The organism is Klebsiella sp. PK01 (genome assembly GCF_057624675.1).
In genome coordinates this window covers 911,654-1,025,743 of the sequence record NZ_JBYEZM010000001.1, presented here as the reverse complement: position 1 = coordinate 1,025,743, position 114,090 = coordinate 911,654, and the positions used below count along the sequence as shown (strand labels likewise).

113 protein-coding genes and 1 other RNA gene (1 of these 114 running past the window's edge) are annotated in these 114,090 nt (G+C 55.1%); 66 read left to right on the top strand and 48 right to left on the bottom strand.

The window, feature by feature from the left end:
- Window positions 1-336, bottom strand: partial view of a Kdo(2)-lipid IV(A) acyltransferase gene (locus AC22LX_RS05000; protein WP_047046907.1) — the beginning only. It extends 585 nt beyond the left edge of the window; 336 of the gene's 921 nt are visible here — the first part of the coding sequence; the start codon lies at window positions 334-336; its stop codon lies off the left edge, out of view.
- Between the two features lie 207 nt (window positions 337-543).
- Between AC22LX_RS05000 and trhO the strand changes: the two genes are divergently transcribed.
- On the top strand, window positions 544-1,608 hold the full coding sequence (gene trhO / locus AC22LX_RS04995; RefSeq protein ID WP_049061350.1) for an oxygen-dependent tRNA uridine(34) hydroxylase TrhO: 1,065 nt from the start codon (window positions 544-546) through the stop codon (window positions 1,606-1,608).
- Here trhO and AC22LX_RS04990 read toward each other — a convergent pair.
- From AC22LX_RS04990 to mdtH, 7 genes are all read right to left on the bottom strand, one after another.
- Window positions 1,594-1,707, bottom strand: coding sequence for a DUF2770 family protein (locus AC22LX_RS04990; RefSeq protein WP_064571551.1), 114 nt, complete (start codon window positions 1,705-1,707; stop codon window positions 1,594-1,596). The two genes, trhO and AC22LX_RS04990, sit on opposite strands and share 15 nt — an antisense overlap.
- A gap of 58 nt (window positions 1,708-1,765) precedes the next feature.
- On the bottom strand, window positions 1,766-2,884 hold the full coding sequence (solA, locus tag AC22LX_RS04985; protein ID WP_213292633.1) for an N-methyl-L-tryptophan oxidase: 1,119 nt from the start codon (window positions 2,882-2,884) through the stop codon (window positions 1,766-1,768).
- Between the two features lie 124 nt (window positions 2,885-3,008).
- Entirely contained in the window at window positions 3,009-3,263 is a 255-nt protein-coding gene (gene bssS / locus AC22LX_RS04980) for a biofilm formation regulator BssS (RefSeq protein WP_045393644.1), read from the bottom strand.
- A 304-nt stretch (window positions 3,264-3,567) separates the two neighbouring features.
- Window positions 3,568-3,813, bottom strand: coding sequence for a DNA damage-inducible protein I (gene dinI / locus AC22LX_RS04975; protein ID WP_045393647.1), 246 nt, complete (start codon window positions 3,811-3,813; stop codon window positions 3,568-3,570).
- 73 nt (window positions 3,814-3,886) lie between these two features.
- A complete protein-coding gene (gene pyrC, locus AC22LX_RS04970; RefSeq protein ID WP_213797665.1) occupies window positions 3,887-4,933 on the bottom strand; it encodes a dihydroorotase in 1,047 nt (348 codons plus the stop codon).
- 130 nt (window positions 4,934-5,063) lie between these two features.
- On the bottom strand, window positions 5,064-5,624 hold the full coding sequence (locus AC22LX_RS04965; RefSeq protein ID WP_487333778.1) for a lipoprotein: 561 nt from the start codon (window positions 5,622-5,624) through the stop codon (window positions 5,064-5,066).
- Window positions 5,625-5,738: 114 nt separating this feature from the next.
- The gene (mdtH, locus tag AC22LX_RS04960) at window positions 5,739-6,947 is read right to left on the bottom strand and encodes a multidrug efflux MFS transporter MdtH (protein ID WP_045393652.1); all 1,209 of its coding nucleotides are present in this window, start codon (window positions 6,945-6,947) and stop codon (window positions 5,739-5,741) included.
- Between the two features lie 227 nt (window positions 6,948-7,174).
- Between mdtH and rimJ the strand changes: the two genes are divergently transcribed.
- The 4 genes from rimJ to murJ all read left to right on the top strand — a co-directional run bounded on the left by rimJ (window position 7,175) and on the right by murJ (window position 10,991).
- The gene (gene rimJ / locus AC22LX_RS04955; protein WP_045393654.1) at window positions 7,175-7,759 is read left to right on the top strand and encodes a ribosomal protein S5-alanine N-acetyltransferase; all 585 of its coding nucleotides are present in this window, start codon (window positions 7,175-7,177) and stop codon (window positions 7,757-7,759) included.
- Between the two features lie 9 nt (window positions 7,760-7,768).
- Window positions 7,769-8,416, top strand: coding sequence for a YceH family protein (locus tag AC22LX_RS04950; RefSeq protein ID WP_045393656.1), 648 nt, complete (start codon window positions 7,769-7,771; stop codon window positions 8,414-8,416).
- 2 nt (window positions 8,417-8,418) lie between these two features.
- Window positions 8,419-9,342, top strand: a complete 924-nt coding sequence (locus AC22LX_RS04945; protein ID WP_045393658.1) for a Gfo/Idh/MocA family protein — start codon at window positions 8,419-8,421, stop codon at window positions 9,340-9,342.
- 113 nt (window positions 9,343-9,455) lie between these two features.
- Entirely contained in the window at window positions 9,456-10,991 is a 1,536-nt protein-coding gene (murJ, locus tag AC22LX_RS04940) for a murein biosynthesis integral membrane protein MurJ (protein WP_015367200.1), read from the top strand.
- A gap of 55 nt (window positions 10,992-11,046) precedes the next feature.
- Here the strand turns inward: murJ and AC22LX_RS04935 are convergent, their stop codons facing one another.
- Window positions 11,047-12,261 (bottom strand): MFS transporter, encoded by a 1,215-nt coding sequence (locus AC22LX_RS04935; protein ID WP_487333777.1) that lies wholly within the window; start codon window positions 12,259-12,261, stop codon window positions 11,047-11,049.
- Window positions 12,262-12,370: 109 nt separating this feature from the next.
- On the opposite strand from AC22LX_RS04935, the gene AC22LX_RS04930 reads away from it, so the two are divergent.
- Window positions 12,371-13,309: a LysR family transcriptional regulator gene (locus AC22LX_RS04930; RefSeq protein WP_045393662.1), complete on the top strand. Its 939-nt coding sequence runs from the start codon at window positions 12,371-12,373 to the stop codon at window positions 13,307-13,309.
- A gap of 38 nt (window positions 13,310-13,347) precedes the next feature.
- Here AC22LX_RS04930 and rne read toward each other — a convergent pair whose 3' ends face one another.
- Window positions 13,348-16,611 carry a ribonuclease E gene (gene rne, locus AC22LX_RS04925; RefSeq protein ID WP_487333776.1) on the bottom strand — a complete coding sequence of 1,088 codons (3,264 nt, stop codon included), beginning with the start codon at window positions 16,609-16,611 and terminating at the stop codon, window positions 13,348-13,350.
- A gap of 825 nt (window positions 16,612-17,436) precedes the next feature.
- On the opposite strand from rne, the gene rluC reads away from it, so the two are divergent.
- Window positions 17,437-18,390, top strand: coding sequence for a 23S rRNA pseudouridine(955/2504/2580) synthase RluC (gene rluC, locus AC22LX_RS04920; protein WP_072251500.1), 954 nt, complete (start codon window positions 17,437-17,439; stop codon window positions 18,388-18,390).
- Window positions 18,391-18,430: 40 nt separating this feature from the next.
- Here the strand turns inward: rluC and AC22LX_RS04915 are convergent, their stop codons facing one another.
- A complete protein-coding gene (locus tag AC22LX_RS04915; RefSeq protein ID WP_487333775.1) occupies window positions 18,431-19,015 on the bottom strand; it encodes a Maf family protein in 585 nt (194 codons plus the stop codon).
- Window positions 19,016-19,156: 141 nt separating this feature from the next.
- On the opposite strand from AC22LX_RS04915, the gene yceD reads away from it, so the two are divergent.
- From yceD to AC22LX_RS04805, 22 genes are all read left to right on the top strand, one after another.
- Window positions 19,157-19,678, top strand: a complete 522-nt coding sequence (yceD, locus tag AC22LX_RS04910; protein WP_015705036.1) for a 23S rRNA accumulation protein YceD — start codon at window positions 19,157-19,159, stop codon at window positions 19,676-19,678.
- A 16-nt stretch (window positions 19,679-19,694) separates the two neighbouring features.
- Window positions 19,695-19,868, top strand: a complete 174-nt coding sequence (gene rpmF / locus AC22LX_RS04905) for a 50S ribosomal protein L32 (RefSeq protein ID WP_000290724.1) — start codon at window positions 19,695-19,697, stop codon at window positions 19,866-19,868.
- 146 nt (window positions 19,869-20,014) lie between these two features.
- A complete protein-coding gene (gene plsX, locus AC22LX_RS04900) occupies window positions 20,015-21,115 on the top strand; it encodes a phosphate acyltransferase PlsX (RefSeq protein WP_088389843.1) in 1,101 nt (366 codons plus the stop codon).
- A gap of 53 nt (window positions 21,116-21,168) precedes the next feature.
- The gene (locus AC22LX_RS04895; protein ID WP_045393676.1) at window positions 21,169-22,122 is read left to right on the top strand and encodes a beta-ketoacyl-ACP synthase III; all 954 of its coding nucleotides are present in this window, start codon (window positions 21,169-21,171) and stop codon (window positions 22,120-22,122) included.
- A 15-nt stretch (window positions 22,123-22,137) separates the two neighbouring features.
- A complete protein-coding gene (gene fabD / locus AC22LX_RS04890) occupies window positions 22,138-23,067 on the top strand; it encodes an ACP S-malonyltransferase (protein WP_045393679.1) in 930 nt (309 codons plus the stop codon).
- Between the two features lie 12 nt (window positions 23,068-23,079).
- Window positions 23,080-23,814 carry a 3-oxoacyl-ACP reductase FabG gene (gene fabG / locus AC22LX_RS04885; protein WP_015367190.1) on the top strand — a complete coding sequence of 245 codons (735 nt, stop codon included), beginning with the start codon at window positions 23,080-23,082 and terminating at the stop codon, window positions 23,812-23,814.
- A gap of 210 nt (window positions 23,815-24,024) precedes the next feature.
- On the top strand, window positions 24,025-24,261 hold the full coding sequence (gene acpP / locus AC22LX_RS04880) for an acyl carrier protein (protein ID WP_000103754.1): 237 nt from the start codon (window positions 24,025-24,027) through the stop codon (window positions 24,259-24,261).
- A gap of 88 nt (window positions 24,262-24,349) precedes the next feature.
- Complete coding sequence (gene fabF, locus AC22LX_RS04875) at window positions 24,350-25,591, top strand: beta-ketoacyl-ACP synthase II (RefSeq protein WP_487333774.1); 1,242 nt, start codon at window positions 24,350-24,352, stop codon at window positions 25,589-25,591.
- Window positions 25,592-25,719: 128 nt separating this feature from the next.
- A complete protein-coding gene (gene pabC, locus AC22LX_RS04870) occupies window positions 25,720-26,529 on the top strand; it encodes an aminodeoxychorismate lyase (protein WP_049060031.1) in 810 nt (269 codons plus the stop codon).
- A gap of 2 nt (window positions 26,530-26,531) precedes the next feature.
- Entirely contained in the window at window positions 26,532-27,554 is a 1,023-nt protein-coding gene (yceG, locus tag AC22LX_RS04865; RefSeq protein ID WP_047046881.1) for a cell division protein YceG, read from the top strand.
- Window positions 27,544-28,185 carry a dTMP kinase gene (tmk, locus tag AC22LX_RS04860; protein ID WP_487333773.1) on the top strand — a complete coding sequence of 214 codons (642 nt, stop codon included), beginning with the start codon at window positions 27,544-27,546 and terminating at the stop codon, window positions 28,183-28,185. Before yceG ends, tmk begins: the two co-directional genes overlap by 11 nt.
- Window positions 28,182-29,186, top strand: coding sequence for a DNA polymerase III subunit delta' (gene holB, locus AC22LX_RS04855; RefSeq protein ID WP_045393690.1), 1,005 nt, complete (start codon window positions 28,182-28,184; stop codon window positions 29,184-29,186). Before tmk ends, holB begins: the two co-directional genes overlap by 4 nt.
- A gap of 10 nt (window positions 29,187-29,196) precedes the next feature.
- Window positions 29,197-29,991, top strand: coding sequence for a metal-dependent hydrolase (locus AC22LX_RS04850; RefSeq protein ID WP_045393693.1), 795 nt, complete (start codon window positions 29,197-29,199; stop codon window positions 29,989-29,991).
- Window positions 29,992-30,287: 296 nt separating this feature from the next.
- A complete protein-coding gene (gene ptsG, locus AC22LX_RS04845; RefSeq protein ID WP_045393695.1) occupies window positions 30,288-31,721 on the top strand; it encodes a PTS glucose transporter subunit IIBC in 1,434 nt (477 codons plus the stop codon).
- 256 nt (window positions 31,722-31,977) lie between these two features.
- Window positions 31,978-32,334, top strand: coding sequence for a purine nucleoside phosphoramidase (gene hinT / locus AC22LX_RS04840; RefSeq protein WP_045393698.1), 357 nt, complete (start codon window positions 31,978-31,980; stop codon window positions 32,332-32,334).
- A gap of 4 nt (window positions 32,335-32,338) precedes the next feature.
- Window positions 32,339-32,713: a YcfL family putative periplasmic lipoprotein gene (locus AC22LX_RS04835; RefSeq protein ID WP_045393699.1), complete on the top strand. Its 375-nt coding sequence runs from the start codon at window positions 32,339-32,341 to the stop codon at window positions 32,711-32,713.
- Between the two features lie 21 nt (window positions 32,714-32,734).
- Window positions 32,735-33,373, top strand: a complete 639-nt coding sequence (gene lpoB / locus AC22LX_RS04830) for a penicillin-binding protein activator LpoB (RefSeq protein ID WP_162184066.1) — start codon at window positions 32,735-32,737, stop codon at window positions 33,371-33,373.
- Window positions 33,354-34,181, top strand: a complete 828-nt coding sequence (gene thiK / locus AC22LX_RS04825; protein WP_045393702.1) for a thiamine kinase — start codon at window positions 33,354-33,356, stop codon at window positions 34,179-34,181. Before lpoB ends, thiK begins: the two co-directional genes overlap by 20 nt.
- A gap of 23 nt (window positions 34,182-34,204) precedes the next feature.
- Window positions 34,205-35,215, top strand: a complete 1,011-nt coding sequence (gene nagZ / locus AC22LX_RS04820) for a beta-N-acetylhexosaminidase (protein ID WP_162184064.1) — start codon at window positions 34,205-34,207, stop codon at window positions 35,213-35,215.
- A gap of 36 nt (window positions 35,216-35,251) precedes the next feature.
- The gene (gene ycfP, locus AC22LX_RS04815) at window positions 35,252-35,794 is read left to right on the top strand and encodes an alpha/beta hydrolase YcfP (protein WP_047046860.1); all 543 of its coding nucleotides are present in this window, start codon (window positions 35,252-35,254) and stop codon (window positions 35,792-35,794) included.
- Between the two features lie 244 nt (window positions 35,795-36,038).
- On the top strand, window positions 36,039-37,343 hold the full coding sequence (locus AC22LX_RS04810) for an NAD(P)/FAD-dependent oxidoreductase (protein WP_015367177.1): 1,305 nt from the start codon (window positions 36,039-36,041) through the stop codon (window positions 37,341-37,343).
- Between the two features lie 205 nt (window positions 37,344-37,548).
- Window positions 37,549-38,088: a glycine zipper 2TM domain-containing protein gene (locus AC22LX_RS04805; protein ID WP_052671546.1), complete on the top strand. Its 540-nt coding sequence runs from the start codon at window positions 37,549-37,551 to the stop codon at window positions 38,086-38,088.
- A 56-nt stretch (window positions 38,089-38,144) separates the two neighbouring features.
- On the opposite strand, the gene AC22LX_RS04800 is transcribed toward AC22LX_RS04805, so the two are convergent.
- From AC22LX_RS04800 to AC22LX_RS04790, 3 genes are all read right to left on the bottom strand, one after another.
- A complete protein-coding gene (locus tag AC22LX_RS04800) occupies window positions 38,145-40,334 on the bottom strand; it encodes a TonB-dependent siderophore receptor (protein WP_047066468.1) in 2,190 nt (729 codons plus the stop codon).
- 225 nt (window positions 40,335-40,559) lie between these two features.
- Complete coding sequence (locus tag AC22LX_RS04795) at window positions 40,560-41,195, bottom strand: TetR/AcrR family transcriptional regulator (RefSeq protein WP_045393711.1); 636 nt, start codon at window positions 41,193-41,195, stop codon at window positions 40,560-40,562.
- On the bottom strand, window positions 41,192-41,311 hold the full coding sequence (locus AC22LX_RS04790; protein ID WP_161801890.1) for a hypothetical protein: 120 nt from the start codon (window positions 41,309-41,311) through the stop codon (window positions 41,192-41,194). Before AC22LX_RS04790 ends, AC22LX_RS04795 begins: the two co-directional genes overlap by 4 nt.
- Window positions 41,312-41,444: 133 nt before the next feature.
- On the opposite strand from AC22LX_RS04790, the gene bhsA reads away from it, so the two are divergent.
- Window positions 41,445-41,702, top strand: a complete 258-nt coding sequence (gene bhsA, locus AC22LX_RS04785; protein ID WP_045375056.1) for a multiple stress resistance protein BhsA — start codon at window positions 41,445-41,447, stop codon at window positions 41,700-41,702.
- A gap of 216 nt (window positions 41,703-41,918) precedes the next feature.
- On the opposite strand, the gene ldtC is transcribed toward bhsA, so the two are convergent.
- Together ldtC and mfd are read right to left on the bottom strand one after the other, a co-directional pair.
- Window positions 41,919-42,878 (bottom strand): L,D-transpeptidase LdtC, encoded by a 960-nt coding sequence (gene ldtC, locus AC22LX_RS04780; protein ID WP_047066471.1) that lies wholly within the window; start codon window positions 42,876-42,878, stop codon window positions 41,919-41,921.
- 165 nt (window positions 42,879-43,043) lie between these two features.
- The gene (gene mfd, locus AC22LX_RS04775) at window positions 43,044-46,490 is read right to left on the bottom strand and encodes a transcription-repair coupling factor (protein ID WP_045393716.1); all 3,447 of its coding nucleotides are present in this window, start codon (window positions 46,488-46,490) and stop codon (window positions 43,044-43,046) included.
- 338 nt (window positions 46,491-46,828) lie between these two features.
- Between mfd and lolC the strand changes: the two genes are divergently transcribed.
- The 6 genes from lolC to AC22LX_RS04745 all read left to right on the top strand — a co-directional run bounded on the left by lolC (window position 46,829) and on the right by AC22LX_RS04745 (window position 52,249).
- A complete protein-coding gene (gene lolC, locus AC22LX_RS04770; RefSeq protein WP_072251518.1) occupies window positions 46,829-48,028 on the top strand; it encodes a lipoprotein-releasing ABC transporter permease subunit LolC in 1,200 nt (399 codons plus the stop codon).
- On the top strand, window positions 48,021-48,722 hold the full coding sequence (lolD, locus tag AC22LX_RS04765; protein WP_015367168.1) for a lipoprotein-releasing ABC transporter ATP-binding protein LolD: 702 nt from the start codon (window positions 48,021-48,023) through the stop codon (window positions 48,720-48,722). Before lolC ends, lolD begins: the two co-directional genes overlap by 8 nt.
- A complete protein-coding gene (gene lolE, locus AC22LX_RS04760; RefSeq protein WP_045393724.1) occupies window positions 48,722-49,966 on the top strand; it encodes a lipoprotein-releasing ABC transporter permease subunit LolE in 1,245 nt (414 codons plus the stop codon). Before lolD ends, lolE begins: the two co-directional genes overlap by 1 nt.
- Window positions 49,967-50,071: 105 nt before the next feature.
- A complete protein-coding gene (nagK, locus tag AC22LX_RS04755; RefSeq protein WP_045393727.1) occupies window positions 50,072-50,983 on the top strand; it encodes an N-acetylglucosamine kinase in 912 nt (303 codons plus the stop codon).
- A 14-nt stretch (window positions 50,984-50,997) separates the two neighbouring features.
- Window positions 50,998-51,828 (top strand): Sir2 family NAD+-dependent deacetylase, encoded by an 831-nt coding sequence (cobB, locus tag AC22LX_RS04750; protein ID WP_047050069.1) that lies wholly within the window; start codon window positions 50,998-51,000, stop codon window positions 51,826-51,828.
- Window positions 51,829-51,919: 91 nt separating this feature from the next.
- Window positions 51,920-52,249, top strand: a complete 330-nt coding sequence (locus tag AC22LX_RS04745; RefSeq protein WP_045393731.1) for a hypothetical protein — start codon at window positions 51,920-51,922, stop codon at window positions 52,247-52,249.
- Between the two features lie 145 nt (window positions 52,250-52,394).
- On the opposite strand, the gene AC22LX_RS04740 is transcribed toward AC22LX_RS04745, so the two are convergent.
- From AC22LX_RS04740 to potA, 5 genes are all read right to left on the bottom strand, one after another.
- Window positions 52,395-53,270 carry a DUF6708 domain-containing protein gene (locus AC22LX_RS04740; protein WP_045393733.1) on the bottom strand — a complete coding sequence of 292 codons (876 nt, stop codon included), beginning with the start codon at window positions 53,268-53,270 and terminating at the stop codon, window positions 52,395-52,397.
- A gap of 323 nt (window positions 53,271-53,593) precedes the next feature.
- A complete protein-coding gene (potD, locus tag AC22LX_RS04735) occupies window positions 53,594-54,640 on the bottom strand; it encodes a spermidine/putrescine ABC transporter substrate-binding protein PotD (RefSeq protein WP_020079135.1) in 1,047 nt (348 codons plus the stop codon).
- Entirely contained in the window at window positions 54,637-55,422 is a 786-nt protein-coding gene (gene potC / locus AC22LX_RS04730; RefSeq protein ID WP_045393735.1) for a spermidine/putrescine ABC transporter permease PotC, read from the bottom strand. The genes potD and potC overlap by 4 nt, the downstream gene beginning before the upstream one ends.
- A complete protein-coding gene (gene potB / locus AC22LX_RS04725; RefSeq protein WP_041908286.1) occupies window positions 55,419-56,276 on the bottom strand; it encodes a spermidine/putrescine ABC transporter permease PotB in 858 nt (285 codons plus the stop codon). The genes potC and potB overlap by 4 nt, the downstream gene beginning before the upstream one ends.
- Window positions 56,260-57,396: a spermidine/putrescine ABC transporter ATP-binding protein PotA gene (gene potA / locus AC22LX_RS04720; protein WP_045393738.1), complete on the bottom strand. Its 1,137-nt coding sequence runs from the start codon at window positions 57,394-57,396 to the stop codon at window positions 56,260-56,262. The genes potB and potA overlap by 17 nt, the downstream gene beginning before the upstream one ends.
- A gap of 254 nt (window positions 57,397-57,650) precedes the next feature.
- Between potA and pepT the strand changes: the two genes are divergently transcribed.
- From pepT to AC22LX_RS04705, 3 genes are all read left to right on the top strand, one after another.
- Complete coding sequence (pepT, locus tag AC22LX_RS04715) at window positions 57,651-58,874, top strand: peptidase T (protein WP_045393740.1); 1,224 nt, start codon at window positions 57,651-57,653, stop codon at window positions 58,872-58,874.
- Window positions 58,875-58,962: 88 nt separating this feature from the next.
- Complete coding sequence (locus AC22LX_RS04710) at window positions 58,963-59,454, top strand: REP-associated tyrosine transposase (protein ID WP_045393742.1); 492 nt, start codon at window positions 58,963-58,965, stop codon at window positions 59,452-59,454.
- 8 nt (window positions 59,455-59,462) lie between these two features.
- Window positions 59,463-59,696: a hypothetical protein gene (locus tag AC22LX_RS04705; RefSeq protein ID WP_157843848.1), complete on the top strand. Its 234-nt coding sequence runs from the start codon at window positions 59,463-59,465 to the stop codon at window positions 59,694-59,696.
- A 158-nt stretch (window positions 59,697-59,854) separates the two neighbouring features.
- Here the strand turns inward: AC22LX_RS04705 and AC22LX_RS04700 are convergent, their stop codons facing one another.
- The 8 genes from AC22LX_RS04700 to rluE form a co-directional block, all read right to left on the bottom strand.
- On the bottom strand, window positions 59,855-60,976 hold the full coding sequence (locus AC22LX_RS04700; RefSeq protein ID WP_045375085.1) for a ribosomal protein uL16 3-hydroxylase: 1,122 nt from the start codon (window positions 60,974-60,976) through the stop codon (window positions 59,855-59,857).
- An 85-nt stretch (window positions 60,977-61,061) separates the two neighbouring features.
- Complete coding sequence (phoQ, locus tag AC22LX_RS04695; RefSeq protein ID WP_047050071.1) at window positions 61,062-62,528, bottom strand: two-component system sensor histidine kinase PhoQ; 1,467 nt, start codon at window positions 62,526-62,528, stop codon at window positions 61,062-61,064.
- Complete coding sequence (gene phoP, locus AC22LX_RS04690) at window positions 62,525-63,199, bottom strand: two-component system response regulator PhoP (protein WP_047046826.1); 675 nt, start codon at window positions 63,197-63,199, stop codon at window positions 62,525-62,527. Before phoP ends, phoQ begins: the two co-directional genes overlap by 4 nt.
- 167 nt (window positions 63,200-63,366) lie before the next feature.
- Window positions 63,367-64,737: an adenylosuccinate lyase gene (gene purB, locus AC22LX_RS04685; RefSeq protein ID WP_045393751.1), complete on the bottom strand. Its 1,371-nt coding sequence runs from the start codon at window positions 64,735-64,737 to the stop codon at window positions 63,367-63,369.
- Between the two features lie 3 nt (window positions 64,738-64,740).
- Window positions 64,741-65,382, bottom strand: coding sequence for a high frequency lysogenization protein HflD (gene hflD, locus AC22LX_RS04680; protein WP_015367144.1), 642 nt, complete (start codon window positions 65,380-65,382; stop codon window positions 64,741-64,743).
- Window positions 65,383-65,438: 56 nt separating this feature from the next.
- On the bottom strand, window positions 65,439-66,545 hold the full coding sequence (gene mnmA / locus AC22LX_RS04675; protein ID WP_045393753.1) for a tRNA 2-thiouridine(34) synthase MnmA: 1,107 nt from the start codon (window positions 66,543-66,545) through the stop codon (window positions 65,439-65,441).
- 56 nt (window positions 66,546-66,601) lie between these two features.
- Window positions 66,602-67,060, bottom strand: coding sequence for an NUDIX hydrolase (locus AC22LX_RS04670; protein ID WP_045393756.1), 459 nt, complete (start codon window positions 67,058-67,060; stop codon window positions 66,602-66,604).
- Between the two features lie 21 nt (window positions 67,061-67,081).
- Window positions 67,082-67,732: a 23S rRNA pseudouridine(2457) synthase RluE gene (gene rluE, locus AC22LX_RS04665; RefSeq protein ID WP_045393759.1), complete on the bottom strand. Its 651-nt coding sequence runs from the start codon at window positions 67,730-67,732 to the stop codon at window positions 67,082-67,084.
- Between the two features lie 239 nt (window positions 67,733-67,971).
- On the opposite strand from rluE, the gene icd reads away from it, so the two are divergent.
- The 3 genes from icd (at window position 67,972) to yajD (ending at window position 70,199) form a co-directional block, all read left to right on the top strand.
- Window positions 67,972-69,222, top strand: a complete 1,251-nt coding sequence (icd, locus tag AC22LX_RS04660) for an NADP-dependent isocitrate dehydrogenase (protein WP_015705065.1) — start codon at window positions 67,972-67,974, stop codon at window positions 69,220-69,222.
- A 195-nt stretch (window positions 69,223-69,417) separates the two neighbouring features.
- Window positions 69,418-69,717 (top strand): hypothetical protein, encoded by a 300-nt coding sequence (locus AC22LX_RS04655; RefSeq protein ID WP_049059888.1) that lies wholly within the window; start codon window positions 69,418-69,420, stop codon window positions 69,715-69,717.
- A 134-nt stretch (window positions 69,718-69,851) separates the two neighbouring features.
- Complete coding sequence (yajD, locus tag AC22LX_RS04650; protein WP_015367133.1) at window positions 69,852-70,199, top strand: HNH nuclease YajD; 348 nt, start codon at window positions 69,852-69,854, stop codon at window positions 70,197-70,199.
- 34 nt (window positions 70,200-70,233) lie between these two features.
- Here the strand turns inward: yajD and AC22LX_RS04645 are convergent, their stop codons facing one another.
- The 4 genes from AC22LX_RS04645 to AC22LX_RS04630 form a co-directional block, all read right to left on the bottom strand.
- Entirely contained in the window at window positions 70,234-71,193 is a 960-nt protein-coding gene (locus AC22LX_RS04645; RefSeq protein ID WP_063447273.1) for a YbgA family protein, read from the bottom strand.
- A gap of 150 nt (window positions 71,194-71,343) precedes the next feature.
- Window positions 71,344-72,072, bottom strand: a complete 729-nt coding sequence (locus AC22LX_RS04640) for a MerR family transcriptional regulator (RefSeq protein ID WP_047066487.1) — start codon at window positions 72,070-72,072, stop codon at window positions 71,344-71,346.
- A gap of 88 nt (window positions 72,073-72,160) precedes the next feature.
- On the bottom strand, window positions 72,161-72,565 hold the full coding sequence (tolA, locus tag AC22LX_RS04635; RefSeq protein ID WP_045393769.1) for a cell envelope integrity protein TolA: 405 nt from the start codon (window positions 72,563-72,565) through the stop codon (window positions 72,161-72,163).
- Between the two features lie 117 nt (window positions 72,566-72,682).
- Window positions 72,683-73,042, bottom strand: coding sequence for a helix-turn-helix domain-containing protein (locus tag AC22LX_RS04630; RefSeq protein ID WP_045393772.1), 360 nt, complete (start codon window positions 73,040-73,042; stop codon window positions 72,683-72,685).
- 332 nt (window positions 73,043-73,374) lie between these two features.
- Here AC22LX_RS04630 and oqxA point away from each other — a divergent pair, with 332 nt between their 5' ends.
- Window positions 73,375-74,550: a multidrug efflux RND transporter periplasmic adaptor subunit OqxA gene (oqxA, locus tag AC22LX_RS04625; protein ID WP_213292625.1), complete on the top strand. Its 1,176-nt coding sequence runs from the start codon at window positions 73,375-73,377 to the stop codon at window positions 74,548-74,550.
- 23 nt (window positions 74,551-74,573) lie between these two features.
- On the top strand, window positions 74,574-77,726 hold the full coding sequence (gene oqxB / locus AC22LX_RS04620) for a multidrug efflux RND transporter permease subunit OqxB (protein ID WP_045393776.1): 3,153 nt from the start codon (window positions 74,574-74,576) through the stop codon (window positions 77,724-77,726).
- 63 nt (window positions 77,727-77,789) lie between these two features.
- On the opposite strand, the gene oqxR is transcribed toward oqxB, so the two are convergent.
- Both oqxR and AC22LX_RS04610 read right to left on the bottom strand, forming a co-directional pair.
- Window positions 77,790-78,269, bottom strand: a complete 480-nt coding sequence (oqxR, locus tag AC22LX_RS04615) for an efflux pump transcriptional repressor OqxR (protein ID WP_045393779.1) — start codon at window positions 78,267-78,269, stop codon at window positions 77,790-77,792.
- A 104-nt stretch (window positions 78,270-78,373) separates the two neighbouring features.
- Window positions 78,374-79,267: an oxidoreductase gene (locus AC22LX_RS04610; RefSeq protein ID WP_411710445.1), complete on the bottom strand. Its 894-nt coding sequence runs from the start codon at window positions 79,265-79,267 to the stop codon at window positions 78,374-78,376.
- A 168-nt stretch (window positions 79,268-79,435) separates the two neighbouring features.
- Here AC22LX_RS04610 and AC22LX_RS04605 point away from each other — a divergent pair, with 168 nt between their 5' ends.
- The 6 genes from AC22LX_RS04605 (at window position 79,436) to AC22LX_RS04580 (ending at window position 83,738) form a co-directional block, all read left to right on the top strand.
- Window positions 79,436-79,918 carry a cold-shock protein gene (locus AC22LX_RS04605; protein ID WP_045375123.1) on the top strand — a complete coding sequence of 161 codons (483 nt, stop codon included), beginning with the start codon at window positions 79,436-79,438 and terminating at the stop codon, window positions 79,916-79,918.
- 50 nt (window positions 79,919-79,968) lie between these two features.
- Window positions 79,969-80,508 (top strand): DUF2058 domain-containing protein, encoded by a 540-nt coding sequence (locus AC22LX_RS04600; protein WP_015367123.1) that lies wholly within the window; start codon window positions 79,969-79,971, stop codon window positions 80,506-80,508.
- Between the two features lie 299 nt (window positions 80,509-80,807).
- Entirely contained in the window at window positions 80,808-81,065 is a 258-nt protein-coding gene (locus AC22LX_RS04595) for a YjhX family toxin (protein ID WP_015705074.1), read from the top strand.
- Between the two features lie 22 nt (window positions 81,066-81,087).
- Window positions 81,088-81,834: an SAM-dependent methyltransferase gene (locus AC22LX_RS04590; RefSeq protein ID WP_045393829.1), complete on the top strand. Its 747-nt coding sequence runs from the start codon at window positions 81,088-81,090 to the stop codon at window positions 81,832-81,834.
- A 154-nt stretch (window positions 81,835-81,988) separates the two neighbouring features.
- Window positions 81,989-83,014 (top strand): LLM class flavin-dependent oxidoreductase, encoded by a 1,026-nt coding sequence (locus AC22LX_RS04585; protein ID WP_049061002.1) that lies wholly within the window; start codon window positions 81,989-81,991, stop codon window positions 83,012-83,014.
- Between the two features lie 160 nt (window positions 83,015-83,174).
- On the top strand, window positions 83,175-83,738 hold the full coding sequence (locus tag AC22LX_RS04580) for a YagU family protein (RefSeq protein ID WP_045393784.1): 564 nt from the start codon (window positions 83,175-83,177) through the stop codon (window positions 83,736-83,738).
- An 82-nt stretch (window positions 83,739-83,820) separates the two neighbouring features.
- Here AC22LX_RS04580 and ychF read toward each other — a convergent pair whose 3' ends face one another.
- Together ychF and pth are read right to left on the bottom strand one after the other, a co-directional pair.
- A complete protein-coding gene (ychF, locus tag AC22LX_RS04575; protein ID WP_015367117.1) occupies window positions 83,821-84,912 on the bottom strand; it encodes a redox-regulated ATPase YchF in 1,092 nt (363 codons plus the stop codon).
- A 117-nt stretch (window positions 84,913-85,029) separates the two neighbouring features.
- The gene (pth, locus tag AC22LX_RS04570) at window positions 85,030-85,614 is read right to left on the bottom strand and encodes an aminoacyl-tRNA hydrolase (RefSeq protein WP_047046770.1); all 585 of its coding nucleotides are present in this window, start codon (window positions 85,612-85,614) and stop codon (window positions 85,030-85,032) included.
- Between the two features lie 271 nt (window positions 85,615-85,885).
- On the opposite strand from pth, the gene ychH reads away from it, so the two are divergent.
- Window positions 85,886-86,161 (top strand): stress-induced protein YchH, encoded by a 276-nt coding sequence (gene ychH, locus AC22LX_RS04565; RefSeq protein ID WP_045393789.1) that lies wholly within the window; start codon window positions 85,886-85,888, stop codon window positions 86,159-86,161.
- A gap of 43 nt (window positions 86,162-86,204) precedes the next feature.
- Here the strand turns inward: ychH and dauA are convergent, their stop codons facing one another.
- The 4 genes from dauA to lolB form a co-directional block, all read right to left on the bottom strand.
- On the bottom strand, window positions 86,205-87,896 hold the full coding sequence (dauA, locus tag AC22LX_RS04560; RefSeq protein WP_487333772.1) for a C4-dicarboxylic acid transporter DauA: 1,692 nt from the start codon (window positions 87,894-87,896) through the stop codon (window positions 86,205-86,207).
- Between the two features lie 124 nt (window positions 87,897-88,020).
- A complete protein-coding gene (prs, locus tag AC22LX_RS04555; RefSeq protein ID WP_015367113.1) occupies window positions 88,021-88,968 on the bottom strand; it encodes a ribose-phosphate diphosphokinase in 948 nt (315 codons plus the stop codon).
- A 180-nt stretch (window positions 88,969-89,148) separates the two neighbouring features.
- Window positions 89,149-90,000 (bottom strand): 4-(cytidine 5'-diphospho)-2-C-methyl-D-erythritol kinase, encoded by an 852-nt coding sequence (gene ispE, locus AC22LX_RS04550; protein WP_015367112.1) that lies wholly within the window; start codon window positions 89,998-90,000, stop codon window positions 89,149-89,151.
- Window positions 90,000-90,614, bottom strand: a complete 615-nt coding sequence (gene lolB, locus AC22LX_RS04545; protein WP_045393797.1) for a lipoprotein insertase outer membrane protein LolB — start codon at window positions 90,612-90,614, stop codon at window positions 90,000-90,002. Before lolB ends, ispE begins: the two co-directional genes overlap by 1 nt.
- Before the next feature lie 271 nt (window positions 90,615-90,885).
- On the opposite strand from lolB, the gene hemA reads away from it, so the two are divergent.
- From hemA to kdsA, 6 genes are read left to right on the top strand one after another with little or no spacing between them, the layout of a single operon-like run.
- Window positions 90,886-92,142, top strand: coding sequence for a glutamyl-tRNA reductase (hemA, locus tag AC22LX_RS04540; protein WP_015367110.1), 1,257 nt, complete (start codon window positions 90,886-90,888; stop codon window positions 92,140-92,142).
- Window positions 92,143-92,182: 40 nt separating this feature from the next.
- Window positions 92,183-93,265 (top strand): peptide chain release factor 1, encoded by a 1,083-nt coding sequence (prfA, locus tag AC22LX_RS04535; protein ID WP_015367109.1) that lies wholly within the window; start codon window positions 92,183-92,185, stop codon window positions 93,263-93,265.
- A complete protein-coding gene (gene prmC, locus AC22LX_RS04530; RefSeq protein WP_047066496.1) occupies window positions 93,265-94,116 on the top strand; it encodes a peptide chain release factor N(5)-glutamine methyltransferase in 852 nt (283 codons plus the stop codon). Before prfA ends, prmC begins: the two co-directional genes overlap by 1 nt.
- Window positions 94,113-94,505, top strand: coding sequence for an invasion regulator SirB2 (gene sirB2 / locus AC22LX_RS04525; protein WP_487333771.1), 393 nt, complete (start codon window positions 94,113-94,115; stop codon window positions 94,503-94,505). The genes prmC and sirB2 overlap by 4 nt, the downstream gene beginning before the upstream one ends.
- A gap of 3 nt (window positions 94,506-94,508) precedes the next feature.
- Window positions 94,509-95,321, top strand: coding sequence for an invasion regulator SirB1 (gene sirB1, locus AC22LX_RS04520; RefSeq protein ID WP_045393803.1), 813 nt, complete (start codon window positions 94,509-94,511; stop codon window positions 95,319-95,321).
- Window positions 95,322-95,360: 39 nt separating this feature from the next.
- Window positions 95,361-96,215 (top strand): 3-deoxy-8-phosphooctulonate synthase, encoded by an 855-nt coding sequence (kdsA, locus tag AC22LX_RS04515; RefSeq protein ID WP_015367105.1) that lies wholly within the window; start codon window positions 95,361-95,363, stop codon window positions 96,213-96,215.
- Window positions 96,216-96,292: 77 nt separating this feature from the next.
- Here the strand turns inward: kdsA and chaA are convergent, their stop codons facing one another.
- Complete coding sequence (gene chaA, locus AC22LX_RS04510; protein WP_015367104.1) at window positions 96,293-97,393, bottom strand: sodium-potassium/proton antiporter ChaA; 1,101 nt, start codon at window positions 97,391-97,393, stop codon at window positions 96,293-96,295.
- A 265-nt stretch (window positions 97,394-97,658) separates the two neighbouring features.
- Here chaA and chaB point away from each other — a divergent pair, with 265 nt between their 5' ends.
- Window positions 97,659-97,889 carry a putative cation transport regulator ChaB gene (chaB, locus tag AC22LX_RS04505; RefSeq protein WP_015367102.1) on the top strand — a complete coding sequence of 77 codons (231 nt, stop codon included), beginning with the start codon at window positions 97,659-97,661 and terminating at the stop codon, window positions 97,887-97,889.
- Between the two features lie 148 nt (window positions 97,890-98,037).
- Window positions 98,038-98,718, top strand: coding sequence for a gamma-glutamylcyclotransferase (locus tag AC22LX_RS04500; protein ID WP_015705085.1), 681 nt, complete (start codon window positions 98,038-98,040; stop codon window positions 98,716-98,718).
- A 29-nt stretch (window positions 98,719-98,747) separates the two neighbouring features.
- Here the strand turns inward: AC22LX_RS04500 and AC22LX_RS04495 are convergent, their stop codons facing one another.
- Window positions 98,748-98,990: a DUF1883 domain-containing protein gene (locus AC22LX_RS04495; RefSeq protein WP_015705086.1), complete on the bottom strand. Its 243-nt coding sequence runs from the start codon at window positions 98,988-98,990 to the stop codon at window positions 98,748-98,750.
- A gap of 227 nt (window positions 98,991-99,217) precedes the next feature.
- Window positions 99,218-99,571 (bottom strand): DsrE/DsrF/TusD sulfur relay family protein, encoded by a 354-nt coding sequence (locus AC22LX_RS04490; protein WP_015367099.1) that lies wholly within the window; start codon window positions 99,569-99,571, stop codon window positions 99,218-99,220.
- Window positions 99,572-99,786: 215 nt separating this feature from the next.
- Between AC22LX_RS04490 and AC22LX_RS04485 the strand changes: the two genes are divergently transcribed.
- A complete protein-coding gene (locus AC22LX_RS04485) occupies window positions 99,787-101,163 on the top strand; it encodes a YchO/YchP family invasin (RefSeq protein WP_487333770.1) in 1,377 nt (458 codons plus the stop codon).
- Here AC22LX_RS04485 and narL read toward each other — a convergent pair.
- Both narL and narX read right to left on the bottom strand, forming a co-directional pair.
- Window positions 101,160-101,810 carry a two-component system response regulator NarL gene (narL, locus tag AC22LX_RS04480; RefSeq protein WP_045375156.1) on the bottom strand — a complete coding sequence of 217 codons (651 nt, stop codon included), beginning with the start codon at window positions 101,808-101,810 and terminating at the stop codon, window positions 101,160-101,162. The genes AC22LX_RS04485 and narL overlap by 4 nt on opposite strands.
- Window positions 101,811-101,820: 10 nt before the next feature.
- A complete protein-coding gene (gene narX / locus AC22LX_RS04475) occupies window positions 101,821-103,599 on the bottom strand; it encodes a nitrate/nitrite two-component system sensor histidine kinase NarX (protein WP_045393808.1) in 1,779 nt (592 codons plus the stop codon).
- A gap of 311 nt (window positions 103,600-103,910) precedes the next feature.
- On the opposite strand from narX, the gene AC22LX_RS04470 reads away from it, so the two are divergent.
- The 5 genes from AC22LX_RS04470 to narI all read left to right on the top strand — a co-directional run bounded on the left by AC22LX_RS04470 (window position 103,911) and on the right by narI (window position 112,345).
- The gene (locus AC22LX_RS04470) at window positions 103,911-105,299 is read left to right on the top strand and encodes a NarK family nitrate/nitrite MFS transporter (RefSeq protein WP_045393811.1); all 1,389 of its coding nucleotides are present in this window, start codon (window positions 103,911-103,913) and stop codon (window positions 105,297-105,299) included.
- 386 nt (window positions 105,300-105,685) lie between these two features.
- Window positions 105,686-109,429, top strand: a complete 3,744-nt coding sequence (locus tag AC22LX_RS04465) for a nitrate reductase subunit alpha (RefSeq protein ID WP_045393812.1) — start codon at window positions 105,686-105,688, stop codon at window positions 109,427-109,429.
- Window positions 109,426-110,961, top strand: a complete 1,536-nt coding sequence (gene narH, locus AC22LX_RS04460; protein ID WP_487333769.1) for a nitrate reductase subunit beta — start codon at window positions 109,426-109,428, stop codon at window positions 110,959-110,961. Before AC22LX_RS04465 ends, narH begins: the two co-directional genes overlap by 4 nt.
- On the top strand, window positions 110,958-111,668 hold the full coding sequence (narJ, locus tag AC22LX_RS04455; RefSeq protein WP_045393815.1) for a nitrate reductase molybdenum cofactor assembly chaperone: 711 nt from the start codon (window positions 110,958-110,960) through the stop codon (window positions 111,666-111,668). The genes narH and narJ overlap by 4 nt, the downstream gene beginning before the upstream one ends.
- Window positions 111,668-112,345: a respiratory nitrate reductase subunit gamma gene (narI, locus tag AC22LX_RS04450; protein WP_015367083.1), complete on the top strand. Its 678-nt coding sequence runs from the start codon at window positions 111,668-111,670 to the stop codon at window positions 112,343-112,345. Before narJ ends, narI begins: the two co-directional genes overlap by 1 nt.
- On the opposite strand, the gene AC22LX_RS04445 is transcribed toward narI, so the two are convergent.
- Entirely contained in the window at window positions 112,342-113,238 is an 897-nt protein-coding gene (locus AC22LX_RS04445) for a DMT family transporter (RefSeq protein WP_487333768.1), read from the bottom strand. The genes narI and AC22LX_RS04445 overlap by 4 nt on opposite strands.
- Before the next feature lie 107 nt (window positions 113,239-113,345).
- On the opposite strand from AC22LX_RS04445, the gene AC22LX_RS04440 reads away from it, so the two are divergent.
- Entirely contained in the window at window positions 113,346-113,789 is a 444-nt protein-coding gene (locus AC22LX_RS04440) for an Lrp/AsnC family transcriptional regulator (protein ID WP_045393819.1), read from the top strand.
- Window positions 113,790-113,970: 181 nt separating this feature from the next.
- Here the strand turns inward: AC22LX_RS04440 and AC22LX_RS04435 are convergent.
- Window positions 113,971-114,090: non-coding RNA, RtT sRNA (locus AC22LX_RS04435), on the bottom strand.

Here is a 114,090-nt window from a genome sequence, read left to right as displayed (position 1 = left end):
GCCAATGGTATCGGTCCAGCGCGCAATGCGGCGGGTAGGCCAGAACCATGCCATGCCGGTTTCCATCAGGCCCATGCCGACGGACTCAAAGTTTTGCACTACCAGTTGATGACGTTCTTGCTCGCTCTTCTCAGGAAAGCAGAGCTCAAGATTGCGATAAGCGATTTTTGCGCGGCGCTTCATAAAACGCATTGCCAGGCGACCGATGGCATTACCGAGACGGTAGATAATCGGATAAGGGAGCTGGACGACTAACCACAACAGGCCAATGCCCAGCCAAAGCAGCCAGTAGCGCGGATGGAGCAGCGCGGCGGAAAATTTCGGTAAATGGGTCATTTCATACCTGTCTGATTTAACAACGCGTTCTATTATCGCATTTTTTTCCGCTGTCGCCAAAAGCCGTCTCCTGCCGCAGATGATTGTTAATGACTGAAAATTGCGTGGATGAAATGTAGCGTAAAATGTAGGGATGTAAATTAACGGGGTTTGCTATATGATGCCCGCCGTTTATTTTACTCATTTCCTATGTCGAGCAGGTACACCATGCCAGTGTTACACAACCGCATTTCAAATGAGACGTTAAAGGCGCAGATGTTGGCTGAAACCGAGCCGCGCACGACGATCTCGTTCTATAAATATTTCACTATCGTTGACCCGAAAGCGACCCGTGATGCCCTGTGGCTGGCGCTGACTAAGCTGAATGTCTTTGGTCGCATCTATCTGGCGCATGAAGGTATTAATGCGCAGATCAGCGTGCCGGAAAGCAAGGTCGCGGCGCTGCGTGAATTTCTTGATGGCTTTGACCCGGCGCTGAAGGGGTTACGTCTGAATATCGCGCTGGATGATGACGGTAAATCCTTCTGGGTCCTGCGTCTCAAGGTCCGCGACCGTATTGTGGCCGACGGTATTGATGACCCGACCTTTAACCCCTCTGACGTTGGCGAGTACCTGAAAGCGGCGGAAGTGAACGCGATGCTGGACGATCCGGACGCGGTATTCATCGATATGCGCAACCATTATGAGTACGAAGTCGGTCACTTCGAGAACGCGATGGAAATTCCGGCGGATACCTTCCGCGATCAATTGCCGAAAGCGGTTGAGATGATGCAGGAGTATAAAGACAAGAAGATTGTCATGTACTGTACCGGCGGCATTCGCTGTGAGAAGGCCAGCGCCTGGATGAAACATAGCGGTTTCAATAAGGTGTGGCACATTGAAGGCGGGATTATCGAGTACGCGCGACGCGCCCGTGAACAGGGCTTGCCGGTACGCTTTATCGGTAAGAACTTTGTCTTTGACGAGAGAATGGGCGAGCGTATTTCTGATGATGTGATTGCCCACTGCCATCAATGCGGCGCACCGTGCGACAGCCACACCAATTGCCTGAATGACGGTTGCCATTTGCTTTTTATTCAGTGCCCGGCTTGTGCCGAGAAATTTGCCGGTTGCTGTAGCGAAGCCTGCATGGAAGAGCATAAACTGCCGGAAGAGGAGCAGCGCAAACTGCGGGCGGGACGAGAGAATGGCAATAAGATTTTTAATAAATCCCGCGGCCGTCTGAATACCAAATTAGGTATCCCGGATCCCGACCCGTCAGTAAAACCATAACCAGATGAGGTCGATTGCCGCTAGCAGCAGCCACAGCGCGAGATAAATCATAAAGTGCTCGCGCACGTTGTTGACTAACCAGTGATACAGGCGACGCATACACACTCTCTGATATGAAACGGCCTCGATTGAGGCCGTTTGGTTTTATGGCCGGCTATTATTGCGAAAAGCGCGCCAGCGAGAAGGGAGTCAGATCAAACTCCGTCGTTTCACCTTGCGCAAATTGCGTCGCAATTTCGCCTAGTACCGGGGCAAACTTGAAACCGTGACCGCTTAACCCGGTAATGAGTAATGTATTGTCGTGACCGGGAAGCGTATCGATGATGAAGTCTTCATCGACCGTATTATCGTAAGTGCAGGAGGCGCCGTGCAGGCAGCCGCCAATCCCGGGTAGCACGTTGCGCAGGAAGTTGAACGACTCCGAGCCATCGCTGGCCACCGCGCCAAACGGTTTCCGCTCTTCCGGTTCGGAAATCAGCTGGCCGCCGTTATGCTTGCCGATCTTCAATTCGTTGTCTTCTGCCGGGAAGCCATAATACTGATCGCCATTCGGCAGTTCGCCGGTGAAAGCAGGGAAGTTGTTTTTCGCGCTATAGCGACCATCGGCCTGGAACCAGGCGAAGACTTTACGTACCGGTTGAATAGGCAGTTCCGGCAATAATTTTGTTACCCAGGTTCCGGCGCTGATCAGCAGTTTTTTGCCGCTGTAGCTACCATCGGCGGTATCGATGGTCACGCCGTCGGTGTGATGGTGAATTGCGGTAACCGGGCAGTTGAACAGTTGGGCGCAGCCCGCTTCGCGCGCCAGGCGAATCCAGGTTTCTACCGCCAGCTCGCTGCGTAACACGCCGGAAGCCGGTTCAAAAATAGCCCGGTAATCTTGCGGAATACGAATCTCCGGCCAACGTTTCATGACCGCCTCAGCATCCAACTCTTCCACGTTAAGCTCAAACTGACGCGCGCTGTGGGCAACGTTATTGAGAAAATCGGAGCTCGCGGGGCCAAGGTTAATAACCCCAGTTTTTTCGAATACGGCCTCGCCGCTACTTTGCGCAAATTCGTCCCATAGCTGCTGGGCGCGTAGCACCAACGGCACGTATCTTTCGCCCTCGCCATAGGCGTGACGAATCAGCCGCGTACTGCCATGGTGGCTGCCTTCCTGGTGCGGCGGTTTGTGGGCATCGGTCATCAGGACATTCAGACCGGCGCGACGGGCGTAATAGCCAGCGGCAGCGCCAACGGAGCCACTACCGATAATGATGAGGTCGTATTGCATGGTGAGTTCCGGGTTATTGTTTTATTAGCAGGGTAATTAACATCAGCCGGATGTACAAGCGCGAAAAATAATTCAGGCACCCGCAGGTGCCTGTTCCGTGAATATTTAGACATCATCGGTGATACTAATGTCTGCGATACTCATTTTCCTGGTAATCGCCAGATTCTATCTTCGCTATTCCTGCTTCCAGAATAGAAATAAACTGACGTGCGACATCCGTCGTTAGCCATAGCGTCTGGCCAATTTCTGCTTCTTTATTGCTTTCTTGCGTGGGGTTTTGGTAGTGCAGGCGCAACATCAGCGCATCGTAGCTATCAACGGTGCTGATGTCCCATCCGACGAGGGGATGGGTCTGGATGACTTCATTATTCTTTTCCATCATAACCCCTTATTCATATGTTAAAAGACAACAATTCTCGAGGTTTAATGCTTGTTTTCTGAAGCACGTTAATTATATCAGCAGTTAAGTACAAACTCGAGAAAATAAATAATTAGAGACAAATTTTGCTCTGATTGGCGGTTTTTTGCGCGAGTTTCGTCCTGGGTCTCATTATTTTTTAAGGAATTTATCAGGATATTAAGGAAAGTCTTAGTTATAAGTGGAGATAAAAAAGCCGGGGCGACCCGGCAAAAAAAAGCACAATGAGGGAGCAAATTGATTTTGCGTAAGCAAACCCGGAGGCTTAGTCGTGGATAAACCAGTCGTCGGCGCTTTCCCAGGTTTCCTGCAGGATTTCGCTAATCCGGTCTTTGTCTTCTTTCAAACCACCGATGACCGACAAATTATTGCCGGCGGCATAACGTACCGTGACCTGGTTTTCACGTTCCGGGTAGTGTTGAGCGATACGTTTAGATAGTTCGTTATTCAGCGCTTCCAGCGCGCCGCTGGGTAAGGCTGTGGTTTTGGCAATTGACACTTCGATGCGCATAATGGCCCCCTGGGTAATATACTGTTTATTTATACAGTAACGCTTGCGCATTTACAACAGGGGGCAAAAAACTTTATTTTTTCATCGTCCAACGCACGGTTTCACCGGCCAGGAACGGCACCAACGTATCGCCTGGAAGGGCGATGCTTTCGGCAACGGTGCTTTCTTCGCGTACCAGTTCAACGTAGCTTTCATTCACCGGCAGGCCGTAGAAACGCGGGCCATTCAGCGAGCAGAAAGCCTCAAAATGCGCCAGCGCGTTCATCTCTTCAAAGACGGTGGCGTAGCTGCCGAGCGCGGTTGGGGCATTGAAACAGCCCGCACAGCCGCAGCTGGCCTCTTTACGGTGGCGCGCGTGCGGGGCGGAGTCGGTGCCGAGGAAGGCGCGGCTGAACCCGCTGGCGACCAGTTCACGCAGCGCCTGCTGGTGGACATTGCGCTTGAGGATCGGCAGGCAGTATAGATGCGGACGAATACCGCCAACCAGCATATGATTGCGGTTAAACATCAGATGCTGCGGCGTGATGGTGGCGGCCAGCAGTTCGTTGCCGTCGCGCACGTATTCAGCGGCATCTTTGGTGGTGATATGTTCGAAGACCACTTTTAACCCCGGCAGCCGTTTGCGCAGCGGTTCCATCACCGTCTCGATAAAGCGCGCTTCGCGATCGAAGATATCAATATCAGCGTGGGTAACTTCGCCGTGCACCAGTAGCGGCATGCCCAGTTTTTCCATCCGTTCCAGCACCGGCATAATGGCATCGGTGCTGGTCACGCCGTGACTGGAGTTGGTGGTGGCGTTTGCCGGGTAGAGTTTGGCTGCGGTAAATACGCCTTCATGGAATCCGCGTTCCAGTTCGTTCGGGTCGAGCGTGTCGGTCAGGTAGCAGGTCATCAGCGGAGTGAAATCATGCCCGGCGGGAATCGCATCGATGATGCGCTGGCGATAAGCAATGGCAGCAGCGACGGTCGTTACCGGCGGTACCAGATTCGGCATCACGATCGCCCGGCCGTAAAACTCACTGGTGTAAGGCACGACGGTTTTTAACATATCATCATCGCGAAGATGGATATGCCAGTCGTCAGGGCGGCGGATTTTCAATACCTGGGGTTGTGCTGTCATGGAAGGCTCCGGCTAATTGGTTCAGTCATCAGGGCTGTTTTTTGCCGGGCACTAAGGATAAGCGTAAACGTTTTCCTTTGCACTCATTTCCGTAAAAAATTAAGGGCACTATATTCAGCGCCCTTATCGTTTAGTCAGTGAAGGGGATGATTATCTCGCCCGGTTTCACTTCAATGCCTTTCGCGTATTTCTTCGCTAAGGCCTCGCCGGTGCTGGCATCTTCACGCAGAACGTAGGCCGGTTGCTGGTTGAAATAGCTGCGCAGCGACTGATTCAGATAGGGGATCAGCGTCTGTACCACGGAGGTGAGCTTTTCCGGCTTAACTTTCGCATCGACGACTTCCATTTCACGCAGATAAATCGCGCCTTGCTCTTTATTGAACACCGGCAGCGCTTTAAGCTTCAGGTCGATGGTCGCTTTCTGATTGCCAAACAGCGAATTCAGATCCAGATTAGCGGTTCCGCTCAGCGCCACTTTGTTAGGCTCTTCACGACCGATGGCGCTGGTCAGGTTTTGCAGTTCAATATGCGCATCCGCTACGCCAGGCAGGCCGATATCTTTGGCGAAGTGATTACGTTTCTGCAGCGCCTGGTTAATCTCCTGCTCGCTCACCGAGTATTGCGTAAGCTGGTTACATCCGCTCAGAAGGCCGCTGATAATCAGCGCGGCCGCGATCAACATCTTTTTCATTGGGTTCCTTAACGTCATGCCATGGCTAATCCTGACACAAAGCAGCATGGTCTGCTAGCCCCGCTTGTACTAGCGGAAAATGCTGAAAAAAAGGATTACCACTTTGGCCGCGCGTCAGATGCGCGGTTCCAGCATACCGGAAGCCGACCGTTTCTGGCTGAACTGCCACCACAATGCAATGAATGTCGCAAAGCCGATAATGCCCAACATCAACCACGGGAGTTCAGGCTGACTGAGCACTTTACCGGCATCAAACAGCCAGCCGCCGCCGGCGTACCCCAGCGCGCCGCCGAAGGCCAGGCCAAGGCGGCTAAAACCCATATAGCTGCCTCGGGCGCGGGCATCGGCTAGCGAAGCGCCCAACGTTTCGCGCGCAGGCTCGGCAATGATCGAGCCGATATAGAAAATACAGATTAAGGTAAACAGCTGCTGTAGCGTACTGGTTAAGCCAATCGGCAGCATCGCCGCCGTCATCACCAGTAAACCTGCCATCAGGCGATGCTCAAGACGAAAACGTTTTTCGCTCCAGCGGGCGATGGGGTACAGCAGGGTCAGGGAAATTGTCGCCTCAATGGCATACATCCATTTGACCGCCGCCGGAGAACCCGCAATATCGTTAACCATAATCGGCAGCATGAGCATCACCTGTACGGCCAGCATGTAGTAACCGGTCAGGGTCAGCACGTAAGTGACAAAGCGCTTATCGCGTAACACCAGCCCCAACCCTTCGCGGACCGGCGTTTTGACCGTCGAGAGTTTCCAGGCCGGTAGGTACCAGGCGTTAAACGCGGCGCAGGCAATAAAAAGCGCCGCCCCCGCGCTGCATACCAGACGGAAATCGTACTGTAATAGCCAGCTGCCTAGCAGGGCGCCGATTACCGCGCCGGCGCTATCCTGCATCATCAGGATAGAGAAGAAGCGACCGCGTTGATGCGGGCGCACCAGCTTGACCACCAGCGCCGCTCGCGGCGGGTCGAACAGTGTGCCGCCGAGACCGGACAAAATGCACGAGAGCCAGAGTACCCAGGGCTCATGGGCGACGGCCATCGCCGCGAAACCGCCGGCGCGCATCAGCATCCCGGTGACGATCATCGGTTTAGCGCCAAAACGATCGGCGATCGCCCCACCGAAGATGCCTAAACCTTGTTGCACCAGCTGACGCAGACCGAGGGCAATACCGACCATCAGCGCTGCCCAGCCCATCTGGTCGACAAAACGGATCGATATCAGGGGGAATACGACAAAAAAGCCGAGAACAACCAGCATGTTATCGACTAACAGGAAATATTTACCCAGGCTCCTTGCCTGCGATACGCGGGACATTTCCCCTCCAGGGAAAAAGAAAGATAAGCTTAGATATTCTGCGGGTGCGCCGGTTATTTTCCCAGCATACTGGCGACAATATTTTTTTATCAAAAAGCAAGATCGATTGAGGCTATTCATCGAAAAATGGAGATGGTGCAGAAAATGGTATGTTGCTGTTTTCACACCTTCACTCAGGGAAGGTATAGTGAAAGATATCAGTTTGGGGCAGGGAACAGGAGTGAGGAATGTTTGGCTATCGCAGTAACGTACCCAAGGTGCGTTTGACGACGGACCGGCTGGTGGTGCGGCTGGTTCACGATCGTGACGCCTGGCGTCTGGCCGATTACTACGCGGAAAACAAAGGGTTCCTGAAACCCTGGGAGCCGGTGCGCGATGAAAGCCACTGTTATCCCTCCGGCTGGCAGGCGCGATTGTCGATGATTACGGAGTTTCATAAACAAGGTTCGGCATTCTATTTCGCGCTGCTCGATCCTGATGAGAAAGAGATTATTGGGGTAGCGAACTTCTCCAACGTAGTGCGTGGTTCATTCCACGCCTGCTATCTCGGCTATTCCATTGGTGAAAAGTGGCAAGGGCAGGGGCTGATGTTTGAAGCGCTGACCGCGGCGATTCGCTATATGCAGCGTACGCAGCATATCCATCGCATCATGGCCAACTATATGCCGCACAATAAACGCAGCGGTGACTTGCTCGCCCGACTGGGTTTCGAGAAAGAGGGTTACGCTAAGGACTACCTCCTCATTGATGGGCAATGGCGAGATCACGTATTGACGGCATTAACGACCACTGACTGGACCCCGGGGCGCTAAGGAGACAACATGAAATATCAGCTAACCGCACATGAAGCGCGCATTATTGGTTGCCTGCTGGAGAAGCAAGTGACCACACCCGAACAATATCCGCTGTCGGTGAATGCGGTGGTCACCGCCTGTAACCAGAAAACCAACCGCGAGCCGGTGATGTCGCTGGCGGAAAGCGATGTTCAGGATTTGCTGGATGAACTGGTTAAACGCCACTATCTGCGTACGGTAAGCGGTTTTGGCAATCGAGTGACCAAATATGAACAGCGCTTCTGTAATTCCGAATTTGGCGACCTCAAGTTAACAGCGGCGGAAGTCGCCATCGTCACGACGCTGCTGCTGCGCGGCGCGCAAACGCCAGGCGAGCTGCGCAGCCGCGCGCAGCGGATGTATGAATTCCGCGATATGGCCGAGGTGGAAAGCACGCTCGACAATTTGGCCAGTCGCGAAGACGGCCCGTACGTCGCGCGCCTTCCGCGCGAACCGGGTAAACGCGAAAGCCGCTATATGCACCTGTTTTGTGATGACATGGATTCGCTCATTACCGTCGTGGAAGCCGTGTCGCCGCCGAATGACGATCTGCAGGCGCGCGTTGAGGCGCTGGAGGCGGAAGTGGCTGAGCTCAAAGTACGCCTTGATTCACTGCTGGCTCACTTAGGAGAGTAATTGTGACGGCAAAATTACGCGTTGGCGTGGTGGGGCTCGGCGGCATTGCGCAAAAGGCATGGCTGCCGGTGCTTGGCGCCGCCGATGGTTGGACGCTGCAGGCCGCCTGGTCGCCGGGGAAAGAGAAAGCGTTACGCATCTGTGAAACCTGGCGCCTACCTTATGCCGAGTCTCTGGATGCGCTGGCGGCGCAATGTGATGCGGTATTTGTCCATACCTCAACCGCTTCACATTATGAAGTGGTGCATCATCTGCTGAATGCAGGAGTTCATGTTTGCGTGGACAAGCCGCTGGCGGACAAGCTCAGCGAAGCCGAATCACTGGTTGAACTGGCGGCGCGTCGGCGTTTAACGTTAATGGTGGGTTTCAATCGCCGTTTTGCGCCGCTGTATCGTGAATTAAAAGCGCATCTCAACGATGCGGCGTCATTGCGCATGGATAAGCATCGTAGCGATAGCGTGGGTAAAGAGCTGCGTTTCACCCTGCTGGATGATTATCTGCATGTTGTCGATACCGCGCTGTGGCTGGCGGGAGATAAGGCGCGGGTGAATGGCGGGGTCCTGCAAACCACTTCTCAAGGGGAAATGCTTTACGCCGAGCATCACTTCAGCGCGGGGCAGCTGCAAATCACGACCAGCATGCATCGTCGCGCCGGAAGCCAGCGTGAGTGGGTACAGGCGGTGACCGATGGCGGGCTGTATGAGGTGAGCGATATGCGCGAATGGCGTGAAGAGCGGGGCAGCGGTATCCTGCAGCGCCCGGCGCCCGGCTGGCAAACGACGCTTGAGCAGCGTGGATTCGACGGCTGCGCGCGGCACTTCGTTGAATGCGTGCAAAATCAGACGGTTCCGGAAACCGCCGGTGAGCAGGCGCTCTTAGCCCAGCGGATCGTGGAAAAGCTCTGGCGTGAAGCGATGAGCGAATAACTGGTTGTAACAACTGACAGTAGTAATTCATTGCGAACCCGGTAGACTATCGCCACTTTCCAGCGCCCGCTTTTGCGGGCGTTTTACTCCATGGGTTGTGGAATAAGACAGTAATGAATCTATTAAAATCATTAGCGGCAGTCAGCTCGATGACCATGTTCTCGCGCGTACTGGGGTTCGCCCGCGATGCTATCGTCGCGCGTATTTTTGGCGCCGGGATGGCGACCGACGCCTTTTTTGTGGCCTTCAAACTGCCAAACCTTTTGCGGCGTATTTTTGCCGAAGGCGCCTTTTCTCAGGCCTTTGTGCCGATCCTCGCTGAATATAAAAGCAAACAGGGCGAAGACGCGACGCGGGTGTTCGTCTCCTATGTTTCCGGGCTATTGACCCTGGTTCTGGCGCTGGTCACGGTGGCGGGGATGCTGGCTGCGCCGTGGGTGATTACCGTTACCGCACCGGGCTTTGCCGATACGCCGGATAAGTTTGCCTTAACCACCCAGCTGCTGCGTATCACCTTCCCCTATATATTATTGATCTCGCTGGCATCGCTGGTGGGGGCGATCCTTAACACCTGGAACCGCTTCTCGGTTCCCGCCTTTGCGCCGACCTTCCTCAACGTCAGCATGATTGGTTTTGCCCTGTTTGCCGCGCCTTATTTTCATCCGCCAATGCTGGCGATGGCCTGGGCGGTTACGGTTGGCGGTATCCTGCAACTGGCGTATCAACTGCCGCATCTGAAAAAAATCGGTATGCTGGTACTGCCGCGGGTTAATCTGAAAGATGCCGGGGCGATTCGCGTGGTTAAGCAGATGGGGCCGGCGATCCTCGGCGTCTCCGTCAGCCAGATTTCGCTTATTATCAATACCATTTTCGCCTCCTTCCTGGTCTCAGGTTCGGTCTCCTGGATGTATTATGCCGACCGTCTGATGGAGTTCCCCTCCGGCGTGTTGGGCGTGGCGCTGGGGACTATCCTGTTGCCATCGCTATCAAAAAGTTTCGCCAGCGGCAACCATGATGAATATTGCCGACTGATGGATTGGGGGCTGCGCCTGTGTTTCCTGCTGGCCTTGCCGAGCGCGGTAGCCTTAGGCATTCTCGCTAAGCCGCTGACGGTATCGCTATTCCAGTATGGTAAGTTCAATGCTTTCGATGCGGCGATGACTCAACGCGCGCTGGTGGCTTATTCGGTTGGGCTGATGGGGCTTATCGTGGTGAAGGTGCTGGCGCCGGGCTTTTACTCGCGCCAGGATATCAAGACGCCGGTTAAAATCGCCATTGTTACTCTGATAATGACCCAGGTGATGAACCTGGCGTTTATTGGTCCGTTGAAGCATGCCGGCTTGTCACTGTCTATTGGTCTGGCCGCTTGTCTGAACGCCGCGCTGCTTTACTGGCAACTGCGTAAGCAGAAAATCTTCACCCCGCAGCCGGGCTGGTTCGTCTTCCTGCTGCGTCTGGTCATCGCGGTGCTGGTCATGGCGGCAGCGCTCGTCGGCGTGATGTATCTGATGCCGGAGTGGTCGCAGGGGACGATGCCGTTCCGCCTGATGCGCCTGATGGTAGTGGTGGTGGCCGGCGTAGTCGCCTATTTCGCAACCTTGCTGCTGCTCGGTTTCCGCCTGAAAGAGTTTGCCCGCCGCACGATTTAAATTCATCGCTACGTCGGGCCTGATTAACCCGTTCCGCTATGCGGAGCGGGTTTTTTTATCTCACGGCGCGGTCAGCGGCCTGTAGACGGGCATTTTCCAGCAGGCGGATAATCAGAGCAATCGCGCCGCTGCTCACCGCCAGAATCACCACGCCATTCCAGCCAGCCAGTACGTACAGTTTACTTCCCAGCACCGAACCCAGGGCCATACCGATGAAGACCACGGTAAACAGCAAGGCGTTAAGCCTGCCGCGGGCTTGGGGCTCCAGGCTGTAAACCAGATTTTGATGCGCCACCAGGCTTGATTGCAGACCAAGGTCAAAACCAATAGCCGATAACGCAATCAGCGCCAGTTGGCCATGTACCGGCAGGGCGGGCAGCAGCAACATCAGGGCAAAGGAGACGGTGACGAATGCCGCGCCGAGCTGGGTGACTCTCCCCGCGCCAACTTTATCCGCCAGACCGCCTGCCAGCGGTGCCGCCAGGGCGCCTGCCGCGCCCGCGATACCGAAGCCTCCGGCGACCGCGCTACCCATCTGGTAATGTTCGGCGAGCATCACCGCCAGCGTCGACCAGAATGCGCTAAAGGCGATAGATAAAAAGCCCTGGGCGAATGCCGCGCGGCGCAGCGCGGGATAGCGCTGCCACAGATGGGCCATCGACTTCATCAACTGCGGATAGCTGAGGGTAGAGTGGATCTCAAAACGCGGCAGAACACGCCACATTAACAGGCCGATGAAAGCGATACTGACTGCCGCAGCCTGGTACATGACCCGCCAGCCAAATAGCGCGCCGACCAGCCCGCTGACGGTACGCGAAAGTAGGATCCCCAGTAGCAGGCCGGTCATCACCGTACCGACCATTTTCCCCTGTTTGCCCGCCGGCGCCAGAATGGCCGCTGCCGGGACAATATCCTGCGCCATGGTCGCCGCCATGCCGATCAGCAGGCTGACGACCAGCAGCGAGGTCAGTTGTCCGGTCAGGCTGCAGAGTAGCAACAGCGCCGCCAGTACGGCGCTTTTCAGCAGGATAAGCGTTCGGCGATCGTGGCGATCGCCGAGCGGCAGCAGAAATAATATTCCCAATGCATAGCCTGCCTGGGTCAACGTGGGCACCAGCCCCATTCCTTCAATGCTGAGATGCAGGTTGGCGCCGATTAATGGCAGCAGCGGCTGGGCGTAGTAGATGGATGCGACGCTAAAGCCTGCGCCGAGCGCGAGAATAAATATAATCCAGCCGGCCTGGCGGGTGGATAAAGGAAGCGGTGTCATAGTAATGCCCTCGTAAATGCGTTGGCGCTATTGTTCCCCGAAGCAGACTGGCGCGGAAGATAGGGTAGTGGTAAAACGGTTATACGTAGCACGTATAGGCAAAATATAAATGAAGAAACAAGAGCGTATAGATCGGATTGAGCTGATGCGGACGTTTATTCGCATCGTCGAAGCGGGTTCGCTCTCGGCGGCGGCTCTGCAGATGAGTACGACTCAGGCGACCGTTAGCCGACGCTTGCAGTCGCTGGAGACGTTACTCGGCGCAAGGCTTATTCTGCGCACGACCCATGCGATGAAACTAACCGATGACGGCGAGCGCTGCTATCAACATGCGCGGCGGCTGGTGGACAGCTGGCTGGCGCTGGAAGATGATCTACGCATCGAGGAAGACCGTCCGGTTGGCGTGCTGCGGGTGCGGGCGCCGCACGCTTTTGGCCAACAGCAGCTGCTGGGCCCGCTGGTTAGCTTTCTGCAGCGTTATCCTGAGCTTTCCGTTGAGTGGATGCTGAATGATAAAACCGTCGATTTTCTTAGCGATAATATTGATTGCGCGATCCGCGTTGGTGCAGAAGTGGATCCGTCAACCGTCTCGGTACTGTTGGCTGTAGTTCCCCGCAGCCTGGTGGTTGCGCCTGAGCTATTGGCGCGCCATCCGGAACTCGGCGAACCGCAGGCGCTCTCCGCGCTGCCATGGGTCGCTATCAGCACCTTTTACCAGCATGAAGTCACGCTACAGCATCAGGTGGGCGGGCAGTTGATGAGTTTCCCGATCGTCCCTTGTCTGAGTACCGATAGCGTCTACGTTGCGCGTAATACCGCTCTGGCGGGGTTGGGAGCGGCAATTGTTTCCAGCTGGGCGGTGGAGGAGGATATTGCGGCAGGCAGGCTGATTGAGCCGTTTGCGCAGTGGCGGGCTTCGCCGCTGCCGGTGCATCTGGTATATCCCTGGGCGCGCTATTACCCAACGCGGCTGCGCAAGTTTCTCGATTTGATGCGCGAAGTGATGCCGCAGGTGGCGGGGATGCAGCGCCCGGACGAGAACAAATAAAAAACCGGCCAGTTGGCCGGTTTTTTAGTCGTGCACCGTTACTCTACAGGTTGCGGGCGAGTCGCTTCCGCCGTGGCCTGATGAGTAGCGCTATGGCCGCCTGCGGACCCTTTACCCTCAAAGGCAAACGGTGGGCGAACCCAATCGCTTTGGCGCGGCGCTTCCGGCACGTATTCCGGCGCCGGGGCGCGGGTCATCGGCGCGGTCGCGTGGCGAGTTGCGGTGGTTGCCGGTTGCGCTTTTACCACTGGCGCGGCGCTGACGACCGGCGTCGGTTCAACAACCGGCGCGGCTTCTTCAGCTGCGGCAACGGTCGTTTCTTCGACAACAGCGGTTTCTTCGACAACAGCGGTTTCTTCTGCGGCAATTGTTGGCTGCGCAGCGTCGGTTTCTTCAGTCACCGGAGCTGGCGTGGTCTCAGTTTCTTCGACAACGGCCTCTGCTGGCGCACTGACCTCTGCCTGCGGCGCAACGGTTTCTGCTACAACTGCAGTCTCTTCAACCACTGCCGTTTCTTCGGCAACCGGGGCTTCAACTACGCTTGCTTCTGTGGTCGGTTCGCTGGTCACTGTCGGTGCGACAGTTTCAGCTGCGACAGTTTCAGCTGCGACAGTTTCAGCTGCGACGGTTTCCGCAACGACAACCGGAGCGATAGTCTCCGCGACGACTGGCGTGATGATAGGCTCAACGCTGCTGGTTTCCTGCACCGGTAACTCTTCCTGCAGCTGATCCTGCACGCGAGCAATCGGATAACGGATCCACGCTTTACCTGACGCCAGCTCAGGCGACGCGCAGGCGATAGCCAGCGGCATCGGCGACTGGGTCGGATAACGCTCATCGCGGTAGCGACGGCGACGTTGGCCGCTTACGCGCAGGTGGCGCGGAGAGCGACGTGAACGACGCGGCATACCGTTAGATTCACGAGCGTCGCCGTTTTCATCCTGCTCAGCGGCAGTTTCAACGACGGCCGGCAGATCGACTTTTGCCAGTTCGGTACGCGGCGTAGTGGATTCCGCCTGCTGCTCGGCAACGGCTTCGACAACCTGCTCGGTTTCTGCGGATTCAAAGCGGACTTTCTGCGCCAGCTGACGCGGTTTACGACGCGGCATGCTCTGAACGCGTTCTTCCTGCTCGGTCTCCTGCTGAACTACCGGTTCTTCGCGGGACTGAGATTTTGCTTCCTGCTGTGCCTGGCGCTTGTCATCATTCCGACGACGGTTGCGTTCACGGCGCGGTTGCTGCTGCTCATCGCGAGATTTACTGTTATCAGCCTCATTGCCAGCGGTTTGACGTGATTCGCGCTGTTCAGCGTTCTGCGGCTGTTTCTCACGGCGATTACGGCGGTTTTCCTCACGAGATTCGCGACCTTCCGCGTTTTCTCCGCGATTATCGCGATTGTCACGGTTATCGCGATTATCGCGGTTATCACGACGTTCATTACGATCGCGGCGATTATTAGAACGCGGTTTACGACGCTCTTGCTGACGTTCCGGTTTCTCTTCTGTTTTTTGCTCAGCCTTGACTTCCGCCGGTTTGACTTCTTCTGCGCCAGCAAAAATGTTTTTCAAAGCGCCAAAGAAACGGGACAGCAGGCCAGGCTGGGCAGGCGTTGCTACTTTTGCGGCTGGAGCGGCGGCGGCTTTCGCTGCGACCGGTGCGGCTGCGGTTTCTTCCTGTACCGGTACTGGCGGCGCATCCGGCATCACGAAAGCGGCAAGAGCTGGCTCTTCACGGCGCTTGCGTTCAGCTGGTTCATCGTCGGACGGCATCGCCATCTCTTCTTCGTGCAGTTTCGGCAGCAAATAGCTCAGGGTTGAGGTCTCTTCGCCTTTACGCACGCGCAGCACGGAGTAGTGCGGGGTTTGCATCTCATCGTTCGGGACGATGATGACGCGAATGTCGCTCTGACGGGTTTCAATCGCGCTGACTGCGGCACGTTTTTCGTTAAGCAGATAGGAAGCGATAGGTACCGGAACGATCGCATGGACTTCTTTGGTGTTCTCTTTCAGCGCTTCTTCTTCAATCAGACGCAGGATAGAGAGCGACAGCGATTCGTTGTCACGCACGGTACCGGTGCCGCTACAGCGTGGGCACACGTGGTGGCTGGACTCGCCCAGCGACGGGCTCAGACGCTGGCGGGACATCTCCAGCAGGCCGAAGCGCGAGATGTGGCTGATCTGGATACGCGCGCGGTCCTGACGAACGGCCTCACGCAGGCGGTTTTCAACCGCACGCTGGTGGCGCACCGGAGTCATATCGATGAAGTCGATAACGATCAGGCCGCCAAGGTCGCGCAGACGCAGCTGGCGCGCAATTTCGTCAGCCGCTTCGAGGTTAGTATTGAACGCCGTTTCTTCGATATCGCCGCCGCGGGTCGCGCGAGCGGAGTTGATGTCGATAGCGGTCAGCGCTTCGGTGCTATCGATAACGATAGAGCCGCCGGAAGGCAGGCGAACTTCACGCTGGAACGCGGATTCAATCTGGGATTCGATCTGGTAATGGCTGAACAGCGGGATTTCACCGGTGTACAGTTTGATTTTGCTGCTGAAATCCGGACGACCGAGGGCGGCGATATGCTGGCGCGCCAGCTCAAGCACTTTCGGGTTATCGATCAGGATTTCGCCGATGTCCTGGCGCAGATAGTCGCGGAAGGCACGTACGATAACGTTACTTTCCTGGTGGATCAGGAACGGAGCAGGGCGACTCTCAGCGGCTTTCTGAATCGCTTCCCAGTGCTTCAGGCGGAAGCTCAGATCCCACTGCAGCGCTTCAGCGGATTTGCCGACGCCCGCGGTACGTACGATAAGACCCATGCCGTCCGGCAACTGAAGGCTCGCCAGCGCTTCTTTCAGCTCGGTACGATCGTCACCTTCGATACGGCGCGAAATACCGCCGGCGCGAGGGTTATTCGGCATCAGTACCAGGTAGCTGCCGGCCAGGCTGATGAAGGTCGTCAGCGCAGCGCCTTTATTACCACGCTCTTCTTTATCAATCTGAACAATGACTTCCTGACCTTCACGCAGAACATCCTTAATGTTAGGACGACCATGAGAGCTGTAATTGGCAGGGAAGTATTCGCGGGCAATTTCTTTGAGGGGGAGGAAACCATGACGCTCAGCGCCGTAATCGACAAACGCGGCTTCAAGGCTAGGTTCAATACGAGTGATTTTGCCTTTGTAGATGTTCGCTTTTTTCTGCTCGTGCCCGGGGCTTTCGATATCCAGGTCGTACAGGCGCTGCCCATCAACAAGAGCGACGCGCAACTCTTCCTGCTGAGTTGCGTTGATTAACATTCTTTTCATCGTAACTTACTCATTATTCTTACATTGACGACTAAGCTACGGGCAGAGTAACGCCTTACCGGGTGAAAACCGATGGCCTCGAGTCTGGTTCACGTCGCCAACCTCACGGTTGTCGCGCGCTTAAGAGGCGCAGAGTGTCGGTCGCCTGTGTTTCAAACGGAAACACAGCGCAATTATTCAGGGGAACAGCCTGGGATGTATCACCAGAGAATATTCCATTTATACACTTCATCCTTTAAGTGATTTCGCGTTGGCCGCGCTTGTTCACTTCAATCGATTGCGTGTACAACCGACTGAAGATTCTCTCTTTTGCAGCCTTGACGCACCTCAAACGATGTTGCGTATATTCTCATCGTCTCTCACGTCGCAGGGGTAATGGCTTAACCTGTTCACCTCAATCGGAGGATTCAGATGAACTCCCGGTAGTCCCGGAGTCGTCGCCGTCCTGCCACGCAAAAATCTTATAGAGCCTGTGCCGGTAAGGACTGCAACCCGCAGCCCGCTAACTGTCTGAAAGATCAATACGTCTTACGCCATTGCTGCGTGGATGATCGGTCAGACAAAATTGGTCATTCCGCTAATTTCTTGTTCTAACAAGTGTCAACACGGAAAACGGCTTCATTATTCCATTGCTAACCTTGTTATAGCAAGTTCACTTTTACCTTTTATCACCGGGTTACTCACAGTTTTTTCACCAGCGTCTACAGATTGTTCTAATAACAAACAAAACGCCGATGAAGCATGCGATGAAATCCGGATACTGATAAATATAAGCATATAAAAATGAGTGGCGCTAATGCCCTCGGCTATTTAGAATCGCCGACCATGAAAACTGAGACTCCAACCGTAAAAATGGTTGCCATTTCCGCCGATGAAGCGGGGCAACGTATCGACAACTTTTTGCGTACGCAACTTAAGGGCGTACCGAAGAGCATGATTTATCGCATCCTGCGTAAAGGCGAGGTGCGGGTGAACAAAAAGCGCGTCAAGCCGGAATATAAACTGGAAGACGGCGATGAAGTGCGTATCCCGCCGGTGCGGGTCGCCGAGCGCGAAGAAGAGGCCGTTTCGCCGCATCTACAAAAGGTGGCGGCGTTGTCGGATGTGATCCTCTATGAAGACGATCATATCCTGGTGCTCAACAAGCCTTCCGGCACCGCGGTACACGGCGGCAGCGGTCTGAGCTTCGGCGTGATTGAAGGGCTGCGGGCGCTACGCCCCGAGGCCCGCTTCCTGGAGCTGGTTCACCGTCTTGATCGGGATACCTCCGGCGTTCTGTTGGTAGCAAAAAAACGCTCGGCGCTTCGCTCGCTTCACGAGCAGCTGCGTGAGAAAGGGATGCAGAAGGATTATCTGGCGCTGGTCCGTGGTCAGTGGCAGTCGCACACCAAGGCGGTACAAGCGCCGCTGCTGAAAAATATCCTGCAGAGCGGCGAGCGTATCGTGCGCGTGAGTCAGGAAGGTAAGCCGTCCGAAACGCGCTTTAAAGTGGAAGAGCGTTACGCGTTTGCCACCCTGGTGCGCTGTAGCCCGGTTACCGGGCGTACGCACCAGATTCGCGTTCACACTCAGTATGCGGGACATCCCATCGCTTTTGACGATCGCTATGGCGATCGCGAGTTTGACAAGCAGCTTTCAGGGACGGGGTTAAACCGCCTGTTTTTGCATGCCGCAGCGCTGAAGTTCACTCATCCAGGCACCGGTGAAGTGATGCGTATTGAAGCGCCGTTGGATAACCAACTGAAGCACTGCTTACAGGTTTTGCGCAATAGCAAATAACCACAGCGGCGGATTCATACTCCGCCGCTTTCTTTTATGGCTAGCTAAGCAGAGGGTTAAAGCCTTCCCGGCGCAGCATCTGGCATAGCGCGATCAGCGGTAGCCCCACCAGCGAATTAGGGTCGCGTCCTTCCAGTCGTTCAAATAGCGTGATGCCTAAGCCTTCGCTTTTAAAACTGCCGGCACACTGCAGAGGGTTCTCTTTACGGATATAGGCCTCGATCTCCTGATCGCTTAAATGACGAAAATGGACGTCGAAAGGTTCGCATTCCGTTTGCAGGTGTCCATTGGCGGAATTGTAGAGCGCAAGCCCGGTATAAAAAGTGACAATCGTGCCGCTGGCCTTGCGTAGCTGACGGTAGGCATTTTCTTCAGTGTGCGGTTTACCGGTGATGTCGCCGTCTAAGACACAAACCTGATCGGAACCTATAATAAGGTGTTGAGGGAAGCGGGATGCCAGCGTCTGGGCCTTGGCTTGCGCCAGACGCGTAACCAACTGGCGGGCGGATTCGCCGGGCAGAGGCGTTTCGTTAACCTCCGGCGCCGCGCATTCGAATGACAGCGAGAGTTTTTCCAGTAGCATTCGCCGCCACGGCGAGGTTGAGGCCAGGAGAAGATTAGACATATTTTTTCATCCACATATAGCGCTTCGCAGAGCATCATTTTAAACTATGCGCCGCAATGTGTGCGAATAAATGGCAAAAGGCAACCTGAGGCTGCCTTTTTCTTTGACTCTATGACATTACAAAGTTAATATGCGCGCCCTATGCAAAAGGTAAAATTACCCCTGACTCTCGATCCGGTTCGCACGGCTCAAAAACGCCTTGATTACGAGGGTATCTACGCCCGTGATCAGGTTGGCCGTGTCGCCGATTCAGTCGTCAGCGTGGACAGTGATGTGGAATGCAGCATGTCGTTCGCTATCGATAACCAGCGTCTCGCCGTTATTACCGGTGATGCGAAGGTGTCGGTAACCCTCGAATGTCAGCGTTGCGGGAAACCGTTCCCTCATCATGTCCACACAACGTATTGTTTCAGCCCTGTCAGAAATGACGAACAGGCAGAAGCACTACCGGAAGCGTATGAGCCGATTGAGGTTAACGAATTCGGTGAAATCGATCTGCAGGCGATGGTTGAGGATGAAATCATTCTTTCCTTGCCGGTAGTTCCGGTGCATGATTCTGAACACTGTGAAGTGTCCGACGCGGACATGGTCTTTGGCGAACTGCCTGAAGAGGCACAAAAACCAAACCCATTTGCCGTATTAGCCAGCTTAAAGCATAAGTAATTGAGGAGTAAGGTCCATGGCCGTACAACAGAATAAACCAACCCGTTCCAAACGTGGCATGCGTCGTTCCCATGACGCTCTGACCGCAGTCACCAGCCTGTCTGTAGACAAAACTTCTGGTGAGAAACACCTGCGTCACCACATCACTGCCGACGGTTTCTACCGCGGTCGCAAGGTAATCGCTAAGTAATCACGCCTTACTCCGTGGATTTCACGTTGCAAGAAAACGTACCTAACGTCCTTGCAACGTGAAAGACAAGAGTAAAAGCGTGGTGAAGCTTAGTGAGGATCTCCCCGGGTAACTGGGGAATAACCGAACCGGGCAGCGACGAGACCTTGACACGTCTAACCCTGGCGTTAGATGTCATGGGGGGCGATTTTGGCCCATCCGTGACAGTGCCTGCAGCACTGCAGGCACTGAACTCTAATTCGCAACTCACTCTTCTTTTAGTCGGCGACCCCGACGCCATCACGCCATTACTTGCCAAAGCTGATTTCGAACAACGTTCGCGATTGCAGATTATTCCTGCACAGTCAGTTATTGCCAGTGATGCGCGACCCGCACAGGCTATCCGCAGTAGTCGCGGAAGCTCGATGCGCCTGGCGCTGGAGCTGGTGAAAGAGGGCCGAGCCGAGGCCTGCGTTAGCGCGGGAAATACCGGCGCGCTGATGGGGCTCGCGAAATTATTGCTCAAGCCCATTGAGGGGATTGAGCGCCCGGCGCTGGTGACGGTACTGCCGCATCAGCAAAAGGGCAAAACGGTGGTGCTGGATTTAGGCGCCAACGTCGATTGCGATAGCACGATGCTGGTGCAGTTCGCGGTGATGGGCGCGGTGTTAGCTGAAGAAGTCGTGGGGATTAAAAATCCGCGCATTGCGCTGTTGAATATCGGCGAAGAAGAGATGAAAGGCCTCAACAGCATCCGTGATGCGTCGGCGATTCTCAAAAAGCTGCCGTCGTTCAACTATATTGGTTACCTTGAAGCTAACGAGTTGCTGACGGGGAAAACGGATGTTCTGGTTTGTGATGGATTCACCGGCAACGTCACATTAAAGACGATGGAAGGTGTTGTCAGAATGTTCCTTTCGCTGCTGAAATCACAGGGAGAGGGAAAAAAAAGGTCGTGGTGGCTGATTTTATTAAAGCGTTGGTTACAAAAAAGCCTAAGCAGGCGATTCAGTCACCTCAACCCCGACCAGTATAATGGCGCCTGTCTGTTAGGATTGCGCGGTTCTGTGATCAAAAGTCATGGCGCTGCCAACCAGCGCGCATTTTGCGTCGCAATAGAGCAGGCAGTGCAGGCGGTGCAGCGGCAAGTTCCACAGCGGATCGCCGCTCGCCTGGAATCGTTATACCCAGCAGGTTTTGAACTGCCAGGGAGCAGCAGCGGTAACGGGAATGCCCGACAGCACACCGGGACCAACGGATACGACTGACGCCCTGCGGTTTTAACAACGCGGGTATATTACCCAAGAGTGACTGAGCGTACATGTATACAAAGATTATTGGCACCGGCAGCTACCTGCCTGAGCAAGTGCGTACTAACGCCGACCTGGAAAAAATGGTTGAAACGACTGACGAGTGGATTGTCACGCGTACAGGTATTCGTGAACGCCGTATTGCCGCAGCGAACGAAACAGTTGCTACGATGGGCTTCGAAGCCGCAAAGAAAGCGCTGGAAATGGCGAATGTGAACCCGGAGCAAATTGGTCTGATCGTTGTTGCGACCACCTCGGGCACGCATGCCTTCCCGAGCTCTGCGTGCCAGATTCAATCTATGCTGGGGGTAAAAGGGTGTCCGGCGTTTGACGTCGCAGCCGCCTGCGCGGGCTTTACCTATGCCTTGAGTATCGCCGATCAGTACGTGAAAAACGGCGCCGTCGATTATGCGCTGGTGATCGGCGCTGATGTGCTGGCGCGTACCTGCGATCCAACCGATCGCGGCACGATCATTATCTTCGGCGACGGCGCGGGCGCGGTGGTGCTTGGCGCTTCCGAAGAGCCGGGCATTATCTCTACGCATCTGCACGCCGATGGCCGCTACGGCGACCTGTTAACGCTGCCGAATGCCGATCGCGTTGAGCCGGAAAACCCGATTTATCTGACGATGGCCGGCAACGAAGTGTTTAAAGTCGCGGTCACCGAACTGGCGCATATCGTTGACGAGACGCTGGCGGCCAACAACCTTGAGCGCTCGGCGCTGGATTGGCTGGTCCCGCACCAGGCTAACCTGCGTATCATCAGCGCGACGGCGAAAAAGCTGGGGATGTCGATGGATAACGTGGTGGTCACGCTCGATCGTCACGGTAATACCTCTGCTGCTTCGGTTCCTTGCGCGCTCGACGAAGCCGTGCGCGATGGCCGTATTCAACGCGGCCAGTTGATTCTGCTGGAAGCCTTCGGTGGTGGTTTCACCTGGGGTTCCGCGCTGGTTCGTTTTTAGTATAAGGATTTAAACATGACGCAATTTGCTTTTGTGTTCCCCGGACAGGGCTCTCAGGCTGTCGGTATGCTGGCAGATATGGCCGCGACCTGGCCTGTGATTGAAGAGACCTTCGGCGAAGCTTCCGCAGCGTTGGGTTACGATCTGTGGGCGCTTGCCCAACAGGGCCCGGCAGAAGAACTGAATAAAACCTGGCAAACGCAACCGGCGCTGCTGACCGCCTCCGTCGCGTTATATCGCGTATGGCAGCAGCAGGGCGGTAAAGCGCCGGCGCTGTTAGCCGGTCATAGCCTTGGCGAATACTCTGCGCTGGTCTGCGCAGGCGTTATCAATTTCGCTGATGCCGTTCGTCTGGTTGAACTGCGTGGTAAATTCATGCAGGAAGCGGTACCGGAAGGCACCGGCGCGATGTCTGCAATTATTGGTCTCGACGATGCGTCCATTGCGAAAGCCTGTGAGGAATCTGCGCAAGGGCAGGTGGTTTCGCCGGTGAACTACAATTCTCCGGGCCAGGTGGTTATTGCCGGGCACAAAGAAGCCGTTGAACGTGCAGGCGCCGCGTGTAAAGCCGCAGGCGCCAAACGCGCGTTGCCGCTGCCGGTCAGCGTACCGTCCCACTGCGCGCTGATGAAACCTGCCGCAGAAAAACTGGCGGTTGAACTGCAGAAAATCACTTTTAACGCGCCGACGATTCCGGTCGTGAATAACGTCGACGTGAAATGTGAAACCGCGCCGGATGCTATCCGCGATGCGCTGATTCGTCAGCTGTACAGTCCGGTTCAGTGGACTAAGACTGTTGAGTTTATGGCATCTCAGGGCGTCGAGCACCTGTATGAAATGGGTCCGGGTAAAGTCCTCACCGGCCTGACCAAACGTATTGTTGACACCCTGACTGCTTCTGCGCTCAACGAGCCGGCTGCGATGTCTTCGGCGCTTGAGCAATAAAAGAGGAATACCATGAGTTTTGAAGGAAAAATCGCGCTGGTTACCGGTGCAAGCCGCGGTATCGGCCGTGCAATCGCTGAAACCCTCGCCGCGCGCGGCGCGAAAGTTATCGGTACTGCCACCAGCGAAAGCGGTGCGCAGGCGATCAGCGACTATCTAGGCGCCAACGGTAAAGGTCTGATGTTGAATGTGACCGACCCGGCATCTATTGAATCTGTTCTGGAAAATGTTCGCGCAGAGTTTGGCGAAGTTGACATCCTGGTCAATAATGCCGGGATTACTCGTGATAACCTGTTAATGCGAATGAAAGATGATGAGTGGAACGATATTATCGAAACCAACCTGTCATCTGTATTCCGTCTGTCAAAAGCGGTAATGCGCGCTATGATGAAAAAGCGTCATGGGCGTATTATCACTATCGGTTCTGTGGTTGGTACCATGGGAAATGCTGGTCAGGCTAACTACGCTGCGGCGAAAGCGGGTCTGATTGGTTTCAGTAAGTCACTGGCACGTGAAGTTGCGTCTCGCGGTATTACTGTAAACGTTGTTGCTCCGGGCTTTATTGAAACGGACATGACGCGTGCGCTGACCGATGAGCAGCGTGCGGGTACGCTGGCTGCAGTTCCTGCGGGGCGCCTTGGCTCCCCAAATGAAATCGCCAGCGCGGTTGCATTCTTAGCCTCTGACGAAGCGGGTTACATCACTGGTGAAACCCTGCACGTCAATGGCGGGATGTATATGGTCTGACCGAGATTTGCGCAAAATGTTCAGGAAGCGCGCAGTCTGCACGCTTGCGGGTACTGTTTTGTGCGAAATCATTTGCGTTATTAGGGCAAACAGCCGCAAAATAGCGTAAAATCGTGGTAAGACCTGCCGGGATTTAGTTGCAAATTTTTCAACATTTTATACACTACGAAAACCATCGCGAAAGCGAGTTTTGATAGGAAATTTAAGAGTATGAGCACTATCGAAGAACGCGTTAAGAAAATTATCGGCGAACAGCTGGGCGTTAAGCAGGAAGAAGTTACCAACAATGCTTCCTTCGTTGAAGACCTGGGCGCTGATTCTCTTGACACCGTTGAGCTGGTAATGGCTCTGGAAGAAGAGTTTGATACTGAGATTCCGGACGAAGAAGCTGAGAAAATCACCACCGTTCAGGCTGCCATTGATTACATCAACGGTCACCAGGCGTAAGTGAACATCTCCAGGCGGTCATTCGACCGCCTGAGTTTTATCTTTTTTTGTCCCACAAGAATCTATTTTCCCTCCCTGGAGGACAACCGTGTCTAAGCGTCGTGTAGTTGTGACCGGACTGGGCATGTTGTCTCCTGTCGGCAATACCGTAGAGTCTACCTGGAAAGCTCTCCTTGCCGGTCAGAGTGGCATCAGCCTGATCGACCATTTCGATACTAGCGCCTATGCAACGAAATTTGCTGGCTTAGTAAAGGATTTTAACTGTGATGATATCATCTCGCGCAAAGAACAGCGCAAGATGGATGCTTTCATTCAATATGGAATTGTCGCTGGCGTTCAGGCCATGCAGGATTCTGGCCTTGAAGTGACGGAAGAAAACGCAACCCGCATCGGCGCCGCTATCGGTTCCGGTATTGGTGGCCTCGGCTTGATCGAAGAAAACCACAGTTCGCTGGTAAATGGCGGACCGCGGAAGATCAGCCCGTTCTTCGTACCGTCCACAATTGTTAACATGGTGGCCGGTCATCTGACCATCATGTTTGGTCTGCGTGGACCGAGTATCTCCATCGCGACCGCGTGTACTTCAGGCGTACATAACATCGGCCACGCGGCGCGTATTATCGCTTACGGCGATGCCGACGCGATGGTTGCCGGTGGTGCAGAGAAGGCGAGTACGCCGCTGGGCGTAGGCGGCTTTGGCGCTGCGCGCGCGCTGTCTACCCGCAATGATAACCCGCAGGCGGCAAGCCGTCCGTGGGATAAAGAGCGTGATGGCTTTGTGCTGGGCGACGGCGCCGGTATGGTCGTGCTGGAAGAGTACGAGCATGCGAAAAAACGCGGCGCGAAAATCTACGCTGAGATCGTCGGTTTTGGTATGAGCAGCGATGCGTACCATATGACGTCTCCACCGGAAGATGGCGCTGGCGCTGCGCTGGCGATGGTTAACGCCATTCGCGATGCGGCGATTGAACCGGGCCAGATTGGCTATGTCAACGCCCACGGTACTTCGACGCCAGCCGGTGATAAAGCAGAAGCCCAGGCGGTGAAATCCGTGTTTGGCGATACGGCAAGCCGCGTGATGGTTAGCTCCACCAAATCCATGACCGGCCACCTGTTAGGCGCGGCTGGCGCAGTAGAGTCTATCTACTCTATTCTGGCGCTGCGCGATCAGGCGGTTCCGCCGACCATCAACCTGGATAACCCGGATGAAGGTTGCGACCTCGACTTCGTTCCTCATGAAGCGCGTCAGGTTTCCGGTATGGAATACACCCTGTGTAACTCCTTCGGCTTTGGCGGTACTAACGGTTCGATTATCTTCAAAAAAGTATAATCAACCGCTAATGCTGGTTCAGCGTTGACGAAAAGACCCGCCTGGCGGGTCTTTTTTTATTCGGTTTTCTCCGCTTGTTCTCTGCTTTTTATCCTGAGACACTGTGCCACCGGTGAGAGGAGCCCCCTATGTTCTTGATAAATGGTGTCGAGCAGAGTGTACTGGCAGCTAACGACCGTGCTATTCAATTCGGTGATGGCTGTTTTACCACCTCACGAATCATCAACGGTCAGATAGCCTTCTTCAATGCCCATTTGGCCCGTTTGCAGGATACGTGCGAAAAACTCTTTATTCCTTTTACTGCGTGGCAAATGCTGGCCGCAGAGATGCAAGAACTCGCAAAGTCGCATCGTGAAGGCGTCCTCAAGGTGATCATTACGCGTGGTTCAGGAGGTCGGGGATATAGCGCGAGCGGATGCATTCAACCTACCCGCATGATGAGTGTGTCGTCTTTCCCCGCGCATTATGCGCGTTGGCGAGAAGAGGGAATAACTCTGGCGTTAAGCCCGATCCGCCTGGGGCGCAATCCTTCGCTGGCGGGGCTCAAACATCTTAATCGCCTCGAACAAGTCTTAATTCGTTCTCATCTTGAGCAGACGGACGCCGATGAGGCGCTGGTTCTTGACAGCGACGGGTGGCTTACGGAATGCTGTGCCGCGAATGTGTTCTGGCGTAAAGGAAGCCAGGTGTTCACGCCGCGCCTCGATCAGGCGGGCGTTAATGGCATTATGCGCCAGCACTGTATGGCTATGTTGGCACGTTCTTCTTTTGAGGTTGTCGAAGTATCCATGCGCCCTGATGTACTGCGCGATGCCGATGAAGTGCTGATTTGCAATGCGCTTATGCCGCTGGTACCGGTTTGTCGTTGGGATGACGTCTGTTGGTCTGAACGCGATCTTTACCATTTTTTAGCCCCATTGTGTGAGCTGCCTGGTTAGTCATGAAGAAAATGTTACGTTTTGTCCTGCTGTTAGTCGTGGTGTTCGGTATTGCCGCAGCGGCAGGTATGTGGAAAGTCCGCCAACTGGCAGATAGTAAGTTGCTTATTAAAGAAGAGACCATCTTTACCCTTGAGCCAGGAACCGGGCGAGTGGTGCTTGGTCAGCAGCTGTATGGCGATAAAATCATTAATCGTCCACGCGTATTCCAGTGGCTGCTGCGCGTCGAACCTGAACTGTCTCATTTCAAAGCGGGTACCTATCGCTTCACACCGCAAATGACGGTGCGCGAGATGCTGCAGCTTTTAGCGAGCGGTAAAGAAGCGCAATTCCCGCTACGGTTTGTTGAAGGGATGCGCGTTAGCGACTATTTGCGTCAGCTGCGCGATGCGCCGTATGTGAAGCACACTTTAGAAGACGACAGTTACGAAACGGTGGCCAAAGCGCTGGGTCTTGAGCACGCCGATTGGGTTGAAGGTTGGTTATGGCCGGATACCTGGATGTACACCGCCAATACCAGCGATATCGCCATTCTTAAACGCGCGCACCAGAAAATGGTCGCTGCGGTAGCGAAAGCCTGGGAAGGGCGGGCGGATAATCTACCGTATAAAGATCAAAACCAGTTACTGACCATGGCCTCTATCGTTGAGAAAGAGACCGCGGTTCCTGCCGAGCGCGATCGCGTGGCGTCGGTCTTTATCAACCGTCTACGCATTGGCATGCGTTTGCAGACCGACCCTACCGTAATTTACGGCATGGGAGAGCGCTATAATGGTAAACTGTCGCGTAAAGATCTGGAGACGCCGACCGCTTATAACACCTATGTGATTAGCGGTATGCCGCCAGGGCCAATCGCCGTGCCGGGCGAAGCGTCTCTCAATGCGGCCGCGCATCCGGCGAAAACGCCGTACCTCTATTTTGTTGCCGACGGAAAAGGCGGCCATACGTTCAATACTAATCTGGCCAGCCATAACCGTTCGGTTCAGGACTATTTAAAAGTACTTAAGGAAAAACATGCGCAGTAACTATATCGTCATCGAAGGCCTGGAAGGGGCGGGGAAAACGACCGCACGCAATCTGGTCGTTGAGACACTCGAACAGCTGGGTATCCGCGATATGGTGTTTACCCGTGAGCCGGGCGGTACCATCCTGGCTGAAAAACTGCGCAGCCTGGTGCTGGATATCCAGTCTACCGGAGATGAAGTCATTAACGATAAAGCGGAAGTGCTGATGTTTTACGCCGCCCGCGTACAGCTGGTCGAAACCGTTATCAAGCCGGCGCTGGCCCGCGGTCAATGGGTCATTGGCGACCGTCACGATCTCTCAACTCAGGCCTACCAGGGCGGCGGACGCGGTATCGATCAGCGAATGCTGGCGACGCTACGCGATGCGGTGCTCGGCGATTTCCGCCCTGATTTAACGCTCTATCTTGACGTGACGCCGGAGGTCGGCCTCAAGCGCGCGCGCGCGCGCGGCGATCTGGATCGTATCGAGCAGGAGTCGATGAATTTCTTTAATCGTACCCGCGCGCGCTACCTTGAGCTGGCGGCGCAGGAGCCGACTATCCGCACCGTGGATGCGACGCAGGCGCTGGAAGCGGTTGAGCGCGACATTCGCGCGGTTGTCACGCAATGGGTTGCGGAGCAGCGCGCATGAAATGGTATCCGTGGTTACGCCCGTCCTTCGAGCAGCTAGTCGCTGGTTATCAGGCAGGACGGGGTCACCATGCGTTATTACTGCAGGCGTTGCCGGGAATGGGGGGCGATGCGCTTATCTACGCATTATGCCGATTCCTGATGTGCCGCCAGCCGGAGGGGCATAAAAGCTGCGGCCATTGCCATAGCTGTCAGCTTATGCAGGCCGGCACCCATCCTGATTACTACACGCTTGTCCCGGAGAAAGGCAAGAGCGCGCTAGGCATCGATGCGGTGCGCGGCATCACTGAAAAACTCTATGAGCGCGCGCGTCTTGGCGGCGCGAAGGTGGTGTGGATCAACGATGCGACGTTGTTAACCGATGCTGCCGCGAATGCTTTGCTGAAGACGCTGGAAGAGCCGCCGGAAAACACCTGGTTTTTCCTGGCCTGTCAGGAGCCGGCGCGTCTACTCGCCACCTTGCGTAGCCGGTGCTTCTCATATCACCTTGCTCCGCCTTCTGAAGCCTGGGCATTAGGGTGGTTAGAGCGCGAAGTGACAATGTCACAAGATGCTTTACTGGCAGCGCTGCGCCTCAGCGCTAACGCTCCCGCGGCAGCGCTGGCGTTACTGCAAGAAGCCAACTGGGCGCCGCGACAACAGCTCTGCCAGGCGCTAGCGAGCGCGTTAACCAGCGGCGACTGGCTGTCATTATTACCGGTTCTGAATCACGAACAGGCTCCGGTGCGCCTGCACTGGCTGGCATCGCTGCTGTTGGATGCGCAAAAAAGGCAGCAGGGCATTTCGCTTCTGAGTAATCCGGATGCCTGGACGCTGGTCAACCAGCTGGCGCAAACACTTTCGGGCACACGTCTTGAGGCTATCACGCGCGATGTGAGCGCCTGTCGCGAACAGTTGCTGAGCGTGGTCGGCGTCAATCGCGAACTGCTGCTCACCGAGCGCCTTCTGCGCTGGGAACATTACCTGCAACCCGGGGCGGTTCTGCCCGTCTCGCATCTCTGAGAATAAGAATATGTTTTTAGTCGATTCCCACTGCCATCTTGATGGCCTGGATTATCAAACGTTGCATAAAGACGTCGATGATGTTCTGGCGAAAGCCGCCGCGCGTGATGTCAGGTTTTTCCTGGCTGTCGCCACGACGCTGCCGGGATACCGCGGGATGCGTGAATTAATCGGCCAGCGCGATGACGTTGTCTTTTCTTGCGGCGTGCATCCCCTGAACCAGGATGAAGCGTATGACTATGAGGAGCTGCGTACGCTGGCGGCGGAAGAGGGCGTAGTGGCGATGGGGGAAACCGGGCTCGATTACTTCTATACCCCGGAAACCAAACTGCGCCAGCAGGAGTCTTTCCGTCAGCATATCCGCATTGGCCGCGAATTAAATAAACCGGTGATTGTGCATACCCGTGATGCGCGCGCCGACACGCTGGCAATTTTGCAGGAAGAAAACGTGACGGATTGCGGTGGCGTACTACACTGTTTCACAGAGGATAGAGAGACCGCGGGTAAACTGCTCGATATGGGGTTCTATATTTCGTTTTCCGGTATCGTCACGTTCCGTAATGCCGAACAGCTGCGAGATGCAGCGCGTTATGTGCCGCTCGATCGCCTGCTGGTAGAGACCGATTCGCCCTATCTGGCGCCGGTACCGCATCGCGGTAAAGAGAATCAGCCGGCGATGGTGCGTGATGTCGCCGAATACATGGCGGTCTTGAAGGGCATGTCGCTGGAGCAACTTGCGCAACAAACCACCGAAAACTTTGCCAGCTTGTTCCACATCGACCCTGCCAGACTGCAACCTGCCTGATCTTTCTATTATTTTAAGGCTCGTAATTAATACTCAAAGCGAGTAAAGTTCACCGCCGCGACAGAGGCGGTGAACGCATTTCTGCAACATACAGATACACATTATGTAAATCAGTGTAAATTTTTATATGTTGACTGAATGAAACGTGATAGCCGTCAAACAATCTCCGCGTTAATTATTTTACTCTGTGTAATAAATAAAGGGCGCTTAGATGTCCTGTCCACGGCACGGTTCTCCCCCCGGGCCAATGCGTGAAAACGTAAAAAAGTACCAAATACTCAGGAGCACTCTCAATTATGTTTAAGAATGCATTTGCTAACCTGCAGAAGGTCGGTAAATCGCTGATGCTGCCAGTATCCGTACTGCCTATCGCAGGTATTCTGCTGGGCGTCGGTTCTGCCAACTTCAGCTGGCTGCCTGCCGTGGTTTCCCACGTCATGGCAGAAGCAGGCGGTTCAGTTTTCGCCAATATGCCGCTGATCTTCGCAATCGGTGTTGCGCTTGGCTTCACCAATAACGACGGTGTATCCGCACTGGCTGCAGTCGTAGCTTACGGCATCATGGTGAAAACCATGGCGGTAGTCGCGCCGCTGGTTCTGCATTTACCTGCTGAGGAAATCGCAGCGAAACACCTGGCTGATACCGGCGTGCTTGGCGGTATTATTTCCGGTGCGATTGCAGCCTACATGTTCAACCGCTTCTACCGTATCAAGCTGCCTGAATATCTCGGCTTCTTCGCGGGCAAGCGCTTTGTGCCGATTATCTCTGGTCTCGCCGCTATCTTCACCGGCGTGATCCTGTCCTTCATCTGGCCGCCGATCGGTTCCGCCATCCAGACCTTCTCTCAATGGGCGGCTTACCAGAACCCGGTTGTGGCGTTCGGTATCTACGGCTTCATTGAGCGCTGCCTGGTACCGTTTGGTCTGCACCATATCTGGAACGTACCTTTCCAGATGCAGATTGGTGAATACACCAACGCTGCAGGTCAGGTGTTCCACGGCGACATCCCGCGTTACATGGCCGGCGACCCGACTGCGGGTAAACTGTCTGGCGGCTTCCTGTTCAAAATGTACGGCCTGCCGGCTGCAGCTATCGCGATTTGGCACTCTGCTAAACCAGAGAACCGCGCCAAAGTCGGTGGTATCATGATCTCCGCTGCGCTGACCTCGTTCCTGACCGGTATTACCGAGCCGATCGAGTTCTCCTTCATGTTCGTTGCGCCGATCCTGTATATCATTCACGCGATTCTTGCAGGCCTGGCATTCCCGATCTGTATCCTGCTGGGTATGCGTGACGGGACTTCATTCTCTCACGGTCTGATCGACTTTATCGTTCTGTCCGGCAACAGCAGCAAGCTGTGGCTGTTCCCGATTGTCGGTATTTGCTACGCGATCGTGTACTACGTAGTCTTCCGTGTGCTGATTAAAGCGCTGGACCTGAAAACTCCGGGTCGTGAAGATGCCACTGAAGACAGCAAAGGCGCCGCTACCAGTGAAATGGCCCCAGCTCTGATTGCTGCTTTCGGCGGTAAAGAGAACATCACTAACCTCGACGCATGTATTACTCGTCTGCGCGTGAGCGTGGCTGACGTAGCGAAAGTTGATCAGGCTGGTCTGAAAAAACTGGGTGCTGCTGGCGTAGTTGTTGCAGGTTCTGGCGTTCAGGCCATTTTCGGTACCAAGTCCGATAACCTGAAAACCGAAATGGATGAATACATCCGCAACAGCTAAGACGTAGTGTGGGGAGACTAAGGCAGCCAAATGGCTGCCTTTTTTACGTCGGTATTCTGCTCATTGTTGGCAATGGCAGGAAAATGGGGAGAAATGCTTATTCCCTCAGCAGCTAAGTCTATAGTTGAATAAGAAAAACTGCATTCAGGTTGAAAGAGAGGGAGGAAGTCGCTCATACTCTTAGCTGATCCTGTGCATTCGTGTTTATCTGCAGAGGCAGGCCGGAGCACGGTATAAAACTAATAAGGAATCAGTCATGGCAGAAGAAACGATTTTCAGCAAAATCATTCGCCGGGAAATCCCGTCGGATATTGTTTATCAGGATGAGCTGGTCACCGCTTTTCGCGATATCTCTCCGCAGGCGCCGACCCATATTCTGATTATCCCGAATATCCTGATTCCGACCGTGAACGACGTTACGACTGAGCACGAACTGGCGCTGGGCCGTATGATGACCGTCGCGGCCAGGATTGCCCGTGATGAAGGCCTGGCTGATGACGGCTATCGCCTTATCGTAAACTGCAACCGCCACGGCGGCCAGGAAGTCTACCATATTCATATGCACCTGCTGGGCGGCCGTCCGTTAGGCCCGATGCTGGCGCATAAAGGCTAAACCGATGCGCGCTGCTTATTCAGGCGTTTTGATTCTGGCGGCGCTGCTGGCCGGATGTAGTTCGCGCCCGGAAATTCCGGTTGGCGAACAGCAGACTTTGGTGATGGAATCCAGCGTTCTGGCGGCGGGTATCAGCGCCGATCCACCGTCGGTCACCGCCTCGGAAATTCAGGCCACCGCTACCTCAAGATTATTTAACGAACGGCAACAGCCCATTACTGTGCACTACCGTTTTTTCTGGTATGACGCTCATGGGCTGGAGATGCATCCGTTGGAACCTGCGCGAAGCGTGACGGTTCCCGCCCACTCGTCCGTTGTGCTCTACGGCAGTGCAAATATTCTCGGGGCGCACAAAGCCCGCCTTTATCTTTATCTCTAAGAGGTCATCATAATGATTAAAATGTGTCGCTATGCGTTAATCACTGCACTGGCGATATTCCTGGCAGGCTGTGTGGGACAACGTAATGAACCTGCGCCAGTCGAGGAGGCCAAGCCGAAGCCGGAACAACCTGCGCAGCCGCAGCCGACGGTGCCTGCCGTGCCGACGGTGCCAACGCAGCCGGGTCCAATCGAACACGGCAGCGAACAGCCTTCACAGCCCTCTCAGCCTTCGCCGCGCGTGCGCCACTACAACTGGGACGGCGCTGTGCAACCGATGATCGGCCAGATGCTGCAGGCGGGCGGCGTGAACGCGGGCAGTATTCTGCTGGTGGATAGCGTCAATAACCGTACCAACGGATCGCTGAACGCGTCTGAAGCGACCTCCGCGCTGCGCAATGCGCTGGCGGGCAACGGCAAGTTTACGCTGGTCTCCCCGCAGCAGCTCTCCGTAGCGAAACAACAATTAGGCCTTTCGCCGCAGGATAGTCTCGGCAGCCGCAGCAAAGCGATGGGAATTGCGCGCACCGTTGGCGCTCAGTACGTGCTGTACTCGAATGCCACCGGTAACGTCAACTCGCCGGAGCTGAAAATGCAACTGATGCTGGTGCAGTCCGGCGAGATTATCTGGTCAGGCAAAGGTGCGGTTCAGCAACAATAAGCTTACGCGCGACGAGCTCTTGTCGCGCTTTTTCCCCCGCTATTCACCTGTCGCCGCGCTGACTGAAAACGGTCTTAGCGGCGGCAGCTGTATTATCAGCGATGGCGTCCGTCGGCTGGTGCTGCGCCAGCCACACGATCCGCAGGCGCCGCTCAGCCATTTTTTACGCCAGTACCGCGCGCTTCAGCGCCTCCCCGCGACGCTGTCGCCGGCGCCGGTATTCTTTTCGCCGTGCTGGATGGTGGTGGAGTATTGCGCAGGGGAGGTGAAAAGCGCGCTGCCGGAGTGCCCTTTACTTGCCGGCTTATTGTATCATCTGCATCAACAGCCGCGTTTTGGCTGGCGTGTCGAGCTGGCGCCATTACTTGAATTGTACTGGCAGCAGTGCGATCCGGCCCGGCGTACGATTTTGTGGTTACGCTGGCAGAAACTGTTATTACGCCGGCGAGAACCACAGCCGTTGCGTTTGGCGCCTCTGCATATGGACGTCCACGCCGGCAATATCATTCACCGCGACGACGGCCTGCGCTTGATTGACTGGGAGTATGCCGGAGACGGCGATATCGCGCTTGAACTGGCAGCGGTATGGTGCGATGCCCCTACGCGTTGCCAGCTGCTTAAAGACTATTCACGGCTCGCGCAGCTTGATGAGCGACAGCTGCGGCGGCAAATACAACGCTGGCGACCGTGGGTGCTCATGCTGATGGCGGGATGGTATGAACGGCGCTGGCAGCAGAGCGGCGACCGGCAATTTATTACGCTGGCGGATGCGACATGGCGTCAGTTAGAAACAGAAAACAAAGGATAAGAGAGGTCTGTGTGGGTCCGGTAATGTTGGATGTCGAAGGTTTTGAACTGGATGCGGAAGAGAGTGAGATTCTGGCTCATCCTTTGGTTGGCGGCTTAATTTTGTTTACCCGCAACTACCACGATCCGGCGCAATTGCGTGAACTGGTACGCCAAATCCGCGCGGCCTCGCGGAATCATCTCGTGGTGGCGGTTGATCAAGAAGGCGGGCGCGTGCAGCGTTTCCGCGAAGGTTTTACTCGCCTGCCCGCCGCGCAGTCTTTTGCGGCGCTGTTGGGGATGGAAGAGGGCGGTAAGCTTGCCGTAGAAGCCGGTTGGCTGATGGCCAGTGAAATGATCGCTATGGATATTGATATCAGCTTTGCGCCGGTGCTGGATGTCGGCCATATCAGCGCCGCGATCGGCGAACGCTCCTGGCATGAAGACCCGCAAAAGGCGCTGGCGATGGCTCGCCATTTCATTGACGGTATGCATGCTGCGGGCATGAAAACCACCGGTAAACACTTCCCTGGCCACGGCGCGGTGACGGCGGATTCACACAAAGAGACGCCGATTGATCCGCGTCCGGCGGCGGAAATTCGCGCCAAAGATATGGCGGTGTTCAAAAGTCTGATCGATGAACAACGGCTGGATGCGATTATGCCGGCGCACGTGATTTATCCTGATATCGATCCGCGTCCGGCCAGTGGTTCCGAATACTGGCTGAAGACGGTGTTGCGCGGCGAGCTGGGCTTTGACGGCGTCATCTTCTCTGACGACCTGTCGATGGAAGGAGCGGCGATCATGGGCAGCTATGCTGAACGTGGGCAGGCATCGCTCGATGCCGGTTGCGATATGATCCTGGTCTGCAATAATCGTAAAGGCGCGGTGAGCGTATTGGATAACCTGTCCCCGATCAAAGCAGAGCGTGTTACAAAATTGTATCATAAAGGTTCATTTACCCGTCAGGAACTGCGAGATTCCGCGCGTTGGCAGACGGTCAATGCACAGCTGGAGGCGCTCCATGCGCGCTGGCAAGAAGCGAAGTCTGCGTAATTAACCTGAAGGGCGTTGTTGTCTGGTGAGGATACGATGATTATCTATTTACACGGTTTTGACTCTAACAGCCCCGGTAACCATGAAAAGGTGCTGCAGCTGCAGTTTATCGACCCTGACGTACGGTTGATTAGCTACAGTACGCTCCATCCAAAACATGATATGCAGCATTTGTTGAAGGAAGTCGACAAAATGCTGCAGCTCACTGCCGACGATCGGCCGCTGATATGCGGTGTCGGGTTAGGTGGCTACTGGGCGGAAAGGATTGGTTTTCTCTGTGATATTCGCCAGGCTGTGTTCAACCCGAATCTGTTCCCTCACGAGAACATGGAAGGGAAAATCGACAGGCCGGAAGAGTATCAGGATATCGCCACCAAGTGCGTGAACAACTTCCGTGAAAAAAATCGCGACCGCTGCCTGGTGGTGCTATCACGCCATGATGAGGCGCTGGATAGCCAACGCTCGGCTGACTTGCTGCATCATTATTACGAAATCATCTGGGATGAAGAACAGACGCATAAATTTAAAAGTCTTTCGCCGCACCTGCAGCGAATAAAGGCTTTTAAGACCCTCGGTTAATCCTGTTTTCACCTATTCAGCCCGCGGCGTGCAAACGCCGCGGGCTTTTTCTTGTCCATAATTGACGTTGTTCGTTTAAAAAATATGCGGTAAAACTTGATGCACATCAATTTTGGTATGACCAATGTTCCGTTCATGCTATTCTCGGTGCTGCTGAATGGTTTCATCGCTGCAACCTATTGTTAACTAAGAGCTATTTGGATAACTTTTAATTAACAATTGGTTAATAATTTTAGGGGGTCTTGTGACTACGCCATTGAAAAGAATCGTTATTGTAGGTGGTGGTGCCGGCGGACTGGAACTGGCTACTCAGTTGGGTAGAAAGCTGGGCCGCAACAAAAAAGCGAAAATTACGCTGGTGGACCGCAACCATAGCCACCTGTGGAAGCCGTTGCTGCACGAAGTAGCGACCGGTTCTCTGGATGAAGGCGTTGACGCGCTGAGCTATCTGGCGCACGCGCGCAACCACGGTTTCCAGTTCCAGCTAGGCTCGGTGGTGGATATCAATCGCGAAGGGAAAACCATTACCCTCGCGGAACTGCGTAACGAGAAAGGCGAGCTGTTGGTTGCCGAGCGTAAGCTGCCGTACGACACGCTGGTGATGGCGCTGGGCAGCACCTCCAATGACTTTAATACTCCAGGGGTGAAGGAAAACTGCATTTTCCTTGATAACCCGCACCAGGCGCGCCGTTTCCATCAGGAAATGCTTAACCTGTTCCTCAAGTATTCTGCAAACCTCGGCGCGAACGGTAAGGTCAATATCGCTATCGTCGGCGGAGGAGCCACCGGGGTTGAGCTGTCCGCTGAGCTACATAATGCGGTGAAACAGCTGCATAGCTATGGCTATAAAGGATTGACCAACGAAGCGCTGAACGTGACGCTGGTCGAAGCCGGCGAACGTATTCTTCCGGCGCTGCCGCCGCGTATTTCCGGCGCCGCGCACAATGAGCTGACCAAACTTGGCGTTCGTGTCCTGACCCAGACTATGGTGACCAGCGCAGACGTTAACGGCCTGCATACTAAAGACGGGCAGTTTATTGATGCCGACCTGATGGTGTGGGCAGCGGGCATCAAAGCGCCTGATTTTATGAAAGAGATTGGCGGCCTGGAGACCAACCGCATTAACCAACTGGTGGTTGAGCCAACGCTGCAGACCACCCGTGATCCGGATATTTACGCTATCGGCGATTGCGCCTCCTGCGCTCGTCCGGAAGGCGGCTTTGTACCTCCACGCGCCCAGGCGGCGCACCAGATGGCAACCTGCGCGCTGAATAACATTCTGGCGCAGATGAAAGGCAAAGCGCTGAAACCGTATGTCTACAAAGATCACGGTTCACTGGTGTCGCTGTCGAACTACTCCACCGTTGGCAGCCTGATGGGCAACCTGATGCGCGGCTCGATGATGGTTGAAGGGCGAATTGCGCGCTTCGTGTATATCTCGCTGTATCGCATGCATCAGATTGCGTTACACGGCTATTTCAAAACCGGCCTGATGATGCTGGTGGGGCGTATTAACCGTATTATTCGTCCGCGTCTCAAGCTGCACTAAGCGGCAAGTAATCAGGATAGCGTCATCGCGACGCTATCCTGAAAACACAGCATATCCTTCTGCCTGAATCGCAACTTTCCGTTAGGAATCCTCTGAATCCCCTTGATTTGCCGTAGGTTCCCGCATTTTTCATCCGCTTTCTGATTTGCATACCCCCTGAGCAGAACGCAGAATTGCTAGTAACAGCAATGAAGGAGGAACTCCCGTGAATAAATCAATGTTGGCGGGTATTGGGATTGGCGTTGCCGCCGCGTTGGGCGTCGCCGCCGTTGCCGGTCTCAATGTATTAGATCGTGGCCCGCAATATGCGCAAGTGGTGTCCAGTACGCCAATAAAAGAAAGCATAAAAACGCCGCGTCAGGAGTGCCGTAACGTCACCGTTACCCATCGTCGCCCGGTTCAGGATGAAAACCGTATTGCCGGTTCCGTTCTCGGCGCGGTCGCCGGCGGCGTGATTGGCCATCAGTTTGGCGGCGGTCGCGGTCGTAGCGTGGCAACCGTCGTCGGCGCGCTGGGCGGCGGCTATGCTGGTAACCAAATTCAGGGCTCAATGCAGGAAAACGACACCTATACCACCACCCAGCAGCGCTGTAAGACGGTCTACGACAAGTCGGAAAAAATGCTTGGTTATGACGTCACCTATAAAATCGGCGACCAGCAGGGCAAGATTCGCATGGACCATCAACCGGGGGCGCAAATACCTCTCGATAGCAACGGTCAGCTGATTCTGAATAACAAAGCGTAAAATAGCAGTTTTAAGCGATTAGCCCCTCAATCACTCAGGCTGAGGGGCTTTTTTTATCAGAACGTTAACGCGTAGTTCAGGCCGAAGGTCCGGCCGCGTCCTTTATATTCGTACAGCCCGGCGCTGCCATAGGTTGGGCTATACAACAGCGGCGCACGCTGTCCCCAGATGGTGACGTAATCTTCGTTCAGCAAGTTTTCGATGCTAAAGGTCAGTTTACCCACCGGGAGCAGATAGCTACCGATAAAATCGACGGTGTTGTACCCATCAAGCTTATTGCCACTGGCGTCGCTTAAATCAAATACCTGCTGGCTCTGCACACGCAGCGACCACGGGTCCGGCGCCCAGCCGACCCAGGCGGTGGCTTTCGACGGCGAGGCCAGGGTGACGTCCCACTTCTGCCAACTGCCATCGGTTTTAACTTGCGATTTCAGCACGTTGAAGTTAGCGCCCAGACTCCAGTCGCTATCAGGCACGAAGTAGTCCACCGCGCCTTCCACGCCGTAAATGCGACGTTTATCCGATTGCACATCAATGGTCATGTCGCTGCGGTTAACTACGATGGTTTTGTCTGATGTCGAGTAATAAGCGGCAAGCTGCGTGCGCAGGTTGTCGCCGGTGTAGCGCCAGCCCAGTTCCCAGGAGTTAACTTTGATCCCCTGTAGCGGCGAGTCGCCGACGTTAACGCTCGAGACCAGCGGCAGATGGCCGTTGACCGCGGCGCCGTAGCTGCCGATACCGTAATATTTGCCCGGATCCGGTAGTTCGACGCCCTGAGAGAAGTTAAACCAGGTCTGCTGGCGTTCGGTAATGTGGGCGACGATCCCGGCATTAAAGAGGAAGTTATCATAATCGGTCTTACCGCCAGGAATGGCATCCGCCGACTGATATTTGCCTTTAGCGACATCCTGCTGCTGCGCGTAGCCGACAAAATCATCGACGCGGTTTTCCGTCCATTGATAGCGCACGCCGCCGCTAAGGGTGAAGATGTCGTTCAGGTCGTAACTGCTTTGCAGGAACGGCGCAAGATTGGTGATGCTGTAGCCAGGATAACGGCCGGTGGTATAGGCAGACTGATTATTCAGGCCGCCGGAAGCCATCGCCTTATCCAGGTCGAAGAACATCTGGTTGGAATTAAAGGTTTCATGGTCGGCGTCAACGCCCCAGGTCAGATCCCATCCCGTTAGCGGCTGGCTGTTGAAGGTGATCTTAGCGCCGTACTGATCGGTATCCTGCTGTGAGGCGGAAAAACTGCTGATTTTACCTTTGCTCAAGGCCGGGAAGGGGTAGAAGGTCAGCGACTCATCGCGGTAGTAAATCTGGCTGACCAGATTCTGGCCGAGGAAGTCGGCGTCGGAATATTGCAGGCTGATCAAATGACGCTCGGTGCCGGGCACGCGATCGGAGTTAAGCCCGTTAGAGGTCCAGGCTTTACTTTCGCCAAGCACCGCCGACATATCTTTGCCCAGATTCAGACCATAATCATCGCCCTGGCTTTTATAGTACTGCGTGACCAGCTGGAGCTGGCGCTGGTCATCGATTTCTATGGTTCCGGTGCCCATCACGTCGAGTCGGTCCGAATGTTGTAAGCCGGTTTGCGTATTATCGAGGATCAGCGCGTCATTGTTGGCGTCATACCAGCCGCCGAAGCGTTGATACGCCACTGATAGACGGCCGGAAGCATGATCGGTACCGCCGCTGACGGCCGCCGCTACCCGTTCATCATGATCGTTGCTATTGGCAAAGCCGGTTTTACCACCCAGCTCCAGATCCACCTGACGTTCCTGCTGGCCCTTTTTCGTGACGATATTAATCAGACCGCCGGTACTGCCGCCGCCATATAACGATGTGGCGCCGGAAATAACTTCTATATGTTCGATGTTAAACGGATCGATGGCATCAAGCTGGCGGCTATCGGTGCGCGATGAATTGAGGCGCACGCCGTCGATCAGTACCACGATGGCGCGTCCGCGCATGTTCATGCCGTAGTTGGTACGCCCCTGGCTGCTGACATCTATCCCGGGGATCAACTGCGCGAGGACGTCTTTAAACTCTTTACCACCCTGAACCTGTTGCTCAATTTCCTGGCCTTCAATCACCCAGGTGGTTTGCGCCATCTCGGCGACGGTACGGTGGTTACGGTTGGCGCTGACGATGATATCGTCTTCATCGGCGGCCTGCGCGGCAAAGGCAGGCAGGGCGGTGGCCAGCAGCAGGGGATTGAGCAGCCAGAGGCGCTTGTTCATTCGCATTCCTTGATATGAGTTAGTCATTACTGTTGTTATTTTTTTCAGCCACAGGCGCGGCTGTTACAGCGTGAAACATATAGAAAGACAAATGCGAATTTTGCACATATTGATTATCGTTATCAATATCATTTACAACAAATCAACATAATGAAAATATTGAGAAAAGTAAGGGTATTTAGCAGAAGGGGAAAAAACCGGCGAGCGAGGGCCGCCGGTAGGGGATTAAGGTTGCAGGATTTGCGGCCACAGGCGCAGCGTAGTGTCGCTAATTTGTTTCAGGGTGGCGAAATCAGCGCCTTCGCGCGCGCTGATTGACATTCCTTGCAGCACGCAGTTTAAAAACTGCGCCAACTGCAAGACATTGCCCTGCGCAGGGAGTTCGCCGCGCTGCTGGCGCTGCTGTAAAAATTGCGTCAACGTTTGTTCCTGCACCGCGTGCCGCGACTTAATAGTGTTGGCGATATCGGTTGAAGAGGCGGCCAGCGCCGCGGAGGTGTTAATCATAAAACAGCCTGCCGGGGTATCTTTGCTGGTAAAGCAGGTAGCGACAGCGGTGAAATAGTCGCGCAGCGCCTGATCGACGGTTTTTTGGTCATCGAATAGCAGTGCTTCATGTTTCGCGGCAAAGCGGGAGATGTAGCGATCCAGCACCGCGCGGAATAAGCCTTCTTTGTTCACGAACTCGGCGTACAGCGTCGGGGCTTTCGCGCCGGTCGCTTCGACGAGATCGGCAAGCGAAGTTGCTTCATAGCCGTGCTGCCAGAAAAGTGTCATGGCCTTGTCCAGCGCCGCGTCCCTGTCGAACACTTTAGGTCGGCCACGGCTTTTTTTTGCGCAACTTTGAACGTCAGTTGTCATGATGCCGTTGTACCTATGTTGGGTTGTTGAACGGCCATTATAAAAATAAACGTGTCATGCTGCCAGCGGCAGAAGTCCAAAAATAAATAATTCATATATGTATGAAAATTAAGCATTTTATAAATAGTTAAATGATCGTTATAAAAATGAGTTGACCTGTGACATGGATCACATTATCATTTACCTATCGATCGTTAAGTTAATTCTTACGACCCTACTATAAAAATCATCTGCATAGGTATAATAATCATGAAAAACGTCCAAAAACTGGCACTTGCTGCCGTACTGAGCTCACTCTCATTTGCAAGTTTCGCCGCTGTTGAGGTGCAATCCACCCCAGCAGGCCAACATAAAATCGGTACCGTTTCCGCATCCGCCGGCACCAATCTGGGTTCGCTCGAAGATCAGCTGGCGCAGAAAGCCGACGAAATGGGGGCGACCTCTTACCGCATTACTTCGGTAACCGGTCCTAATACCCTGCACGGTACCGCAGTTATCTATAAATAAATGTTGTAACCCCTGTCATGCCACTGACAAAACGCGTTCCTGACCCCCTTCAGCAGAACGCGTGTAGTAAGCAGTAAATGTAGTTCCCTTTGTTATGCCACTCTCGCGACGCGGTCCACACCCCTTCATGGGACCGCGCCCCGCGAAACTGGCGATTGCCACAAAAAAACCCGCCGTGCCTGGCGGGTTTTTTACTTTCTGCAATTCGCAAATGCATTACAAGGCTTGCTCGGCGGAAACCTGATGACGGGTTACATCGACCGGCATTCCGGAACGCAGCTCCATCGCGCTTTCCATTACCTGCTGATTGGTCTGCGGCGCCTGCTTAAAGTTCTTCATGCTGGCGTTCAGGACGATTGGCAGCGTTTGCGGATCGTCATTGATATGTTCGGAGAGCGGCTGGTGGACTTCCACCAGACGGGTACCGTTTGGCTCTACCGAAACTTTGATAGGTTCGTTGATGATATTCACCCTGGTGCCCGGCGTGATTTTGTTATACAGAGACTTTATATCAGCATCGCGCAGGCGGATACAGCCTGAACTGACGCGCATCCCGATGCCAAAATCGGCGTTGGTGCCGTGCAGTAGATAGACGCCGCCGTAGGCCGCAAGACGAATCGCGTGATGTCCCATCGGGTTATTCGGCCCGGCCGGAACCACTGCCGGCAAATCGATCCCCATCGCTTTATAACGCGCGCGAATGTTGGCGGTTGGCGTCCAGGTCGGGTTGGCGCGCTTATCTGAAACGGTAGTGACCATCGTCGGAGTCAGGGTATCGCCGCCAAGCTGGCCGATACCGATCGGGTAAACGGTCACGCTATTCTGTCCCGGTGGGTAATAGTACAGACGCAGCTCGGCGATATTGAGCACCAGACCTTCACGGGGGGCGTCAGGCAGCAGTGTCTGCAGCGGGATGGTCAGCACGCTCCCGGCGCGCGGCACATAAGGATCGACACCGGGATTAGCCTGCAGCAGCGCGAGAAAACCAACGTTGTATTTTTTGGCAATCGCTTCCAGCGACCCGCCGTTATCCTGCACTACATGAAACTGATTCTGCCCGACCAGACGGCTACCGCTCGGCGGTAACGGCCAGGTATTGGCGCGGGCGGGAAGGGCCAGCGTCGCCGCGAGAGCGAATGCCGTCAGCCAGGTTGAAACACGCGAGATATTTATCATTACCATAATTCCACAATAAACAAACGGTTATTTTTATAAGATAATCAATGTCAATTATGGCGCGGGAGAGTGTTGGGAAATCCAGGTGGATTGCAAAATGTTTGTAAAGTTTGCTAACTGTGACAGGTAAAGAGATGCGGTTTTGACAACCGCATCTCTTCGTTCTCAAGCGGTAGCGTTTTCTTCCAGCTGACGCATAAACTGGCGTACCCAGTCCATGCGCGTTTTACGCTCATCAAGCTCCTGGAAGAATTTGAGCCTTGTCGGCCCATCCAGCCGGTAATGCTGCGGCTGCTTCTGCAATAGACCGATAAGCCAGACCGGATTAACGTTATTTTTCTCGTTAAACTCGATCACGCCGCCTTTTTCATTGCACTCCAGCTTGCGGATCCCCAGCTTTTGCGCCTGCTGGCGTAGGCGCGTGATATCCAGCAAATTACGCGCCGCATCCGGCAATGTACCAAAGCGATCGATCAGCTCGACTTTGATCTCATCGAGATCGTGTTCGTTTTTGGTGCTGGCGATACGCTTATAGAACGACAGACGGGTGTTAACGTCGGGAATAAAGTCATCCGGCAGCAGCGCCGGCATGCGCAGCTCCACTTCCGTCTGCTGGCTGGTGAGATCTTCCAGCGACGGCTCGCGACCCTCTTTCAGGGCATCGACGGCGTTCTCCAGCAGTTCCATATACAGCGAGAAGCCAATGGTTTCCATCTGTCCGCTCTGACCTTCTCCCAGCAGTTCGCCGGCGCCGCGAATTTCAAGATCGTGGGTCGCGAGGGCAAAACCGGCGCCGAGGTCTTCCAGCGAAGCGATAGCTTCCAGGCGTTTCTGCGCGTCTGTAGTCATCGCTTTTGGATGTGGGGTGAGCAGCCAGGCGTAGGCCTGATGGTGCGAACGACCCACGCGGCCGCGCAGCTGGTGCAGCTGGGCAAGGCCGAAGTGATCGGCGCGCTCAATGATGATGGTATTGGCGGTTGGGATATCGATGCCGGTTTCAATGATTGTCGTACAGACCAGCACGTTAAAACGCTGGTGATGGAAATCATTCATCACCCGTTCCAGTTCGCGTTCGCGCATCTGGCCGTGACCGATGGCAATTCGCGCCTCCGGTACCAGTTCAGCCAGACGATCCGCCGCTTTCTGAATATTTTCAACATCGTTATACAGATAGTAAACCTGACCGCCGCGCAGGACTTCACGCAGGATCGCCTCGCGAACCACCAGCGCGTCATATTCGCGGACAAAGGTTTTTACCGCCAGACGGCGAGCTGGCGGGGTGGCGATAATGGACAGATCGCGCATTCCGCTCATCGCCATATTCAGCGTACGCGGAATAGGCGTGGCGGTCAGCGTCAGGATATCGACGTCCGCGCGCATCGCCTTGATGCGTTCTTTATGACGCACCCCGAAGCGGTGTTCTTCATCGACGATAAGCAGACCCAGGTCGCGCAGCTTGACTTCATTTTGCAGCAGCTTATGGGTACCGATCAGAATATCGATTTTACCTTCTGCCGCCTGTTCAAGGATCTGCGCCTGCTCTTTGGCGCTGCGGAAACGGGATAGCATCTCAATACGTACCGGCCAGTTGGCGAAGCGGTCGCGGAAGTTATCGTAGTGCTGCTGGGCGAGCAGGGTGGTCGGCACCAGCACGGCCACCTGTTTGTGGTTTTCGACGGCGAGGAAGGCGGCGCGCATCGCCACTTCGGTTTTCCCGAAGCCAACGTCGCCGCAGACCAGGCGGTCCATTGCCAGCGGCTGGCACATATCGCTGAGAACGGCGTTAATTGCCTGCGCCTGATCCGGCGTGGTTTCGAACGGGAAACCGTCGCAGAATAATTGATACTGCTCGCGGTCATGCTTAAAGGCGAAGCCTTCTTTGGCCGCGCGCTGGGCGTAGATATCCAGCAGTTCGGCGGCCACGTCGCGCACTTTCTCCGCCGCTTTTTGCCTTGCCCGCGCCCAGGCATCGCCGCCCAGCTTGTGTAGCGGCGCATTTTCTTCCGCGCCGCCGGCGTAGCGGCTAATCAAATGCAGTGACGATACCGGGACGTACAGTTTGGCGTCGTTGGCGTAGGTCAGCATCAGATATTCGCCTTTGATGCCCCCGGCTTCGAGGGTGGTCATCCCCGCATAACGACCCACCCCGTGTTCAAGGTGTACCACCGGCTGTCCGATATGCAGTTCCGCCAGGTTGCGAATGAGCGTGTCGGGGTTAATGGTACGGCGGGAATCCTGACGGCGGCGGGCGACGCGTTCGCCCAGCAGATCGCTTTCGCAAATCAGCGCCAGATTTGCCTGGCTGTCGATAAATCCGTGCTCGGCGGCGCCGATCATCAGGAAGCGACCATTTCCGGTTGCTTCCTGCAGGCGCAATATATGTTTTGGCGCAACTTTGATGCGTGCCAGCATTTCGCTCAGCGCCTCGCGGCGGCCTTCGCTTTCCACTGAGAAAATCACCGGGCCGCTGAAGGATTCAAGGAAGCGACGCAGGTTGTCCAGCGGCGCTTTATTTTGCGCCTGAATCGCCAGCTCAGGCAGGGGTTGATAGCCGAGGTTAGTATGAGCGGCTTTCTCCGCCAGACGTTCAGTTTTTAACTGGACCCGCGGCCATTTTTTCAGCTCGCTAAAAAGCTCGTCGCTGCGCAGCCACAGCTGCTCCGGCGGTAGCAGCGGGCGCATCGGATCGACGCCGCGGTTTTCAAAGCGGGCGCGGGTCTCATTCTGGAAACGCTCGGCGCTGTGCTCCAGATCGCCGGTATTCACAATCAGCGTACTGGGCGGGAAATAGCTAAACAGCGGCGGCAGCGGCTCGTTGAAGAACAGCGGTTGCCAGTATTCGATCCCGGCGGGCAGGGTACCTTTGCTCACCTGCTGGTAGATATGTTCCGGGTCGCGCTTCACGTCAAAGCGATCGCGCCACTGGCTGCGGAACAGTTCGATCGCCGCCTGGTCGGTCGGGAACTCATGCGCCGGCAGCAGATTGATGGCCTCGACTTCTTCCAGAGTACGCTGGCTATCAACATCGAATAACCGCAGGCTGTCTATTTCGTCATCAAAGAAATCGAGGCGATAGGGCTGCTCGCTGCCCATCGGGAAGAGATCGAGCAGGGCGCCGCGGGTCGCGTATTCGCCGTGTTCCATTACCTGATCGACATGGCGGTAACCGGCGCTGTCCAACTGCGTGCGTAGCGCATCGCGCGACAGACGCTGCCCTTTTTTCATTACCAGCGCGTGACCGTGCAGATAATTATGCGGGCAGACCTTCTGCATCAGAGTGCTTACGGGAACGATAAGCACCCCGCGCTGCATGGTCGGCAACTGATATAAAGTCGCAAGGCGCGAAGAGATAATATCCTGATGTGGCGAAAAGCTATCGTAGGGCAGGGTTTCCCAGTCAGCGAGGCCGATCACCATGCTATCGGTAAATTGCCTGATTTCATCATTCAAACGCAGGGCGTTTTGCATGTCGGGCGCAACCAGCACCACCGGGCCATGATGGCGTTCGGCCATTTCGGCTACCAGCGTGGCGCAGGCGGCGCCGGTGAGTTCGCCAAGCTGGCGCTGATCGCCGGCTTTGACCGGCAGAGTATAGCGATATTGTTCAGGCATAACGGTTGTCAGGATCCCTTAGCGCCTATCCCATCAGGCGATTGTTTGTACTGTTTGGCCGCAGTCGGCCAACTCGCTCTACGATGTAGGGGCAAATTGCTGATATTCAATGTCTCTGATTATCCGCAATTGGTCTGATTTCGCCAACCCGATTGGCCTCCTGCGCCATGTTTTCTACAGCGCAAGGCGATTGATAAATATATACACTCTAAATTAACCCTCTGATTTAAAACTATTACTTTGTTATTTTGGCGAAAAAATCTACCGTATCAGCGATTTACGCGTTGGGCTATGCCATATATACTCGAACATCGGCTATCAGCAACCAGATGGATTACATGTACCAACCTGCCGCACTATTTATCGGCCTTCGCTACATGCGCGGGCGCGCAGCCGACCGCTTCGGCCGTTTCGTCTCCTGGCTTTCGACCATCGGCATTACGCTTGGCGTGATGGCGCTGGTGACCGTCCTGTCGGTGATGAACGGTTTTGAGCGTGAGCTGCAAAACAACATCCTGGGGCTGATGCCGCAGGCTATCATTAGCGCCCAGCAGGGCTCTATCAACCCGCAAAAAATGCCGGAAAGCGCCGTTAAGCTGCAGGGCGTGACGCGCGTCGCGCCGCTCACCACCGGTGATGTGGTGCTGCAAAGCGCCCGCAGCGTCGCCGTCGGCGTGATGCTGGGTATCGACCCGGCGCAAAAAGATCCGCTGACGCCTTACCTGGTGAACGTGAAACAAAGCGATCTGCAGGCCGGCAAATATAACGTCATTCTCGGTGAACAGCTGGCCGGCCAGTTGGGGGTTAACCGTGGCGATCAAATTCGCGTGATGGTGCCTTCCGCCAGCCAGTTTACGCCGATGGGCCGTGTCCCGAGCCAGCGTTTGTTTAACGTCATCGGCACCTTTGCCGCCAACAGCGAAGTCGATGGCTATCAAATGCTGACCAACATTGATGACGCCTCCCGCCTGATGCGCTATCCGCTGGGCAATATTACCGGCTGGCGTCTGTGGCTCAGCCAACCGCTGCAGGTTGATACGCTCAGTCAACAGAAGCTGCCCGACGGCACCAAATGGCAGGACTGGCGCGAGCGCAAAGGCGAGCTGTTCCAGGCCGTGCGAATGGAGAAAAATATGATGGGGCTGCTGCTGAGCCTGATCGTCGCCGTCGCCGCTTTCAACATCATTACCTCTCTTGGCATGATGGTGATGGAGAAGCAGGGCGAGGTGGCTATTCTGCAGACCCAGGGGCTGACGCCGCGGCAGATCATGGCCGTCTTTATGGTACAGGGTGCCAGCGCTGGTATTGTCGGCGCGCTGCTTGGCGCGCTGCTCGGCGTGCTGTTGGCCAGCCAGCTGAATAATTTGATGCCGATTATCGGCGCGTTTTTGGACGGCGCGGCCCTGCCGGTGGCGATTGAGCCGCTGCAGGTGATTATTATCGCTCTGGTGGCGATGGCGCTGGCCCTGTTGTCTACGTTGTATCCTTCCTGGCGCGCTGCCGCCACCCAACCCGCTGAGGCTTTACGTTATGAATAAGATCCTGCTGCAATGCGACAACCTGTGCAAACGCTATCAGGAAGGCAACGTGCAAACCGATGTGCTGCACGATGTCAGCTTCAGCATTCAAGAGGGTGAAATGATGGCGATTGTCGGCTCTTCAGGTTCCGGCAAAAGTACGCTACTGCACCTGCTTGGCGGGCTGGATACGCCGACCTCCGGCGATGTTATTTTCTCCGGTCAGCCGATGAGCTCGCTCTCCGCCGCGGCTCGCGCCGATCTGCGTAATCGCGAACTCGGGTTTATCTATCAGTTCCACCACCTGCTGCCGGACTTTACCGCGCTGGAAAACGTGGCGATGCCGCTGCTGATTGGCAAGAAAAAAGCGGCGGATATTGAACGCCAGGCGAAAGCGATGCTGCAGGCGGTGGGCCTGGAACACCGTAGCCACCATCGTCCGTCTGAGCTTTCCGGCGGCGAGCGCCAGCGCGTGGCGATTGCTCGGGCGCTGGTGAACAAACCGCGGCTGGTACTGGCTGATGAACCGACCGGCAACCTCGACGCCCGCAACGCCGACAGCATTTTTGAGCTGCTGGGCGAGCTCAACGTGGCGCAGCGTACCGCTTTCCTGGTGGTGACTCATGACCTGCAGCTGGCGAAACGGATGAACCGCCAGCTGGAGATGCGCGATGGCCGCCTGACGGCCGACCTGACCCTGATGGGGGCCCAGTAATGGCTTCACCGTTATCGTTACTGATTGCGTTGCGTTTTAGCCGCGGCAGACGCCGCGGCGGCATGGTTTCGCTGATTTCCGTCATCTCTACTATCGGCATCGCATTAGGGGTGGCGGTACTGATCGTCGGCCTGAGCGCGATGAACGGTTTCGAGCGCGAGCTCAATAATCGCATTCTGGCGGTGGTGCCGCACGGCGAAATCGAGCCGGTTAACCAGCCGTGGAATAACTGGAACGAGGCGCTGTCGAAGGTTGAAAAAGTGAAAGGCATCGTCGCCGCTGCGCCCTATATCAACTTTACCGGGCTGGTGGAGAGCGGCAGCAATATGCGCGCCATTCAGGTCAAGGGCGTCGATCCGCAGCAGGAGAGCCGCCTGAGTTCGCTACCAAACTTTGTGCAGAACAACGCATGGGCAGGTTTTAAGGCCGGCGAGCAGCAGGTTATTCTGGGCAAAGGCGTCGCCGATGCGCTGCATGTGAAGCAGGGCGATTGGGTGTCGATCATGATCCCCAATTCAGATTCCGAGCACCAGCTGTTGCAGCCGAAACGCGTCAGGCTACACGTGACCGGGATTCTGCAACTGAGCGGCCAACTGGACCATAGCTTCGCGATGATCCCGATGGCGGACGCCCAGCAGTATCTGGATATGGGCAGCAGCGTGACCGGCATCGCCATTAAAGTCACCGACGTTTTCCACGCCAATACGCTGGTACGCGACGCCGGCGAGGTGACCAACAGCTACGTCTATATCAAGAGCTGGATCGGCACTTATGGCTATATGTACCGTGATATTCAGATGATTCGCGCCATTATGTATCTCGCCATGGTACTGGTTATCGGCGTCGCCTGTTTTAACATCGTCTCGACGCTGGTGATGGCGGTAAAAGATAAAAGCGGCGATATTGCGGTGCTGCGCACGCTTGGCGCGAAAGACGGCTTAATCCGCGCGATTTTCGTATGGTATGGTTTATTGGCCGGTTCGGTCGGGAGCCTGATCGGGGTGGTTATCGGCGTGGTAGCCGCGCTGAAGCTGACATCGATTATCAACGGTATCGAAACGTTGATCGGGCATAAATTCCTTTCCGGCGACATCTATTTTATTGACTTCCTGCCGTCTGAATTGCACTGGCTGGACGTCGTTTATGTGCTGGTGACAGCACTGTTGCTGAGTTTGCTGGCCAGCTGGTATCCCGCCCGCCGCGCCAGTCGTATTGACCCGGCGAGGGTGCTGAGTGGCCAGTAATTTATCGTCGTGGCCCGTCAAACGCCGCATCCCTTAGGCCAGTGCTGTGAAAGCAGATACAGCCCAAAGGATGAGGGGTTGGGGCCAATAAGAGGAATGGCTGAAATGTACTACGGATTTGACATTGGCGGCAGCAAGATAGCGTTGGGCGTATTTGATAACGCCCGACAACTGCAGTGGGAAAAACGCGTCCCCACTCCGACGGAAAGCTATGAGGCTTTCCTGCAGGCGATTGAAGCGCTGGTTCGCGAAGCCGATCGGCGCTTTGGCGTGGAGGGCGCGGTCGGTATCGGTATCCCCGGTATGCCGGAAACCGCGGACGGCAAGCTGTATGCCGCCAACGTTCCCGCCGCCAGCGGCCAACCGCTGCGCGTTGATCTCAGCGCACGCCTGGGGCGTGAAGTTCGTCTTGATAATGACGCCAACTGCTTTGCGTTATCTGAAGCGTGGGATGATGAATTTACCCAATATCCGCTGGTGATGGGGTTAATCCTCGGCACCGGCGTCGGCGGCGGGATCGTGCTTAACGGCAAATCAATAACCGGTCACAGCTACATCACCGGCGAGTTCGGTCATATTCGTCTGCCGGTGGACGCCCTGGAAGTAGTGGGGCGCGATTTTCCGCTAACCCGCTGCGGCTGCGGCCAGCTCGGCTGCATCGAGAACTATCTTTCCGGCCGCGGATTCGCCTGGCTGTATCAGCATTTTTATCATCAATCCTTAACTTCGCCACAGATCGTCGATCTGTGGCAGCAGGGTGATGCGCAGGCGCGGGAGCACGTCGAACGTTACCTCGATCTACTGGCCGTTTGTCTGGGCAATATCCTCACCATTGTCGATCCGGATCTGCTGGTGTTAGGTGGCGGATTATCTAATTTTACTGCTATAACCGAAGGGCTGGCGCAGCGCCTGCCGCGTCATTTGCTTCCGGTCGCCCGGGTGCCGCGCATTGAGCGCGCGCGTCACGGCGACGCCGGAGGTATGCGCGGTGCGGCCTTCCTTCATTTGACTCATTAATTACAGGGGTAGCTATGCTGTCGCGCCGCTTACATCGCTTAAGCCGTTTCCGCCGTAAAAAACGCCAGTTGCGCGATCGCTTACGGCAACGTGTCTTCTTCGGCGAAGACAAAACGCCGCCGCAGGCAATAGACAAACCGCGGGTGGTGGTGTTAACCGGCGCCGGTATTTCGGCGGAGTCGGGGATTAAAACCTTCCGCGCCGCCGATGGCCTGTGGGAAGAGCACCGGGTGGAAGATGTGGCGACGCCGGAAGGTTTTGCCCGTGACCCGGCGTTGGTGCAGGCGTTTTATAACGCCCGCCGCCGCCAGTTGCAGAGCGCGGAAATCGCGCCCAATGCCGCGCATCTGGCGCTGGCGAGGCTGGAAGAGGCGCTGGGCGATCGTTTTCTGCTGGTGACGCAGAACATCGATAATCTGCACGAGCGCGCGGGTAACCGCCGGGTTATCCATATGCACGGCGAGTTACTGAAAGTGCGCTGTTCGTGGAGCGGACAGGTGCTGGAGTGGACCGGCGACGTGACGGCGGATGACAAATGCCACTGCTGCCAGTTCCCGGCGGCGCTGCGCCCGCATGTGGTATGGTTCGGCGAGATGCCGCTGGGCATGGATGAGATCTACAGCGGGTTGGCCGAGGCCGATATCTTTATCGCGATTGGGACTTCCGGTCACGTCTACCCGGCCGCAGGTTTTGTCCATGAAGCTCGTCTGCACGGCGCGCATACCGTCGAGCTTAACCTTGAACCAAGCCAGGTCGGCAGCGAATTCGCTGAGAAACATTACGGGCTGGCAAGCGAAGTCGTGCCAGCCTTCATCGATAAGCTGTTGCAGGAAAACTCGCTATAAACTTAATCAGCCTGCCGGGTAGCATGGGCACAGCCCTTTGCTTCCGGCAGAGCTGTTACCAAGGATGAAACGTCATGACAGGAGTCAGACTATGCATAACCCGCTGATTATCGAAGCGATCATGTTGATTGCGGCCATTATCGTCGGCGTATGGAGCCAGAACGCTTTACCTATGTACGCCGATAGTCGACCGATCCTCTTCCTGCTGTGCCTGGTCATTGGTATCGGCAGCACATTGTGCCTGCTACTGGATGGCTTAGCCCTGCTGTTCATCGGTCAGGTTGCAACAGGTAGCGTGCGGATATATGGCCCCATGCTGCTGCTGGTGGTGCTATGGAAACCCTTTAATGCGATCTTCGGCATCATTGAGGATTTTTTGCAGCGCAGAGAAGCCAGAGGGAAATCCCGGCGACGGAAGTGAAATTAGAAATGTCTTAACGGTCGGAAGCTTCCGACCGCGATGAATTATTGCTCAAAAAACTGAAAGCCCGTCAATCTGAATATTATGGACAGATTTTAATGCTCGCAACAACAGGTCTGTAAGCCACTCTGGCCACTTCTGATATTTAACTATCCGACGTCGATTCCGTCTGTGCGAAATCAGACCAGAGTGTATCGGGAAGTCTTCGCAGAATACTGCGCAGCGCCAGCGCATCGATTAATATAATTGGCACAAAAAGAAATGATATCAACCAAAAGAATGGATTACGGATAGGGAAAATGGTGGTCCAGCGATCGCTATCATCGACGCGTGATAACAATCTATTGCTCAGCGTCGTTACGCAGTATTTAAAGGTGGCGCGAGGTTGTGTCAAAAGAGTAACGGGAGAATTTATACCATTCATATAATCGTTACACCATTGCCAGGACTCGGCATAGCTAATAATCGTATCCTCAATGCTAATGAAGTAACGTGATGCGTAAAAAAATAAAGGTATATTATCATCGCTGATGATAATTTTGACCTTTGGGCTGTCAGGTGGATTAATATGCCAGGCATACCACGTCCGTGAACTTGCCGAACCGGAACCGTTTCTGAAACTGGGGCGAATAACGTCACTCCAGTCGAAAACTAGCGTTTCAACGGGCCATTTAGCAAAAATATTATGGTTATGGCAATGCTTCTGGATATAGATTTTCTGCTGACGGCGATTTAGCCGAATTATCATATCCTTGGGCTTGCTAATGAAAAGGCGTAGTGCATGTATTGCGCTATATAACAACAGGATAAGTATTGGGACAACAAATATTAGCTCCTGAAGGTAACCAACCAAAGGCACGATAATAAACAGGCCTAACAGCGAAACAAAAACTAAGGCAAAAGGTAAGGTGACGCCTAACCACTCACTTCGTGGTACATTCCTACTGATATCACAGTAAATATCATTAACTTCCGTAACGCCGAAGAGTGGCGGGGCTTTAATTTTTATGTTGTTTTTCATTCCATGTCCTTATGTAATGTCGGGGTTAATCCTTTAGATATTCATTTCGGTTATGTTTGGCGTGCTAAATAATGACGATTATCTCTTTCAGCGTTACCTTGTTTTATTTATGCAGATTAGCGCCACCCGTAAAGCAGCAAGAACGATGTAGAATAACGACAGCGCGAGTGAGAAGCAATATATATAGCGATTGAATAAGTTCGGGCGAAATGAATAACCCGCAGCACTTTATTTGTATATGCTTATTAGCGGATAATTGGTAGTGAATATATTAGCTTTTTATATGCTGGATAGCATCGACGCTATCCAGCATAGTATGACAATTAACGACCGGCTTTCAACTTCTGGTAATACTCTTCATAAATAGCGCTGGCGCTGCCGACATCATTTTGCCATTCGCCTTTTTCGATAGTGGCGGCATCCGGATACAGCGATTTATCGTTGGCGACTTCCGGGCTGAGCATTTTGCGCGCGGCCAGGTTCGGCGTCGGATAACCGATAGTTTCAGCTACCTGTTTCGCGACATCAGGGCGCAACAGGAAGTTAATTAGCTTCAGCGCGCCGTCAACGTTTTTGGCATTCGCCGGAATAGACAGGCTATCCATCCAGAAGATGCCGCCTTCTTTTGGCCAAATCACTTCCAACGGGGTACCTGCCTGACGCGCGACATAAGCGGAACCGTTCCATACCATGCCGAGGTTCACTTCGCCTTCCATATACGGGTTTGCCGGGTTATCGGAGTTGAACGCCGCGACGTTTGGCATCAGTTTTTTCAGCTCGTTATAAGCCGCTTCAATCTCTTTTGGATCGGTGGTGTTACCGGAATAGCCCAGTTTACGCAGCGCCATCTGGAACACCTCGCGCGCGTCGTCGGTCAGCAGCAGGCTGCTTTTATATTCCGGTTTCCACAGGTCGGCCCAACTGGTCACGGTTTTCGGGTCGATAGCATCGCTATTGACGCCGATTGCCGTCGCGCCCCAGATGTAGGGAATCGAGTAGTCGTTATTCGGATCGAAAGGTTTATTCAGCATCTGCGGATCGAGGTTGCTGAAGTTACTCAGCTTGCTCTTATCAATCTTTTGCAGCATACCTTCTTTACGCATTTTGTCGACGAAATAGGTCGATGGCACCACCAGATCGTAAGCGCCATCTTTATAGGTTTTGAGCTTGGCGTACATGGTTTCATTCGACTCGTAGGTCGAATAGATCACCTTGATGCCGGTCTCTTTGGTGAACTGTTCCAGCAGGCCTGGCGGCACGTATTCGGTCCAGTTATAGAAGTAGAGCGTTTTGCTATCGTCTGCCTGCGCGGCGCCCATGCCTAAAGCCAGAGCGCCCGCAGCGAGCAGGTGGCGTGACCATTTTTTCATTTTGACGTCCCCTGAGTTTTATCACGTGCAATTAACTGACTGGCGATGACCATCACCAGCGAAAGAACCAACAGAATCGTCGCCAGCGCGTTCACTTCTGGCGAAACGCCGACCTTAACCATGGAATAGATCTTCAGCGGCAGGATTTCATAACCCGGACCGGTGACAAACGAAGAGACCACCACGTCATCCATCGACAGGGTAAAGCTCAACAGCCACCCGGCCGCTACCGCCGGCAGCGCCAGCGGCAGGATAATTTTGCGCAGGATGGTCATCTCGCTGGCGCCGAGGTCTTTCGCCGCTTCCAGCATGCGCACATCAAAGCCTTTCAGGCGTGAGAACACGGTTACCACCACGAAGGGCAGGCAGAAGGTGATATGCGAAAACAGCAGCGACCAGAAACCCAATTGAATACCGATCAGCATAAACAGCACCAGCAGGGAGATAGCCATCACGATATCCGGCGACATCATCACGACGAATAGCATTCCGCTGACGAACGGCTTACCGCGAAAACGGTAGCGATACAGCGCCACGGCGGTGAGCGAGCCGATAAGCGTGGCGAAGGTCGCCGACAACACTGCCATGGTCAGCGAATGCTGGGCGGCCTGCAGCAGGCTATCGTTATTCATCAGCAGGCTATACCAGTCGGTGGTGAAGCCTTGCCAGTTGATGCCAAAGCGCGAGCGGTTAAACGAGTTAACGATCAGAATAATAATAGGGATGTAGAGATACGCGTAAATGGCGGTCATAAAGCCGCCGCGCAGCAGTCGACCGATCATTCCAGCTCCACCTTTTTATTCAGCAGGCGCGCCGCGCGCCAGTAAATCAACAACATCAGCCCCATCACCAGCGTTAAGGTGATACTGGTCGCCGCGCCGAACGGCCAGTCGCGGATATTCAGGAACTGACTCTTGATAACGTTGCCGATCAGCAGGTTTTTGGCGCCGCCCATCAGGTCTGAAACATAAAAGAGCCCCATTGCCGGCAGCATCACCAGCAGACAGCCGGCGATAATTCCCGGCATGGTGAGCGGTATAATGATGCGGATAAAGGTCTGCAGCTTGCTGGCGCCGAGGTCTTTTGCCGCCTCCAGCAGCGGACGATCCAGTTTTTCAATGCTGGAGTAGAGTGGCATCACCATAAACGGCAGCAAAATGTAGACCAGGCCGATGATCACTGCTGACGGCGTGTACATAATGCGTACCGGCGTATCGATAACCCCTGACCACAGCAGGAACTCGTTCAGATAGCCTTTGGTACTGAGGAAAATCTTCAGCCCATAGATACGAATAAGCGAGTTAGTCCAGAACGGAACGATCAGCAGGAATAGCAGCAGCGGGCGTACTTTTTGCGGCAAGCGCGCCAGAAACCACGCGAACGGATAGCCCAACGCCAGGCAGGCGAGGGTCGCCAGCAGCGCCATATTCAACGAATGCAGCAGCACATCGTAATAGAGCGGATCCAGCAGCCGCGAGTAGTTATCGAGCGTGAAGACCATTTTGACGAAGTTCGCATCGTCGCGGGTCAGGAAGCTGGTGGCGATGATCATCAGGTTGGGCAGAAAGACGAACAGTACAAGCCAGCCCACGATGGTGGCGATCACCACATTCTGGAATTTACTGGTGTTCTTCATCGGCCAGCACAACCTCCCAGCTTTCTACCCAGTTAATGGCCATTTTCTGGTCGAGCGAGTGGTCAAAGTCCGGATCGTCTTCATTGAAGAATTCGCTGACCATGACCATCTTGCCGTTTTCCAGCTCAACAACCGACTCAAGGGTCATTCCCTTGTAGTTGCGCTCGCGCACGTAGCCGATAAGGCCGTCTGCTTCGCTACCGTGATGAATTTCATCAACGCGTAGATCTTCCGGACGGAGCAGTACGTTCAGCTGTTGCCCTTTTTCAACGGCGAAGTTGACGTAGATATTGCACTCGCGGCCTTCGACGCAGGCGCGTACGCGCTGTTCATCCAGGCGTTCAATAACGGTTGCGTTGAATATGTTGATTTCGCCAATAAAACTGGCGACGAACAGATTCTTCGGCTCTTCGTAGATTTCACGCGGGGTACCGTCCTGCTCGATTTTGCCATCGCGCATTACCACAATGCGGTCGGACATCGTCAGGGCTTCTTCCTGGTCATGGGTGACGAAAACAAAAGTGATGCCGAGCTTGCGCTGTAGCGCTTTGAGTTCGTTCTGCATCTGCTTACGCAGCTTGTAGTCGAGCGCCGAGAGCGACTCATCAAGCAGCAGCAGACGCGGTTTATTGACCACCGCCCGGGCGATGGCGACGCGCTGCTGCTGGCCGCCGGAGAGCTGGTGGGGTTTGCGTTGGGCAAACTCCTCCAGCTGTACCATTTTCAATGCATCCACCACCCGCGGGGTGATTTCTGCCGCCGGGGTTTTTTGCATCCGCAGGCCGAAGGCAACGTTTTCAAACACCGTCATGTGCGGGAATAGCGCGTAGCTTTGGAATACGGTATTGACGTGGCGGTTTTCCGCCGGGACATGGGTGATATCCTGGTCTTCCAGGTGGATACGTCCGACATCGACGCTTTCCAGACCAGCGATTAGACGAAGAACGGTTGTTTTACCGCAGCCAGAGGGGCCAAGCAGGGTGAGAAATTCACCATTATTGATGGTTAAGTTGAGATCGGAGATAACGGTCTTACCATCAAAGCTTTTGCGAATTCCCGCGAGTTGTACCAGCGGAGAAAGCGAACGCGGTTGTATATTCAATTTTTGACTCTGTCCCATGTAGACGCAACGGAAAAGGGATCGCTGCGGGGTTTGTGATTAACCACCTTTGGGGTTGCACATAATTAATAAGGGCCAGCATTTTACGGCAAACGATTGTAATCGCCAATCATTGTTGTTCTGCGGTGTATCACCTTTACACAGAATGCACGCAAATGTATTAAATTTTGGTTTACGGGCTAAAAATGACCTGACGCAATATTTGTCTTTTCGCCCTTATTGATAATGTTGTCACAAAAAAAGAGGGTGGCCACATGGATAAATTGCTTGAGCGTTTTCTGCAGTATGTTTCTTTAGATACGCAATCGAAGCCTGGCGTACGTCAGGTTCCCAGTACCGAAGGGCAGTGGAAGCTGCTGCGTTTGCTGCAGAGCCAGCTGGAAGAAATGGGGCTGGTCAACGTGACGCTAAGTGAGAAGGGTACGGTGATGGGGACGCTGCCGGCCAATGTCGCAGGGGAAATCCCGGCCATCGGTTTTATTTCCCACGTCGATACCTCGCCGGATTTCAGCGGTAAGAACGTGAATCCGCAAATTGTTGAAAACTACCGCGGCGGCGATATCGCCCTCGGCATCGGCGATGAAGTGTTGTCGCCGGTGATGTTCCCGGTTCTGCATCAGCTGTTAGGCCAGACGCTTATTACCACCGACGGTAAAACGCTGCTCGGCGCCGACGACAAAGCGGGCATCGCTGAGATCATGACGGCGCTGGCGACGCTGCGGGCGAAAAAAATCCCTCACGGTGATATTCGTGTTGCTTTTACGCCGGATGAAGAGGTCGGGAAAGGCGCGAAGCACTTTGACGTTGCCGCGTTTGATGCCCGCTGGGCGTACACCGTTGATGGCGGCGGGGTCGGTGAGCTGGAATTTGAAAACTTCAATGCCGCGTCGGTCACTATCAAAATCGTTGGCAATAATGTGCATCCAGGTACCGCGAAAGGGGTGATGGTTAACGCTTTATCGCTGGCGGCGCGAATTCATGCCGAAGTGCCCGCCAATGAAGCGCCGGAAACCACCGACGGTTATGAAGGCTTTTATCACCTGACCAGCATCAAAGGCAGCGTTGACCGGGCGGAGATGCACTATATTTTGCGTGATTTCGATCGCAAGCAGTTTGAAGCGCGTAAACGCAAAATGATGGAGATCGCCAAAAAGGTCGGTAAAGGGCTGCACCCTGACTGCTACATTGAACTGGTGATCGAAGATAGCTATTACAACATGCATGAGAAGGTGATTGCCCATCCGCACGTAGTGGACATCGCGCGTCAGGCGATGGTGGACTGCGATATCGAGCCGCAGATAAAGCCAATACGCGGCGGTACCGACGGCGCCCAGCTCTCGTTTATGGGATTACCGTGCCCGAATCTGTTTACCGGCGGCTACAACTATCACGGTAAGCACGAGTTTGTCACTCTGGAAGGCATGGAGAAAGCCGTGCAGGTGATTGTGCGGATTGCGGAGTTGACGGCGAAACGCTAAACCAGAGCCCGATCCTGTAGGCCCGGTAAGGCGTGAGTCGCCACCGGGCAAAAAGAGTCCATATAAGCTGAAGAGGAGGGAACCTCTGATGTCAAATTATCGCCGTAGTTATCTCCCTGGCGGCTGCTGGTTTTTCACCGTAAACCTGCAAAATCGCCACAGCGATCTGCTGACACGACATACTGATCATCTTCGTGCCGCGATAGCCTGTGCTAAACGTAAGAGACCTTTCCAGATTAACAGTTGGGTTGTGTTACCTGAACATATGCACTGTATTTGGACGTTGCCGGAAGGTGATTCCGATTATTCTGGTCGTTGGCGGGAAATTAAAAAGTCTTTTACGCGTGCGTTAGCGCAGAGCCAGATCTGGCAGCCGCGTTTTTGGGAACATGCTATCCGTAATGATGAAGATTATCGGCGTCATATGGATTACGTTTATATCAATCCAGTGAAACACCGGCTTGTCGGACGCGTGAGTGATTGGCCATATTCAACGTTCCATCGTGATGTGAGGCTGGGGTTATATCCTGAGGATTGGGCAGGGCACATCGCCGAAATGGATGCCGGAGAGCGGCGGTAATATGCCGGATGGCGGCTACGCCTTATCCGGCCTACGGTGCTGATGCCATTTGTAGGCCCGGCAAGCGTAGCGCCACCGGGCAGGGTGTGGTTGATGCCGTTGTAGGCCCGGTAAGCGCAGCGCCACCGGGCAGGATGTGGGTTGATGTGGTTTGTAAGCCCGGCAAGCGTAGCGCCACCGGGCAGGGTGTGGTTGATGCCGTTGTAGGCCCGGTAAGCGCAGCGCCACCGGGCAGGATGTAGGTTGATGCCGTTTGTAGGCCCGGTAAGCGCAGCGCCACCGGGCAGGATGTGGGTTGATGTGGTTTGTAGGCCCGGTAAGCGCAGCGCCACCGGGCAGGATGTGGGTTGATGCCATTTGTAAGCCCGGTAAGCGCAGCGCCACCGGGCAGGCTGTCGACTCAGTCCTCGAAGAACCAATAGCCGCTGTTGACCAGCGCCGCCAGCATGGCGAGGAAAGATGGGTCTTCCAACGCATCGCCGAAATGTTCGGCACGCAGCGACAGATGCGTTGCCAGCGCGTCAAGCGCCGGGCGGTGCGGAGAATTGATTTTCTCGCCGTTGACGAACACTTCGCCATCGATTCGCAGCACGCGCAGGCCGCCGAGGCGGGCGAGCTTATCGCCCTGCTGCAGCGCATCGTAAATTTCATCTGGCTGATATGGCGGCTCCGGCGGCGCCACGTCAAGCTCGTGGCGGGATTGGGTAATGAACTCGCCAAACCACTGCTTAAAGTGCTCAGGCTGGTTAATCAGCCCCAGCATCATCTCGCGCAGACGATCCAGCTCAACCGGCAGAATATCGGCCGGATGGTCGCGGGATGGCACGTCCGGGTCGGCATAGCGCTGACTACCCAGTTCTCGTTGCAAAATATAGTCAGCAAAGCCGCTGAACAGCTCGCGAGCGTTCGGCGCACGATAGCCGACCGAATAGTTAAGCGAATTTTCCAGCGAATAGCCTTCATGCGGGAATCCAGGCGGAATGTAGAGAATATCGCCAGGCTCCATCTCTTCATCGATGATGGCTTCAAACGGATCAACCTGCAGCAGATCCGGATGCGGGCAGTGCTGTTTCATCGGCACCTTTTCGCCCACGCGCCAGCGCCGGCGGCCGGTACCCTGAATGATAAACACATCGTATTGATCAAGGTGCGGGCCCACGCCGCCGCCGGGGACGGAGAAGGAGATCATCAGGTCATCGATACGCCAGTCCGGTAGGGCACGGAAGGGATGCATCAACGCCGCTGTCGGCTCGTGCCAGTTGTTCACCGCTTGCACCAGCAGCGACCAGTTGTTTTCGCTAAGATGATCGTAGCTTTCAAATGGACCATGGCTGACCTGCCATTTTCCGTCCTGATGACTCACCAGACGGCTGTCGACCTCGCTCTCCATGGCCAGACCGGCCAGTTCATCCGGGCTGATTGGGTCGATGAAATTGGCGAAGCCACGCTTTAACACTACCGGGCGTTTTTGCCAGTAGCGTTCGATAAAGTCGGGCCAGTTAAGCGTTAATTGATAGTCCATATTTATATTCCACAGCAGGTGTCTGTCTGGGATTATAACGGATGCGACGCCGCGGTGATGCAGGCGCCGTTAAAAAACTGTTGCGTTAGCTCTCTTTATCATCAGGAAGTTGTCGGCCAAAGATAACTTCCATGCAGGCGCCGCCGAGCAGGCTGTCGCCGGTCAGGATATCGCCATCATACTGTTCGACGATATCGCGGGCGACAGACAAGCCTACCCCCTGACCCGGACGCAACGTATCGGCGCGCTGGCCGCGATCGAACACCGCCGTGCGCTGGTTGCGGGGAATTCCTGGGCCGTCATCCTCCACCAGAATATGCAGCTGGTTGTCGTTGGTCTGGCGTACCGAGACTTCGACAAATTCCAGACAGTACTTGCAGGCGTTATCAAGCACGTTGCCCATCACTTCCATAAAGTCGTTCTGCTCGCCGACAAAGCTTATCTCCGGCGAAATATCCAGCGTGATGTTAACCCCTTTACGCTGGTAGACCTTATTCAAAGCCGAGGTCAGGCTATCCAGCAGCGGGGCGATCGGGTGCAGTTCGCGGCTGAGAAGCGCATTGCCGCTGCGCATGCTGGCGCGGTGCAGATAATAGCCGATTTGCTGTGAGATGCGGATAATCTGCTCCAGCATCACCGGCTCTGCTTCGCTGACGCTAATTTTCTCGCCGCGCAGCGAGCGTAGGGTGCTTTGCAGCACCGCCAGCGGCGTTTTCAGGCTGTGGGTTAAGTCAGTAAGGGTGGTTCGGTATTTGTCGTAGCGGTCGCGTTCGCTTTTCAGCAGGCGATTAAGGTTGCTGACCAGACCGGTAAGTTCACGAGTGGTGTGAGAATCGAGCCTCTCACGATGATGTTCTTCCAGTTCGCGGACCTCTTTCGCCAGTGATTCGATAGGGCGTAAACTCCACCAGGCGGCAAGCCACAGCAGCGGGATGACCAGCAGCAGGTTAGCCGCCAGCACGTAGATAAACCAGCTCCACACCATATAAGAGCGTTTAAGCTCCACCGGAATGGTGTCGACCACCACAATGCTTAATTGCGGCATCTTCGCGGTGGCCGGATAGAGATTAATCGCCACCGAGTGCGTCATCTCCGAGGAGTCATCTTCCTCGCGGATGGCGTCAAGCTGCTCGCGAATTTCATCATTATTGCGCAGCAGCATACTACTGCTGCCAACATCGGCTTCGATTTCATGAAAACCGTTGCTTTTCAGCCATTCAGGTTGGATCCGCTTCACCAGCCAGGGGACGTCATGTTGTGCCCACAGCAGTTTACCTTTGGCGTCGTAAATCAGCGTCACCGTCGGGCTCTGCATATTCAGGTGTTCCGGAATATCGACATCGATGTGGTTATTTTCCCACTTCGCCAGCATGTAGAACAGGTTGCTCTCGCCGCGCAGCAGACGGAAAGTGGTTTTATCGAAACTGACGCTGTAGCCTACCAGCGCAACCATGCCGTAGGCCAGCGACAGGATCAGCACCACGGCGGCCGTCGCCAGCAGGAAGCGGACGCGCAGTGAAAGCGGGAGAATATGTCGCAACACACCTTTCATCCGCGCAGTTCGAATAAGTAGCCCTGACCGCGCACGGTGGTGATCACCTCTTGCGGATATTGCGTCTGGATTTTCTTACGCAGCCGCCCCATCAGCACATCAATAGTGTGGCTTTCGCGGAGTTCGGCATCCGGATAGAGCTGCAGCATCAGCGAATCTTTGCTCACCACTTTGCCGCGGTTACGGATCAGCGTTTCCATAATGGTGTACTCAAAGGCGGTGAGCTTAATCGGCTGGTCATTGACCGATAATTCGCGGCGCGATAAGTCAACCTGGAAAGGCGGAATCGAAATTACCTGTGACGCCAGGCCGCTATTGCGACGCAGCAACGCCTGCATGCGGGCGGCGACCTCTTCGATATGGAAGGGTTTGGTGACGTAGTCATCGGCGCCGGCGCTCAGCACCTCGACTTTATCCTGCCAGCCTTCACGGGCGGTCAGTACCAGTACCGGTACCGATACGTCGTGGCTACGCCAGCGGCGGATCAGCGACAGGCCGTCTTCATCCGGCAGGCCAAGGTCAACGATGGCGACATCCGGGATATGCTCGCCCAGGTAGTAATCTGCTTCCTTTGCATCTTCCGCGGCATCCACCTGATGCCCCAGTTCCTGTAGCTGGACCTTGAGGTGATGGCGCAGCAGAGCATTATCCTCAACGACGAGTACGCGCATGCCCATTCTCCATTTCATTTTCGATTTGAATAGTTTAACGCGATTATGTGGCGCTGGGGGTAAACATTATTTAAACCAGGCGGGAGAGAGATTTTTTTGCGTGGAAAGTGGAAGGTTGCCAGGTAGCATGTGCGAAGAGATTGCCCATGCTACCTGAGGCAGGCTGGTTACTTCAGCTCGTCGACCATGGTGATCGCGCGGCCGATGTAGTTAGCCGGGGTCATCGCCTTCAGGCGGATTTTTTCTGCTTCCGGCAGCGGCAGGCCGTCGATGAACTGCTGCATACCTTCGGCGTCAACGCGCTTACCGCGGGTCAGCTCTTTCAGCTTCTCGTACGGCTTTTCGATACCGTAGCGGCGCATCACCGTCTGGATCGGCTCAGCCAGCACTTCCCAGTTGTGATCCAGTTCGTCCAGCAGACGATCCTGGTTCAGCTCCAGCTTGCTCACGCCTTTCAGGGTGGATTGGTACGCGATCAGCGCATAGCCGATGCCCACGCCGAGGTTACGTAGCACGGTGGAGTCGGTCAGGTCGCGCTGCCAGCGGGAAACCGGGAGCTTGCTGGCCAGGTGCTGCATCACGGCGTTCGCCAGGCCCAGATTGCCTTCGGAGTTTTCGAAGTCAATCGGGTTCACTTTATGCGGCATGGTTGAAGAGCCGATTTCACCCGCGATGGTTTTCTGTTTGAAGTGGTTGAGCGCAATGTAGCCCCACACATCGCGATCGAAATCGATCAGGATGGTATTGAAGCGCGCGATGCAATCAAACAGTTCGGCGATGTAGTCGTGCGGCTCAATCTGGGTGGTGTACGGGTTCCACTGAATACCCAGCGAGGTAACGAACTCTTCGCTGAACTGATGCCAGTCAACTTCCGGATAGGCGGCGATGTGGGCGTTGTAGTTACCGACCGCGCCGTTGATTTTTCCGAGGATTTCCACCTGGTTCAGCTGACGGTACTGGCGCTCCATACGGTAGGCGACGTTAGCCATCTCTTTGCCCATGGTGGACGGGGTCGCCGGTTGACCGTGGGTACGAGAAAGCAGCGGCACGTCACGGTATTGGGTCGCCAAATCTTTAATCGCGTCAATCAGTTTACGCCAGTACGGCAGAACCACTTCGTCACGTGCGGTTTTCAGCATCAGCGCATGCGACAGGTTGTTGATGTCTTCAGAAGTACAGGCGAAGTGAATGAATTCTGACACCGCGTGCAGCTCGGCGATATCGGCGACTTTTTCCTTGAGGAAATATTCTACCGCTTTCACGTCGTGGTTAGTGGTGCGTTCGATGGTTTTGATACGCTCCGCGTCCTCTACGCTGAAGTCGGCAACGATTTTATCAAGGAAACCGTTTGCGTCGGCAGCAAAAGCAGGAACTTCCTTGATCGCTGCGTGCGCGGCCAGTTTTTGCAGCCAGCGGACTTCTACCTGTACACGGAATTTCAGCAAACCGAATTCGCTGAAGATACCGCGCAGCGCGCTGACTTTATCGCCGTAGCGGCCGTCTACGGGGGAAACGGCGGTCAGTGAGGATAATTCCATAAATCATAACTCCGGGGTTAAATGAGCAAGAATTTGTTTTGCCTGGTTAACCAGACGATTGCGAGAAAACATGAGCTGCAGACGTCCGCCGCCAACCTGATGCCAGAGCACGGCGGAACGAATGCCGGCGAGCAGGGTAGAGCGTACCTTCGCCTGAACCTGCGGGCTTTGCAGCACGGCAGGAGAACCGGTGACCTGAATGCGCGGCCCCAACGGGCTGATGACGTCAACGTAAATGCCAGCCATCGCGCTGAGCAGCGTTTCAGATTGTAGATCAAAATGTTCCAACTGACGGCGCAGGCCGCCGATGCGGTTGCCGAGAGTATCCATCGCCCCTTTGCTGGCGGCGAGTTTACGTTCCAGCACCATCAGGCTCAATGTGTAGCGGGTGAGTTCCGCGTTGAGGCCCTGACGGCTGCTGGTATTCAGCACGCCGAGCAGAGTCTCAAGCCCGAGACGAAGATTGGCTTCACTACCACCGAATACCGCCAGCGTTGAATCCGGGTCGAGATCGATGATGCTGTTCAGCGAAACGTGCAGGGCGTCGCTGTCGCAATGCCCCTGATGCGCCAGTTGCTGAACCAGCCGCGCTGCCTGGCATACGCCCGCCAACGCCAGAGTGATGTCATAATAATTCTTCGCCACGCTTACTCCTTGTAACCCGCCGGGCGTTAATCAGGCGTCCGGCGGAAAATGGTCGATCAGGATACCAGCGGCAGGCGCTGTTCGATAATTCCGCCGCCGAGGCACACTTCGCCGCTATAGAATACAGCCGACTGTCCCGGCGTCACGGCGGCGACGGGTTCATCAAAGATAACTTCGATGCGGTCGTCATCCAGCGCCTTCACGGTGCAGGGGATGTCGGTCTGGCGGTAGCGGGTTTTTACCGTACAGCGAAGGGTGCCCTGCAGCGGCTGACGATCGACCCAGTGTAACTGCTGGGCAATCAGGCCGACGGACATCAGACGCGGGTGATCGTGACCCTGGGCGACAATCAGCACGTTGTTTTCCACGTCTTTATCGACCACGTACCATGGATCTTCGCTACCTTCTTTGGTGCCGCCGATGCCGAGCCCTTTACGCTGTCCGAGGGTGTGATACATCAGCCCCTGATGTTCGCCTATCTCATCGCCATCGACGGTGATGATTTTGCCCGGCTGCGCAGGCAGATAGCGGCCCAGGAAGTCGCGGAATTTACGCTCGCCGATAAAGCAGATGCCGGTAGAGTCTTTTTTCTTCGCAGTGATCAGATCCAGTTCTTCGGCGATTTTGCGCACCTGCGGCTTTTCCAGCTCACCGACCGGGAACAAGCTTTGCGCGATTTGTTCGTGGCTGAGAGTGTAGAGGAAATAGCTCTGGTCTTTATTGCCGTCGAGCCCGCGCAGCAGTTGGCTTTTGCCGTTGACATCGGCGCGGCGCACGTAGTGACCGGTGGCGATGTAGTCAGCGCCGAGATCTTCTGCGGCGAACTCAAGGAAGGCTTTGAATTTGATCTCTTTGTTGCACAGGATATCCGGGTTCGGCGTACGGCCGGCTTTATACTCTTCGAGGAACAGCTCGAAGACGTTATCCCAGTATTCTGCGGCAAAGTTGACGGTATGCAGTTCAATACCGAGCTTATCGCAGACGGCTTGCGCGTCGGCGAGGTCGGCAGCGGCGGTGCAGTATTCCTCACCGTCGTCTTCCTCCCAGTTCTTCATGAACAGGCCTTCCACCTTATACCCTTGCTGTTGCAACAGGTAGGCGGAAACAGAGGAATCGACGCCGCCGGACATGCCGACGATCACTTTTTTTGGACTTTCTGACATTGGAATACTCACCACATTGAACTTCAAGGCGGCGTATTCTAGCACGCGCTAACCGTTCAGGCACCCCCTGTGAACGGCCAGTTAAATTCCGCAATCAGCGACAGCGGATGCCGCGGATCCTGCTGATAGCTGCGAATGCTTTCCGCCACCAGCGGCGAGCGCAGGTTTTTCGCGTTAAGAATTTCCTCAGCACCGAGCCACAGACAGCGATCGATGTCGCTGTCGTGCGGTTCAGTAGCGCACGTATCGTTAAGCTCAATGGCAAACAGGAAGCGCAGGAACGGCGTGTTATCCGGGGCCTGCCACTGATGCATGCGGATGAAGTGCTGCGGCGCGGCGCGAATACCGGTCTCCTCCCACAGTTCGCGCTCGGCGGCCTGCGCCAGGGTCTCATTGGCTTCGAGATGACCGGCTGGCTGGTTCCATAGCGCTTTGCCGTTAATTGTCTCTTCAACAATCAGGAATTTGCCTTTGGCGTGAACCACGCAGGCGACGGTGACGTGCGGTTTAAACATCGAGCTTCCTTATGAATGCTGTTATTCGGTTTGACGCCACTCGCCGTTGGCTAAACCATCAAGCGTATAGCCGCCCATGGCGTAGCGAATCAGCCTTAGCGTCGGAAAACCGACGTGGGCGGTCATCCGGCGAACCTGACGGTTGCGTCCCTCATAGAGGGTGATTTTTAGCCAGCGAGTGGGAATCGATTTACGCTCGCGAATCGGCGGATTGCGCGGCCAAAGCCAGGCGGGTTCATCCACCAGCTCCACGCCGGCGGGTAGGGTGGGTCCATCGTTTAGCGTCACTCCGTCGCGCAGTGCGCGGATCGCTTCTTCTGTAGGTTCGCCTTCCACCTGAACGTAGTAAATTTTGCCGGTGCGCTTACCGGGCTGGGTCAGTTTTGCCTGTAGCGCGCCGTCGTTGGTCAGCACCAGCAGACCTTCGCTGTCGCGGTCAAGACGACCGGCGGCGTAAACACCGGCGACAGGAATAAAATCCTTCAGCGTGCTGCGCCCGGACTCGTCGGTAAATTGCGGCAACACATCGTAGGGTTTATTGAACAAGATCACAGTTTTAAGCTGGCGTTCTTTACGTTGTCTGGTCACTTGTTGTGTGCTGAATCGCTCAACGCGATGTTTTCTAAATGAAGTTTTCTGCATGGTATTTTCAGGCTCTCTCAATTGCCGCATTATAGCCTAATTACGAATGCCTTTCATGGACGCAAACATTCAGGTAGTATTGACATGCTCATTACAAATTATTAACAAAAAATTGCTCAAACCGATTCGCAATACAGGCAGGAAGGCAACACGGACGCGAATCTCCGGTTAGCGGGGCGACCCGGTACTCAGGAGTAGGCCGACTAAGCCAACACCAGGCTCGCGTGAAGAGGGAAGAGCAGAACCAGAAGCGCTCGAAGGAGAGGTTAATGGAAAGCAAAGTAGTAGTTCCGGCGGAAGGTCAGAAAATCACCCTGCAAAACGGCAAACTGAACGTCCCTCATAACCCGATTATCCCGTTCATTGAAGGCGACGGTATCGGTGTCGACGTTACCCCAGCGATGCTGAAAGTGGTTGATGCCGCCGTTGAGAAAGCCTATAAAGGCGAGCGTAAAATTTCCTGGATGGAAGTTTACACCGGTGAAAAATCTACCCACGTTTACGGCCAGGATGTCTGGCTGCCTGCTGAAACCCTCGATCTGATTCGTGATTACCGCGTTGCTATTAAAGGTCCTCTGACGACGCCAGTTGGCGGCGGCATCCGTTCTCTGAACGTGGCGCTGCGTCAGGAGCTGGATCTCTACGTTTGCCTGCGTCCGGTACGTTACTATCAGGGTACCCCGAGCCCGGTTAAACACCCGGAACTGACCGATATGGTTATCTTCCGCGAAAACTCCGAAGATATTTATGCGGGTATCGAGTGGAAAGCAGATTCTGCCGAAGCTGACAAAGTTATCAAATTCCTGCGCGATGAGATGGGCGTGAAGAAAATTCGCTTCCCGGAACATTGCGGTATCGGCATCAAGCCGTGCTCTGAAGAAGGGACCAAACGCCTGGTACGCGCCGCTATCGAATACGCGATCACCAACGATCGTGATTCCGTGACCCTGGTGCACAAAGGCAACATCATGAAGTTCACCGAAGGCGCGTTCAAAGACTGGGGTTACCAGCTGGCTCGCGAAGAGTTCGGCGGTGAGCTGATCGACGGCGGCCCGTGGGTGAAAATCAAGAACCCGAACACCGGCAAAGAGATCGTAGTTAAAGACGTGATCGCCGATGCGTTCCTGCAGCAAATCCTGCTGCGTCCGGCTGAATACGATGTTATCGCCTGTATGAACCTGAACGGCGACTACATTTCTGACGCCCTGGCGGCGCAGGTTGGCGGTATCGGTATCGCGCCGGGCGCCAACATCGGCGACGAGTGCGCGCTGTTCGAAGCCACCCACGGTACTGCGCCGAAGTATGCCGGCCAGGACAAAGTGAACCCAGGTTCCATCATCCTGTCCGCAGAAATGATGCTGCGTCACATGCAGTGGTTCGAAGCCGCAGACCTGATCGTTAAAGGCATGGAAGGCGCCATCGCCGCTAAGACCGTGACCTATGACTTCGAACGTCTGATGGAAGGCGCTAAGCTGCTGAAATGTAGTGAGTTTGGCGACGCGATCATCAAAAACATGTAATCCAGTTTTCTGGGGTTATGCAAAACGGGAGCCTCAGGGCTCCCGTTTTTATTTGCTGTGTACCGGGTTATCCATAATTAAATAACAGTGAGCTATTCATGTTCGCTGCCGCTTGCTACGGTAATTCATCAATTGGCTTTATTGATTGCCATATTTTACCTGGTTATTCAGGTTATTATTATTAGAGGTGATATGATGAAAAAGATTATTTTGACCCTGGTATTAGTATCAGCAAGTATTTCTGCGTTTGCGGGTTATCATCCGGTCGCAAGGACCGCAGCCGTAGCCTCAGCCGATCATCCGGTGGCGGTAGCGGCGGCAACCAGCGATAACGGCAACCATCCGGTGGCGCGCACCGCGGCTGTCGCTTCGGCTGACCATCCGGTGGCGGTGGCGGCGGCAACCAGCAATAACGGTCGCCACCCAGTTGCGCGTACCACGGTTGTCGCTTCAGCGGATCATCCGATAGCGGCGGCGACAGTCACCAGCCATTAATAATCGTCTTCCCGGCGCCACGCCGGGATTTAGCTACCGCTCACGTCAGCGCATCGATTTCCTTTCCTGCTCCGTTTTACGCTATATTGGCGCTATTATCGTAAATTATCTCTTTATCACAGGTAACATCTACCATGGCTTTGATCCCCAAAAACTATGCCCGCCTGGAAAGTGGCTATCGCGAGAAGGCGCTTAAAATTTATCCATGGGTCTGCGGACGCTGCTCGCGCGAGTTTGTCTACTCCAACCTGCGTGAACTGACGGTACATCACATCGATCACGATCATACCAATAACCCGGAAGATGGCAGCAACTGGGAGCTATTGTGCCTCTATTGTCACGATCACGAGCACTCCAAGTATACCGAGGCCGATCAGTACGGCACCAGAGTAGTGGCAGGTGAAGATGCGCAAAAGGATGTCGGTGAAGCCACCTACAATCCTTTTGCTGATTTAAAAGCCATGATGAATAAGAAGAAGTAGTCACGCTTCGTCGTAATAGAGCACAGCCTGGCTGCTAATTGACGCCCAGGCGCAGGGCTAAATCCTGCGGGTAGGGATCAAAATAGTTTTGCGCCTGCAGATAGCGGTCGGGATACTCGGCCAGGTAGTGCTTAAGCAGCGTCAGGGGCGCCAGAATAGGGAGCAGCCCCGCGCGATAATCCAGTATTACGTCACGCAGCTCGCCGCGCTGACGGCTATTCAACCTTTCGCGGAAATAGCCCTGAATGTGCATCAGCACGTTGGTGTGGTTTTTCCTGGAGGCGGTGTTTTTCAGGATCGCCATCAGCTTATCGCGGTAGGCGACGAAAAAGGCATCCAGATCTTGCCATTGATGCATTGAGGCGACGAAAGGGCCGATTTCGCGATAGCCGGCCTGATGATGCGCCAGCAGCTGCAGTTTATAGCGGCTATGAAAATCCAGTAACCCCCGACGGGTCAGGCCATTGGCCCGCAGCGTATTCAGTTCATGCAGGGCGAAAAGACGCTCGACAAAATTCTCTCTTAGCTGCGGGTCATGCAGTCGTCCATCCTCTTCTACCGGTAACCAGGGATAGGCGTCCATCAACGCGCGGGTAAACAGGCCGGTTCCTTCTTTGCGCCCGCGGTTGCCTTTTTCATCATACAGGCGCACGCGTTCCATGCCGCAGCTCGGTGATTTGGCGCAGACGATAAAACCTGCTAATTCGCCGAGCCCAGGCAGGTAACCGGCGGTAAAGTCCGCCATTTTGCGCGTGACATCGTCGTGCGGTTCGCTGCTAAAACGCATCTGAATATCACCTGCACCGGTCTGCACCAGGCGCAGGGCCGGACGAGGGGAACTCAGACCGATGGCCATTTCCGGACAAATGGGTTTGAAGGTTACCCACGGCGCCAGTTCATCCATAGCGAATGGCAATCGTTTATGTCCGCCATCAAAGCGCACGGACGAGCCGGTTAAACAGCCGCTGATGCCAATGACAGGTTGCTTATTCATGGCGTACTCCTCGCTTTGTTCTCACTGTTTGGGCCATCGCGCAAAAACGGTTAGCCCGATACATTAAACTTACACAATCACGAATTTTTGTCCAAGTTTTTGGCGCGATTTTTTAGCGGAGAACATGGCGCAGGGGAGCAAAGCTATTTTTTACAGAGAGATAACGTCCAGAGAAATAACCAACTGACGCCAGAGATCTATCTGTCTCTGGCGGGCGGCGGTGAGCTGGCCCGTGGTCACCAGTAACCAGTGACGCTGAGGAAATATTTCCGGAGCCAGGGCGGCCGGCGGCATCGGCAGCACATCAATGCGATGACCTTGTCCGGTACGCATGAGCGCTTCCAGCCAGATTTCACATGGGTCGCTCAGGTGCCAGCCGGTAATCAGATAGTTATCGCCCGGCGCGCGTTTATCGCCTTCAAGACAAAAGGAGGTGTAGGAGATGATAATGCCGTCGAGGATCTCACGCAGGGTCTGCATCGCCGGCACATTAGCCGATACCTTACTGCGTAACGGGCGCAATACGTTGGTAACCAGCTCAGGGCGGGGATATTCCCGGCCGGAATCGTAGATCAGCTGGCGTAGGGATTCGATTTTTCCCTCTTTCAGCCGCTGCAGCATGTTGTCCTGCAGGACAAGCCAGTTATTGCCTGGGCCGCCGTCAGGGCGGGTCAACAGCGGTTTGACCTGGCTTACGGGAACCCCTTTTTTAACCCAGTCGAGAATTTTCAGCGCCAGCTGGACATCGTTATCGTTATAGAGGCGGTGGCCTCCATCGGTGCGCTCGGGTTTAAGCAGGCCGTACCGGCGTTGCCAGGCCCGCAGCGTGGTTGCGTTGATGCCGCAAAGACGGGAAAATTCGCCGATGGAGTAAGACATTGCAATTACCTGATAACCGAGACTGCTTCTAATATACTACGGATGACGGCCGGTTGAATGCCGTATTGCTGGTAATAAAGCGCGGGTCTTATGGTTTAAAATCGACCGTGACATTATTAAATCCTTGATAAGTTTCATCATCCGGCGCGGCAGGAATTTTAGCTTGCTTGATCGCAGCTAATACCTTGTCGCAGAGTTGCCGATCGCCTTTTTCTACGCTGGCGGAACTCACGGTGCCATCACGCTGCAGCGACAAACGAACCCGACAGCTTTGCCCGGAATATTCCGCGGAATCAGGCATTTTGGCCTTGACGGCGCTCATTATCTGATAAGCGTAGGTAGCCCTACTCGATGGCTTCGCCGAAGGGGTGCTGGCGAACAGATCGTCGACTTCGGTGGCGCTCGCCGCCGCGTGCGACGTGGACTGAGGATGATGACAGCCTGCCAGCAGTAAAGGAAACAATAACAACACCACCGGTGATTTGTTCAGCATGGTAACGCGTCCTTGTTTGTTTGGTATGGACCAATCATAACGGTAGGTCCAACGCCCTGATAGCTGCTAAACATAGGTGCTTCTACCGTTCGCTCACCGTTTCCCTGAGGACGATTCTCACGACGGTAAGCGCAGTGGCGGTGTTTGGGAGCCGGAGACGCTTCGTCGCCAGGCGCCGGGCGCCTGACCATACTGGCGTTTGAAGCTGCGGTTAAAGGATTGCTGGGAGTCGAAACCCAGTGCGATTGCCACGTTTAAAATGGGCTCGTCGCTGTTGGCTAAGCGTTCGACCGACCTTTGCAGCTTATGCATGCGAATATACTCAGCGAGAGGGTAACCGGTGTGCTCCTTGAAGATCCGCTGCAGGTGCCATTTTGAATAGCCCGCTCGCCTGGCAACGGTCTCAATATCCAGACGGCTCTCGAGATTGTTGTCGATCCAATCCAATAGATCGTGAATAACCGCAGCAGTGTTCATTTTGTTGCCCCCATGCAGAAAATAAAAGTACCTTTTACAATTGCATTTAAAGGTGGCCCGTTTGGGGATTAATTGCAAGTTTTATTGTTGCATTTAATGCCGTGTCGGGAACAGGCTTTTTTTTCGGCCTAAGAATAGCACATAAAGTGCAACAATTATTCTTGCACTTAGTTAAGCGCCTTCCTACAATCGCCGCGATAGTGTATTCGCAACTGTTACAGTTTTGTGGCGATGAACGACACAAATGGCCTCAAGCCTACCCGGACAAAGGAAGTGGCGCGGCGTCTCCCGCAGCGTCTTGTCCGGCGGCGATAATTACCGGAATAAAAATAATGAGCCTGCAAAAAACCTGGGGAAAACGTCATCTGACAGCAGTAGGTATGGTGCTACTCTCGGCGCTGCTCGCTGGCTGCGATGAAGGCGTCGCGCAAAACGCCGCGCCGCAAGCTCCCGCCGTCAGCGCCGCTGACGTGGTGGTGAAATCTATTAGCCAGTGGGATAGTTTTAATGGTCGGATTGAAGCGGTGGAAAGCGTGCAGCTACGACCACGCGTCTCTGGCTATATTGATAAAGTGAATTACACCGACGGTCAGGAGGTGAAGAAGGGGGATGTGTTATTCACCATTGACGATCGAACCTATCGTGCCGCTCTGGAACAGGCGCAGGCGAATCTGGCAAGAGCCAAAACACAAGCTAACCTGGCGCGAAGTGAAGCAAACCGCACCGATAAATTAATCAATACCAATCTGGTTTCCCGTGAAGAGTGGGAACAGCGCCGCTCCGCCGCCGTTCAGGCGCAAGCGGATATTCGCGCCGCCCAGGCGGCGGTTGATGCCGCGCAGCTTAATCTGGATTTTACCAAAGTGACCGCGCCCATCGATGGCCGCGCCAGCCGCGCGTTGATCACCAGCGGTAATCTGGTCACCGCTGGCGATACCGCCAGCGTGCTCACCACGCTGGTGTCGCAAAAAACGGTTTATGTCTACTTTGACGTGGATGAGTCGACCTATCTTCACTACCAAAATCTTGCCCGTAGCGGGCAAGGGGCCTCCAGCAGTCACCAGGCATTACCGGTTGAGATCGGCCTTGTGGGCGAAGAGGGCTACCCTCATCAGGGTAAAGTGGATTTTCTGGATAATCAGTTAACGCCGAGCACCGGTACGATCCGCATGCGCGCGCTGCTGGACAATTCGCAGCGTCTGTTCACGCCAGGGCTCTTTGCCCGCGTCCGCTTGCCGGGCAGCGCTGAATTCAAAGCCACGCTTATCGACGACAAAGCGGTACTGACCGATCAGGACCGTAAATATGTCTATATCGTTGATAAAGAAGGTAAAGCTCAGCGTCGTGATATTACGCCAGGGCGGCTCGCTGCCGGTTTACGTATCGTCAAACAGGGGCTGAACCCAGGCGACAAAGTTATCGTCGATGGCTTACAAAAAGTGTTTATGCCGGGCATGCCGGTTAACGCGAAGACCGTCGCCATGACCACCAGCGCCGCACTTAACTGATCCCTTTTCTGAGAATCCGATCTATGGACTTTTCCCGCTTTTTTATCGACAGACCGATTTTTGCCGCCGTGCTGTCGATTTTGATTTTTATTACCGGCTTGATCGCCATTCCGCTATTGCCGGTCAGCGAATATCCTGACGTCGTACCGCCCAGCGTGCAGGTGCGGGCGGAATATCCCGGCGCCAACCCGAAAGTGATTGCGGAGACCGTGGCGACGCCATTGGAAGAAGCCATCAACGGCGTCGAAAATATGATGTACATGAAATCCGTCGCAGGCTCTGACGGCGTACTGGTAACTACCGTCACTTTCCGTCCGGGAACCGACCCCGATCAGGCGCAGGTTCAGGTGCAAAACCGGGTATCACAGGCCGAGGCGCGTCTTCCGGAAGATGTCCGGCGTTTAGGTATCACCACCCAGAAGCAATCGCCAACGCTGACGCTGGTGGTGCATCTGTTTTCGCCCGGCGGTAAGTACGATTCCCTGTATATGCGTAACTACGCCACGTTGAAAGTCAAAGATGAACTCGCGCGTCTGCCCGGCGTCGGCCAGATCCAGATTTTCGGCTCGGGCGAATATGCGATGCGCATCTGGCTGGATCCCAATAAGGTTGCGGCGCGCGGGTTAACCGCATCGGATGTGGTGACGGCGATGCAGGAGCAAAACGTGCAGGTTTCCGCCGGTCAGCTGGGCGCCGAGCCGCTGCCGAAAGAGAGCGATTTTTTGATCTCTATTAACGCTCAGGGGCGTCTGCATACGGAAGACGAGTTTGGCAATATTATTCTGAAAACGGCGCAAGACGGTTCGCTGGTGCGCCTGCGCGACGTGGCGCGTATCGAAATGGGCTCGGGTAGTTATGCGTTACGTTCCCAGCTTAACAATAAAGACGCGGTGGGGATTGGTATTTTCCAGTCGCCGGGGGCGAATGCTATCGATTTGTCTAACGCCGTACGCGCGAAAATGAACGAACTCTCTACCCGTTTCCCGGAAGATATGAAATGGGCGGCGCCTTACGATCCGACCGTGTTTGTGCGCGATTCCATTCGTGCGGTGGTGCAAACGCTATTGGAAGCAGTGGTGTTGGTGGTGCTGGTGGTGATTTTGTTCCTGCAGACGTGGCGCGCGTCGATTATTCCGCTGATCGCGGTGCCGGTATCGGTGGTGGGCACCTTCAGCATTCTTTATCTGCTGGGCTTTTCGCTGAATACCCTGAGTCTGTTCGGGCTGGTACTGGCGATCGGTATCGTCGTGGATGATGCCATCGTGGTGGTGGAAAACGTCGAGCGAAACATCGAAGAGGGGCTGGCTCCGCTAGCGGCGGCGCACCAGGCGATGCGCGAAGTCTCCGGGCCGATTATCGCTATCGCGCTGGTGTTGTGCGCGGTATTTGTGCCGATGGCATTCCTCTCCGGAGTAACGGGGCAGTTTTACAAGCAGTTTGCGGTGACGATTGCGATATCGACGGTGATCTCCGCCATCAACTCGCTGACGCTCTCGCCGGCGCTGGCGGCGCTGCTGTTAAAACCGCACGGCGCGGCGAAAGACTTCCCGACCCGGCTTATCGATCGCTTGTTCGGCTGGATTTTCCGTCCGTTTAACCGTTTTTTCCATCGTAGCTCAAATGGCTATCAGGGGCTGGTGGGCAAAACGCTCGGCCGACGCGGCGCGGTGTTTGTGGTCTACGTCCTGCTGCTCTGCGCCGCTGGCGTGATGTTTAAAGTCGTACCCGGCGGGTTTATTCCGACGCAGGATAAACTGTATTTAATTGGCGGCGTGAAAATGCCGGAAGGTTCTTCGCTGGCGCGTACCGACGCCGTGATTCGTAAAATGAGCGAAATCGGGATGAATACCGAAGGCGTGGATTATGCGGTCGCTTTTCCCGGTCTTAATGCGCTGCAGTTCACCAATACGCCGAATACCGGGACTGTCTTTTTTGGTCTGAAACCGTTCGACCAGCGTAAACACACCGCTGCGGAAATTAACGCCGAGATTAACGCCAAAATCGCGCAAATTCAGCAGGGCTTTGGTTTCTCGATTCTGCCGCCGCCGATTTTAGGACTGGGTCAGGGTTCCGGCTATTCGTTGTATATTCAGGATCGCGCCGGTCTGGGTTATGGCGCGTTGCAAAACGCGGTGAACGCGATGTCGGGTTCAATTATGCAGACGCCGGGAATGCATTTCCCGATCTCTACCTACCAGGCGAACGTGCCGCAGTTGGATGTGCAGGTCGATCGTGATAAAGCGAAAGCGCAGGGCGTGTCGTTGACCGACCTTTTCGGTACGCTGCAAACCTATCTGGGGTCATCGTATGTGAATGACTTTAACCAGTTTGGGCGTACCTGGCGCGTAATGGCGCAGGCCGATGGGCCGTTCCGCGACAGCGTGGAAGATATTGCTAATTTACGCACCCGCAATAATCAGGGCGAAATGGTGCCGATTGGCAGTATGGTGAATATTAATACCACCTACGGGCCGGATCCGGTGATTCGCTACAATGGCTATCCGGCGGCGGATTTGATTGGCGATGCCGATCCCCGCGTGCTCTCGTCCACGCAGGCGATGACGCAGCTGGCAGACATGTCTAAGCAGATACTGCCGAACGGCATGAATATTGAGTGGACGGATCTCAGCTTCCAGCAGGCTACGCAGGGCAATACGGCGCTGATCGTCTTCCCGGTCGCGGTTCTGCTGGCGTTCCTGGTGCTGGCGGCGCTGTATGAAAGCTGGACGCTACCGCTGGCGGTGATCCTTATCGTCCCGATGACCATGCTCTCCGCGCTGTTCGGCGTCTGGCTGACCGGCGGCGACAATAACGTATTTGTGCAGGTGGGGCTGGTGGTGCTGATGGGGCTGGCGTGTAAAAACGCGATTCTGATTGTCGAGTTTGCCCGCGAACTGGAAATTCAGGGTAAAGGGATCATGGAAGCGGCGCTGGAAGCCTGTCGCCTGCGTTTACGCCCGATTATCATGACCTCGATTGCCTTTATTGCCGGGACGATCCCGCTGATTCTTGGCCACGGCGCGGGGGCGGAAGTGCGCGGCGTCACCGGGATCACGGTATTCTCCGGTATGCTCGGCGTGACGCTGTTTGGTTTGTTCCTGACGCCGGTGTTTTACGTGACGCTGCGAAAACTGGTGACGCGTGGCAAACAGGCAAGGGACGTCTTGCCCGCGTAGGTCGCTGCAAATAACAAAAAACCGCCTTTTCGTTTAAGGCGGTTTTTTTCGCAACAAGAAAAGTTAATGCGCTTCTTTATAGCGGGCAGTCAGTTCAGGCAGCGGATCGCAGCCGCTGGTATCGGCTTTTTTGACCTCTTCCAGGGCGCTTGCCACGGTGTGGCGAGCTAACACCGCGAGCGACGCCTGCTCGGCTTCATCGGCTACGGACTTAAAGTACCAGCAGGCGTTGGCGCTGACCACGCAGCGAGCCGGGACCTCAGGGCGGGACGCCCACAGTTTTTTATCTTCAATAACGGAAAGATAGATATCACGCAGCGTGATTTGGTCGGCAGGGCGGCCAAGATGAATAGAGCCGTTGCGGCCAAGCGTGGAGACGATGATGCCGTCGCGGGTGAGCGGAACCATGAGTTTACGGATAAAGCTCGGGTTGGCTTCCAGGCCGTAGGCCAGAATCGCGCTCGTCGAACGTTCACCCAATTGCTCCGCCATCGCTACGCTGAGAACCATCTGCAAAGCTGTCGGGAAGCGGTAATCTAACATTTTCTTATCCTGGGTTGCGGTGAATCTTGTTCTTTTTGGCACCGCAGAGGTAAATAATCAGTGAGTAACACTATAACAAATACGGTAATTTTTTTGAAGCAATCTTAGCCAGGTCCCTCGCTTGCGGCCGCCAGCAGCGGTACGACGACATCGCTGATGGGGGTGGCAACGCCCAACCTTCGGCCATAGCGTTGTATGACGCCGTTGCGGATGTCCCATTCCAGCGGACGATTGGCCTGACGGTCGGCGAGTATCGAGGTGCTCAAATCCGCCGGCGCCTGATGAAACCCATCAACAATTTCCTGCGGCACGCTATCGGCGAGTACCGCCCCTGCGGCGCGCGCCACCGCCAGACATTCGTGCAAATAGGCCAGCGCCAGCCCGGTGATGTCCTGGCGCGAAAACATCCCGGCGCGGCGATTCGCCAGCACCATCAGGCCAGCGACGGCATTTTGCAATAGTTTCCGCCACGCGACCGATGTGAAATCTGCCGTCAACTCAACCGCGCAACGGGTTCCGTCGAGAACCTCGACTATTTTCTTCGCTTGCGGCGTATCGGGTAGCGTCAGGCGCGGTTTGGCGCGTAACCATACCGACGCATCCGCCTCTCGTTGTGCCGGAAACCAGACAACTGAAGGCAACACCTTTGCGCCGTTAACATAGTGGTCAAGCAGGCTTTCCTGTTCAACGCCGTTCTGTAGCGCGCAGACCACCGTGTTTTCATCGCACAGCGCGTTAAGCCAGCCCGCGCAATCCGCTACCTGGGTGGTTTTCACCGCCACAAATAGCAGCTCAACCGGGCGTTCCAGCGTATGCGGATCGGTCAATACCGGCCCAGGAATGATCGTTTCGCCGTCATCCCGGCGTAAAATCAACCGCTGATGCGCGGTGCGCCCGCAGAGCACCGGTTTGCGGCCCGCTTCATGCAGTACGGCGGCAATGGTGGTGCCGATAGCGCCAGGACCTAGCAACGCGACTGAGGCAAGATGAGACATCATGCATTCTCCTGATTGAACCGTACTCATTAATGAATCAAATTTTCGGCAAAAGCCAGGATCAATTGTCGATATCGGGCAACACTTAGAGCAAAGGCATGGTCTACGCTGGCATTGTGCTTTAAACTGCGCGCAGCAAAATTGAGTAGATAAACGATTAATCAGGCGGTAATGGCGATGAACGGTACGATCACAACGTGGTTTAAAGATAAAGGTTTCGGATTTATCAAAGATGAAAATGGCGATAACCGCTATTTTCACGTGATTAAGGTTGCCAATCCGGATCTGATTAAGAAAGACGCGGCGGTCACGTTTGAACCCACGACCAATAATAAAGGTTTATCGGCTTACGCGGTGAAAGTCATCCCGGAAAGCAAACATCTGTATATTGCCGGTGAGCGCCTGAAGCTGACCTCAATTAAGTCTTACCTGGTCTACAGTGAGGAAGTGCCGGCCGATACGCGTATCGATAAGGAAAATGCGGTGCTCTCCGTGGGACTGCTGATGAACAGCATCAAGCCGAAAGCGAGCGTCAAGCCGGGCGAAATGCGCACGCTGAAAAAGCTGGCGATCACTACCTTTCAGGGCACGACGCTCATCTTCTCTGAAGATGAAATCGACATCGACGCCACGGTGAAGCTCCTTAAAGTTTGACCCTGATTTACCGTATCCGAAGCAGAATTCCAACGATTGTAGAAACGACGATGACAAAACTTACTTTACAAGAACAGATGCTGAAAGCGGGTCTGGTCACCAGTAAAAAGATGGCTAAGGTTCAGAGAACGGCGAAAAAGTCACGTGTTCAGGCGCGTGAAGCCCGCGAGGCCGTAGAAGAAAACAAAAAAGCCCAGCTTGAGCGCGACAAGCAGCTCAGTGAACAGCAAAAGCAAGCGGCTTTAGCAAAAGAGTATAAAGCGCAGGTTAAGCAGCTGATTGAAATGAACCGAATCACGATTGCGAAAGGCCATATCGCTTTTAACTTTACGGATAATAATCTCATCAAAAACATTGATGTGGATAAAACCACCCAGGCGCAGCTCATTAGCGGCCGTCTGGCGATTGCCCGCCTTGCTGTTGATAATAACGGTAAATATGAATACGCGATTATTCCCGCCAGCGTGGCGGATAAAATCGCCCAGCGCGACGCCGAAAGTATTGTGTTGAACAGCGCCCTGAGCCAGGAAGCCGAGGACGAAGACGATCCGTATGCTGACTTTAAAGTACCTGATGATTTGATGTGGTAATCAGGGCCAGTAGGCTGATGCTATTTATTGTGCGCCTATCGTCATGGGGCGGGGGCGCAATTTCAGATATCGATCACAATTTTCCCGTTTATAAATATCCTTTCTGTCACTGGATGTTATCATCCGGCTGGTAAATACCTTTCAACTCTACCGAGGCTTTGATGCTGGAGAATGTAATCATCTGATAATCAGTTTGCCGACCTTTCAGGCCGGGCTGGTTATCAATGCGCTGAAATCGAATGCGGGCACCGCTGCGTGTTTGCACGTTTTGCACATGATGATTAAACAGGTTTTCCAGTATGAATTTATCCCGTCAGGAACAGCGTACCTTACACGTTCTCGCGAAAGGCGGACGTATTGCGCACATTCGCGACACCTCAGGCCGCGTCATCGCCGTAGAGTGCTATAGCCGCGAAGGCCTACTGCTCAGCGACTGTACGCTCGCCGTCTTCAAAAAACTCCGCACTAAAAAACTGATTAAATCCGTTAACGGCCAGCCGTACCGCATCAACACCAGCGGGCTGAATAACGTTCGCGCCCAGCCGGATAACCGCTAAGGAGAGTGATATGACCACAACTATCGATATCCCACGTATCTTTACCATCAGCGAAAGTGAACATCGTATCCATAACCCCTTCACGGCGGAAAAATATGCCACGCTTGGCCGCGTACTTCGCCTGCAGGCGGGGGCGCAAATCCTCGACCTTGGCAGCGGTTCTGGTGAAATGCTCTGCACATGGGCGCGGGATCATGCTATCGGTGGTCTGGGCATTGATATGAGCCCATTGTTTACCGCCCAGGCTAAACAACGCGCCGCAGCGCTTGGCGTCAGCGATCGCGTCACTTTTATCCATAGCGATGCGGCAGGTTACGTCGCCGAACGGCAATACGATGTGGCGGCCTGTATTGGCGCGACGTGGATCGCCGGCGGCGTCGCCGGAACCGTGGCGCAGTTAGCCCGCAGCCTTAAGCCTGGCGGTATGCTACTTATCGGGGAGCCCTGGTGGCGTAAGGTCCCCGCGACAGAAGAAGAAGCGCGCGTCTGCGGTGTTTCTGCGGTGGCTGATTTGTTGCCGCTTCCGGCGCTGGTCACCTCTTTTGGCGAACTGGGCTATGACATCGTTGAAATGGTGCTGGCTGACCGCGAGGGGTGGGACCGTTATGAAGCCGCTAAATGGCTGACCATGCGCCGTTGGCTGCAGGCCCACCCCGAGGATGAATTTGCGTTTGAGGTCCGTGCGCAGCTTAATGCCGCGCCGCTTCGCCATGTCACCTATACCCGGGAATATTTTGGCTGGGGCGTATTTGCGCTAATGCAGAAATAGCGATCGTTATATTTGGTCAATTTATTTGAACTATTCTGTTAAATAAACGCCATTTATACATTTTGGCTAAGGGGTAGAGTAGGGGAACCACAAGCAGACGCGGAATCGTATCTCCGCGTCTGCTGAATGTTATGCCAAATCAGGGGCTATCCTCATGAAAAAGATCGGATTTTTGTCATTTGGCCACTGGACGCCATCGCCGCAGTCGGCGACCCGTTCCGCTGCCGACACGCTCTTACAATCCATCGATCTGGCCGTTGCCGCCGAAGAGTTAGGCGCGGACGGCGCCTATTTTCGGGTTCACCATTTTGCCCGTCAGCTCAGTTCACCGTTCCCGCTGCTGGCCGCTATCGGCGCGAAAACTAAAAAGATTGAGATTGGCACCGGCGTTATCGATATGCGCTATGAAAACCCGCTATATATGGCGGAGGATGCTGGCGCTGCGGATTTGATCTCGGGAGGGCGTTTGCAGCTTGGCATCAGCCGCGGTTCGCCGGAACAGGTGATTGATGGCTGGCGTCATTTTGGTTTTCAACCACAGGATGGCGAGTCCGACGCTGACATGGCGCGGCGCCATACTGAGGTGCTGTTGGATGTGCTGCGCGGCGAAGGTTTCGCGAAACCCAACCCGCAACCCATGTTTCCCAACCCGCCGGGATTGCTACGTCTTGAGCCGTACTCCGCCGGATTACGCGAACGTATCTGGTGGGGCGCGGGCTCTAATGCTACGGCGATGTGGGCGGCGAAGCTCGGCATGAACTTGCAAAGCTCGACGCTGAAAGATGATGAGACGGGCGAACCATTCCATATCCAACAGGCGAAACAGATCCGCGCCTATCGTCAGGCCTGGACGGAAGCGGGGCACACGCGTACGCCGCGGGTATCGGTCAGTCGAAGTATCTTTGCCCTGATGGACGATCGCGACCGGATGTATTTCGGCTCCAGCCGGGATAACAGCGACAGTATTGGTTTTCTTGATGAGAAAACCCGCGCCATTTTCGGCCGCAGCTATGCCGCTGAACCCGATAAGCTCGTCGAGCAACTGAAACAGGATGAAGCGATCGCGGAAGCCGATACCTTATTGCTGACCGTACCGAATCAGCTGGGCGTGGATTATAACGTTCATGTGATTGAGTCTATTCTGAAGCACGTTGTGCCAGCAATGGGATGGCGTGATTAAAAGAATGCCTCGCGGGGCATTAATTGATGCTCCGCGATGATATAAAAGTATTAGCTTTGTTTATCTTTTGAACAAAAAGTGTGATCTTGATCAAGCCATACCCGCGCAGACTTAAAGAATATTGCAATGCTGTAACAATATTATTCATGGCGAGGGATTTATGGCAATTAAGGATTTTTTTGTACAGACTGCACCTGGTCGGCGTCGCTATGGCGTCGCCTTATTGGTTGGGGTTATTGCCGGAATTATGTCGGCATTCGTTAAGTGGGGGGCGGAAGTACCTCTGCCGCCGCGAACATTTTCCGGTGGGCGTGATGAATTTAATCCTCCTTATCTCTTTTTACGCGACTATCTTGGCATTGACCCTACACATACCGTGTACACCTTCTCTGAGCATATCATCAACCCGGTAATGGTCACGCATATCATCTTTTCGCTGGTGTTCGCGATTGGCTATTGCGTGGTGGCGGAGATATTCCCAAAAGTTAAATTATGGCAGGGAGTATGGGCCGGGATTGTCGCCACCATTGCGGTACACTGGATTTCATTTCCGCTATTAGGACTTACGCCGTCGTTATTCAATATTCCGGCTGATGAATATATTTCTGAACTGCTTGGCCATATTTTTTGGTTCTGGGCAATTGAAATGATTCGTCGCGATCTGCGTAACCGAATTACCCACGAGCCTGACGCAGAAATTCCTTTAGATGCGCCGTTCAGATAATTTAAAGCCTCGCGAGTGATAAAACTCGCGAGGCTTTAAAATGAAAAATCCGCGCCGGGGCGCGGATTTTATCGGCAGGGATTTAGACGTTGAACAAGAAGTTCATCACGTCGCCATCTTTAACGATGTAGTCTTTGCCTTCCGCACGCATTTTACCGGCTTCTTTCGCGCCTTGTTCACCTTTGTAAGCAATGAAGTCTTCATAGGCGATGGTCTGGGCGCGGATAAAGCCTTTTTCGAAGTCGGTGTGGATTTTACCGGCGGCCTGCGGCGCGGTCGCGCCAACCGGAATAGTCCATGCGCGAACTTCTTTCACGCCAGCGGTGAAGTAGGTCTGCAGGTTCAGCAGAGCGTAGCCTGCGCGGATCACGCGGTTCAGGCCCGGCTCTTCCAGGCCCAGCTCGGCCATAAACTCGTCGCGCTCTTCGTCGTCCAGTTCGGCAATGTCGGATTCAACGGCAGCGCAAACCGGAACCACTACGGAACCTTCTTGCTCAGCGATAGCGCGAACCTGGTCGAGATACGGGTTATTTTCAAAACCGTCTTCGTTAACGTTGGCGATATACATGGTTGGCTTCAGGGTCAGGAAGCTCAGATAGCGGATGGCGTCTTTCTCTTCTTTGCTCAGATCCAGCGCGCGCAGCATGCCCGCTTTTTCCAGCTGCGGCAGGCATTTTTCCAGCGCGGCCAGCTCAATCTTAGCGTCTTTATCGCCGCCTTTGGCTTTCTTGGACACGCGGTGGATAGCGCGTTCGCAGGTATCGAGGTCAGACAGCGCCAGCTCGGTGTTAATTACGTCAATATCTTCCGCCGGATCGACTTTACCCGCGACGTGGATAATGTTGTCGTTTTCAAAGCAACGCACTACGTGGCCGATGGCTTCGGTTTCACGGATATTGGTCAGGAACTGGTTGCCCAGACCTTCGCCTTTGGACGCGCCTTTAACCAGACCGGCGATATCTACGAATTCCATGGTCGTCGGCAGGATACGCTGCGGCTTGACGATCTCAGCCAGTTTGTCCAGACGCGGATCGGGCATCGGTACGACACCGGTGTTCGGCTCAATGGTACAGAACGGGAAGTTGGCCGCTTCAATACCTGCTTTGGTGAGCGCATTGAACAGGGTGGATTTGCCGACGTTGGGCAAACCGACGATACCGCATTTGAATCCCATGATTTAAATCACCTTAATCTTTGGATAATCAGTCAGTTATGAATAACAGACTGTAGAAAAGTAAATAGCTTTGCCTATTATACACGGTGTGCGGCAAAAATTCCGCACGTCGACCGTTTATTGCGCTTTAAAGGCGTGTAAACGGTTAGTCGCTTTGGTTAAACCGTCTTTCAGCCACACCTCGGTACAGCGCGCCGCTTCATCAACCGCTTCGTCAATTAGCTTCTGTTCGCTGACCGGCGGTTTACCCAGCACAAAACCGACAACTTTGTTTTTGTCGCCCGGATGACCGATTCCGACGCGTAAGCGGTGAAAGTTCGGGTTATTGCCCAGCTTACTGATAATGTCCTTCAGGCCATTATGGCCGCCGTGTCCGCCGCCGAGTTTAAATTTAGCGACGCCGGGTGGTAAATCGAGCTCGTCGTGAGCGACCAGAATTTCATCCGGATTAATACGGTAAAAGGTAGCCATCGCGGCCACCGCTTTACCGCTAAGATTCATAAAGGTGGTCGGCACCAGCAGGCGCACGTCTTCCCCCGCCAGGTTGAGGCGCGAGGTATAGCCGAAGAATTTGCTCTCTTCGCGCAGCGGCGCGCGGTGGCGCTCCGCCAGTAAATCTACGTACCAGGCGCCAGCGTTATGGCGCGTTGCCGCGTATTCCGCGCCGGGGTTAGCCAGGCCGACAATCAGTTTTATCGTCACTTTTTATTCCTGCATGGGTCGTTCTTTGCCGCGTAGTGTACTGCCTGCGTCGGCGCTTGACAAAATTCTGCCGACGAAACGGTATCATTGTTGATAATTTCTTCTTTGAACCATTAGAATTTGATGTTGTTCAGTGGCTTATTTGTAAACTTTTGTTGATCAGATGTTCCCGAATGTGATCACTCACGCAATCAGGCTTATCCCCATTGTCTATACTTAACCTATAAATTTTGGGGATATTCCCATGCAGCCCAAGGTCCGGAGGTGACATATGAAACGCAGAAACGCTTCGTTACTCGGTAACATACTGATGGGTTTAGGGTTGGTTGTGATGGTGGTCGGCGTTGGTTACTCTATTTTAAACCAGCTTCCACAGCTTAACCTGCCGCAATTTTTTGCTCATGGCGCGGTGTTGAGTATCTTCGTCGGCGCCGTTTTGTGGCTGGCGGGCGCTCGCGTAGGCGGTCATGAAAGAGTCACCGACCGCTATTGGTGGGTTCGCCATTACGATAAACGCTGCCGTCGCGATCCGCACCGTCACAGCTAACGGAATTCAGCTCGCCGGATAGCCCTTCCGGCGAGCCTCTCATTTATTGCCCTAATTCTATATCCGCCAGCGCCGCATTGCGGTCCGGGTAGAAGCTTAGTCGTCCTGGAATCGGCTGGACGCCTGCGCGCGCCAGGGTACGCAGCGGCTGGAATTCGAGATTCGATACCCGCAGCTCGCAGCCTTCCGGCAGGCGTTTCACGAAGCGCAGGAACGCGTCAAGACCACCTGCATCCAGCACCGGTACCGCATCCCACTTCAGCACTACTACGCGTTTGCCTTCAATCCGGCTTTCCAAATCGGTAAATAGTCCTTCCGCCGCGGCGAAAAACAGCGGGCCGATAACTCGCAGCACCAGAACATCATCCGGTACTTCAACGTTCACCGGCGCAAGGCGCGTCATGCGCGCGATGCGGCGCATAAACAGCAGCGAAGCCAGCACGATCCCGACGCTAATGGCGATGACCATATCGAACAGTACGGTTAACGACATGCACATTAACAGCACGACGATGTCGTCTTTGGGCCCGTGGCGTAGCAGGTTAATCACCTTATGCGCTTCGCTCATGTTCCACGCGACCATCAGCAGCAGGGCGGCCATCGCCGACAGCGGCAGCCATGAGAGCAGCGGGGCGAGGATTAACAGCGCGAGGATCACCAGCAGGGCATGGATCACCGCGGAAATCGGCGAGGTCGCGCCGGCGCGCACGTTAGCCGCGGAGCGGGCAATCGCCGCGGTGGCGGTTATCCCGCCAAAGAACGGCGCGACGATATTGCCAAGGCCCTGGCCTACCAGCTCGCTGTTAGCTTTGTGTTTGGTGCCGGTCATACCGTCGAGCACCACTGCGCAGAGCAGTGATTCAATGGCGCCAAGCATCGCCATAGAGAAGGCGGCAGGCAGCAGCGCGCGCAGCGACGACCAGCTCAGGGTAAACTCCGAGCCCGGCATATCCCACGGCAGCACCAGTTGCGGCAGCAGCTGCGGGATACCGTTGCCCTGGCTGCCGTCGGCGAGTACATAGTGGAACTGCGAGCCGATGGTCGCTACATGCCCGCCGAGTAAATTAACGATGCCCATCACCGCACAGCCCGCCAGCAGCGCCGGCAGATGCCCCGGCAGGCGGATCCCCAGGCGCGGCCAGAGAATCAGGATACCCAGCGTCACGATACCGATGGCGGCATCGCCAACGTTAATTGTCGGCAGCGCCATCACCAGCGCGCCGACTTTCTGCAGATAGTGCTCCGGGACGTGCGCCATCTGCAGACCAAGGAAATCTTTAATTTGCATGGTACCGATGGTGATGCCGATACCGGAAGTAAAGCCAAGGGTGACTGAAAGCGGGATATATTCAATCAGGCGGCCAAAGCGGGCGAGGCCGAAAAGGATTAAGAAGATACCCGACATTAGCGTCGCCACCAGCAGGCCGGCCAGGCCAAACTGCTGTGACACTGGATAGAGGATCACCACGAAGGCCGCGGTTGGGCCGGAAACGCTAAAGCGTGAACCGCCGGTCAGGGCAATGACTATTCCCGCCACCGCCGAGGTGTATAGCCCATATTGCGGCGCGACGCCGCTGCCAATTGCTAACGCCATCGCCAGTGGGATTGCGATAATCCCGACGGTTATCCCGGCAATCAGATCGCGGGTAAAGCGCGATGCGGTATATTTTTCTTTCCAGCAAGCGTCGATGAGGGCGCGGAAAGGCATCACATGTGAGGAAAATAATCTATTCACAATAATGTTTCATCCATGAGCGCATCATCTGTCAACTGAATGGCAGGTGAAGGAGGCATTAGTCATACAAATATGAACCAGAGACAAAAAAACCCGCCGCAGCGGGTTTTTCGGCTGGGCTCGATTAGTGCTCGAACATAGCAGAAATGGATTCTTCGTTGCTGATACGACGAATCGCTTCGGCCAGCATACCAGACAGGGTCAGGGTACGGACTTTGTCCAGCGCTTTGATTTCCGGCGTCAGCGGAATGGTATCGCAGACGACGAATTCATCAATCACAGAGTTTTTAATGTTCTGGATAGCATTGCCGGAGAAGATCGGGTGAGTCGCGTAGGCGAAGACACGTTTCGCACCGCGCTCTTTCAGCGCTTCCGCTGCTTTACACAGGGTGCCGCCGGTATCGATCATGTCATCAACCATCACGCAGTCACGGCCAGCGACGTCGCCGATGATATGCATCACCTGAGAGACGTTAGCGCGCGGGCGGCGTTTATCGATGATCGCCATGTCGGTATCGTTCAGCAGCTTCGCGATAGCGCGAGCGCGAACCACGCCGCCGATGTCCGGAGAAACTACGATCGGGTTGTCCAGATTCAGCTGCAGCATATCTTCTAGCAGAATTGGGCTACCGAATACGTTATCAACAGGCACATCAAAGAAGCCCTGAATCTGTTCAGCGTGCAGGTCAACGGTCAGTACGCGGTCAACGCCGACACTGGACAGGAAGTCAGCGACGACTTTAGCGGTGATTGGCACACGAGCGGAACGTACGCGACGGTCCTGGCGGGCATAGCCGAAGTAAGGGATAACAGCGGTGATACGGCCTGCAGAAGCGCGACGCAGGGCATCAACCATAACAACCAATTCCATCAGGTTGTCATTGGTGGGAGCACAAGTGGACTGGATGATGAAAATATCACCACCGCGTACGTTTTCGTTGATTTGTACGCTGACTTCGCCGTCGCTAAAACGACCTACAGCGGCGTCGCCAAGAGAAGTGTACAGGCGGTTGGCAATACGTTGTGCTAGTTCCGGGGTGGCGTTACCAGCAAAAAGCTTCATATCAGGCACGAGAAGAACCTCAGGCATGCGTCCAGTGGTGGATGAAACGGGCCATTAAACTGTGCGGGCCGGCGCCATCTCATCCAGGCGGTGTATTAAAGAGCACGATGCAACGTCTGGAACAGGGTGACGTTGTCACCGATACTCTGTTTGCCCGGCAAACTTGCCGTTATTCATGCAAAAGCAGAATTACTTCAGTAGGGCTTGCTTCAGCGGCGAGACATTAATTCCTCGCGCAACAAAGCCTTGCAGCCATTCCGGGGCTTTTTCCAGCACCTGACGAGCGGCGGATTCGGTGTCAAATTCAGCAAAGACACAGGCTCCTGTGCCAGTCAGGCGCGACGGCGCGTATTCTAACAGCCAGGAAAGCGTTGCATCAACCTCACGAAAACGTTTTCTTGCGATAACCTCGCAATCGTTGCCGAATTCACAGTTTAGTAAGGTATTAATTGACCTGCTCGGGGTATTTCGTGGTAACTCCGGATCGCGAAAAATGATCGGCGTCGGGATACTCACGCCCGGGTGGGCGACCAGATACCATTTTTCCGGCGGATCGACCGGCGTCAGGATTTCGCCGACGCCTTCGGCAAACGCCGCGTGACCGCGAACGAAAACCGGGACATCGGCGCCGAGCTGTAGCCCAAGCGTCGCCAGTTGGTCTTCGCTAAGCCCGCAGCCCCACAGATGATTGAGGGCTACCAGCACCGTCGCGGCGTTAGAAGAGCCGCCGCCTAAGCCGCCGCCCATCGGCAGGCGTTTGTCGATGCTGATATCCGCGCCGCTGCCAGCGGGAAGTTGACCGTGAGACTCCGCAGCTGCCATCAGTAGCCTGGCGGCGCGAATAATCAGGTTCTCTTCATCCGGGACGCCGGCGACCGGCGTTAGCAGCCGCAGTTTCCCGTCGCGGCGGGGTTCAATGGTCAGCGTGTCGCCATAGTCGAGAAACTGAAACAGCGTCTGCAGAGTGTGATATCCATCGGCGCGTTGACCGGTGATATACAAAAACAGATTCAATTTTGCAGGAGCGGGCCAGCGACTCATCATTTCACAATCCAGTTATCCATTTTCAGCTTGATGCGCTGGCTGCCGTTGTTGAGTTCCATATTAGACGGCAGGGTGGGTTTGGTGTCGCTGGTATAGCCGCTGTAGGTCACGTGCCAGGTTTTGCCGTTCTGCGTGTAGTTGAGTTCGCGCAGGCGGTACTGGTCATCCAGCGCATAGTCGGTGGCATCGCCCGGCAGGCCGATAATCCACTGACGCAGGCTGTTAAGCGGGATCGGCATGCCGGTCAGGCGGCCAATCATCTCTTCGGCATCGGTGGCGTTATAGGTCTGGCCTTTGTTGTCAATCAACTGGACGCCGCCCGGCTGCGCGGTCAAAGACAGTTCGGTGCTGCCAAGCGGGTTGGTCAGCAGCAGGCGGTAGCGGTCCTGGCCGGTTTGTTGCCAGAAGAAACGGGCATACACTTTCTGCTCATCGGACAGATAGGCGAACGCCCCGCGGGTCTGGAACTGGTTAAGGTTGCGGACATCCTGCTGGTGCTGGCGCCACTGCGGGGAGTCCGGGCTTTTACCTGGCCCTTGCGGCGGAGTATTGATTGCACAGGCGGTCAGAACGAGGCTTGCCAACGGCAGCAGGCGGAACAGTCGATTCATAATGATGACAAATCCTTGATGTCTACAGTGAAATGCGGCGACTGATGGTTCGCACACCGATTTGTGTAGCGGGTTGCAATAATAACCCTTAATGCTAGCGTCGCTGGCCGATAGCGTCTACGTTCAAGTTGTCTGAAATCAAAAAATTACCGTTAGTGGCTTTTAAGCCCTGACTATTACTCCAAAAGGGGGGCGTCTCTTTTATTGAGTACGCGCATCCTGTATGATGCGCTCAGACTAACCTTAGCAACGCTGGTACTATTCCCTCACCATGACCCTTTTAGCTCTTGGCATCAACCACAAAACAGCTCCGGTAGCGCTGCGAGAACGCGTAACGTTTTCGCCGGATACGCTCGACAAGGCGCTGGAGAGCTTGCTGGCTCAGCCGATGGTGCAGGGCGGGGTGGTGCTATCAACCTGTAATCGCACGGAGCTGTATCTCAGCGTTGAAGAGCAGGACAACCTGCAGGAAGCGCTGATTCGCTGGCTATGCGACTTCCACGGCCTGAATGAAGAAGACCTACGTAAAAGTCTTTATTGGCATCAGGATAACGACGCCGTCAGCCATCTGATGCGCGTCGCCAGTGGCCTGGATTCGCTAGTGCTTGGCGAGCCGCAAATCCTCGGGCAGGTGAAAAAAGCGTTTGCTGATTCCAGCCGCGGTCATCTGAACGTCAGCGAACTGGAGCGCATGTTCCAGAAATCGTTCTCGGTGGCTAAGCGCGTGCGTACCGAAACCGATATCGGCGCCAGCGCCGTTTCCGTTGCCTTCGCCGCCTGTACGCTGGCGCGACAAATTTTTGAATCGCTCTCCAGCGTCACGGTGTTACTGGTTGGCGCGGGGGAAACTATCGAACTGGTCGCCCGCCATCTTCGCGAACATAACGTTCGCAAAATGGTGATTGCCAACCGCACCCGTGAACGCGCCCAGGCGCTGGCGGATGAAGTCGGCGCGGAAGTTATCGCCCTCAGCGATATCGACGAGCGCTTAAAAGACGCCGATATTATTATCAGTTCTACCGCCAGCCCGCTGCCGATTATCGGCAAAGGGATGGTCGAGCGCGCGCTGAAGGCGCGCCGCAATCAGCCGATGCTGCTGGTGGATATCGCGGTGCCCCGCGACGTCGAGCCGGAAGTCGGCAAGCTGGCCAACGCCTATCTGTACAGCGTTGATGACCTGCAAAATATCATTCAGCACAATCTGGCGCAGCGTAAGGCTGCGGCGGTGCAGGCGGAATCGATCGTCGAGCAGGAAACCAGCGAATTTATGGCCTGGCTGCGCGCCCAAAGCGCCAGCGAGACTATCCGCGAATATCGTTCCCAATCCGAGCAGGTTCGCGAGGAGCTGACGGCGAAAGCGCTTGCCGCGCTGGAGCAGGGCGGCGATGCGCAGGAAATCATGCAAGATCTGGCCCGTAAGCTGACCAATCGCCTGATCCACGCTCCAACCAAATCTCTTCAGCAGGCTGCCCGTGACGGGGATGATGAACGCCTGCATATTCTGCGCAACAGCCTCGGGCTGGAATAGCGCACATTTCTCTATTTAAAGACAGGGTGAATTCACGCCTATGAAGCCTTCTATTGTTGCTAAACTGGAAGCTCTGTACGAACGCCATGAAGAAGTTCAGGCGCTGCTTGGCGACGCCGCCACCATTGCCGACCAGGACCGTTTCCGCGCGCTGTCGCGCGAATATGCGCAGCTTGGCGATGTCGCCCGCTGCTATACCGACTGGCGCCAGGTGCAGGACGATATCGAAACCGCGCAGATGATGCTCGACGATCCGGAAATGCGCGAAATGGCGCAGGAAGAGCTGCGCGATGCCAAAGAAAAAAGCGAAGCGCTGGAGCAGCAGCTGCAAGTTCTGCTATTGCCGAAAGATCCTGACGATGAACGTAACGCTTTTGTCGAAGTTCGCGCCGGTACCGGCGGCGATGAAGCGGCGCTGTTCGCCGGCGATTTGTTCCGCATGTATACCCGCTACGCTGAAGCCCGCCGCTGGCGGGTAGAAATCATGAGCGCCAACGAAGGCGAGCATGGCGGATTTAAAGAAGTGATTGCCAAAATCAGCGGCGATGGCGTCTATGGGCGGCTGAAATTTGAATCCGGCGGCCATCGCGTCCAGCGCGTTCCGGCGACCGAATCCCAGGGGCGTATCCACACCTCCGCCTGTACCGTGGCGGTGATGCCGGAGCTGCCGGAAGCCGAAATGCCGGATATCAACCCGGCTGACCTGCGCATCGATACCTTCCGCTCCTCGGGCGCGGGCGGCCAGCACGTCAACACCACCGACTCCGCTATCCGTATTACCCACTTGCCGACCGGTATTGTCGTGGAGTGTCAGGACGAGCGTTCACAGCATAAAAACAAAGCCAAGGCGCTGTCGGTGCTGGGCGCGCGTATTCGCGCCGCCGAAGTCGCCAAGCGTCAGCAGGCGGAAGCGTCTACCCGCCGTAACCTGCTGGGCAGCGGCGATCGCAGCGATCGCAACCGGACCTACAACTTCCCGCAGGGGCGCGTGACCGACCACCGTATCAACCTGACACTTTACCGTCTGGATGAAACCATGGAAGGCAAACTGGATATGCTGATCGAACCGATTGTGCAGGAATTCCAGGCTGACCAGCTGGCGGCGCTTTCCGAGCAGGAATGATGACCTTTCGACAGTGGCTCACTCAGGCGATAGCCCGGCTCGGCGCGAGCGACAGCCCGCGTCGCGACGCCGAGATCTTACTGGGGCACGTCACCGGCAAAGCGCGAACCTGGATCCTCGCTTTTGACGAAACCGTATTGACGGCGGAACAGTTGGCGGAACTGGAAGCATTGCTGGCGCGCCGCGCCAACGGCGAGCCGGTGGCTCATCTGGTGGGGCAGCGTGAATTCTGGTCGCTGCCGCTGTTTGTCTCGCCGGCGACGCTTATCCCGCGCCCCGATACCGAATGCCTGGTCGAGCAGGCGCTGGTACGCCTGCCGCAGACGGCCTGCCGCATCCTGGATCTTGGCACCGGCACCGGCGCTATCGCTCTGGCGCTGGCCAGCGAGCGGGCGGACTGTCAGGTCACTGCCGTTGATTTTATGCCTGACGCCGCGGCGCTCGCCGCGCGCAATGCCGCCCATCTCGCTCTCAACAACGTGACCATCCTGCAGAGCGACTGGTTTAGCGCGCTCAAAGGGCAGCGGTTCGCGATGATTGTCAGTAACCCCCCTTATATCGATGAAACCGATCCGCATCTTGCTGAGGGCGATGTTCGCTTTGAACCGAGAACGGCATTGGTCGCCGCCGATCAGGGGCTGGCCGATTTGGCGCATATTATCCGTGAGGGACGACAGTATCTGTTGCCTGGAGGTTTTATGCTACTGGAACATGGCTGGAAGCAGGGTGAGGCGGTACGCGCATTATTTATTGAAGCAGGATACAGCGATGTCGAGACCTGCCGCGATTATGGCGATAACGAACGTCTGACACTCGGGCGTTGGCCGCACAAGGAGCAAACCGGCGAATGAATTTATTTACTGCAGTACTCTATTTACATATTGCCTGCGTGGTGACATCCGTCGGGCTTTTCGTGCTGCGTTACTGGTGGACCTACAGCGGCAGCGCGATGCTGAATCAGCGCTGGGTGTGTATTGCGCCGCATTGTAGCGATACGCTGCTGTTCCTCAGCGGCGCGGGATTAATGGCGATAACGCACTATCTGCCGTTTACCGAAGATGGCGCATGGCTGACTGAAAAGCTGTTTGGCGTTATCATTTACATCGCATTAGGATTTATCGCGCTGGGCCGACGTCGCCCGCGCCGCCAGCAGACCCGGTTCATCGCCTTTCTGCTGGCGCTGGTGGTGTTGTTCTTTATCGTTCAACTCGCCATCACAAGAATACCGTTACTGGGGTAAGGCATGAGGTCATTAGCTGATTTCGAATTTAACAAAGCGCCATTATGCGAAGGCATGGTCCTCATTTCTGAATTGATCCGCGACGACTTTCCGACGCACTTTGTGCAGGATGAGCTGCAGCGGTTGTTAACACTGGCGCAGGAAGAGATTGCCACCTCCTGGGATCAGGAGCGTCAGCTCGACCGGCTGCTGGAATTGTTCTATCACGAGTGGGGTTTCGGCGCATCGCAGGGCATCTACCGCCTGTCCGATGCGCTATGGCTGGATAAAGTGCTGGTGAATCGCCAGGGGAGCGCCGTGTCGCTGGGAGCGATTCTGTTGTGGATTGCTCAGCGTCTGGATCTGCCGGTGGTGCCGGTTATCTTCCCGACGCAGATGCTGCTGCGCGCTGACCCGGACACCAGCGAAGAGATGTGGCTAATTAACCCATTCAACGGCGAGACGCTCGATGAACACACCCTGGAAGTGTGGCTGAAGGGGAATATTAGCCCGGTGGCTGAGCTGTTTAATGAAGATCTCGATGAGGCCGACAACGCCGAAGTGATCCGCAAACTGCTCGATACGCTGAAATCGGCGCTGATGGAAGAGCGGCAGATGGAGCTGGCCCTACGCGCCAGCGAAGCGCTGCTGCAGTTTAATCCAGAAGACCCGTATGAAATTCGCGACCGCGGGCTCATCTACGCCCAACTGGAGTGCGATCACGTGGCGCTGCTGGATCTCAATTATTTCGTTGAGCAGTGTCCGGAGGATCCGATTAGCGAGATGATCCGCGCGCAGATCAACACGATTTCACATAAACAAATTACATTGCATTAGTCTGGAACCATTCCGGTTACACCCTGATAAGGCGATCTTATGAAACAAAAAGTGGTTAGCATTGGTGATATCAACGTAGCAAACGACCTGCCGTTCGTGCTGTTTGGCGGAATGAACGTGCTGGAGTCCCGCGATCTTGCGATGCGTATCTGCGAACATTATGTGACCGTCACGCAAAAGCTGGGCATTCCGTATGTGTTCAAAGCCTCTTTTGATAAAGCCAACCGTTCTTCCATCCACTCCTATCGTGGGCCGGGTCTGGAAGAAGGGATGAAGATTTTCCAGGAGCTGAAGCAGACTTTCGGCGTGAAAATCATCACCGACGTTCACGAAGCCAGCCAGGCGCAGCCGGTGGCCGACGTGGTTGATGTGATCCAGCTGCCGGCGTTCCTCGCGCGTCAGACTGATCTGGTGGAAGCGATGGCCAAAACCGGCGCTGTTATCAACGTCAAGAAACCGCAATTCGTCAGCCCGGGCCAGATGGGCAACATCGTCGATAAGTTCATTGAAGGCGGTAACGACAAAGTGATCCTCTGCGATCGCGGCGCCAACTTCGGCTACGACAACCTGGTCGTAGATATGCTCGGCTTCGGCGTAATGAAGAAAGCGTCCAACAACTCGCCGGTTATCTTTGACGTGACCCACGCCCTGCAGTGCCGCGACCCGTTTGGCGCTGCCTCAGGCGGCCGCCGCGCTCAGGTGACGGAACTGGCCCGTGCCGGGATGGCGGTGGGTATCGCCGGTCTGTTCATTGAAGCGCACCCGGATCCGGATCACGCGAAATGTGACGGCCCGTCCGCGCTGCCGCTGGCTAAACTGGAACCGTTCCTGAAGCAAATGAAAGCAATCGACGATCTGGTGAAAAGCTTCGACGAGCTGGATACCAGCAACTAAGTTTCGTTGAGCAGTAAAAAAGCCTGCCGGTTTCGCCACCGACAGGCTTTTTTTTGGCTTTATTGCTGATTACCCGGTCAGGCAAATATCGTCATCAGGTAGGCGGCGAACAGCGCCAGATGCGCCGCGCCGTTGAGGACATTGGTGCGCCCGGTTGAGAAAGAAATATGGCACAGCACCAGCGACGCCACCATCACCACCATTTCCGGCGCGCCAAGGCCGAAGCGGAGTTCATTGCCGGTAAGGAAGGCGATAAGCGTAACGACAGGCACCGTCAGGGAAATCGTCGCCAGTACCGAACCAAAGAAGAGGTTCATCGCGCGCTGCACCTGGTTATTCAGTACCGCTTTCAAGGCGCCGAGTCCTTCCGGTGAGAGGATCAGCAGCGCCACCAGGAAGCCGGTAAAGGCGACAGGCGCGTTCATACTGGTCAACAGCGTTTCCAGCGGATTTGCGTTCATTTTGGTAACGGCGATAACCGCAACCAGGTGTACCAGTAACCAGGCCGTGTGCCAGCCGCTGCTGTGCGCCGATGGCTTACCGTGATGCGGGTCGTCATCGTCGCTGTCATCTTCATGCTCGTACACGAACAGACTCTGGTGTGTTTTGGTCTGAATGAGCAGAAATACGCCGTACATGGCGGCGGAAATCAGCGCCACCAGCAGCGCCTGGCCGGTGCTGAAGTTGGCGCCCGGCAACGCCATCGGGAATACCAGCACGATAATCGCCAGCGGGAAGAGGGCGATCAGGTACTGCTTGATACCAAACAAATTCATATACTGCGTGGCGAATTTACGCCCGCCCAGCAGTAATGAGAAACCGACCAGACCGCCGGTGACGATCATAATGATTGAATATAACGTATCGCGCATTAGCGTTGGCGCGGCGTCGCCGGTCGCCATTAATGCGGAAATCAGGCTCACTTCAAGAATGACCACTGACAGGCTCAAAATTAATGAACCATAGGGCTCGCCGAGGCGGTGAGCAAGGACGTCGGCGTGGCGAACCACGCTAAATGCGCTACTCAGAATCCCGACCAGCGCCAGAATATTAATCGCAACGACCACTGGTAGTGATTGACTGCTTCCCCAGAGAAACAGCACCACCAGTGCTAAAACCGGAAAAACGAGGGAGGTCTCCTTGTGGCGGGTCTTAACCGCCTCATGTGCATGTGTCATGAACCATCTCCATTTATGCAGGTGTTATAATTATAGATAACGTAAGTTGATAAAATAACAGACATTGATAGGTTTAATTTGTATTTTTACTTAAATTTACCACTCTTGCATAAGAAATGCGTTGGCCTGTCAAAAAAGGCTGTTACGTATGTTTTATACATATTTTTCAGATGATTACTAAAATTCATTTCTCAATATTCCTGTGATTTGCCAACCCGGGAATTGTGTTCCAGACTTAGCTTTTACCCTGATTCTGGAGGTCATTATGCCTTACCGTAGTAAACAAGAACTTCCCGATAGCGTTCAGCACGTCTTGCCGGAACACGCGCAGGAAATTTATAAAGAAGCTTTCAATAGCGCGTGGGATCAATATAAAGATAAAGCCGACCGTCGCGATGATGCCAGCCGTGAGGAGACGGCGCATAAAGTCGCCTGGGCGGCGGTGAAAAATGATTATCAAAAGGGCGATGACGACAAATGGCATAAGAAAAAGTAATCACTTTTGCGATCTAATTTTTTTTCAGACCCCTTGTCAACGCTCCGTTAATTGCTTATTGAGTAATAAAGCTGGATAATAATTCAGCAATATTCACGGATGGCACAGATTATCGCCGGGAAGCAGGCAGTGGCGGAGGTAGTAGAAAGTGTTAACTCGTGATTTCTTAATGAATGCGGATTGTAAGACGGCGTTTGGCGCGATTGAGGAATCGCTGCTGTGGTCGGCAGAGCAACGGGCGGCCTCGCTGGCGGCGACCCTGGCCTGTCGTCCGGACAACGGTTCGGTGTGGATTTTCGGCTATGGTTCGCTGATGTGGAACCCGGCGCTGGAATACAGCGAATCCTGTACCGGTACGCTGCCAGGTTGGCATCGCGCGTTTTGCCTGCGCCTGACCGCCGGTCGCGGTAGCGCGCATCAGCCGGGCAGGATGCTGGCGCTGAAGGAAGGCGGGCGCACCACCGGAGTAGCCTATCGTCTGCCGGATGAGACGCTGGAGCAAGAGCTGACGCTACTGTGGAAGCGAGAAATGATCACCGGTTGCTATTTGCCCACCTGGTGCCGTCTTGAGCTTGATGACGGGCGCACGGTGAATGCGCTGGTGTTTATCATGGATCCGCGCCATCCGCTGTATGAATCCGATACCAGCGCGCAAACCATCGCGCCGCTAATTGCCCGCGCCAGCGGGCCGCTCGGCACCAATGCCCAGTATCTCTTTTCGTTGGATCAGGAATTACGCAAGCTCGGCATGCGTGACGCCAGTCTTGACGATCTGATTATCCAGGTGCGGCATCTGGTCGGCGAGGCGAGCCAACCCGGGCTTGCATAAAAAACGCCCGGTCAGCCGGGCGTTGAGGTTCAGGCGGGAACGTAGCTAATGGAGTGCTCCAGCGACTGGCTATGACTGTCGATAAGCACGTTCCAGGTGCCGCTGTAGGGCACGGTGAGATAAGCGCTGTCCCTGTCCTGCACGCTAAAAATATCGGCGTGGCTGTCGCCGGCGGCCTTGGCGCTCATTAAGTGAATATGACAGCGCTCCGAACAGCGCACCACCAGCGTATCACCGCCGAATAACGTCAAACTTGCTTTTACCATTGCCATTTTCATACCCCGTTTCTGTCTCTGAATACATCAACCCGCGCGTGATATTGTTCACACTTTGCTCGTTGCATAACACCAAAGGGGGAGCGTGTGGATGATGATTTCGATCAACAAAATGAATAACGATTAAACAAAAATGACAATCTTCCTGAAAGCGTTCAGCTGGCGTACTTTTGCATCAGCAATAGCCACCAGCCTGACATTTAATCCTGTTAATGGCGATTAATTCAGAAGGTCAGCACTTTATCCGCCGCCAGCGTCCACTGCGCCAGCTCGACCAGGGTTCCCACTTCCACGCCATCTACTAATGGCAAATGGGTGATCCCGCGTCCGTCCGTACAGGTTTTGCAGAGTTTTACCGGCACATTCTGCGCGGTGAGGATCTCCAGCATCTGCTGAATGTTATAGCCTTCCGCCGGTTTCTGTCCGCGCAGCCCGGCGGTCACCGCATCGGACATTAAAAACAGCTTCAGATCGAGGTCTGATTCCTGCTCGCGCAGGGCGATAGCCAGACGCAGGCTATTAAACAGGGATTCGCTGCCGTAGGCGGCGCCGTTGGCGACAATCACAATACGTTGCATAAAGACTCCTTTTATCAGGCACGGTTATTGCTTAGCTTTACCTAAAGACGTATTTCGGGAGGGGGTATCAATAATACGACCGGCATGACGCCTGAAGCAAACGCCAACCGGTTTCAGTTTATTCCTGGAATGGCCCGCAGGGCTGCGGGGAAGGGCAAAAAACGATAAACTAACAAGATGTTGTTTTTCTGCGTGAGCTTTCGTTAATCCGTTTGATGCCTTTGCCGTACCGCTTAACCCCATCACTGATGCTTTTCCTGCTGCTGACAGGCGCTCCCGCCTGGGCGCTGATTACCAACGATAACAGTATGCCGCCGCAAACTACGCTGCCCGATTTAGGAATAGCGCCGCAGGTTGACGACGATGCCAAACATTTCGCCGAGATGGCAAAAAAATTCGGCGAAGCCAGCATGAGCGATAACGGACTGACCACCGGCGAGCAGGCGCGGATGTTCGCCATCAGCAAAATCGGCAATGAGTTCAGCCATCAGCTGGAAAACTGGCTGTCGCCGTGGGGTAATGCCAATATCGACCTGTTGGTGGATAAAGAGGGTAACTTCACCGGCAGCAAGGGTAGCTGGTTTGTGCCGCTGCAGGACAATGAACGTTACCTCACCTGGAATCAATATTCGGTTACCCGGCGCGAGAACGATCTGGTGGGCAATGTTGGGCTCGGTCAGCGCTGGCGTGTCGGTAGCTGGCTGCTGGGTTATAACTCGTTTTACGACAAAGTGCTCAGCGAGAGCCTGGCGCGCGGCAGCATCGGCGCGGAAGCCTGGGGCGAGTACCTGCGCTTATCGGCCAACTATTACCACCCACTCGGCGACTGGCAGTTGCGGGAAAATCAGACCCAGGAGCAGCGGATGGCCGTTGGCTATGACGTGACTGCCCAGGCGCGATTGCCGTTTTATCAGCACATTAATACCAGCGTCAGCGTTGAACAGTACTTCGGCGATAGCGTCGATCTGTTTCATTCCGGTACCGGATACCACAATCCGGTGGCGGTTTCGGTGGGACTGAATTACACCCCGGTACCGTTGGTGACGGTCACCGCTAAACACAAACAGGGTGAAAATGGCGTCAGCCAGAATAATGTCGGCCTGAAGCTGAATTATCGTTTTGGGGTACCGCTGAAACAGCAACTGGCGGCGGATGAAGTGGCTATAAGCAACTCGCTACGCGGCAGCCGCTACGATAGCCCGGAACGCGATAATCTGCCGGTAGTGGAGTATCGCCAGCGTAAGAATCTGACGGTCTATCTGGCGACGCCGCCGTGGGATCTGCACTCCGGCGAAACGGTACAGCTGAAGCTGCAAATTAATAGCCTGCACGGTATTAAATCGCTGCACTGGCAGGGGGATACTCAGGCGCTAAGCCTGACGCCGCCGGTTAATGCCAACAGTGCGGATGGCTGGAGCATCATTATGCCGGTGTGGAACAGCGAGCCGGGCGCGGTGAATCGCTGGCGTCTGTCGGTGGTGGTTGAAGATAAATCGGGTCAGCGCGTCTCTTCCAATGAGATCGCACTGGCGCTGACCGAGCCGCTGGTGACGTTTACGGCTCCCAACGTTTCCTGGACGGAATCGCCTTAGAAGATCCGTTCCTGGTGAACCCAGACGGCGGCTTCAACGCGTGATTTCAGCTTCATTTTCTTCAGCATATGCTTCACATGCACTTTAACCGTGCTTTCGGTGATATCCAGGCGGCGGGCGATCATTTTGTTCGGCAGGCCCTGGGCAATCAGCTTCAGGATATCGCGCTCGCGCGGGGTCAGCTGGCTGATGTCGCGGTCGGACGTGGCGCGATTAGCGCGCAGGCTGGCGGCCAGTACCGGGGTTAACGCTTCGCTTAATACCATTTCGCCCGCCGCGGCCTGCTGCAGCGCTTTCAGCAAATCTTCCGGTTCCATATCTTTCAGCAGGTAGCCGTCGGCGCCGCGTTTCAGGGCGGTCACCACGTCCTCTTCATGATTGGAGACGCTGAATACGACCACGCGGCCGGAGAGCGATTTTTCCCGCAGCTTGTCGAGGGTTTCGAGGCCGTTCATCCCCGGCATATTAAGGTCCAGCAGAATAAGATCCGGATCCAGCGATTCCGCCAGTTCAATACCTTGTTCGCCATTGCTGGCTTCGCCGATAACCTGAATGTCCGGCGCCATGCTAATCAGTTGCTTGACGCCAGTGCGCAGCATGGGATGATCATCAATGAGAAGGATGGTTGCCCGTTCCTGTTGACTCATAGGGGTCTCCTTATTGGATTGAGAACGCTTTTTCCGGGATAAATGTCACCACGACTTCGGTACCGCCGGTCTCCCGGCGGCGGACCTGACAGTCGCCGCGCAAGCTTTGCGCGCGATCCCGCATAATAATTAAACCGTAATGGTTACTTCGCTCCGCGTTTTCCGGTACGCCGCGACCGTTATCGGCAACGACTAAACGTACCTGATTATCGCGTTGTGACACGGTCACGGTGACTTCCGTCGCGTTGGCATGCTTCAACGCATTGCTTAACGCCTCGCGGGCGATCTGCAACAGGTGAATCGCCTGATGCGACGGGACAAATCGCGGCGGCAACTGGTAATCGAGTTGCACCGTGAAACCAAAATGGGCGCTGTACTCCTGGCAGCTGGCCTCCAGCGCCGGACGCAGTCCTGCTTCGGTAAGCTGCAGGCGGAAGGTGGTTAATAACTCCCTCAACTGCGCCCACGAAGTATTCAGTTCGTTGCGTATTTGCCCCAGCAGCAGGCGGCTTTCATCCGGCAGGCTGTCGCCCTGCATCTGCAGACAGCTGACCTGCATCTTCATGCACGAGAGCGACTGGGCGATGGAGTCATGCAGCTCGCGGGCAATGGTGGCGCGCTCTTCCATCACAATAAGCTGCTGCTGCTTCTCCTGATGGCGGTCCAGCGCGAGCGTGCTGGTCAGCTGTTCCACCAGCGTATCCACCAGTTGCTGTTGGTCGTGGCTCAGGTGGCGGCCAACCGGCAGCGTGGCCAGCAGGATGCCATACTGGTTATGCGCGTCTGAAAGCCGCCATTTCAGCGTTGTGCCGCCATCCGGCAGCGGGGGAAGATCGCGCGGACACAGATAACAGCCTTTATCATCGCATTCGATATCGGAGTGGCAGGCAAACTCCTGATGATTGTCTTCATCCTCGAGATCATATACCCGCACTTCAATATCACGCAGCAGCGTCAGCCCCTGCAGGCCATTCAACACCGGTGAAATGCGCTCGCACAGCGGGGCGCTGGAGTGTAGCCGACGGTTGGCCTGCCATAAAAAGGCCAGAATCTCGTTTTTCTGCTCGAGGCCGGCGGTCTTTTCCTGTACTCGCCGTTCAAGCACGGCGTAGCTTTCCGCCAGCTCTTCCGACATATTATTCAACGCCATACCGAGCGTCGCCATTTCGTTACGCCCGCTAATGTGCGCGCGCTGGGTAAAATCGCGCTGGCTGACCGCCCGCGCCATACCCAGTAACTGTTTCCATGGCCGTAGCAGACGGGCACGCAGCCAGATGATGGTAAAGATCAGCAGCACCGCCATGCCGATGGCGAGAATGCGATGGATCCAGACCACGCGCTCGATACGCTGTTCTGTCGTGTGGTCGAAAGCGGTAACCAACCGGTCAATACGGTCGACAAAATCGGCGACATCCTGCGCCACGTCGCTTTGCCTGACCGCCTGTTTCATGCCTGGTCCCAGCGACAACTGCCAATATTGCTGCAGCGCTTTCAGCTGTACTTCCTGGCCGTCACGACGCGCGGAGTATTGCAACTCCGGGCTAAATACGGTTGCAGTCATATCGTTAAACAACTTTTGATCGTTGTCCGTCAGCGGAATAGCCGCCAGCAGGCGATAGCTCTGCATACGCAGCGAGCCGGCCTTGTTAATGGCGTGGGCGCTGCCCTGCACCCCATGCACCAGGCGGGCGGATATCGCCATGCCGGCCACGCCGATGATGGTGGCGAGCAGTACGATTAACGCCAGCTGATTAACCAACGTCAGCGGCGTAAAAAGACGTTTTAACATGGAATGGGTGGCTCCTGATGGGTCATCTCTTCGGGAGTGGCGCTTATTCTCGGCTATCCCCTGGAGTATACCCATACCCCTAAGGTATTACTCCTTAATTGTCGGTGGTAGGCGCCGTGGTGGGAGGGATAACCAGAAACCCGGCAGTCGCGTGAAAAACCACACTTTTTTTCTCACAATTATCTACTCACTTCGGAGCATGATTTATTTTTGTACAAAATGGCCCGCGCTTTTCCTTTGATTTATATCAACTTACAGCCTTGAGCAACCCCTAAGGTAGCATCAGGAAATATGAATAATCAGAGGTATCTATGAGTCACTCTTCAATCCCGGAGAAGGCTAACAGCTCAGTCATCACCGACTGGCGTCCTGAAGATCCTGAGTTTTGGCAACAGCGCGGCCATCGTGTGGCGAGCCGTAATTTGTGGATCTCCGTTCCCTGCCTTCTACTGGCGTTCTGTGTCTGGATGTTGTTCAGCGCCGTCGCCGTGAACCTTAATAAAGTTGGCTTTCAGTTTACTACCGATCAGCTGTTTATGCTGACCGCCCTCCCGGCGCTTTCCGGCGCATTATTACGCGTACCTTATGCCTTTATGGTTCCGCTGTTCGGCGGCCGCCGCTGGACGGCGTTCAGTACCGGTATCATGATTATTCCGTGCGTATGGCTGGGCTTCGCGGTACAGGATACCTCCACGCCGTTTAGCGTGTTCGTGATTATCTCTCTGCTGTGCGGCTTTGCCGGCGCTAACTTTGCATCCAGCATGGCGAACATCAGCTTCTTCTTCCCGAAAGAGAAACAGGGCGGGGCGCTGGGGGTTAACGGCGGTCTGGGTAACATGGGCGTTAGCGTAATGCAGCTGGTTGCGCCGCTGGTGGTCTCGCTCTCTATCTTTGCTGTGTTCGGCGGTAGCGGTAGCGAGCAGCCGGACGGCTCGATGCTGTATCTGGAAAACGCCGCGTGGATCTGGGTGCCTTTCCTGATTATCTTTACCCTGGCCGCGTGGTTCTTTATGAACGACCTGTCGGCCTCAAAAGCGTCGCTGAGCGAACAGTTACCGGTACTTAAACGCCTGCATCTGTGGATCATGGCGCTGCTGTATCTCGCAACCTTCGGCTCTTTCATCGGTTTCTCCGCCGGGTTTGCGATGCTGTCAAAAACCCAGTTCCCGGACGTGCAGATCCTGCACTATGCCTTCTTCGGTCCGTTTATTGGCGCGCTGGCGCGCTCAATGGGCGGCGCGATTTCCGACCGACTCGGCGGGACCCGCGTGACGCTGGTCAACTTCGTGGTGATGGCTATTTTCTGCGCGTTACTGTTCCTGACTCTGCCGACCAATGGTCAGGGCGGCAACTTCATTGCCTTCTTCGCGGTATTTATGGTGCTGTTCCTGACCGCGGGATTGGGCAGCGCCTCCACCTTCCAGATGATTTCCGTTATCTTCCGTAAGCTTACGATGGATCGCGTCAAAGCGCAGGGCGGCAGTGAAGCGCAGGCGATGCGTGAAGCGGCGACGGATACCGCCGCGGCGCTGGGCTTTATTTCAGCGATTGGCGCGATCGGTGGTTTCTTTATTCCGAAAGCGTTCGGTATTTCGCTGGATCTGACCGGATCGCCGGCCGGGGCAATGAAAGTCTTCCTCGTGTTCTATATTGCCTGCGTGGTGATCACCTGGGCGGTATACGGCCGTAAACAGAAATAAGTCTTTTCTTAACGGTAAGTGACAGGGCGCGCCACAGGGTGCGCCTTTTTTATGAGTGGCTATTAGTTACAGCATACTTTTGATCTGCGCAAGGTGGTTAAATTCAGGGAGATAACGCTGGTAAGCCATCTACCACTTAATACCTAAGCGTGGCATAAATCCCGGTTAACATTCTGTCATATTTAAAATAATCCTTATAAAACAAAGCGATAATCAATGAATATTGTTACTACTTTGGTGGTAATTATGATTTGAGGGCGGATTTATAAGGTATTTCGCATTGATCGTCATCAATTCTCCTCCTTCGGCATGGCGCTATTTTCGCTGCAAATCCAGCAATGTCGATTTATCAGAGAGCCGTCAGGCTCCATATCAGGAGAAACCCGATGAGTAAATTTCTGGACCGGTTTCGCTACTTCAAACAGAAGGGTGAAACCTTTGCCGATGGGCACGGCCAGCTTCTTAAAACCAACCGGGATTGGGAGGATGGATACCGCCAGCGTTGGCAGCATGACAAAATCGTGCGTTCCACTCACGGTGTGAACTGCACCGGCTCATGCAGCTGGAAAATTTATGTCAAAAATGGTCTGGTCACCTGGGAAACCCAGCAGACCGATTACCCGCGCACCCGCCCCGATCTGCCGAACCATGAGCCACGCGGCTGTCCGCGCGGCGCCAGCTACTCCTGGTATCTGTACAGCGCTAACCGCCTGAAATATCCGCTGATGCGTAAACGTCTGATGAAAATGTGGCGTGAAGCGAAAGTTCAGCATAGCGATCCGGTTGAGGCATGGGCTTCTATTATTGAAGATGCCGATAAAGCGAAAAGCTTTAAACAGGCCCGCGGCCGCGGCGGTTTTGTTCGTTCTTCATGGAAAGAAGTGAACGAACTGATTGCCGCCTCAAACGTTTATACCGTCAAAACTTATGGTCCAGACCGCGTGGCAGGGTTCTCGCCAATCCCGGCGATGTCGATGGTTTCCTACGCGTCCGGCGCCCGTTACCTGTCGCTGATTGGCGGTACCTGCCTGAGCTTCTACGACTGGTACTGTGACCTGCCGCCGGCCTCGCCGATGACCTGGGGCGAACAGACCGACGTGCCGGAATCCGCTGACTGGTATAACTCCAGCTATATCATCGCCTGGGGCTCCAACGTCCCGCAGACCCGTACCCCGGACGCGCACTTCTTTACCGAAGTTCGCTATAAAGGGACTAAAACCGTGGCAATTACTCCGGACTATGCCGAAATCGCCAAGCTGTGCGATCTGTGGCTGGCGCCGAAGCAGGGTACCGATGCCGCGATGGCGCTGGCGATGGGCCACGTTATGCTGCGTGAGTTCCACCTCGATAAACCGAGCCAGTACTTCACCGATTACGTACGCCGCTACACCGACATGCCGATGCTGGTTATGCTCGAAGAGCGCGATGGCTACTATGCCGCTGGCCGTATGCTGCGCGCTGCCGACCTGGTTGACTCCCTGGGCCAGGAGCAGAATCCGGAATGGAAAACCGTCGCCTTTGACGAGAAGGGCGAAATGACCGTACCTAACGGTTCTCTGGGCTTCCGCTGGGGCGACAAAGGCAAGTGGAACCTCGAGCAGCGCGATGGTAAAACCGGCGAAGAGATTGAACTGCGTCTGAGCCTGCTTGGCAGCCACGACGATATCGCCAACGTCGGCTTCCCATACTTTGGCGGTGAAGGTTCCGAGCATTTCAACAAAGTCGACCTCGAAAACATTCTGTTGCACAAACTGCCGGTGAAACGCCTGCAGATGGCCGACGGCTCCACCGCGCTGGTGACCACCGTTTATGACCTGACCATGGCTAACTATGGCCTGGAACGTGGGCTGAACGATGAAAACTGCGCGACCAGCTACGATGACGTCAAAGCGTACACTCCGGCCTGGGCTGAAAAAATTACCGGCGTACCCCGCGCGCACATCATCCGTACCGCCCGCGAATTTGCCGATAACGCCGATAAGACCCACGGCCGTTCGATGATTATCGTCGGCGCGGGCCTGAACCACTGGTTCCATCTGGATATGAACTACCGCGGACTGATCAACATGCTGATCTTCTGCGGCTGCGTTGGCCAGAGCGGCGGCGGCTGGGCGCACTACGTTGGTCAGGAAAAACTGCGTCCGCAGACCGGCTGGCAGCCGCTGGCGTTCGCCCTTGACTGGCAGCGTCCGGCACGCCACATGAACAGTACATCGTACTTCTATAACCACTCCAGCCAGTGGCGCTATGAAACGGTCACCGCGCAGGAACTGCTGTCGCCGATGGCGGATAAATCCCGCTACAGCGGACATCTGATCGACTTCAACGTGCGCGCTGAGCGTATGGGCTGGCTGCCGTCGGCGCCACAGCTGGGCGTGAACCCGCTGCGTATTGCTGACGAAGCGAAGAAAGCCGGCATGACGCCGGTCGATTACACCGTGAAATCGCTGAAAGAGGGGTCTATTCGCTTTGCGGCCGAACAGCCGGAGAACGGTAAAAACCATCCGCGTAACCTGTTTATCTGGCGTTCCAACCTGCTGGGTTCCTCCGGTAAAGGTCATGAATACATGCTCAAGTACCTGCTGGGTACCGAGAATGGCATTCAGGGCAAAGACCTTGGCAAGCAGGGCGGCGTGAAGCCGGAAGAAGTCGAGTGGCGGGATAACGGCCTCGACGGCAAACTGGATCTGGTCGTCACGCTCGACTTCCGTCTGTCGAGCACCTGTCTCTATTCCGACATCGTACTGCCGACCGCAACCTGGTACGAAAAAGACGACATGAATACTTCGGATATGCATCCGTTTATTCACCCGCTGTCGGCCGCCGTTGACCCGGCCTGGGAATCGAAGAGCGACTGGGATATCTATAAAGGTATTGCTAAGAAATTCTCTGAAGTCTGCGTGGGTCACCTCGGAAAAGAAACCGACGTCGTGACGCTGCCGATTCAGCACGATTCCGCCGCGGAAATGGCGCAGCCGTTTGACGTTAAAGACTGGAAAAAAGGCGAATGTGACCTGATTCCAGGGAAAACCGCGCCGCATATTATTCCGGTCGAGCGCGATTATCCGGCGACCTACGAGCGCTTCACCTCTATCGGCCCGCTGCTGGAAACCATCGGCAACGGCGGTAAAGGGATCGCCTGGAATACCCAGAGCGAGATGGATCTGCTGCGTAAGCTCAACTACACCAAGGCGGAAGGCCCGGCGAAAGGCCAGCCGAAGCTGGAGACCGCTATCGACGCCGCTGAAATGATCCTCACTCTGGCGCCGGAAACCAACGGTCAGGTGGCCGTGAAGGCGTGGAAAGCGCTGAGCGAATTTACCGGCCGCGAGCATGCGCACCTGGCGTTGAATAAAGAAGACGAGAAGATCCGCTTCCGCGATATTCAGGCGCAGCCGCGTAAGATCATCTCCAGCCCGACCTGGTCTGGCCTGGAAGACGAACATGTCTCCTATAACGCTGGCTATACCAACGTTCACGAGCTCATCCCTTGGCGTACGCTGTCCGGCCGTCAGTCGCTGTATCAGGATCACCAGTGGATGCGCGACTTTGGCGAAAGCCTGCTGGTCTATCGTCCGCCGATCGACACCCGTTCGGTGAAAGCGGTGATGGGCGAGAAGTCCAACGGCAATCCAGAGAAGGCCTTGAACTTCCTGACGCCGCACCAGAAGTGGGGGATTCACTCCACTTACAGCGATAACTTGCTGATGCTGACCCTGTCGCGCGGCGGGCCGATCGTCTGGATGAGCGAAGCGGATGCGAAAGATCTGGGTATCGAAGATAACGACTGGATCGAAGTATTTAACGCCAACGGCGCCCTGACGGCGCGTGCGGTAGTGAGCCAGCGCGTACCGGCCGGAATGACCATGATGTATCACGCGCAGGAACGTATCGTGAACCTGCCAGGCTCTGAAGTTACCGGTCAGCGCGGCGGGATCCACAACTCGGTCACCCGTATTACGCCAAAACCGACCCATATGATCGGCGGCTACGGCCACCTGGCGTACGGCTTTAACTACTATGGCACCGTCGGTTCCAACCGCGATGAGTTTGTTGTGGTACGTAAGATGAAGAACATTAACTGGTTAGACGGCGAAGGTAATGACCAGGTACAGGAGAGCGTAAAATGAAAATTCGTTCACAAGTCGGCATGGTGCTGAATCTCGATAAATGCATCGGCTGCCACACCTGCTCCGTAACCTGCAAAAACGTCTGGACGAGTCGTGAAGGGATGGAGTACGCCTGGTTCAACAACGTAGAAAGTAAGCCAGGCGTCGGTTTCCCCAACGACTGGGAAAACCAGGAAAAATGGAAAGGCGGCTGGATCCGCAAAATCAACGGTAAGCTGCAGCCGCGGATGGGCAACCGCGCGATGCTGCTAGGTAAAATCTTCGCCAACCCGCATCTGCCGGGGATCGATGATTACTACGAGCCGTTTGATTATGACTACCAGAATCTGCATAACGCGCCGGAAAGTAAACATCAGCCGATCGCCCGTCCGCGCTCGCTGATTACCGGCCAGCGGATGGACAAAATTACCAGCGGCCCGAACTGGGAAGAGATCCTCGGCGGCGAGTTTGAAAAACGCGCCAAAGACCAGAACTTCGAAAACATGCAGAAGGCGATGTACGGCCAGTTCGAAAACACCTTCATGATGTATCTGCCGCGCTTGTGCGAGCACTGCCTGAACCCGGCGTGCGTCGCGACCTGCCCGAGCGGCGCCATCTATAAGCGTGAAGAGGACGGTATCGTCCTGATCGACCAGGATAAGTGCCGCGGCTGGCGGATGTGCATCACCGGCTGCCCGTACAAGAAGATCTACTTTAACTGGAAGAGCGGGAAATCCGAGAAGTGCATCTTCTGCTACCCGCGTATTGAGTCCGGGATGCCGACGGTGTGTTCCGAAACCTGTGTGGGCCGTATCCGCTACCTTGGCGTACTGCTGTATGACGCAGACGCGATTGAAAACGCCGCCAGCACCGAGAACGAGAAAGATCTGTATCAGCGCCAGCTGGACGTGTTCCTCGATCCAAACGATTCAAAAGTGATTGAGCAGGCGCTAAAAGATGGCGTACCGCAGGGCGTAATTGAAGCCGCGCAGCAGTCTCCGGTATACAAAATGGCGATGGACTGGAAGCTGGCGCTGCCGCTGCACCCGGAATATCGTACCCTGCCAATGGTCTGGTACGTGCCGCCTCTGTCGCCGATTCAGTCCGCCGCCGATGCGGGCGAACTGGGTAGTAACGGGATCCTGCCTGACGTAGAAAGCCTGCGAATTCCGGTCCAGTATCTGGCGAATCTGCTAACCGCGGGCGATACCCAGCCGGTACTGCTGGCGCTGAAACGTATGCTGGCGATGCGCCACTTCAAACGAGCGGAAACCGTCGACGGCGTCGTCGATACCCGCGCGCTGGAAGAGGTGGGGCTGAGCGAAGCGCAGGCGCAGGAAATGTATCGCTATCTGGCCATCGCCAACTACGAAGATCGTTTCGTGGTACCGAGCAGCCATCGCGAACAGGCCCGCGATGCCTTCCCGGAGAAGAGCGGTTGCGGCTTTACCTTCGGCGATGGTTGCCACGGTTCTGACAGCGAATTCAACCTGTTCAACAGCCGTCGCATCGACGCCATTGACGTTACCAGCAAAACGGAGCCGCACTCATGATTGAACTCGTGATTGTGTCGCGTCTGCTCGAATACCCTGACGCTGCCTTGTGGCAGCATCAGCAGGAGATGTTCGAGGCTCTCGCGTCATCGGAAAAACTCGCCAAAGAAGATGCCCATGCGCTGGGCGTTTTCCTGCGCGATTTGGTGGCTCAGGATCCGCTGGACGCCCAGTCGGCGTACAGCGAGCTGTTCGACCGCGGCCGCGCTACCTCGCTGCTGTTGTTTGAACATGTTCACGGCGAATCCCGCGATCGCGGGCAGGCGATGGTCGACCTGATGGCGCAGTACGAGCGCCATGGTCTACTGCTGGATAGCCATGAGCTGCCGGATCACCTACCGCTGTATCTGGAGTATCTGGCGCAGTTACCGGAAGAGGAAGCGCTTGGCGGCCTGCGGGACGTTGCGCCGATCCTCGGCCTGCTCAGCGCGCGTCTGCAACAGCGCGAAAGCCGCTATGCGGTGCTGTTCGAGCTGCTATTGAAGCTGGCCAATACTCAGGTCGATAGCCAGAAAGTGGCGGAGAAGATCGCCGACGAGGCCCGTGACGATACGCCGCAGGCGCTGGATGCCGTCTGGGAAGAAGAGCAGGTCAAATTCTTTGCCGACCAGGGCTGCGGCGAGTCGGAGATTTCCGCTCACCAGCGTCGTTTTGCCGGAGCCGTGGCCCCGCAATATTTGAATATCTCTAACGGAGGACAGCACTAATGCACTTCCTGAATATGTTCTTCTTTGACATTTATCCGTACATTGCGGGTTCGGTGTTCCTTATTGGCAGCTGGCTGCGCTACGACTACGGTCAGTACACCTGGCGCGCCGCCTCCAGTCAGATGCTGGATCGTAAAGGGATGAACCTGGCGTCAAACCTGTTCCATATCGGGATCCTGGGTATTTTCGCCGGCCATTTCCTCGGCATGCTGACTCCGCACTGGATGTATGAATCCTTCCTGCCGATCGACGTGAAGCAGAAAATGGCGATGTTCGCCGGCGGCGCGTGCGGCGTGATGACGTTGGTGGGCGGTTTACTGCTGCTTAAGCGCCGTCTGCTGAGCCCACGCGTTCGCGCTACCACCACGACAGCGGATATTCTGATCCTCTCGTTACTGATGGTGCAATGCGCGCTGGGACTGCTGACCATTCCATTCTCCGCCCAGCATATGGACGGTAGCGAAATGATGAAACTGGTCGGCTGGGCGCAGTCGGTGGTGACCTTCCACGGCGGCGCTTCGCAGCATCTTGATGGCGTGGCGTTTGTCTTCCGCGTGCACCTGGTGCTGGGGATGACGCTGTTCCTGTTGTTCCCGTTCTCACGTCTGGTTCATATCTGGAGCGCGCCGGTCGAATACCTGACGCGCAAATACCAGATTGTACGCGCGCGTCGCTAGTTCATCCGCGACGGCTGACTCACCCCGCCATGGCGGGGTTTTTTTTCACCCCAACCAAGGTTGTTGCCGGCAGCGGCAAGCAAAATCAGCACCCCTCCTGCCAACTGCAACGGCGCCAGCGCATGATGGAAAACCAGATAGTCCACCAGAATAGCCACCAGCGGATAGATAAACGAGAGCGAACCGGTGACCGGCGTCGGTAGCTTTTGAATCGCACTATATAAAAGCTGGTACATAATCCCGGTATGGACAACGCCGAGGATCAGCAGATAGCGCCAGGGGAAGTGGCTGTTAAACTCAGGAGCATGAACCAGCGGCAAAAGCATTACCGTACCGACGATAACCTGAATAAAAGCGATATGCTGCGCCGGGAGCGGCTGCAGTTTGCGGGCAATAATGGCGGTCAGGGCATAAAAAAATGCCGCGCCTAATGCCAGGATAATACCGGTGACGAGATTATCGCTGTGGGCGGGAGTTAGCTCGCTCGACAGCAGAATCACCACGCCGCTAAAGGCCAGGAGTAACCATGCCCATTTTACCGCGCTTACCTTTTCACCCAGCATCATGCTCAGTAATACCAGCATAAAAGGCTGGGTATTGTAGACCACGGTGGCCATCCCAATAGAAACGCGTGAGTAGGCGGCAAAAAGCAGCAGCCAGTTAATGACCAGCGCGACGCCGCCAAGGATTGCCAGCGCCAGGGTGAGACGCGTCAGGCGGCTGAAGGGCTGTCGGCTTAACAAAATAAACAGCAATAATGTGACTGCGCCGATAAGACAGCGCCAGAAAACCACGTCGATTACCGGCAACCCTGAGAGCAGCACGAACGCGCCAATCGAGCCGGAAATTATCATCGCCAGACTCATTTGCCAGACGCCATGAGAAAGCTGCATATTTCACCTCCAGAAGTTTTCCATTATTGTCGTGAAAAGCCTGACAGCTTGATATATCTGAATTAAGGTAAAAACAGATAAATACCTTTATTAATTAGGTGAAATAAATGGAATACATTATTGATGAAATAGACCGGGCGATTCTGGCCTGCCTGACGCAAGATGCCAGAGTTTCGCTTAAGGTATTGAGTGCGCAGGTGGGATTGACCTCCCCGAGTACCGCCGAGCGGGTAAAACGCCTTGAGGAAAAAGGAGTGATTCAGGGTTATAGCGCACGGGTTAATCTGGCAGCATTGGGATATAGCCTGCAGGCATTAGTACGGGTGAGGCCGCTACCGGGATTGCTACAAAAAGTGGATAAATATATTCAGGCTATACCGGAGTGTATTGAAAGCGACAAGGTCACCGGAGAGGATTGTTTTGTTATGCGTCTCGTGGTGCGTGATATTGCGCAACTGGATACGATATTGGATGGTCTGGCAGAATATGCGCAATGCAATACGTCGGTGGTGAAAAGCTCGCCGGTAAAAAGGCGCTTGCCCCCGCTGTGAGTTTTCCCGGAGGCGGTGCTGCGCACCTGTCCGGGCTACCAGACGGCACCACCTGTAGCCTCGCTAAGCGAAGCGCGAGCGAGGGGATAGCAGAACCGGTGGCTGAGAGAGTGCAAGAGTATGTAGCCTCGCTAAGCGAAGCGCGAGCGAGGAGATAGCAGAACCGGTGGCTGAAGGGAGATGGTGGTGGGGGAAGGATTACTCGGCGCTAAAGCGCCTCGCCCTTCGGGCCGTTGCCTGCGGCAACGTTCTCTCGCTGACGCTCGAGTCGAACCTTAGTCGAAGCTTCTCATCCTTCCCC

Bases quoted from the DNA above. Each gene is read 5' to 3' on its own strand.
- AC22LX_RS04490 (WP_015367099.1), bottom strand. From the start codon at position 99,571: ATGCAACGTATTGTGATTGTCGCCAACGGCGCCGCCTACGGCAGCGAA.
- lolD (WP_015367168.1), top strand. From the start codon at position 48,021: ATGAATAAGATCCTGCTGCAATGCGACAACCTGTGCAAACGCTATCAG.
- hinT (WP_045393698.1), top strand. From the start codon at position 31,978: ATGGCAGAAGAAACGATTTTCAGCAAAATCATTCGCCGGGAAATCCCG.
- hemA (WP_015367110.1), top strand. From the start codon at position 90,886: ATGACCCTTTTAGCTCTTGGCATCAACCACAAAACAGCTCCGGTAGCG.
- prmC (WP_047066496.1), top strand. From the start codon at position 93,265: ATGACCTTTCGACAGTGGCTCACTCAGGCGATAGCCCGGCTCGGCGCG.
- pyrC (WP_213797665.1), bottom strand. From the start codon at position 4,933: ATGACAGCACAACCCCAGGTATTGAAAATCCGCCGCCCTGACGACTGG.
- AC22LX_RS04990 (WP_064571551.1), bottom strand. From the start codon at position 1,707: ATGCGTCGCCTGTATCACTGGTTAGTCAACAACGTGCGCGAGCACTTT.
- rimJ (WP_045393654.1), top strand. From the start codon at position 7,175: ATGTTTGGCTATCGCAGTAACGTACCCAAGGTGCGTTTGACGACGGAC.
- potB (WP_041908286.1), bottom strand. From the start codon at position 56,276: ATGAAGAACACCAGTAAATTCCAGAATGTGGTGATCGCCACCATCGTG.
- solA (WP_213292633.1), bottom strand. From the start codon at position 2,884: ATGCAATACGACCTCATCATTATCGGTAGTGGCTCCGTTGGCGCTGCC.
- rpmF (WP_000290724.1), top strand. From the start codon at position 19,695: ATGGCCGTACAACAGAATAAACCAACCCGTTCCAAACGTGGCATGCGT.
- ptsG (WP_045393695.1), top strand. From the start codon at position 30,288: ATGTTTAAGAATGCATTTGCTAACCTGCAGAAGGTCGGTAAATCGCTG.
- prfA (WP_015367109.1), top strand. From the start codon at position 92,183: ATGAAGCCTTCTATTGTTGCTAAACTGGAAGCTCTGTACGAACGCCAT.
- narX (WP_045393808.1), bottom strand. From the start codon at position 103,599: ATGTTAAAACGTCTTTTTACGCCGCTGACGTTGGTTAATCAGCTGGCG.
- potD (WP_020079135.1), bottom strand. From the start codon at position 54,640: ATGAAAAAATGGTCACGCCACCTGCTCGCTGCGGGCGCTCTGGCTTTA.
- ychH (WP_045393789.1), top strand. From the start codon at position 85,886: ATGAAACGCAGAAACGCTTCGTTACTCGGTAACATACTGATGGGTTTA.
- AC22LX_RS04790 (WP_161801890.1), bottom strand. From the start codon at position 41,311: ATGCTTAATTTTCATACATATATGAATTATTTATTTTTGGACTTCTGC.
- yceG (WP_047046881.1), top strand. From the start codon at position 26,532: ATGAAGAAAATGTTACGTTTTGTCCTGCTGTTAGTCGTGGTGTTCGGT.
- mfd (WP_045393716.1), bottom strand. From the start codon at position 46,490: ATGCCTGAACAATATCGCTATACTCTGCCGGTCAAAGCCGGCGATCAG.
- chaB (WP_015367102.1), top strand. From the start codon at position 97,659: ATGCCTTACCGTAGTAAACAAGAACTTCCCGATAGCGTTCAGCACGTC.
- AC22LX_RS04930 (WP_045393662.1), top strand. From the start codon at position 12,371: ATGAAGAAACAAGAGCGTATAGATCGGATTGAGCTGATGCGGACGTTT.
- potA (WP_045393738.1), bottom strand. From the start codon at position 57,396: ATGGGACAGAGTCAAAAATTGAATATACAACCGCGTTCGCTTTCTCCG.
- yceD (WP_015705036.1), top strand. From the start codon at position 19,157: ATGCAAAAGGTAAAATTACCCCTGACTCTCGATCCGGTTCGCACGGCT.
- trhO (WP_049061350.1), top strand. From the start codon at position 544: ATGCCAGTGTTACACAACCGCATTTCAAATGAGACGTTAAAGGCGCAG.
- AC22LX_RS04895 (WP_045393676.1), top strand. From the start codon at position 21,169: ATGTATACAAAGATTATTGGCACCGGCAGCTACCTGCCTGAGCAAGTG.
- narL (WP_045375156.1), bottom strand. From the start codon at position 101,810: ATGAGTCAACAGGAACGGGCAACCATCCTTCTCATTGATGATCATCCC.
- pepT (WP_045393740.1), top strand. From the start codon at position 57,651: ATGGATAAATTGCTTGAGCGTTTTCTGCAGTATGTTTCTTTAGATACG.
- lolB (WP_045393797.1), bottom strand. From the start codon at position 90,614: ATGAATCGACTGTTCCGCCTGCTGCCGTTGGCAAGCCTCGTTCTGACC.
- AC22LX_RS04670 (WP_045393756.1), bottom strand. From the start codon at position 67,060: ATGTTTAAACCGCACGTCACCGTCGCCTGCGTGGTTCACGCCAAAGGC.
- AC22LX_RS04965 (WP_487333778.1), bottom strand. From the start codon at position 5,624: ATGAAAAAGATGTTGATCGCGGCCGCGCTGATTATCAGCGGCCTTCTG.
- ychF (WP_015367117.1), bottom strand. From the start codon at position 84,912: ATGGGATTCAAATGCGGTATCGTCGGTTTGCCCAACGTCGGCAAATCC.
- AC22LX_RS04850 (WP_045393693.1), top strand. From the start codon at position 29,197: ATGTTTTTAGTCGATTCCCACTGCCATCTTGATGGCCTGGATTATCAA.
- AC22LX_RS04640 (WP_047066487.1), bottom strand. From the start codon at position 72,072: ATGTCTTACTCCATCGGCGAATTTTCCCGTCTTTGCGGCATCAACGCA.
- sirB1 (WP_045393803.1), top strand. From the start codon at position 94,509: ATGAGGTCATTAGCTGATTTCGAATTTAACAAAGCGCCATTATGCGAA.
- AC22LX_RS04470 (WP_045393811.1), top strand. From the start codon at position 103,911: ATGAGTCACTCTTCAATCCCGGAGAAGGCTAACAGCTCAGTCATCACC.
- AC22LX_RS04835 (WP_045393699.1), top strand. From the start codon at position 32,339: ATGCGCGCTGCTTATTCAGGCGTTTTGATTCTGGCGGCGCTGCTGGCC.
- AC22LX_RS04445 (WP_487333768.1), bottom strand. From the start codon at position 113,238: ATGCAGCTTTCTCATGGCGTCTGGCAAATGAGTCTGGCGATGATAATT.
- AC22LX_RS04700 (WP_045375085.1), bottom strand. From the start codon at position 60,976: ATGGACTATCAATTAACGCTTAACTGGCCCGACTTTATCGAACGCTAC.
- rluC (WP_072251500.1), top strand. From the start codon at position 17,437: ATGAAAACTGAGACTCCAACCGTAAAAATGGTTGCCATTTCCGCCGAT.
- AC22LX_RS04485 (WP_487333770.1), top strand. From the start codon at position 99,787: ATGCCTTTGCCGTACCGCTTAACCCCATCACTGATGCTTTTCCTGCTG.
- narJ (WP_045393815.1), top strand. From the start codon at position 110,958: ATGATTGAACTCGTGATTGTGTCGCGTCTGCTCGAATACCCTGACGCT.
- mnmA (WP_045393753.1), bottom strand. From the start codon at position 66,545: ATGTCAGAAAGTCCAAAAAAAGTGATCGTCGGCATGTCCGGCGGCGTC.
- cobB (WP_047050069.1), top strand. From the start codon at position 50,998: ATGCTGTCGCGCCGCTTACATCGCTTAAGCCGTTTCCGCCGTAAAAAA.
- AC22LX_RS04935 (WP_487333777.1), bottom strand. From the start codon at position 12,261: ATGACACCGCTTCCTTTATCCACCCGCCAGGCCGGCTGGATTATATTT.
- oqxR (WP_045393779.1), bottom strand. From the start codon at position 78,269: ATGTTAGATTACCGCTTCCCGACAGCTTTGCAGATGGTTCTCAGCGTA.
- kdsA (WP_015367105.1), top strand. From the start codon at position 95,361: ATGAAACAAAAAGTGGTTAGCATTGGTGATATCAACGTAGCAAACGAC.
- AC22LX_RS04465 (WP_045393812.1), top strand. From the start codon at position 105,686: ATGAGTAAATTTCTGGACCGGTTTCGCTACTTCAAACAGAAGGGTGAA.
- acpP (WP_000103754.1), top strand. From the start codon at position 24,025: ATGAGCACTATCGAAGAACGCGTTAAGAAAATTATCGGCGAACAGCTG.
- tolA (WP_045393769.1), bottom strand. From the start codon at position 72,565: ATGCTGAACAAATCACCGGTGGTGTTGTTATTGTTTCCTTTACTGCTG.
- pabC (WP_049060031.1), top strand. From the start codon at position 25,720: ATGTTCTTGATAAATGGTGTCGAGCAGAGTGTACTGGCAGCTAACGAC.
- lolE (WP_045393724.1), top strand. From the start codon at position 48,722: ATGGCTTCACCGTTATCGTTACTGATTGCGTTGCGTTTTAGCCGCGGC.
- AC22LX_RS04610 (WP_411710445.1), bottom strand. From the start codon at position 79,267: ATGATGTCTCATCTTGCCTCAGTCGCGTTGCTAGGTCCTGGCGCTATC.
- icd (WP_015705065.1), top strand. From the start codon at position 67,972: ATGGAAAGCAAAGTAGTAGTTCCGGCGGAAGGTCAGAAAATCACCCTG.
- lpoB (WP_162184066.1), top strand. From the start codon at position 32,735: ATGTGTCGCTATGCGTTAATCACTGCACTGGCGATATTCCTGGCAGGC.
- rne (WP_487333776.1), bottom strand. From the start codon at position 16,611: ATGAAAAGAATGTTAATCAACGCAACTCAGCAGGAAGAGTTGCGCGTC.
- AC22LX_RS04740 (WP_045393733.1), bottom strand. From the start codon at position 53,270: ATGAAAAACAACATAAAAATTAAAGCCCCGCCACTCTTCGGCGTTACG.
- murJ (WP_015367200.1), top strand. From the start codon at position 9,456: ATGAATCTATTAAAATCATTAGCGGCAGTCAGCTCGATGACCATGTTC.
- AC22LX_RS04950 (WP_045393656.1), top strand. From the start codon at position 7,769: ATGAAATATCAGCTAACCGCACATGAAGCGCGCATTATTGGTTGCCTG.
- AC22LX_RS04580 (WP_045393784.1), top strand. From the start codon at position 83,175: ATGGCAATTAAGGATTTTTTTGTACAGACTGCACCTGGTCGGCGTCGC.
- phoQ (WP_047050071.1), bottom strand. From the start codon at position 62,528: ATGAAAGGTGTGTTGCGACATATTCTCCCGCTTTCACTGCGCGTCCGC.
- sirB2 (WP_487333771.1), top strand. From the start codon at position 94,113: ATGAATTTATTTACTGCAGTACTCTATTTACATATTGCCTGCGTGGTG.
- AC22LX_RS04605 (WP_045375123.1), top strand. From the start codon at position 79,436: ATGGCGATGAACGGTACGATCACAACGTGGTTTAAAGATAAAGGTTTC.
- fabD (WP_045393679.1), top strand. From the start codon at position 22,138: ATGACGCAATTTGCTTTTGTGTTCCCCGGACAGGGCTCTCAGGCTGTC.
- oqxA (WP_213292625.1), top strand. From the start codon at position 73,375: ATGAGCCTGCAAAAAACCTGGGGAAAACGTCATCTGACAGCAGTAGGT.
- ispE (WP_015367112.1), bottom strand. From the start codon at position 90,000: ATGAGTCGCTGGCCCGCTCCTGCAAAATTGAATCTGTTTTTGTATATC.
- AC22LX_RS04915 (WP_487333775.1), bottom strand. From the start codon at position 19,015: ATGTCTAATCTTCTCCTGGCCTCAACCTCGCCGTGGCGGCGAATGCTA.
- AC22LX_RS04585 (WP_049061002.1), top strand. From the start codon at position 81,989: ATGAAAAAGATCGGATTTTTGTCATTTGGCCACTGGACGCCATCGCCG.
- purB (WP_045393751.1), bottom strand. From the start codon at position 64,737: ATGGAATTATCCTCACTGACCGCCGTTTCCCCCGTAGACGGCCGCTAC.
- AC22LX_RS04745 (WP_045393731.1), top strand. From the start codon at position 51,920: ATGCATAACCCGCTGATTATCGAAGCGATCATGTTGATTGCGGCCATT.
- ldtC (WP_047066471.1), bottom strand. From the start codon at position 42,878: ATGATAAATATCTCGCGTGTTTCAACCTGGCTGACGGCATTCGCTCTC.
- AC22LX_RS04645 (WP_063447273.1), bottom strand. From the start codon at position 71,193: ATGAATAAGCAACCTGTCATTGGCATCAGCGGCTGTTTAACCGGCTCG.
- ycfP (WP_047046860.1), top strand. From the start codon at position 35,252: ATGATTATCTATTTACACGGTTTTGACTCTAACAGCCCCGGTAACCAT.
- AC22LX_RS04795 (WP_045393711.1), bottom strand. From the start codon at position 41,195: ATGACAACTGACGTTCAAAGTTGCGCAAAAAAAAGCCGTGGCCGACCT.
- AC22LX_RS04440 (WP_045393819.1), top strand. From the start codon at position 113,346: ATGGAATACATTATTGATGAAATAGACCGGGCGATTCTGGCCTGCCTG.
- dinI (WP_045393647.1), bottom strand. From the start codon at position 3,813: ATGCGCATCGAAGTGTCAATTGCCAAAACCACAGCCTTACCCAGCGGC.
- rluE (WP_045393759.1), bottom strand. From the start codon at position 67,732: ATGCGGCAATTGAGAGAGCCTGAAAATACCATGCAGAAAACTTCATTT.
- fabG (WP_015367190.1), top strand. From the start codon at position 23,080: ATGAGTTTTGAAGGAAAAATCGCGCTGGTTACCGGTGCAAGCCGCGGT.
- AC22LX_RS04595 (WP_015705074.1), top strand. From the start codon at position 80,808: ATGAATTTATCCCGTCAGGAACAGCGTACCTTACACGTTCTCGCGAAA.
- nagK (WP_045393727.1), top strand. From the start codon at position 50,072: ATGTACTACGGATTTGACATTGGCGGCAGCAAGATAGCGTTGGGCGTA.
- tmk (WP_487333773.1), top strand. From the start codon at position 27,544: ATGCGCAGTAACTATATCGTCATCGAAGGCCTGGAAGGGGCGGGGAAA.
- phoP (WP_047046826.1), bottom strand. From the start codon at position 63,199: ATGCGCGTACTCGTCGTTGAGGATAATGCTCTGCTGCGCCATCACCTC.
- holB (WP_045393690.1), top strand. From the start codon at position 28,182: ATGAAATGGTATCCGTGGTTACGCCCGTCCTTCGAGCAGCTAGTCGCT.
- AC22LX_RS04800 (WP_047066468.1), bottom strand. From the start codon at position 40,334: ATGAACAAGCGCCTCTGGCTGCTCAATCCCCTGCTGCTGGCCACCGCC.
- narH (WP_487333769.1), top strand. From the start codon at position 109,426: ATGAAAATTCGTTCACAAGTCGGCATGGTGCTGAATCTCGATAAATGC.
- chaA (WP_015367104.1), bottom strand. From the start codon at position 97,393: ATGACACATGCACATGAGGCGGTTAAGACCCGCCACAAGGAGACCTCC.
- narI (WP_015367083.1), top strand. From the start codon at position 111,668: ATGCACTTCCTGAATATGTTCTTCTTTGACATTTATCCGTACATTGCG.
- bhsA (WP_045375056.1), top strand. From the start codon at position 41,445: ATGAAAAACGTCCAAAAACTGGCACTTGCTGCCGTACTGAGCTCACTC.
- bssS (WP_045393644.1), bottom strand. From the start codon at position 3,263: ATGGAAAAGAATAATGAAGTCATCCAGACCCATCCCCTCGTCGGATGG.
- nagZ (WP_162184064.1), top strand. From the start codon at position 34,205: ATGTTGGATGTCGAAGGTTTTGAACTGGATGCGGAAGAGAGTGAGATT.
- potC (WP_045393735.1), bottom strand. From the start codon at position 55,422: ATGATCGGTCGACTGCTGCGCGGCGGCTTTATGACCGCCATTTACGCG.
- oqxB (WP_045393776.1), top strand. From the start codon at position 74,574: ATGGACTTTTCCCGCTTTTTTATCGACAGACCGATTTTTGCCGCCGTG.
- AC22LX_RS04495 (WP_015705086.1), bottom strand. From the start codon at position 98,990: ATGGCAATGGTAAAAGCAAGTTTGACGTTATTCGGCGGTGATACGCTG.
- mdtH (WP_045393652.1), bottom strand. From the start codon at position 6,947: ATGTCCCGCGTATCGCAGGCAAGGAGCCTGGGTAAATATTTCCTGTTA.
- AC22LX_RS04705 (WP_157843848.1), top strand. From the start codon at position 59,463: ATGGCGGCTACGCCTTATCCGGCCTACGGTGCTGATGCCATTTGTAGG.
- AC22LX_RS04600 (WP_015367123.1), top strand. From the start codon at position 79,969: ATGACAAAACTTACTTTACAAGAACAGATGCTGAAAGCGGGTCTGGTC.
- AC22LX_RS04655 (WP_049059888.1), top strand. From the start codon at position 69,418: ATGAAAAAGATTATTTTGACCCTGGTATTAGTATCAGCAAGTATTTCT.
- AC22LX_RS04630 (WP_045393772.1), bottom strand. From the start codon at position 73,042: ATGAACACTGCTGCGGTTATTCACGATCTATTGGATTGGATCGACAAC.
- lolC (WP_072251518.1), top strand. From the start codon at position 46,829: ATGTACCAACCTGCCGCACTATTTATCGGCCTTCGCTACATGCGCGGG.
- yajD (WP_015367133.1), top strand. From the start codon at position 69,852: ATGGCTTTGATCCCCAAAAACTATGCCCGCCTGGAAAGTGGCTATCGC.
- AC22LX_RS04710 (WP_045393742.1), top strand. From the start codon at position 58,963: ATGTCAAATTATCGCCGTAGTTATCTCCCTGGCGGCTGCTGGTTTTTC.